This is a genomic window from Duganella fentianensis (assembly GCF_964031615.1).
Lineage (GTDB): Bacteria > Pseudomonadota > Gammaproteobacteria > Burkholderiales > Burkholderiaceae_D > Rugamonas > Rugamonas fentianensis_A.
In genome coordinates this window covers 114,102-229,444 of the sequence record NZ_CAXIQN010000013.1, presented here as the reverse complement: position 1 = coordinate 229,444, position 115,343 = coordinate 114,102, and the positions used below count along the sequence as shown (strand labels likewise).

Annotated in this window: 100 protein-coding genes and 1 pseudogene (2 of these 101 cut by a window edge); 41 read left to right on the top strand and 60 right to left on the bottom strand. The window is 61.1% G+C overall.

All coding sequences use genetic code 11. From position 1 onward, the window contains the following. The 3 genes in view from rfbC to rfbB are tightly spaced (at most 2 nt apart) and all read right to left on the bottom strand, a layout consistent with a single transcriptional unit that may run on beyond the window. Positions 1-13: the beginning of a dTDP-4-dehydrorhamnose 3,5-epimerase gene (gene rfbC / locus ABNT42_RS09075; RefSeq protein ID WP_348696347.1), read on the bottom strand. The gene continues 536 nt to the left of window position 1, outside the view; 13 of the gene's 549 nt are visible here — the first part of the coding sequence; it begins with the start codon at positions 11-13; its stop codon lies off the left edge, out of view. Further along, positions 10-912, bottom strand: a complete 903-nt coding sequence (gene rfbA, locus ABNT42_RS09070) for a glucose-1-phosphate thymidylyltransferase RfbA (RefSeq protein WP_348696346.1) — start codon at positions 910-912, stop codon at positions 10-12. Before rfbA ends, rfbC begins: the two co-directional genes overlap by 4 nt. 2 nt (positions 913-914) lie before the next feature. Beyond that, the gene (gene rfbB / locus ABNT42_RS09065) at positions 915-1,982 is read right to left on the bottom strand and encodes a dTDP-glucose 4,6-dehydratase (RefSeq protein ID WP_348696345.1); all 1,068 of its coding nucleotides are present in this window, start codon (positions 1,980-1,982) and stop codon (positions 915-917) included. A gap of 141 nt (positions 1,983-2,123) precedes the next feature. Between rfbB and ABNT42_RS09060 the strand changes: the two genes are divergently transcribed. Continuing rightward, complete coding sequence (locus ABNT42_RS09060; RefSeq protein WP_348696344.1) at positions 2,124-2,981, top strand: symmetrical bis(5'-nucleosyl)-tetraphosphatase; 858 nt, start codon at positions 2,124-2,126, stop codon at positions 2,979-2,981. A gap of 14 nt (positions 2,982-2,995) precedes the next feature. On the opposite strand, the gene ABNT42_RS09055 is transcribed toward ABNT42_RS09060, so the two are convergent. The 6 genes from ABNT42_RS09055 to ABNT42_RS09030 are packed head-to-tail and all read right to left on the bottom strand — an operon-like array spanning position 2,996 to position 7,673. Then, the gene (locus tag ABNT42_RS09055; RefSeq protein WP_348696343.1) at positions 2,996-3,772 is read right to left on the bottom strand and encodes a 1-acyl-sn-glycerol-3-phosphate acyltransferase; all 777 of its coding nucleotides are present in this window, start codon (positions 3,770-3,772) and stop codon (positions 2,996-2,998) included. Between the two features lie 13 nt (positions 3,773-3,785). Then, complete coding sequence (locus ABNT42_RS09050) at positions 3,786-5,093, bottom strand: dihydroorotase (RefSeq protein ID WP_348696342.1); 1,308 nt, start codon at positions 5,091-5,093, stop codon at positions 3,786-3,788. After that, positions 5,090-6,055: an aspartate carbamoyltransferase catalytic subunit gene (locus tag ABNT42_RS09045; protein ID WP_155432900.1), complete on the bottom strand. Its 966-nt coding sequence runs from the start codon at positions 6,053-6,055 to the stop codon at positions 5,090-5,092. The genes ABNT42_RS09050 and ABNT42_RS09045 overlap by 4 nt, the downstream gene beginning before the upstream one ends. Before the next feature lie 6 nt (positions 6,056-6,061). Beyond that, positions 6,062-6,577 carry a bifunctional pyr operon transcriptional regulator/uracil phosphoribosyltransferase PyrR gene (pyrR, locus tag ABNT42_RS09040; RefSeq protein WP_161033646.1) on the bottom strand — a complete coding sequence of 172 codons (516 nt, stop codon included), beginning with the start codon at positions 6,575-6,577 and terminating at the stop codon, positions 6,062-6,064. Between the two features lie 43 nt (positions 6,578-6,620). Continuing rightward, on the bottom strand, positions 6,621-7,007 hold the full coding sequence (gene ruvX / locus ABNT42_RS09035; RefSeq protein WP_348696341.1) for a Holliday junction resolvase RuvX: 387 nt from the start codon (positions 7,005-7,007) through the stop codon (positions 6,621-6,623). Positions 7,008-7,022: 15 nt separating this feature from the next. Then, on the bottom strand, positions 7,023-7,673 hold the full coding sequence (locus tag ABNT42_RS09030) for a YqgE/AlgH family protein (protein ID WP_348696340.1): 651 nt from the start codon (positions 7,671-7,673) through the stop codon (positions 7,023-7,025). A gap of 161 nt (positions 7,674-7,834) precedes the next feature. Here ABNT42_RS09030 and ABNT42_RS09025 point away from each other — a divergent pair, with 161 nt between their 5' ends. After that, entirely contained in the window at positions 7,835-9,271 is a 1,437-nt protein-coding gene (locus ABNT42_RS09025; protein WP_348696339.1) for a deoxyribodipyrimidine photo-lyase, read from the top strand. A gap of 3 nt (positions 9,272-9,274) precedes the next feature. Here ABNT42_RS09025 and ABNT42_RS09020 read toward each other — a convergent pair whose 3' ends face one another. The 6 genes from ABNT42_RS09020 to ABNT42_RS08995 all read right to left on the bottom strand — a co-directional run bounded on the left by ABNT42_RS09020 (position 9,275) and on the right by ABNT42_RS08995 (position 19,000). Next, the gene (locus tag ABNT42_RS09020; RefSeq protein WP_348696338.1) at positions 9,275-14,968 is read right to left on the bottom strand and encodes an Hpt domain-containing protein; all 5,694 of its coding nucleotides are present in this window, start codon (positions 14,966-14,968) and stop codon (positions 9,275-9,277) included. Between the two features lie 29 nt (positions 14,969-14,997). Further along, complete coding sequence (locus ABNT42_RS09015) at positions 14,998-17,304, bottom strand: methyl-accepting chemotaxis protein (protein WP_348696337.1); 2,307 nt, start codon at positions 17,302-17,304, stop codon at positions 14,998-15,000. Between the two features lie 65 nt (positions 17,305-17,369). Then, positions 17,370-17,903 carry a chemotaxis protein CheW gene (locus tag ABNT42_RS09010; RefSeq protein WP_348696336.1) on the bottom strand — a complete coding sequence of 178 codons (534 nt, stop codon included), beginning with the start codon at positions 17,901-17,903 and terminating at the stop codon, positions 17,370-17,372. A gap of 2 nt (positions 17,904-17,905) precedes the next feature. After that, positions 17,906-18,271, bottom strand: a complete 366-nt coding sequence (locus ABNT42_RS09005) for a response regulator (RefSeq protein WP_348696335.1) — start codon at positions 18,269-18,271, stop codon at positions 17,906-17,908. A gap of 17 nt (positions 18,272-18,288) precedes the next feature. Next, on the bottom strand, positions 18,289-18,705 hold the full coding sequence (locus ABNT42_RS09000; protein WP_348696334.1) for a response regulator: 417 nt from the start codon (positions 18,703-18,705) through the stop codon (positions 18,289-18,291). 103 nt (positions 18,706-18,808) lie between these two features. Beyond that, the gene (locus tag ABNT42_RS08995; RefSeq protein WP_348696333.1) at positions 18,809-19,000 is read right to left on the bottom strand and encodes a rubredoxin; all 192 of its coding nucleotides are present in this window, start codon (positions 18,998-19,000) and stop codon (positions 18,809-18,811) included. Positions 19,001-19,057: 57 nt separating this feature from the next. Between ABNT42_RS08995 and ABNT42_RS08990 the strand changes: the two genes are divergently transcribed. Both ABNT42_RS08990 and hemL read left to right on the top strand, forming a co-directional pair. Further along, positions 19,058-19,903, top strand: a complete 846-nt coding sequence (locus tag ABNT42_RS08990) for a bifunctional hydroxymethylpyrimidine kinase/phosphomethylpyrimidine kinase (RefSeq protein WP_348696332.1) — start codon at positions 19,058-19,060, stop codon at positions 19,901-19,903. A 16-nt stretch (positions 19,904-19,919) separates the two neighbouring features. Next, positions 19,920-21,206: a glutamate-1-semialdehyde 2,1-aminomutase gene (gene hemL, locus ABNT42_RS08985; RefSeq protein WP_348696331.1), complete on the top strand. Its 1,287-nt coding sequence runs from the start codon at positions 19,920-19,922 to the stop codon at positions 21,204-21,206. A gap of 130 nt (positions 21,207-21,336) precedes the next feature. Here hemL and ABNT42_RS08980 read toward each other — a convergent pair whose 3' ends face one another. The 10 genes from ABNT42_RS08980 to mpl form a co-directional block, all read right to left on the bottom strand. Beyond that, complete coding sequence (locus tag ABNT42_RS08980; RefSeq protein ID WP_348696330.1) at positions 21,337-22,647, bottom strand: nitrate/sulfonate/bicarbonate ABC transporter ATP-binding protein; 1,311 nt, start codon at positions 22,645-22,647, stop codon at positions 21,337-21,339. Between the two features lie 38 nt (positions 22,648-22,685). Further along, a complete protein-coding gene (locus ABNT42_RS08975; protein ID WP_348696329.1) occupies positions 22,686-24,416 on the bottom strand; it encodes an ABC transporter permease subunit in 1,731 nt (576 codons plus the stop codon). 118 nt (positions 24,417-24,534) lie between these two features. Next, a complete protein-coding gene (gene corA / locus ABNT42_RS08970; RefSeq protein ID WP_348696328.1) occupies positions 24,535-25,500 on the bottom strand; it encodes a magnesium/cobalt transporter CorA in 966 nt (321 codons plus the stop codon). 106 nt (positions 25,501-25,606) lie between these two features. After that, a complete protein-coding gene (gene mtgA, locus ABNT42_RS08965) occupies positions 25,607-26,323 on the bottom strand; it encodes a monofunctional biosynthetic peptidoglycan transglycosylase (protein WP_348696327.1) in 717 nt (238 codons plus the stop codon). Further along, positions 26,320-27,138 (bottom strand): shikimate dehydrogenase, encoded by an 819-nt coding sequence (gene aroE / locus ABNT42_RS08960; protein ID WP_348696326.1) that lies wholly within the window; start codon positions 27,136-27,138, stop codon positions 26,320-26,322. Before aroE ends, mtgA begins: the two co-directional genes overlap by 4 nt. Next, the gene (locus tag ABNT42_RS08955) at positions 27,138-28,025 is read right to left on the bottom strand and encodes a TonB family protein (RefSeq protein ID WP_348696325.1); all 888 of its coding nucleotides are present in this window, start codon (positions 28,023-28,025) and stop codon (positions 27,138-27,140) included. Before ABNT42_RS08955 ends, aroE begins: the two co-directional genes overlap by 1 nt. A 72-nt stretch (positions 28,026-28,097) precedes the next feature. Continuing rightward, a complete protein-coding gene (locus ABNT42_RS08950) occupies positions 28,098-30,188 on the bottom strand; it encodes an RNB domain-containing ribonuclease (RefSeq protein WP_348696324.1) in 2,091 nt (696 codons plus the stop codon). Between the two features lie 49 nt (positions 30,189-30,237). Next, positions 30,238-30,816, bottom strand: a complete 579-nt coding sequence (locus tag ABNT42_RS08945; RefSeq protein WP_348696496.1) for a chorismate lyase — start codon at positions 30,814-30,816, stop codon at positions 30,238-30,240. 32 nt (positions 30,817-30,848) lie between these two features. Beyond that, a complete protein-coding gene (locus ABNT42_RS08940) occupies positions 30,849-31,427 on the bottom strand; it encodes a YqiA/YcfP family alpha/beta fold hydrolase (RefSeq protein WP_348696323.1) in 579 nt (192 codons plus the stop codon). After that, positions 31,424-32,791 (bottom strand): UDP-N-acetylmuramate:L-alanyl-gamma-D-glutamyl-meso-diaminopimelate ligase, encoded by a 1,368-nt coding sequence (gene mpl, locus ABNT42_RS08935; protein ID WP_348696322.1) that lies wholly within the window; start codon positions 32,789-32,791, stop codon positions 31,424-31,426. The genes ABNT42_RS08940 and mpl overlap by 4 nt, the downstream gene beginning before the upstream one ends. Before the next feature lie 102 nt (positions 32,792-32,893). On the opposite strand from mpl, the gene ABNT42_RS08930 reads away from it, so the two are divergent. From ABNT42_RS08930 to ABNT42_RS08895, 8 genes are all read left to right on the top strand, one after another. Continuing rightward, positions 32,894-33,544 carry a hypothetical protein gene (locus tag ABNT42_RS08930; protein ID WP_348696321.1) on the top strand — a complete coding sequence of 217 codons (651 nt, stop codon included), beginning with the start codon at positions 32,894-32,896 and terminating at the stop codon, positions 33,542-33,544. Positions 33,545-33,552: 8 nt separating this feature from the next. Further along, the gene (locus ABNT42_RS08925) at positions 33,553-34,101 is read left to right on the top strand and encodes a TlpA disulfide reductase family protein (RefSeq protein WP_348696320.1); all 549 of its coding nucleotides are present in this window, start codon (positions 33,553-33,555) and stop codon (positions 34,099-34,101) included. Positions 34,102-34,185: 84 nt separating this feature from the next. Then, complete coding sequence (gene aroQ, locus ABNT42_RS08920; RefSeq protein WP_348696319.1) at positions 34,186-34,623, top strand: type II 3-dehydroquinate dehydratase; 438 nt, start codon at positions 34,186-34,188, stop codon at positions 34,621-34,623. A gap of 87 nt (positions 34,624-34,710) precedes the next feature. Then, on the top strand, positions 34,711-35,184 hold the full coding sequence (gene accB, locus ABNT42_RS08915) for an acetyl-CoA carboxylase biotin carboxyl carrier protein (protein ID WP_348696318.1): 474 nt from the start codon (positions 34,711-34,713) through the stop codon (positions 35,182-35,184). A 111-nt stretch (positions 35,185-35,295) separates the two neighbouring features. Then, positions 35,296-36,681 carry an acetyl-CoA carboxylase biotin carboxylase subunit gene (accC, locus tag ABNT42_RS08910; RefSeq protein ID WP_348696317.1) on the top strand — a complete coding sequence of 462 codons (1,386 nt, stop codon included), beginning with the start codon at positions 35,296-35,298 and terminating at the stop codon, positions 36,679-36,681. A gap of 2 nt (positions 36,682-36,683) precedes the next feature. Continuing rightward, the gene (gene prmA, locus ABNT42_RS08905) at positions 36,684-37,616 is read left to right on the top strand and encodes a 50S ribosomal protein L11 methyltransferase (RefSeq protein WP_155432879.1); all 933 of its coding nucleotides are present in this window, start codon (positions 36,684-36,686) and stop codon (positions 37,614-37,616) included. An 8-nt stretch (positions 37,617-37,624) separates the two neighbouring features. Next, positions 37,625-39,388 (top strand): DUF3426 domain-containing protein, encoded by a 1,764-nt coding sequence (locus ABNT42_RS08900; RefSeq protein ID WP_348696316.1) that lies wholly within the window; start codon positions 37,625-37,627, stop codon positions 39,386-39,388. An 8-nt stretch (positions 39,389-39,396) separates the two neighbouring features. Continuing rightward, positions 39,397-40,335: a carbohydrate kinase family protein gene (locus tag ABNT42_RS08895; RefSeq protein WP_348696315.1), complete on the top strand. Its 939-nt coding sequence runs from the start codon at positions 39,397-39,399 to the stop codon at positions 40,333-40,335. A 48-nt stretch (positions 40,336-40,383) separates the two neighbouring features. Here ABNT42_RS08895 and ABNT42_RS08890 read toward each other — a convergent pair whose 3' ends face one another. Continuing rightward, positions 40,384-40,902 (bottom strand): YggT family protein, encoded by a 519-nt coding sequence (locus tag ABNT42_RS08890; protein ID WP_348696494.1) that lies wholly within the window; start codon positions 40,900-40,902, stop codon positions 40,384-40,386. Positions 40,903-41,061: 159 nt separating this feature from the next. On the opposite strand from ABNT42_RS08890, the gene ABNT42_RS08885 reads away from it, so the two are divergent. Together ABNT42_RS08885 and ABNT42_RS08880 are read left to right on the top strand one after the other, a co-directional pair. Then, positions 41,062-41,211 (top strand): hypothetical protein, encoded by a 150-nt coding sequence (locus tag ABNT42_RS08885; protein ID WP_348696314.1) that lies wholly within the window; start codon positions 41,062-41,064, stop codon positions 41,209-41,211. 206 nt (positions 41,212-41,417) lie between these two features. Then, the gene (locus tag ABNT42_RS08880) at positions 41,418-42,338 is read left to right on the top strand and encodes a hypothetical protein (RefSeq protein WP_348696313.1); all 921 of its coding nucleotides are present in this window, start codon (positions 41,418-41,420) and stop codon (positions 42,336-42,338) included. Positions 42,339-43,129: 791 nt separating this feature from the next. Here ABNT42_RS08880 and ABNT42_RS08875 read toward each other — a convergent pair. From ABNT42_RS08875 to ABNT42_RS08840, 8 genes and pseudogenes are all read right to left on the bottom strand, one after another. Continuing rightward, positions 43,130-44,245: a ribonucleotide-diphosphate reductase subunit beta gene (locus ABNT42_RS08875; RefSeq protein ID WP_348696312.1), complete on the bottom strand. Its 1,116-nt coding sequence runs from the start codon at positions 44,243-44,245 to the stop codon at positions 43,130-43,132. 93 nt (positions 44,246-44,338) lie between these two features. After that, a complete protein-coding gene (locus ABNT42_RS08870; protein ID WP_348696311.1) occupies positions 44,339-47,251 on the bottom strand; it encodes a ribonucleoside-diphosphate reductase subunit alpha in 2,913 nt (970 codons plus the stop codon). A gap of 268 nt (positions 47,252-47,519) precedes the next feature. Continuing rightward, positions 47,520-48,182: a 1,6-anhydro-N-acetylmuramyl-L-alanine amidase AmpD gene (gene ampD / locus ABNT42_RS08865; RefSeq protein WP_348696310.1), complete on the bottom strand. Its 663-nt coding sequence runs from the start codon at positions 48,180-48,182 to the stop codon at positions 47,520-47,522. Beyond that, positions 48,179-49,753, bottom strand: coding sequence for a sigma-54 dependent transcriptional regulator (locus ABNT42_RS08860; protein ID WP_348696309.1), 1,575 nt, complete (start codon positions 49,751-49,753; stop codon positions 48,179-48,181). The genes ampD and ABNT42_RS08860 overlap by 4 nt, the downstream gene beginning before the upstream one ends. Before the next feature lie 12 nt (positions 49,754-49,765). Next, positions 49,766-51,448 carry an ATP-binding protein gene (locus tag ABNT42_RS08855; protein WP_348696308.1) on the bottom strand — a complete coding sequence of 561 codons (1,683 nt, stop codon included), beginning with the start codon at positions 51,446-51,448 and terminating at the stop codon, positions 49,766-49,768. Positions 51,449-51,454: 6 nt separating this feature from the next. Beyond that, positions 51,455-51,742, bottom strand: a complete 288-nt coding sequence (locus ABNT42_RS08850; RefSeq protein ID WP_348696307.1) for a PP0621 family protein — start codon at positions 51,740-51,742, stop codon at positions 51,455-51,457. Beyond that, positions 51,739-52,542, bottom strand: a complete 804-nt coding sequence (gene ccsA, locus ABNT42_RS08845; RefSeq protein WP_348696306.1) for a cytochrome c biogenesis protein CcsA — start codon at positions 52,540-52,542, stop codon at positions 51,739-51,741. Before ccsA ends, ABNT42_RS08850 begins: the two co-directional genes overlap by 4 nt. 22 nt (positions 52,543-52,564) lie before the next feature. Next, positions 52,565-52,684, bottom strand: a pseudogene (locus tag ABNT42_RS08840) (ABC transporter ATP-binding protein); the annotation flags it as partial. Positions 52,685-52,900: 216 nt separating this feature from the next. Here ABNT42_RS08840 and ffh point away from each other — a divergent pair. Together ffh and ABNT42_RS08830 are read left to right on the top strand one after the other, a co-directional pair. Further along, complete coding sequence (ffh, locus tag ABNT42_RS08835; protein ID WP_348696305.1) at positions 52,901-54,268, top strand: signal recognition particle protein; 1,368 nt, start codon at positions 52,901-52,903, stop codon at positions 54,266-54,268. Positions 54,269-54,461: 193 nt separating this feature from the next. Next, positions 54,462-54,848: an SWIB/MDM2 domain-containing protein gene (locus tag ABNT42_RS08830; protein ID WP_348696304.1), complete on the top strand. Its 387-nt coding sequence runs from the start codon at positions 54,462-54,464 to the stop codon at positions 54,846-54,848. Between the two features lie 685 nt (positions 54,849-55,533). Here ABNT42_RS08830 and ABNT42_RS08825 read toward each other — a convergent pair. Next, positions 55,534-56,154 carry a lytic transglycosylase domain-containing protein gene (locus ABNT42_RS08825; protein WP_348696303.1) on the bottom strand — a complete coding sequence of 207 codons (621 nt, stop codon included), beginning with the start codon at positions 56,152-56,154 and terminating at the stop codon, positions 55,534-55,536. A 38-nt stretch (positions 56,155-56,192) separates the two neighbouring features. Beyond that, positions 56,193-57,929: a proline--tRNA ligase gene (locus ABNT42_RS08820; RefSeq protein ID WP_348696302.1), complete on the bottom strand. Its 1,737-nt coding sequence runs from the start codon at positions 57,927-57,929 to the stop codon at positions 56,193-56,195. A 203-nt stretch (positions 57,930-58,132) separates the two neighbouring features. Between ABNT42_RS08820 and ABNT42_RS08815 the strand changes: the two genes are divergently transcribed. Next, positions 58,133-58,795 (top strand): RNA pyrophosphohydrolase, encoded by a 663-nt coding sequence (locus tag ABNT42_RS08815; RefSeq protein ID WP_348696301.1) that lies wholly within the window; start codon positions 58,133-58,135, stop codon positions 58,793-58,795. Positions 58,796-58,903: 108 nt separating this feature from the next. Then, positions 58,904-59,326: a DUF1841 family protein gene (locus tag ABNT42_RS08810; RefSeq protein ID WP_348696300.1), complete on the top strand. Its 423-nt coding sequence runs from the start codon at positions 58,904-58,906 to the stop codon at positions 59,324-59,326. A 151-nt stretch (positions 59,327-59,477) separates the two neighbouring features. Here ABNT42_RS08810 and ABNT42_RS08805 read toward each other — a convergent pair whose 3' ends face one another. Together ABNT42_RS08805 and ABNT42_RS08800 are read right to left on the bottom strand one after the other, a co-directional pair. Beyond that, entirely contained in the window at positions 59,478-59,819 is a 342-nt protein-coding gene (locus tag ABNT42_RS08805) for a cytochrome c (RefSeq protein WP_348696299.1), read from the bottom strand. A gap of 9 nt (positions 59,820-59,828) precedes the next feature. Beyond that, complete coding sequence (locus ABNT42_RS08800; RefSeq protein ID WP_348696298.1) at positions 59,829-60,161, bottom strand: cytochrome c; 333 nt, start codon at positions 60,159-60,161, stop codon at positions 59,829-59,831. 220 nt (positions 60,162-60,381) lie between these two features. On the opposite strand from ABNT42_RS08800, the gene ABNT42_RS08795 reads away from it, so the two are divergent. The 7 genes from ABNT42_RS08795 (at position 60,382) to ABNT42_RS08765 (ending at position 70,218) form a co-directional block, all read left to right on the top strand. Next, the gene (locus ABNT42_RS08795) at positions 60,382-61,236 is read left to right on the top strand and encodes a MoxR family ATPase (RefSeq protein ID WP_348696297.1); all 855 of its coding nucleotides are present in this window, start codon (positions 60,382-60,384) and stop codon (positions 61,234-61,236) included. Then, the gene (locus tag ABNT42_RS08790; RefSeq protein WP_348696296.1) at positions 61,236-61,850 is read left to right on the top strand and encodes a GNAT family protein; all 615 of its coding nucleotides are present in this window, start codon (positions 61,236-61,238) and stop codon (positions 61,848-61,850) included. The genes ABNT42_RS08795 and ABNT42_RS08790 overlap by 1 nt, the downstream gene beginning before the upstream one ends. A gap of 1 nt (position 61,851) precedes the next feature. After that, positions 61,852-63,021, top strand: a complete 1,170-nt coding sequence (locus ABNT42_RS08785) for a hypothetical protein (RefSeq protein WP_348696295.1) — start codon at positions 61,852-61,854, stop codon at positions 63,019-63,021. Positions 63,022-63,231: 210 nt separating this feature from the next. Further along, positions 63,232-64,089, top strand: coding sequence for a GNAT family N-acetyltransferase (locus ABNT42_RS08780; protein WP_348696294.1), 858 nt, complete (start codon positions 63,232-63,234; stop codon positions 64,087-64,089). 246 nt (positions 64,090-64,335) lie between these two features. After that, positions 64,336-66,333 carry a DNA topoisomerase IV subunit B gene (locus ABNT42_RS08775; RefSeq protein ID WP_155432855.1) on the top strand — a complete coding sequence of 666 codons (1,998 nt, stop codon included), beginning with the start codon at positions 64,336-64,338 and terminating at the stop codon, positions 66,331-66,333. Between the two features lie 12 nt (positions 66,334-66,345). Then, positions 66,346-68,991: a DNA topoisomerase IV subunit A gene (gene parC / locus ABNT42_RS08770; protein ID WP_348696293.1), complete on the top strand. Its 2,646-nt coding sequence runs from the start codon at positions 66,346-66,348 to the stop codon at positions 68,989-68,991. Positions 68,992-69,024: 33 nt separating this feature from the next. Beyond that, positions 69,025-70,218: a sensor domain-containing diguanylate cyclase gene (locus ABNT42_RS08765; RefSeq protein WP_348696292.1), complete on the top strand. Its 1,194-nt coding sequence runs from the start codon at positions 69,025-69,027 to the stop codon at positions 70,216-70,218. Positions 70,219-70,236: 18 nt separating this feature from the next. Here ABNT42_RS08765 and ABNT42_RS08760 read toward each other — a convergent pair whose 3' ends face one another. The 4 genes from ABNT42_RS08760 to ABNT42_RS08745 form a co-directional block, all read right to left on the bottom strand. Then, positions 70,237-71,724 (bottom strand): M64 family metallopeptidase, encoded by a 1,488-nt coding sequence (locus ABNT42_RS08760; RefSeq protein ID WP_348696291.1) that lies wholly within the window; start codon positions 71,722-71,724, stop codon positions 70,237-70,239. Positions 71,725-71,796: 72 nt separating this feature from the next. After that, positions 71,797-73,053 carry a cyanophycinase gene (locus ABNT42_RS08755; RefSeq protein WP_348696290.1) on the bottom strand — a complete coding sequence of 419 codons (1,257 nt, stop codon included), beginning with the start codon at positions 73,051-73,053 and terminating at the stop codon, positions 71,797-71,799. A 74-nt stretch (positions 73,054-73,127) separates the two neighbouring features. After that, positions 73,128-74,462, bottom strand: a complete 1,335-nt coding sequence (locus tag ABNT42_RS08750) for a cyanophycinase (protein WP_348696289.1) — start codon at positions 74,460-74,462, stop codon at positions 73,128-73,130. Between the two features lie 106 nt (positions 74,463-74,568). Next, entirely contained in the window at positions 74,569-77,322 is a 2,754-nt protein-coding gene (locus ABNT42_RS08745) for a TonB-dependent receptor (RefSeq protein ID WP_348696288.1), read from the bottom strand. Between the two features lie 169 nt (positions 77,323-77,491). Between ABNT42_RS08745 and ABNT42_RS08740 the strand changes: the two genes are divergently transcribed. The 5 genes from ABNT42_RS08740 to ABNT42_RS08720 all read left to right on the top strand — a co-directional run bounded on the left by ABNT42_RS08740 (position 77,492) and on the right by ABNT42_RS08720 (position 84,011). Then, on the top strand, positions 77,492-78,631 hold the full coding sequence (locus tag ABNT42_RS08740; protein WP_348696287.1) for a succinylglutamate desuccinylase/aspartoacylase family protein: 1,140 nt from the start codon (positions 77,492-77,494) through the stop codon (positions 78,629-78,631). A gap of 12 nt (positions 78,632-78,643) precedes the next feature. Further along, positions 78,644-80,068, top strand: coding sequence for a YfcC family protein (locus ABNT42_RS08735; protein WP_348696286.1), 1,425 nt, complete (start codon positions 78,644-78,646; stop codon positions 80,066-80,068). Between the two features lie 141 nt (positions 80,069-80,209). Continuing rightward, the gene (argH, locus tag ABNT42_RS08730) at positions 80,210-81,607 is read left to right on the top strand and encodes an argininosuccinate lyase (RefSeq protein WP_155432847.1); all 1,398 of its coding nucleotides are present in this window, start codon (positions 80,210-80,212) and stop codon (positions 81,605-81,607) included. Positions 81,608-81,743: 136 nt separating this feature from the next. Continuing rightward, positions 81,744-82,322: a TRAP transporter small permease subunit gene (locus tag ABNT42_RS08725; RefSeq protein WP_348696285.1), complete on the top strand. Its 579-nt coding sequence runs from the start codon at positions 81,744-81,746 to the stop codon at positions 82,320-82,322. A 36-nt stretch (positions 82,323-82,358) separates the two neighbouring features. Next, positions 82,359-84,011 carry a TRAP transporter large permease subunit gene (locus tag ABNT42_RS08720; protein WP_348696284.1) on the top strand — a complete coding sequence of 551 codons (1,653 nt, stop codon included), beginning with the start codon at positions 82,359-82,361 and terminating at the stop codon, positions 84,009-84,011. 12 nt (positions 84,012-84,023) lie between these two features. Here ABNT42_RS08720 and ABNT42_RS08715 read toward each other — a convergent pair whose 3' ends face one another. Then, on the bottom strand, positions 84,024-84,677 hold the full coding sequence (locus tag ABNT42_RS08715; RefSeq protein WP_348696283.1) for a hypothetical protein: 654 nt from the start codon (positions 84,675-84,677) through the stop codon (positions 84,024-84,026). Between the two features lie 604 nt (positions 84,678-85,281). On the opposite strand from ABNT42_RS08715, the gene ABNT42_RS08710 reads away from it, so the two are divergent. Beyond that, positions 85,282-87,447, top strand: a complete 2,166-nt coding sequence (locus ABNT42_RS08710; protein ID WP_348696282.1) for a M4 family metallopeptidase — start codon at positions 85,282-85,284, stop codon at positions 87,445-87,447. 152 nt (positions 87,448-87,599) lie between these two features. Continuing rightward, complete coding sequence (locus ABNT42_RS08705; protein WP_348696281.1) at positions 87,600-88,829, top strand: Xaa-Pro peptidase family protein; 1,230 nt, start codon at positions 87,600-87,602, stop codon at positions 88,827-88,829. A 33-nt stretch (positions 88,830-88,862) separates the two neighbouring features. On the opposite strand, the gene paaZ is transcribed toward ABNT42_RS08705, so the two are convergent. From paaZ to paaA, 11 genes are read right to left on the bottom strand one after another with little or no spacing between them, the layout of a single operon-like run. Next, entirely contained in the window at positions 88,863-90,914 is a 2,052-nt protein-coding gene (paaZ, locus tag ABNT42_RS08700; RefSeq protein WP_348696280.1) for a phenylacetic acid degradation bifunctional protein PaaZ, read from the bottom strand. Between the two features lie 30 nt (positions 90,915-90,944). Continuing rightward, complete coding sequence (gene paaY, locus ABNT42_RS08695; protein WP_348696279.1) at positions 90,945-91,556, bottom strand: phenylacetic acid degradation protein PaaY; 612 nt, start codon at positions 91,554-91,556, stop codon at positions 90,945-90,947. Between the two features lie 14 nt (positions 91,557-91,570). Continuing rightward, positions 91,571-92,785, bottom strand: a complete 1,215-nt coding sequence (gene pcaF, locus ABNT42_RS08690) for a 3-oxoadipyl-CoA thiolase (protein ID WP_348696278.1) — start codon at positions 92,783-92,785, stop codon at positions 91,571-91,573. Then, positions 92,782-93,264, bottom strand: coding sequence for a hydroxyphenylacetyl-CoA thioesterase PaaI (paaI, locus tag ABNT42_RS08685; protein WP_348696277.1), 483 nt, complete (start codon positions 93,262-93,264; stop codon positions 92,782-92,784). The genes pcaF and paaI overlap by 4 nt, the downstream gene beginning before the upstream one ends. Continuing rightward, a complete protein-coding gene (gene paaH, locus ABNT42_RS08680) occupies positions 93,257-94,846 on the bottom strand; it encodes a 3-hydroxyacyl-CoA dehydrogenase PaaH (RefSeq protein WP_348696276.1) in 1,590 nt (529 codons plus the stop codon). The genes paaI and paaH overlap by 8 nt, the downstream gene beginning before the upstream one ends. Before the next feature lie 2 nt (positions 94,847-94,848). Further along, positions 94,849-95,640 carry a 2-(1,2-epoxy-1,2-dihydrophenyl)acetyl-CoA isomerase PaaG gene (gene paaG, locus ABNT42_RS08675; RefSeq protein ID WP_348696275.1) on the bottom strand — a complete coding sequence of 264 codons (792 nt, stop codon included), beginning with the start codon at positions 95,638-95,640 and terminating at the stop codon, positions 94,849-94,851. A gap of 28 nt (positions 95,641-95,668) precedes the next feature. Next, positions 95,669-96,742 (bottom strand): 1,2-phenylacetyl-CoA epoxidase subunit PaaE, encoded by a 1,074-nt coding sequence (gene paaE, locus ABNT42_RS08670; protein ID WP_348696274.1) that lies wholly within the window; start codon positions 96,740-96,742, stop codon positions 95,669-95,671. A gap of 13 nt (positions 96,743-96,755) precedes the next feature. Continuing rightward, complete coding sequence (gene paaD, locus ABNT42_RS08665) at positions 96,756-97,334, bottom strand: 1,2-phenylacetyl-CoA epoxidase subunit PaaD (protein ID WP_348696273.1); 579 nt, start codon at positions 97,332-97,334, stop codon at positions 96,756-96,758. A 10-nt stretch (positions 97,335-97,344) separates the two neighbouring features. Then, complete coding sequence (paaC, locus tag ABNT42_RS08660) at positions 97,345-98,103, bottom strand: 1,2-phenylacetyl-CoA epoxidase subunit PaaC (protein ID WP_348696272.1); 759 nt, start codon at positions 98,101-98,103, stop codon at positions 97,345-97,347. 12 nt (positions 98,104-98,115) lie between these two features. Continuing rightward, entirely contained in the window at positions 98,116-98,400 is a 285-nt protein-coding gene (gene paaB, locus ABNT42_RS08655; protein ID WP_155432836.1) for a 1,2-phenylacetyl-CoA epoxidase subunit PaaB, read from the bottom strand. A gap of 48 nt (positions 98,401-98,448) precedes the next feature. Continuing rightward, on the bottom strand, positions 98,449-99,423 hold the full coding sequence (gene paaA, locus ABNT42_RS08650; RefSeq protein ID WP_348696271.1) for a 1,2-phenylacetyl-CoA epoxidase subunit PaaA: 975 nt from the start codon (positions 99,421-99,423) through the stop codon (positions 98,449-98,451). 198 nt (positions 99,424-99,621) lie between these two features. Between paaA and paaX the strand changes: the two genes are divergently transcribed. Further along, positions 99,622-100,542, top strand: a complete 921-nt coding sequence (gene paaX, locus ABNT42_RS08645) for a phenylacetic acid degradation operon negative regulatory protein PaaX (RefSeq protein ID WP_348696270.1) — start codon at positions 99,622-99,624, stop codon at positions 100,540-100,542. 45 nt (positions 100,543-100,587) lie between these two features. Here paaX and ABNT42_RS08640 read toward each other — a convergent pair whose 3' ends face one another. Beyond that, entirely contained in the window at positions 100,588-101,673 is a 1,086-nt protein-coding gene (locus ABNT42_RS08640) for a TRAP transporter substrate-binding protein (RefSeq protein WP_348696269.1), read from the bottom strand. Positions 101,674-101,828: 155 nt separating this feature from the next. Here ABNT42_RS08640 and ABNT42_RS08635 point away from each other — a divergent pair, with 155 nt between their 5' ends. Beyond that, on the top strand, positions 101,829-102,959 hold the full coding sequence (locus ABNT42_RS08635; RefSeq protein WP_348696268.1) for a M14-type cytosolic carboxypeptidase: 1,131 nt from the start codon (positions 101,829-101,831) through the stop codon (positions 102,957-102,959). 97 nt (positions 102,960-103,056) lie between these two features. Here ABNT42_RS08635 and pmbA read toward each other — a convergent pair whose 3' ends face one another. Continuing rightward, positions 103,057-104,409 carry a metalloprotease PmbA gene (gene pmbA, locus ABNT42_RS08630; RefSeq protein ID WP_348696267.1) on the bottom strand — a complete coding sequence of 451 codons (1,353 nt, stop codon included), beginning with the start codon at positions 104,407-104,409 and terminating at the stop codon, positions 103,057-103,059. Positions 104,410-104,503: 94 nt separating this feature from the next. Here pmbA and yjgA point away from each other — a divergent pair, with 94 nt between their 5' ends. The 4 genes from yjgA (at position 104,504) to ABNT42_RS08610 (ending at position 107,994) form a co-directional block, all read left to right on the top strand. Continuing rightward, a complete protein-coding gene (gene yjgA, locus ABNT42_RS08625) occupies positions 104,504-105,103 on the top strand; it encodes a ribosome biogenesis factor YjgA (RefSeq protein WP_348696266.1) in 600 nt (199 codons plus the stop codon). Then, a complete protein-coding gene (gene mog, locus ABNT42_RS08620) occupies positions 105,093-105,713 on the top strand; it encodes a molybdopterin adenylyltransferase (RefSeq protein WP_348696265.1) in 621 nt (206 codons plus the stop codon). Before yjgA ends, mog begins: the two co-directional genes overlap by 11 nt. 8 nt (positions 105,714-105,721) lie before the next feature. Then, positions 105,722-106,393 (top strand): alpha/beta hydrolase, encoded by a 672-nt coding sequence (locus tag ABNT42_RS08615; RefSeq protein ID WP_348696264.1) that lies wholly within the window; start codon positions 105,722-105,724, stop codon positions 106,391-106,393. A gap of 257 nt (positions 106,394-106,650) precedes the next feature. After that, complete coding sequence (locus tag ABNT42_RS08610) at positions 106,651-107,994, top strand: aspartate aminotransferase family protein (RefSeq protein WP_348696263.1); 1,344 nt, start codon at positions 106,651-106,653, stop codon at positions 107,992-107,994. On the opposite strand, the gene ABNT42_RS08605 is transcribed toward ABNT42_RS08610, so the two are convergent. The 4 genes from ABNT42_RS08605 to ABNT42_RS08590 are packed head-to-tail and all read right to left on the bottom strand — an operon-like array spanning position 107,991 to position 112,508. Beyond that, positions 107,991-108,842 carry a fumarylacetoacetate hydrolase family protein gene (locus tag ABNT42_RS08605; RefSeq protein ID WP_348696262.1) on the bottom strand — a complete coding sequence of 284 codons (852 nt, stop codon included), beginning with the start codon at positions 108,840-108,842 and terminating at the stop codon, positions 107,991-107,993. The two genes, ABNT42_RS08610 and ABNT42_RS08605, sit on opposite strands and share 4 nt — an antisense overlap. 38 nt (positions 108,843-108,880) lie before the next feature. After that, entirely contained in the window at positions 108,881-109,762 is an 882-nt protein-coding gene (locus ABNT42_RS08600) for a 2OG-Fe(II) oxygenase (protein WP_348696261.1), read from the bottom strand. Beyond that, positions 109,759-111,006 carry an MFS transporter gene (locus ABNT42_RS08595; protein ID WP_348696260.1) on the bottom strand — a complete coding sequence of 416 codons (1,248 nt, stop codon included), beginning with the start codon at positions 111,004-111,006 and terminating at the stop codon, positions 109,759-109,761. The genes ABNT42_RS08600 and ABNT42_RS08595 overlap by 4 nt, the downstream gene beginning before the upstream one ends. Positions 111,007-111,014: 8 nt before the next feature. After that, a complete protein-coding gene (locus ABNT42_RS08590; protein WP_348696259.1) occupies positions 111,015-112,508 on the bottom strand; it encodes a lysine 2,3-aminomutase in 1,494 nt (497 codons plus the stop codon). A 263-nt stretch (positions 112,509-112,771) separates the two neighbouring features. Between ABNT42_RS08590 and ABNT42_RS08585 the strand changes: the two genes are divergently transcribed. The 3 genes from ABNT42_RS08585 to ABNT42_RS08575 all read left to right on the top strand — a co-directional run. Continuing rightward, positions 112,772-113,227 carry a cache domain-containing protein gene (locus ABNT42_RS08585; protein WP_348696258.1) on the top strand — a complete coding sequence of 152 codons (456 nt, stop codon included), beginning with the start codon at positions 112,772-112,774 and terminating at the stop codon, positions 113,225-113,227. A gap of 14 nt (positions 113,228-113,241) precedes the next feature. Continuing rightward, positions 113,242-114,876 carry a methyl-accepting chemotaxis protein gene (locus tag ABNT42_RS08580; protein WP_348696257.1) on the top strand — a complete coding sequence of 545 codons (1,635 nt, stop codon included), beginning with the start codon at positions 113,242-113,244 and terminating at the stop codon, positions 114,874-114,876. 202 nt (positions 114,877-115,078) lie between these two features. Beyond that, positions 115,079-115,343, top strand: the 5' portion of a protein-coding gene (locus tag ABNT42_RS08575; protein WP_348696256.1) for an HDOD domain-containing protein. Its footprint extends 602 nt past the window's final position; the window shows 265 of its 867 coding nt (coding positions 1-265); its start codon is at positions 115,079-115,081; the stop codon falls past the right edge of the window.

Here is a 115,343-nt window from a genome sequence, read left to right as displayed (position 1 = left end):
GAATCACTTTCATCGCGGTACAACCTTATCTTCAAGAATCTGCAGCAGGTACTGACCATAGTTATTTTTCTTCAGCGGTTCGGCCAGTTTGCGCAGCTGGGCAGCATCGATATAGCCTTTGCGGTAGGCGATCTCTTCCGGACAAGCCACTTTCAGGCCCTGGCGTTTTTCGATGGTGGCGATAAACTGCGAAGCATCGAGCAGCGATTCATGGGTACCCGTATCGAGCCACGCCATACCGCGCCCCATCACTTCCACATTGAGCTGCTGCTTTTCCAGATAGACGCGATTGACGTCGGTAATTTCCAGCTCGCCCCGTGCCGACGGCTTGATGCCGGCAGCGATGTCGCACACCTGATTATCGTAGAAATACAGCCCCGTCACCGCATAATTCGACTTCGGTTTGAGCGGTTTTTCCTCGATCGACACAGCCTGATGGCTGGCATCGAACTCCACCACGCCATAACGTTCAGGGTCCTGCACGTGATAGGCAAACACGGTAGCGCCATCGGTCTGCTCGGTGGCATGGCGCAGCAGTGCGTCGAGGTCGTTACCGTAGTAGATATTGTCGCCAAGGATGAGTGCCGACGGTGCATCGCCGACGAACTCGCGGCCGATGATGAAGGCCTGCGCCAGACCATCGGGCGAAGGCTGTACCGCATAGCTCAGCTGCAGACCCCACTGACTGCCATCACCGAGCAGATCGCGGAAACGGGGCGTATCCTGCGGCGTGGAAATCAGCAGAATTTCCGTGATACCAGCTAGCATCAGCACCGTCAGCGGGTGGTAGATCATGGGCTTGTCGTAAATCGGCAGCAACTGCTTGGACACGCTCATGGTAATCGGATACAGACGGGTGCCCGAACCACCGGCGAGAATAATGCCTTTGCGGCGAGGAGTGGTCGTACTCATGGCTAGCCTTCGCGATTAAAGTAATTGGTTTCTACCCACTTGGCATAACTGCCGGACTGCACATCCGTTACCCAGTCCTGATGCGTCAGATACCACTGCACGGTCTTGGCGATGCCGGTCTGGAAGGTTTCGGCCGGTTTCCAGCCCAGCTCGCGTTCCAGCTTGCGGGCATCGATGGCGTAGCGGCGGTCGTGACCGGGACGGTCCTTGACGTAGGTGATCTGGGCCCGATAGCTGCTGCCATCGGTCTTAGGTTTGAGCTGATCCAGCATGTCGCACAAGGTATGCACTACATCGAGGTTGGCCATTTCGTTCCAGCCACCCACGTTATAGGTTTCGCCCAGACGGCCAGCTTCCAGCACGCGGCGGATAGCAGCGCAGTGGTCGCTCACGTACAGCCAGTCGCGGATCTGCTGGCCATCGCCATAGATGGGCAGCGGCTTGCCCGCCTGCGCATTGGCAATGATCAGCGGAATCAGCTTCTCGGGGAAGTGATACGGACCATAGTTATTCGAGCAATTGGTGGTCAGCGTCGGCAAGCCGTAAGTGTGGTGGTAGGAACGCACCAGATGGTCGGATGCTGCTTTCGAGGCCGAATAAGGGCTGTTCGGTGCAAACGCCGTGGTTTCGCTGAACGGTTCATCGTCCGGCCCCAGCGTACCGTACACCTCGTCAGTGGAAACGTGCAGGAAACGGAACGCGGCCTTCTCGGCTTGCGGCAGTTCCGACCAGTAGGCCCGCGCTGCTTCCAGCAAGCTGAAGGTACCGTTGATGTTGGTCTGGATGAACTCGCCGGGGCCGAGGATGGAACGGTCCACATGGCTCTCGGCCGCAAAGTGCACGATGGCGCGCGGCTGATGCTGGCGGAACAGCGCCAGCACCTGCGCCTGATCGCAGATGTCGCCGCGCACGAAGATGTGGCGACTGTCATTCTTGAGCGACGCCAGATTATTCAGATTGCCGGCATAGGTCAGCTTGTCGTAGTTAATCACCGGCTCGTCCGACTGGGCCAGCCAGTCCAGCACAAAGTTCGAGCCTATGAAACCCGCCCCACCAGTCACAAAAATCATTTAGTATCCCGCAGCAAGAGTCAAAAGAGGAGTAGGCATCATTTTATGTGAAAGCTACGCCATATCGGGCAAATATCGATACTCTGCACCCGATTAACAGAGTAAACCAGTTTGCCTCGCAACGAACCCGAGATTACCCCCATGAAAACCTACGTAATCGGTGATTTACAGGGCTGCCACCAGCAGGCGCGCGACATGGTGGCGCGCATACAGGCCCATGCCGGTACGCCCGATGTGCGCATCCTGTTCGCCGGTGACCTGATCAACCGTGGCCCCGATTCGCTCGCCACCCTGCGCTATGTGCGGCAACTGGCGCTGGACAGCCACGGCCGCATCGACAGCGTGCTGGGCAACCATGATCTGCATCTGCTGGCCGTGGCCTACGGCATCCGTCCCGCCCACGCTTCCGATACGCTGGACCAGATACTGGCCGCACCCGACCGCGATGACCTGATAGGCTGGCTGCGCCAGCGCCCGCTGGCACTCGAGGCTGATGACCACTTGCTGGTACATGCGGGGCTGTTGCCCCAATGGGATGGCGCGCAGGCACTGGCCCTATCGGCCGAAGTGGAACAGATGCTGCGCAGCGAAGATCTGGCGGAGTTTCTGGCCCAGATGTATGGCAATCAGCCTGACCAGTGGCATGACGGTCTGCAGGGCGCCGAGCGGCTACGCTGCATCATCAATGCCATGACGCGCCTGCGCTTCTGCAGCGCCGACGGTGTGATGGACTTCAAGATCAAGGATAGCGGCACGGCCGATCCGGATTCCGGTCTGATGCCGTGGTTCGATGTACCGGCACGGCGTAGCGCTAGCCAGACGGTGGTATTCGGCCACTGGTCAGCGCTGGGACTGATCATGCGGCCGGACGTGATCGGCCTCGATAGCGGCTGCGTCTGGGGCGGTCAGCTGTCCGCCGTCTGCCTGCAGGATCGCAGCCTGCTGCAGGCCCAGTGTCCGGAATTCCAGCAGCACAGCGGCAAGCAGGCCGCTGGCTAGATATTGGCGAAAGCCTAATCCGTCGTAGCGGGCGTTGCGGCCGATACGCTCGGCGCGGGCACGCCCAGTGCCGTTGCCACAGCCTGCTCGGCCGCTTGCGCCAGCTCGCGCCGGTGCGCGCCCGCGCTGCTGATAGGCGCCAGAATATCCAGCGTCGCCTGCACGGGCGGGCCATTCAGTATCAGCGCGATACTCTCGGCAAAGGTCATCTCGCCAATAAAGTCCACCGACGGATGGTGGCCACCATCGCTGCCCTGATAGGACAGCGCAAACGGCTGCACCGGCACATGCGCATCGATCGCCGCTTCGAACAGATTGGCGTGAAACGGCAGCAGCGTGCCTTGCGCTGCCGTCGTCCCTTCGGGGAAAAAGGCCACCCGCTCGCCCTTCTGCAGGCTGTGCACCAGCCCTTTGAAGATATGCCGCAGATCGCGCCGGCTACCGCGCGAAATGAACACCGTACCGGCCTTCTGCGCCAGCCAGCCCGCCAGCGGCCACGAACGGATCTCGGCCTTGGCGACAAAATGGCTAGGGTGCAGGCTAAGAATCACGAAGATGTCCAGCCACGATATGTGATTGGCCACCACCACTGCCGTCTCCAGCACCGGTACACTGGTCGCCGACTGGCGCACCGTTACATTGAACAGCGCCAGCACACGGGTGGACCAGCGGCAGATATGCGCATTGCGCGCCGCATGATCCAGCCAGGGGAACACCACAGCGCACACCAGCATCCCCTTGAGGACATGCAGCAGCACCCGCACGATGCGGAAGATCGTCAGCAGTTTCATGCCACCCACACGGTCAGGCAGGCTTGCGCTGGAAGGCTACGCGCCCTGCCACGATGGTGGTCTGCACCTGCGCTGCAAGGTTATAGCCGAGGAAAGGCGTATGCTTGCCCTGGCTAGCCAGCGCGCCCGCTTGCACCGTCCAATGCGCTTCCGGATCGAAGATGCAGACATCGGCGTTGGCACCGACCGACAGCGTACCGGCCGACAGTCCAGCTACCTTGGCCGCTTGCGAGGTAATCAGACCCAGCGCGCGCGCCAGCGGACGGGCACCGCCCGCAGCCTGCGTGGCGGCGTAGTCGTTGGCCCATTTCAGCGTCAGCGACAGCAGCAGTTCCAGCCCTGTGGCACCGGCCGACGCTTCGCCGAACGGCAGCAGTTTTTCATCATCATCCACCGGGGTATGGTCCGAGCACAGCGCATCGATCGTGCCATCGAGCAGACCAAGGCGGATCGCATCGCGGTCACGCTGGCTGCGCAGCGGCGGCGTCAGGCGCGCATTCGAATCGAAGAAACCGATGTCGGCATCGGTCAGGTGCACGTGATGGGCACCAACGTCGCAGCTGACCGGCAGACCTTCGCGCTTGGCCTGACGTACCAGTTCGATGCCGGCCGCCGACGACAGACGGCACAGGTGGACGCGGGCGCCGGTAGCGCGCATCAGTTCGAAGATGGTGTGCAGCGCAATGGTCTCGGCCATTACAGGCACGCCGGACAGACCCAGACGCGAAGCGATTGCACCGCTCGCCGCGATACCGCCACGGCCAATGTGGGCATCCTGCGGACGCAACCACACGGTGTAATCAAAAGTCTTGGCATACTGCAGTGCGCGCAGCAGCACGGTGGTGTCTTCGATCGGTTCTTCCGCCTGCGAGAAGCCGATGCAACCCGCTTCCGTCAGTTCTGCCATCTCCGTCAGCGCCTCGCCTTTCAGGCCGACCGTCAGTGCGCCCAGCGGGTGCACATTGGCCTGATTGCGCGTCTTGGCGCGGTACTTGAGCATCTCTACCAGACCCGATTCATCGAGTACAGGATCGGTATCCGGCGGGCACACCAGACTGGTCACACCGCCCTGCATAGCCGCCTGCAGTTCCGATTCCAGCGTGGCTTTGTATTCGTAGCCCGGTTCGCGCAGGCGTACCGACAGATCCACCAGCCCCGGTGCTACTACCAGACCGCTGGCGTCGATAGTCTGCTCGGCGACGAAGCCGGCTGGCGCGGCGCCCACGGCAACCACCTTGCCGGCGTCGATAAACAGATCCTGCTGGGCGTCGATACCATTGGCCGGATCGATCAGATGGCCGTTTTTAATGTGTAGTTTCATGCTTGCGTCCCTGCGACTATGCTCATTACTGCCATCCGTACTGCGATACCGAAAGTGACCTGCGGGAGTATCACGGCCTGCGGGCCGTCGGCCACGGCCGAATCGATTTCCACCCCGCGGTTCATCGGGCCCGGGTGCATCACGATGGCATCCGGCTTGGCTAGCGCCAGACGTTCCGGCGTCAGACCGTAGCTCTTGAAGTATTCCTGTGCCGATGGCAGCAGCGCGCCGCTCATGCGCTCGTTCTGCAGACGCAGCATGATGATCACGTCCACGCCTTTCAGGCCTTCATCCATATTGGTGAAGGTGCGCACACCCATCTGCTCCAGACCACCGGGCAGCAGCGTGTGCGGGCCGATGGCGCGCACTTCCGGCACGCCCAGCGTGGTCAGCGCATGAATATCGGAACGGGCTACGCGGCTATGCAGAATATCGCCCACGATGGCCACCGTCAGATTGGTGAAGTCCTTCTTATAGTGGCGGATGGTGTACATATCCAGCAGACCCTGAGTCGGGTGAGCGTGGCGGCCGTCACCGGCATTCACCACGTGCACGTGCGACTGGCCGCTATCCTGCAGGTGCTTGGCGATCAGGTAAGGCGCACCCGATTGCGCGTGGCGCACCACGAACATATCGGCGTGCATGGCCGACAGATTGTCGATGGTGTCCAGCAGCGATTCGCCCTTGCTGGCCGAGGAAGCCTGAATATTCAGGTTGATCACGTCGGCCGACAGGCGCTTGGCAGCGATTTCGAACGTGGTACGGGTACGGGTCGAGTTCTCGAAGAACAGATTGAACACCGATTTACCGCGCATCAGCGGCACCTTCTTCACGTCGCGGTCGGAAATGCCGACGAAGGAAGAAGCCGTGTCGAGTATGTGGTTGAGGATAGACTTGGGCAGCCCTTCGATCGACAGCAGGTGCTGTAGTTCGCCGTGTTTATTGAGTTGCGGATTGAGCATGATGAATTAAGCCTGGTCTATGGTTAGCGTGAATTTGCCATCGTCGGACTGCTGCAGCACCAGCGCCTTGCCCGCTTCCACCTTGACGTGGGCAGCGACGAAATCGGCGGCAACGGGCAACTGGCGCTCGCCGCGGTCCACCAGCGCAGCCAGCATGATGCGGGCCGGACGGCCGTAGTCGAACAGTTCGTTGAGCGCAGCGCGGGTAGTACGGCCCGTGTACAGCACGTCGTCCACCAGCAGAATGGTGGCGGCGTTGACATCGAAATTGATGCGGGTCGGTTTGACGTCGGCCGGCAAGCCTTTCTTGGCGTAGTCGTCACGGTAGAACGACACATCGAGTACGCCGCAGCGTTCGGTCAGGCCCAGATCGGCGGCCAGACGTTCGGCCAGCCATGCGCCGCCCGAGTGGATGCCGACGATGGCCACATCGGCCACGCCGGCCAGACCGGCGCGCACGTCGGCCAGCAGCGTGGCGTACAGCGCTTCGGCGTCGAGTTGTTGAGGGTTGAGTAAGGTCATGGGGTGGCTAGCACCTGCTTAGGGCGCGTTCTCGTTTTAGAAATCAGTGGGTATCAAAATACTGCTGCAGAATGATGGCGGCGGCGCGGTCGTCGATCACTTCGCCGCGCTGGCCGCCGATCACGGCGGAAGAATAACGTTCATCGACCAGTTGCACCGGCAGGTTGAAGCGGCCATGCAACTGGTTGGCAAACTTGCGGCAGCGCGCCGTCATTTCGTGTTCGGCGCCATCGGGATGCAGCGGCAGACCGACCACCAGCAATCCGGGCTGCCATTCTTCCAGCAGCGCGGCTATGGCGGCAAAGCGGGTGGCATTGTCGACCGCGCTGATGACTTTAACGGGCTGGGCCTGACGGATCAGGGTATTGCCCATGGCGATGCCGATGCGTTTGACGCCGAAATCGAAGGCGAAGATGGTTTCAGCGCTCACAGTGGCAGGGCATCCTTATGCATGGCCGGCCTCGGAGGTGAGCATCAGCGGGTCGATACCGAGCAGGCGCATGGCTGCCGTGTAGCGCTGCTCGATGGGCAGATTGAACAGAATTTCAGGGTCGGCGCTGACGGTCAGCCAGCCATTGCGGCTGATTTCCCCTTCCAGCTGGCCGGGGCTCCAGCCCGCATAGCCGATCGACACCAGCATGCGGCGCGGGCCTTCGCCTGCAGCTACCGCCTCCAGTACATCGATCGAAGTGGTAAAGGCCACATCCTTGGTCACTGTCAGCGAGGAGGAATAACGCTTGCCGGGGGTGTGCAGCACAAAGCCGCGGTCATCCTGCACGGGGCCGCCGAACATGATGGGTTCATCGATGTCCACGCTGTCGACCGGTTTCAGGTCGATGCGCTCGAACAGGGTTTCCATCGTCATATCGGTGGGTTTGTTGATCACCACGCCCAGCACACCGTTTTCATTGTGCTCGCAAACGTAGACCACCGTGCCGCCGAACACAGGATCCTGCATGGACGGCATTGCAATAAGGAAATTATCCGCCAGATTCAGCGCGGCAGGCGCGCCCTGAGCGACGGCGGCCAGCGGATCAGCGGCCTCTGGCAACGGGCCGGGTGCTGACATGGGGGTGCCGAGTTTGCTTTTGGTCATAATCGAGATCTTTCTGAGCTGCCAACAATTCCTGTAGTATGCCGGCTGATTGCTGCCGGCAAGCAACTCGTACGTGTACAGCTAGGTTTACAGCGATAGTTTACACTGAATTGCGCCAACAACCATGTTTGACCACTCCCGAACTCTTTGAGACAGACAGAATGAAACTGAAATCTTCGCTGGTCTGGCTGCGCCGCGACCTGCGCGCCTTCGACCATGTGGCTCTGCATCAGGCTTTGCAGAGCAGTGAACGCGTTTATTGTATTTTTATCTATGACAGTACCATCCTGTCCGTGCTGCCGCGGGTCGACCGCCGGGTTGATTTCATCCACGCCAGCATCGCCGAAGTCGATGCCGAATTGCGCCAGCTGGGCGGCTATCTGATCACCCGCCATGCCGATCCCGTGCAGGCCATTCCGCAACTGGCGGCCGAACTGGGTGTCGATGCCGTGTTCTGCAACCACGATTACGAACCACAGGCCATCGCCCGCGACGAAGCCGTGCAGCAGGCCCTGCAGGCCGCCGGCCGCCAGTTCTTCAGCTACAAGGATCAGGTGATCTTCGAGAAAAGCGAAGTGCTGTCGCAGACGGGTGGCGTGTTCTCCGTCTTCACGCCCTACAAGAACGCGTGGCTGAAAAAACTGGCGGCCGATCCCAGCGTGCTGGCGCCCTACCATATCGAACCGTATGCGGCGCGGCTGGCGCCGCCGCCAGCCAGCACCATGCCGCTGCCGACGTTGACCGAACTGGGTTTCGAGCCTAGCAATCTGGCCAGCCTGCAGATCCCTACCGGCATGTCGGGCGCGGCCAGCCTGTTCGAACAGTTCCTGCCCCGTATCGCCCAGTACAAGGATGCGCGCGACTTCCCGGCCGTAAAAGGCCCGTCCTATCTGTCGCTGCATTTCCGTTTCGGTACGCTGTCGGTGCGTCATCTGGTGCGTACCGTGGTCGATCTGATGGAACGGGGCGCCGGTGGCGAAGGCGCTGCCACATGGCTGGCAGAACTGATCTGGCGCGAGTTCTACGCCATGATCCTGTATCACCATCCTTACGTGGTGGGTGGCTCGTTCAAACCGGCCTACGATGCGATCGAATGGGAACAGGGGCCGCATGCCGATGAGCTGTTTGCCGCATGGTGCGAAGGCCGTACCGGCTACCCGCTGGTGGATGCCGCCATGGCGCAACTGAACCAGACCGGCTATATGCACAACCGTCTGCGCATGGTCACGGCCTGCTTCCTGATCAAGGATCTGGGCATCGACTGGCGCCGTGGCGAAGCCTATTTCGCCCTGCATCTGAACGACTTCGATCTAGCCTCCAACAACGGCGGCTGGCAGTGGGCGTCCTCGTCGGGCTGCGATGCCCAGCCCTACTTCCGCATCTTCAACCCGATCACGCAATCGGAGAAGTTCGACGCCAGCGGCAAATTCATCCGCCGCTATCTGCCGCAGCTGAAAAGCCTGAGCGACAAGGAAATCCATGCGCCATGGCTGGTGCCACGCATGCTGCGGCCCGATTATCCGGAACCGATCGTGATGCACGACGAAGCACGCAAGCGCACGCTGGAGCGCTACGCTGTCGTGAAAAAGCCCGACTAGGGCTTATTTCTCGCCCTGCTCCAGCAAGCCTGCTATCGCCTGCAACAGCACCTCCTCCTGATACGGCTTGCCGAAGTAGGCATTCACGCCCAGTTCCAGCGCCAGATTGCGGTGCTTGTCCGCGCTGCGCGAAGTAATCATGATGATGGGGACGTGGCGGCTACGTTCGTCGCCACGCACATTGCGGGTCAGATCGAAGCCGTCCATGCGCGGCATCTCGATATCCACCAGCATCAGGTCCGGCACGCTGGTCTGCACCTGCTCGAGCGCATCCACCCCGTCCTTGGCCAGTATGACGTGATAACCCTCGCGCTCCAGCAAGCGCTGGGTTACGCGACGCACGGTAATTGAATCATCCACCACCATGATGCTGCGCGCCGCCACTTGCGGCAGCGCCTTCTCCTGCGTGGCCTGTGCATAGCGTTCGCGCAATTCCGGATGCTGGGCCAGATGCTGCACCAGCGCCAGCGGATTCAGAATCAGCACGATTTCACCGGAGCCCAGTACCGTGGCACCGGAAATGCCCACCATGCGCGCCAGCTGCGGGCCCAGATTCTTGATCACCACCTCGCGGTTGCCCTGCACTTCATCCACCACCAGCGCCAGCCTTTCCGCACCGTGACGCAGCATCAGTACAGGCGCCGCACGCAGCGCAGCAGAAGGGCCGGCATGACCTAGCAAAGCGGGCAGATAGTCGAAGGCCATCTGCTGCCCCTGCAGGCTGATGCTGCCATGGCTCTGGCCTTCTGCCAGCAGGGCTTCCTTCAGCTGCGCTACCTGCTCCACCATCACGGCAGGTATGGCATACGATTTGTCACCGGCACGCACCAGCACCACTTGCGATACCGCCAGCGTGATCGGCAGATGCACGGTGAAGCGCGCGCCCTTGCCAGCTTCGGTCGCCAGTTCCACGCGGCCACCTAGCGACTGGGCTTCCGACTGCACCACATCCATACCCACGCCGCGACCCGACAATTCCGTCAGTTCGCTGGCAGTAGAGAAGCCGGTGGTGAAAATCAGCTGGGCTATCTGGGCATCGCTAGGTGTGGCATCGGCTGCCAGCAAACCATTCTCTATACCTTTAGCACGGATACGGGCCAGATCGAGACCGCCACCGTCATCGCTAAATTCCAGCACGACTTCATTACCCTGCTGGCTCACCTGCACCAGCAGCTCTCCCACTTCCGCCTTGCCGGCGGCGCTACGGGCAGTGCGGCTCTCCACTCCGTGCGCAATCGCATTGCGCACCAGATGTTCGAACGGTGCCGCCATACGTTCCAGCACGCTGCGGTCGATTTCAACTTCACCACCACGGATATCCAGATTTACCCGCTTATCGACTTCCTTGGCGCTCTGGCGGGCCACACGGAACAGGCGTTCGGCGATGCTGGAGAACGGCACCATGCGTACCCGCATCAGATCATGTTGCAGTTCCCGGGTCAGGCGCGCCTGCTGCAGCAGATCATCCGCAGCGTTTTCCACACTGCGCTCCAGTCCTTCGTGGAAGGCTGCCACGTCATTGACACTTTCCGCCATCATGCGGGTCAGTTCATGCAGACGGGTAAAGCGATCGAACTCCAGCGGATCGAATTCGCGTTCGCCCGAGATCGACATGCGCGATGCGATCTGCGATTCGGCCTGCATTTCCACTTCGCGCAACTGGCGCTGCAAGCGCTGTAAATTTTCCGAGAAGTCGCCCAGCGCAGTGCGCAGGGTGACTACTTCATTTTCCAGCCGCGAACGGGCGATCGATACTTCACCCGCCTGATTCACCAGCCGGTCGAGTATATCGGCCCGCACCCGCACCACCGGTGCTTTGCCGGGCGCCTGATGATCCTCGTCGGCAGGCGCTTCCGTGCCTGCCTGCTGTGGCGCTTCCAGCGCTGGCGGCTGGTGCAGTTGCTCCAGCAGCAGCAACGCATAGTCGTACTGGGTCAGCAGTTCCTCGAAGGCGTGCGGCGTGGCGGCACCGGCCTGCAGCATGTTCTCGATATGGGTTTCCATTTCGTGCACATGCTGGCCTAGGCGCATCGCTCCGGCCATGCGGGCGCTTCCCTTGAGCGTATGCAGCAGACGCACCAGCGCCTGCGCCGGCTCCTTATCTTCCGGCTCATGCTGCCATGCGCGCAGCGCAGCGCCAATTTGCGGCAGCAGATCAGCGCCCTCCTCTAGGAATACTGGCAGCAGATCGGCATCCAGTTCATCCGTATAAGTGGCCGCTGGCGCAGGCTCCGTCGTTGCAGCAGGCACCACCTGCATGGACATCGGCGCAGGGACGGCTTCCAGCACAGGCTCTGGCTCTGGCTCTGGCTCTGGCTCTGGCGCAGATTCTGGCTCTGGCGCCGACTCAGGTTCCGGCGCTGATTCAGCTTCTGGCACGGGCTCGGCTTCCGCTTCGGCCAGCGGCTGCACCTCCTGCTCTAGCGTGGCTTCAAGCGCCACTTCGGCTGGCTGCGCAGCGATAGCCTCTGGCTCTGCCTGCGGAATCGGCGCCAGTTCGGGCGCCAGTGCAAGCGGCTCGGCCATGCGCAGCGGCGGCTCCGCAAAAGTGTCATCAAACGCTGCATTGAACAGATCGTCGATACTGTCCTCGCCACGCGCTTTCACCATCTCCGGTGCCGCCGTAGCAACACTATCTGCACTATCTGCACTATCTTTGGCACTGGCGCTGATTTCGGCAAAGGTGTCCCGGAACAGCTGATCCAGCGCCGTATCCATTGGCTTCTGCGCGTTCAGGCTGTCCATCGTGTCGGCCACCAGATCGTCGAGCCGCGCTTCGATATCGGGACTTGCTGCCGGCAGCGTGGCTGCCAGCTGGCTTGCCAGTTCCTGTAGGGCGGTAATCAGTTCCGGCTGCGCTGCGGGCATTTCCGCCGCAGCGAAACTCTGCAGCATCTGGCGGATGCGGGCGATGGTGAAGTCCAGCAGATCATGCTGTACCTGATCCAGATGCGGCGCTGGTGGCAGCAGTGCCTCCAGCGTCGCTTCCAGTGCCAGCGCCAATTCGCGCAAAGCCTTGAAGCCTACCGTGCCGGAAGTGCCAGCCAGCGTATGCGCGGCCTGCAGAGCGGCCGGATTGACCGGGCGACGTGGCTCGTGGCGCCACTCGCCGAAATCCTGCGCCAGCAAGCGCACCAGCTCGTCCGTCTCATGCAGATAGATGTTATACAGCGGCAGCGGGATTTCCAGCTCGCCCACCTGCTTCACGTTATCGTCGCGCGCAGCGGCGGCTGCGATGGTGGGGAATTCGATCACATTGCCATTGACCACAGGTGTCGGACGGGCTGGTGCAACCGCTTCCGGCACGGTCGTCCCATGCTCTACGGCGGCCAGTTCGGCCGCAGCCTCCTCATGGACTTCTGGCTTGACCTCGACCACTGACTCCTCAGAGACTTCCGGATCGGCCGCAGCCACTGCCCCATCTGGGAATTCCGGCGCGGCTACGGGCTGCTCCTCCGGCACGCCATGCTGCAAACGGGCAGCGGCCGCAATAATGGCCGTGCCATCCAGCGCGGACGCGTCGCTGGCCTGCAGCTCAGCCACCCACACCGTCATCTCGCGCTGTGCCATTGCCAGCAGATCGAACAAAGCAGGGGTAGCTGGCTTGGCATCGGCCAGCCAGTTATTCAGTACGCGTTCCACGGCATGGGCTGCATCGGCGAACTGAAACAGCGCCACCATCCGCGCGCTGCCTTTAAGCGTATGGAAAGAGCGCCGCAAGGTCGCCAGCTCCGCCTCATTTGCCTCAGCCGCTGACCCGGCCTGCGCCAGTGCAGCACCTATCGTCTGCAGCACTTCCTGTGCTTCGGTGACAAAGATCTCAAGCAACTCCGCCTGCGTAGCTGCTTCCTGGGTGGCACTCGTTGCCACTGGTGGCACCAGTTGCAGCGCCGCCGGTGCCGCAGTCACGGGTTCATCCAGCACAGGCACATTGCTCACTGCCGCCAGCTTACGGAAAGGCACGGAGCGGAACCGGCCCAGCGTGGCATCGAACGCAAAGCGCTGGCGCGCTGCTGCCGCATTCTGTCCCAGCATATCGAGGAAGAAGCCCAGCGCGCCCACATTCTGCGCCACTTCTTCCAGCGTGGCCGCGTCGCTGCCTGCGCTCACGCCTTGCGCCAGCGCGGCTACCGTGGCCTGCACATGCTGTGCGGCGCGGGTAGCATCATCCTGATCCAGCACTGCCAGCGCCCCCTGCAACTGGTGCAGCACGGGATCCAGCTCCAGCAGACTGGCTCGCAGGCTGGCGTCGGCATAGAACTCGTCCAGCGTCTTCTCGACCTGCCGCAGACTATTTTTCAATTCGTGCGCCAGTGCGACCACCGTATCGTCCTGCTGCAACTGCTCGGCGATACCATCCTGCCACTGGCCGGTTGGCGGCGGCGTGCTGCCACTGGCCAGCGCATGCAGGCGTGCGCCTAGCGTATCCGCGTGGGCCGCGAAATCGCCGGGCAGATGGCGGATCTGCGCCAGCCCATGTTCGGCAAATAACAGAGTTGAAGCGATTTCCAGCGCCAGCGCATCGCTACGCCCCGTGTGCGCCGTGTGATCGGCCACGCTGGACAGCTCGCGCATCAGCGCCCCCAGTGCGGGCAGGTTCAGTTGTTCGGAAGCGCGCGCCACGTCGGCCAGCGCCGAGCTAAAGCCCGCTTCCAGTGCCGGGTCGTGTTCGGACGCTGCCAGCCGGTCCCACGCCGCCTTGGCTTTAGTCATTCCAGCCTGGGCGTGCGCCAGTGCGCCATTGTCGATGCGGCCATAGCGCTTCTGCTCGTAGTTGGCCGGCACCTGCCCATCCAGCGCGAAGCTTTTGCGGATCTGCTGCACGGTATCGGAAGCGAGCGTGGTATCGGCCGCCGCGACGAAGAACAGCGCATCGCGCAACATACCCTCCGGCTGGGATGGATTGCCCTGTGCAAGGCGGCGGATCTGCAGATTAATCAGACCAAACAACTGCTTCACATACAGGCTGCCGGCCAGCTTGCCCGTTGCAACCAGTTCGGCGAAAGCCTGCATGGTGCGCCAGAAGGTCTGCGCCTGCGCTTCCGTCTGCAAAGCGGCAATCGCCTGCACGGCTGCCAGCAAGCCTTCGGCATGTTCCTGCTGCTGTTCCAGATCAGTGCTGCGCAGATAAGGCAGCAGAGATTTTTCAAAGCTGGCGCGATGCGCGGCGTACTCGCTGGCGGCAACCGGCGGCACGACAGCACCGCTGGCAGATGGTGCTTGCGCCGGCACTGCGGCCTGCATAGGCGGGAAGAACAGGTCAGCCGGATGGATACGCTCCGCCCCCAGCATCTGCTGCAAAGCCTGATAGTAAGGGAACAGCCGTAGCGGCTGCACCTGAGAACCGTCCAGCAACTCCTGCAGATATTCCACCAGCGCCTGATAGGCATCGGCCACCACCTGCGCATGGTCGGTACTGCATTTCAGGCTGCCATCCTTGAAGCGGTCCAGCGCCGTTTCCGCCAGCCGGGTCAGCTGGGTAGGCCCGTCCAGATCCACCATCTGTAGCGCGCCATGCGCCTGATGCAGATGCGAGCGTGCATGCTGCAACTGGGTAGCCTGATCTTCTGCCGCGCGCCCGCCCGCCTCGAACAATGCCGTCTTCGAGCGTGCCAGCGCTTCGCGTATCTCCACCATCACCCACGACAGCGGGCCGGTATCGAATTGCGGAACAGGTGGAAAAACTGGTGTGGTCATACTTGCCTCGGTCTTTCAGTTCTGGCGCATCAGGTCGCGATGCGGAAGCGCGCCACGGAATTCTTCAATTCCTGCGCCAGCACTGAGAGCTTGTGAATGGATAAAGTGGTCTGCTGGGTACCTTCCTGCGTCTGCTCGGTCACCATCAGGATATGCTGGATATTCTGCGCCACGCCGCTGGCCGATGTGGCCTGCTGGCTGGTAGCTAGGGCGATGCCGGAAATCAGTTCGGCCAGCCGATCGGATACTTGCGAAATGTCGTTCAACGCGGCACCGGCAGCATCCGACAGGCGCGCGCCTTCTACCACGCCCTGGGTGGACTGCTCCATCGCCGCCACCGTATCATGGGTATCGGTCTGGATGGTGCGCACCAGTGCACCGATCTGCTTGGCCGCTGCAGCCGAGCGTTCCGCCAGCCGCTGTACTTCCTCGGCTACCACCGAGAAGCCGCGCCCGGCTTCGCCAGCCGATGCTGCCTGTATCGCGGCGTTCAGCGCCAGCACATTGGTCTGCTCGGTGATATCGGAAATCAGCTCGGTGATCTCGCCGATTTCCTGCGACGATTCGCCCAGTCGCTTGATGCGCTTGGACGTGTCCTGGATATGTTCGCGGATTTCGTGCATGCCCTTGATGGCATTGGCCACCGCGGTGGCCCCCTGCTGGGCCGCCGCCACCGACTGGCGCGCCACCTCGGCCGATACACTGGCCGAACGCGACACATCGTTGATCTGGTCAGCCAACTGCACCACGGTGGCGGAAGCGTCGATGATTTCGCGCGACTGCTGCTGCGAAGCTGCCAGCAAACCGCTGGAAATTTTCTGCGCCTGACTGGATGCCTGGGTAACCTGCTCGGCGGTTTCCGTCACCCGCCCCACCAGCCCGCGCAATTCTTCCACCGTGTAGTTGACCGAATCGGCGATGGCACCGGTGATATCTTCCGACACTGTGGCCTGCACCGTCAGGTCGCCGTCGGCCACTTCCTGCAGTTCGTTCATCAGGCGCAGAATCGCCGCCTGATTCTGCTCATTGGCGGCCCTGGCCGCTTCTTCCTGCTGCTGCGAATGCTGGCGCATGGCCTCCGCTTCACGCCGGCGCCGCTCGGCACCGCGCGTACGCAGCAGCGAATCGAGCAGCAATACCCGCCCGATCGCGACGGCCAGCAGCAGCGTCAGCATACCGCAGCTCACCATCAGCCAGAACGGCAGACCCAGTGCATCCTGCTCGGCGCGATAGGCTTGCTGTAGTGCGCCGAGACGCTGGCGCAGCGCTTCGTTGTCACTGAAGATCAGCTGTTCGGCATTTTTCGCCGCACTAAATTTATCCAGCCGGTCCAGTATGCCCGTCACCAGCTTCTGGTAATCCTCGAAATCCGCCTTCAGCCCAAGGATTTTTTCACGCAGTTCCGGTACCCGCACGGCGCCCAGTCCCAGCGCCGCACTACCGTTAAGGAAGCCATCGAGCGTATTGCGGAACACCGTGGTATCGCGCCCCAGCTGGAAGGCGGTGTCCGAACTGATCCCGCCCAGCGTGAGAAATTCACTGGCGTTGCGGCTCATGCGCTGAGTCAGCATGGTCAGCTTGCCCAGTGCCGCAATCTCGCGCGGCGTGCCGCCCTGCTGTACCTTCAGCGCCAGCACTTCCTCGGTGCGCTGCAGCAGATCGGGCGACATGGCATTCAGTTCCTTGAGGGTTTTCTCCACCCCGCTCAGATCTTTTTTCAGCAGCAGAATGGTACCGGCAGCCAGATCGGAGGCCTGCCACTGCTTGCGCGCCGCCGCCACCTCAGGTGCCAGCGCGGCGATAGGCTCGCCCAGCCCACGCCCCTGATAACTGCCACCGCGCAGCATGAGGGTAAAAGCATCATTGAGTTCCTTACGGCTCTGCGCCAGCTGGCGGAAGCCTTCTTCGCTGCCCTGCACGGCATTCGAGGCCGCTTTACCGATACGTTGCGAATGCACCAGCGCATCGCTGGCCACCTGCGTCTGGTTCGAACGGTGGGCGCTATGGATGGTATTCAGGGCCACCGCGCCCACACTGAGCAGCAGGCTCACGGCCAGGGTGGACGACAGGATGCTGAGCTGACGCTGGGCCGGCAGATGGCCGATCAGCGGCAGCCGGAAGCTGCTCCCCGCATCCGGCGGCGCGGCCGTAGCCGTCGCCGGAGCGCGCAGCACCAGCGCATCGCGCAGGCGCAGCGGTACCTCGCCCTCGCTACTAGCGGCGGCCGGCTCCTGCGTCTGCTCCTGCGCCTGCTGCTGCCCCATCATCAGCGTATCGCCGCCAGCATCGTCCGCCGCTGGCTGGGCTGGCCGGGTGCCGCGCGAGAATATCCCCATCTTGGTCGCCTTTCCTTGCATTCACCACCACAGGCAGCGCTGCCGCGCCTGTGATCCCCGAAACTCTATAAACCCACTTGCAGAAAACCGGGCTCGCGCACCAGCCGCGCCAGATCAAGCCGGTGCCAGCGCTGCCCTGCCGCATCGTCAAACTGCTGGCTACACCATGCCGGCGCAGCAGCGAGCGCTTCCTGCTCCACCATCTCGGCCAGATAGCGCAGCCCTAGCACCGCCTCCACCCGCAGCGCGCAATGCAGTTTCAGCACCGGTGCCAGCGTAATATCGCGCTGGCCCGACGAAACCGGCGCGGTTGGCTGGCCCTGCAGATAGCTGTCCAGCGCGACCACGCCCGTCAGCTGGCCACGGATATTGGCCAGACCCAGATACCACGACTGCGTCAGCGGCACCGGCGTGAGCGCCTGCAGCGGCACAATTTCACTGATCTGTGTCAAGTCCAGCAGACAGTGACGGCCGCCGATCACCACGCCCAGTTCGCGCCCGCCAGTGGCTGGCCCGGTTTTCGCCGCCTGCATACGCTCCAGCAGCTGCACCTGATACTGGCGCAGACGGCTGCGGCGTTCCGGCGTGCTCGCTTCCATGTTCAACCCAGTTCGGCGATGCGGGCCAGCAGTTCTGCCGCGGCCACCGGCTTCACCAGATAGGCGCAGGCACCCTGCCGCATGCCCCAGATCTTGTCGGTTTCCTGATTCTTGCTGGAGCAGATAATCACCGGCACATCTTTCAGCTCCGGATCACGCGCGATGGAACGGGTGACCTGAAAGCCGTTCGCGCCGGGCATCACCACATCCATCAGTATCAAATCCGGCTTGCTGGCGCGGATCTTCAGCATGGCTTCCTCGCCCGTTTCGGCCGTGCTCACGCTATAGCCCTGACGGATCAGGATATCGCTCAGGTAGTAGCGTTCGGTGGGGGAATCATCAACGATCAGAACGTGGTGTATGGCCATGCTGGGTTCCCGATGGTTTAACCGGCCGTCTGGCCGCTGGCCGGCGCCGCGCCCGTATGCTCGCGCACTGCCGCCAGCAGGCTGTCTTTGGTGAAGGGTTTGGTCAGGTAGGCAGCAGCGCCCACCATGCTGCCGCGCGCGCGATCAAACAGGCCATCCTTGGAAGACAGCAGCAACACGGGCATGGCATGGAATTTTGCACTTTTCTTAATCAGCGCACAGGTCTGGTAGCCATCTAGCCTTGGCATCAGGATGTCGCAGAACACCAGCGCCGGCTGATAGTCAGCGATTTTGGCGAGCGCATCGAAGCCGTCTTCGGCCAGCACGACCTGATAGCCTGCCTGCGTCAGAAACATCTCGGCCGACCGACGGATGGTATTGCTATCGTCGATCACCATGATGGTCAGATTTTGCGCAGTGGGAGAGTCAGTCATACGCTACACGCTAGACGCTGGACGGATAGCCATACCATAGCATAGGCAGAGCGCCATGGGCGTAAATCGCGCGACTGCGCGCTGCACGCCATCGCCATCGCCATCAGATGGCAACCATCTCGAAATCGTCCTTGCGCGCGCCGCACTCGGGGCAGCTCCAGTTCATCGGTACATCGGCCCAGCGCGTGCCGGGGGCGATGCCCTCGTCCGGCAGACCGGCCTGCTCGTCGTAGATCCAGCCGCAGATCAGGCACATCCACGTCTTGAATGGCTGCGTTGTTTCATTGCTACTCACGTTAGCCTACCCTTCAATCTAGTAAAATGCTGAATCAGGTATCTTAATCTACCCGCCGTGCAAATCCAAACTTCTCCCTTGATATTAAGCTTTGGCGCCGCCGATCCGGCTGGCGCCACCGGCGTGCAGGCCGATCTGGCGGTTTTTTCCGCGCTGGCCTGCACCGGCCTGAGTACCACCACTGCGTTGCTGATCGGCGACAGTGCCCGCATTGAAGACGTGCAGGAAGTCGATCCGGACTGGGTGTCCGATCAGGCCCGCGTGCTGCTGGAAGACATGACCGTGGCCGCCTTCAAGGTGGGTGCGCTGACCAATGTGGAGCAGGTGGCGGCGATTGCGGAAATCCTGTCCGACTATCCCGATGCACCGCTGATCCTCGATCCCTTCAGCTCGCGCCTGCCAGCCCTGTCCGACGATGATGCCGAAGAAGTCATGACCGCCGTGCGCCAGTTACTGGTGCCGCAGGCCACCCTGCTGATGCTGTCGCAGGTAGAACTGGGCCGGCTGGCCGAAACCTGGCGCGAAAATGCCGAAGACAGCATGGAATCGGACATCGAGCACCTGCTGGCACTGGGCTGCGAATTTGTACTGGTGACCGGCACCAGCGCCGCCGCAGCGCCAGGCGAAAGCACGGCACCGAATACCCTGGCCAACACCCTGTATGGCGCCGACGGGCTGATCAGCCACGACGCCTGGCAGCACATGGCTGGCCCCTTCATCGGCGCCGGCGGTACACTGTCGGCTGCCATCGCCGCCTTCATGGCGCGCGGCGCCGACGCGGTTGACGCCGTGGCCACGGCGCAGGAATATACTGTCGGCGCGCTGGCCCATGCGCAGCGCTACGGGATGGGCAAACTGGTGCCCAACCGTTTTTTCCATCTCCAGCAAGCTTTACCTATTTGAACTCGACGACGCCATCATGACTACCACTTCCAAGAACGATCAGCTGTTCGAACGCGCCCAGAAAACCACGCCCGGCGGTGTCAATTCGCCGGTGCGCGCCTTCCGCTCGGTGGGCGGCACGCCGCGCTTCATCACCCGTGCCGAAGGCCCGTACTTCTGGGATGCCGACGACAAGCGCTACATCGACTACATCGGCTCGTGGGGTCCGGCCATCGTCGGCCACGCTCACCCTACCGTGATCAAAGCCGTGCAGGAAGCAGCCACACGTGGCCTGTCGTTCGGCGCGCCGACCGAAGGCGAAATCCTGATGGCAGAAGAAATCTGCCGTCTGGTGCCATCGATCGAACAGGTGCGACTGGTATCGTCCGGCACGGAAGCCACCATGAGCGCGCTGCGTCTGGCCCGTGGTGCCACGGGGCGTGACAAGATCATCAAATTCGAAGGCTGCTACCACGGCCACGCCGACGCCCTGCTGGTGAAAGCGGGTAGCGGCCTGCTCACCTTCGGCAACCCGACTTCGGCCGGCGTGCCGGAAGACTTCGTCAAGCACACGCTGGTGCTCGACTACAACAACGTGCAGCAGATCGAAGACGCCTTCGCCTCCTACGGCGACGAAATCGCCTGCGTAATCGTCGAGCCAGTGGCTGGCAATATGAACCTGATCAAAGCCACGCCAGAGTTCCTGCAGGCGCTGCGCAATCTGTGCACCAAGCACGGCGCGATTCTGATCTTCGACGAAGTGATGTGCGGCTTCCGCGTGGCACTGGGCGGCGCCCAGCAGCTGTACGGCATCAAGCCTGACCTGACGGCGCTGGGTAAAGTGATCGGCGGCGGCCTGCCGGTGGCAGCCTTCGGTGGCAGTGCTGCTTTGATGAGCAAAATGGCGCCGCTGGGCGCCGTGTATCAGGCCGGCACGCTGTCCGGCAATCCAGTGGCGGTAGCCGCCGGCATGACCACCCTGCGCCTGATACAGGAAGACGGCTTCTACGATCGCCTGAGCGCCAGCGCCACCCGTCTGGCGGCCGGCCTGACAGAGGCTGCACGCGCGGCCGGCATCGAATTCTGCGCCGATGCCATCGGCGGCATGTTTGGCCTGTACTTCAGCGCCACGCCACCGAACAACTACGCCGAAATGATGGCCGGTAACCGCGAACGCTTCAACGCCTTCTTCCACGCCATGCTGGACGAAGGCGTGTACTTCGCACCAGCCGCCTTCGAAGCAGGCTTCGTCTCGGCCCAGCACACCGATGCCGTGATCGACGAAACCATCGCCGCCGCCGCGCGCGTCTTCAAAAAGCTGTAAAAGCCTGGGGTCAGGTCGGGCAAAGTGCAGGTGTCAGGTCGGGCGTTGGTGCAGCCTCGGCCGTTGCCCCATTGCCCGACCTGTCACCGACACTTTGCCCGACCTGACCCCGAAGTTAGAAATTGCGAAGTTAGATTTCGTCTTCTTCGTCTTCCTTGGCCATCTGGATCACGCCGGTGTTGAAGTTGTATTCGAACAGGTCGCCGTAACGGCCCCATTCGATCGCCACCCGCAGGGCCTTCTCCGCTTCTTCCGCACTCAGCGTGAACCGCAGCAGCTTGAGGAACAGATCCTCCGGCAAGTCACCTGATTTATCCTGTTCCAGGCCGTGACAGATGTAGGCGATCAGCGGCACATGTTCAAGCAACTGGTGGCCGAACAGCTCCTGCCGCTCGGTATTGCTGGCTGCGGCGTATTTACTGCCTAATTCCGTCAGCAGAATGTCGCCATTGGTCAGATAGGCAAAGCCCAGCAGAATCAGCCCGTTCAGCACTTCCAGCAGTTCCGCGTCGGTCAGTTCCGTCTCTTCGGCCAGTTGCGGCAGGTCGGCACGGCCCATGAAGGGTTCTTCGGCCAGCAGTTCCAGTATCCCTTCCATGTGGGCGATGCCGGCTTGCGGCAGACGGTCGCCCAGTTGCAGCTTGACTTCCTTTTCGCTGATCAGCCCACGGCGGCCAGCACCGGCCGTCATCAGCTCATACACTTTGTCGATCAGCTGGCGCACTTCATTGCTCTCCGCCTTGCGCGGCTGCGGCAGCGAAATCGGCAACTCGGCGCGCACCCGACCCGGATCGCTGGCGAAAACCAGCACGCGGTCGGCCATCATCACGGCTTCTTCGATGTTGTGCGATACCACCAGTATGGCCTTGGTGGGAATCTGGCCCGACTGCCACAGTTCGAGGATTTCTTCGCGCAGGCGTTCGCCCGTCAGCACGTCGAGTGCGGAAAACGCTTCATCCATCAGCAGAACTTCCGGTTCCATCACCAGCGCCCGGGCGATGCCGACCCGCTGGCGCATACCGCCCGACAGTTCGCGCGGCAACGCGCCTTCGAAGCCAGACAGGCCGATCAGATCGATCACCTTTTCGGCACGGCGCGCCCGCTCCTCGGCCGGCATGCCCTGCGCTTCCAGCCCCAGTTCCACATTCTTCTGCACCGTCAGCCACGGGAACAGCGCAAACGACTGGAACACCATGCGGATACCGCGCGCCGTGCCATACAGCGGCATGCCGCGATACAGCACCTGCCCCGCGTCGGCCTGGATCAGCCCCGCCATGATGCGCAACATGGTGGATTTGCCGGAGCCGGACTGGCCCAGCAGCGCGACAATTTCGCCTTCATGCAGGGTGAAGTCCACGCCCTGCAGCACGGCGCGGGCGGAACCATCGGCGCCACGGAAGTGCTTGCCGACGGCTTTCAATTCGACGATAGGAGTGCTCATGTTTCGATTCCGTTACTGATTCCGTTACTGTTAGCGCACTAGAAGTGCAGGCGGTTCTCTGCCAGCGTGTACAGACGGCGCCAGACAAAATGGTTGAAGCCCATGACGAAGATGCACATCACGCCTATGCCCAGCGCAATGCGGGGGAAGTCGCCCGCCGTCGTCATCTCCTGAATATAGCTGCCAATGCCGTGCGCTTTCAGCGTGGTCGGCCCCCAGCTCACATATTCAGCCACAATACTGGCATTCCACGAACCGCCTGTCGCCGTAATCGCCCCCGTGACAAAACTGGGGAAGATGGCCGGCAGCAGATAGCGGCGCCATTTGAGCCAGCCTGTCAGGCCGAAGTTCTGCGCCGCGTGGCGCAACTCGGTCGGAATAGTGGATGCACCGGCAATCACGTTAAACAGCAGATACCACTGGGTGCCGAGGATCATCAGCGGCGACAGCCAGATATCCGGATTCAGATGGAAGCGCACAATCGCCACCACTGCCACCGGAAACACCAGATTGGTGGGGAAAGCCGCAAGGAACTGCGCCACTGCCTGCGTGCGTGAAGCCCAGCGCGGGTTCATGCCTATCCACACACCGACCGGCACCCACACCAGCGCGGCCAGCGCCAGCAGCAGGATCACCCGCACCAGCGTGTACAGCCCCAGTACGAACACGTGCCCCACTTCGCTCCAGCCCACTTCCGTGCGGATGAAGTGACCCAGACTCCACAAGGCGTAGAACACCACGGCAGCAATCACCGCATCCCATACACGCTGCGGCACCAGCGAAGGCTGATCGCGCCGCGCACGGATCGAGGTGCCGTCATGACTGAGTCGGAACAGTGCAATCGAGCGCCCCAGCAGATCGCCGAACCATGCCACCATGGCCTGCGTACGCTCGGTACGGCGCAGCCACGTCAGCAGCCACGATTGCTGCGCCGTGTCGCTCCCCGTCTCCTCGAAACGGAAACGGTCGGCCCATGCCAGCAGCGGGCGGAAGAACAGTTGATCGTACATCAGCACAGCCACGAACATGGCGCCAATCGCCCAGCCGATAGCGTGCATATCGCTCTGTGCAATCGCCAGTGCGATATAGGAGCCGATGCCGGGCAGCTTGATATCCTGCCCCGACACCGAAATCGCTTCCGAAGCCACCACGAAGAACCAGCCGCCGGACATCGACATCATCATATTCCACAGCAGGCCGGGCATGGCGAACGGTAGCTCCAGCCGCCAGAAGCGCTGCCAGCCCGAGAGCTGATACACCTGCGCCGCTTCCGACAGTTCGGCCGGCACGTTGCGGAAGCCCTGATAGGCCGAGAAGGCCATATTCCACGCCTGCGAGGTGAAGATGGCGAAGATGGCGGCGCACTCCACGCCCAGCAGATTACCGGGGAACAGGGCGATGAAGGCCGTCACGGTAATCGATAAAAAGCCCAGAATCGGGATCGACTGCAAAATATCGAGCAGCGGCACCAGCACTTTTTCCGCCAGCCGGTATTTGGTGGTCAGGGCCGCGAACACGCAGCTGAACACCATCGATGCGCCCAGCGCGATAAACATCCGCAGCGTGGTACGCAGCAGATAGTAAGGTAGGTTGACAGGATCGAGCGACAGCGGCAGCGCCTGCCCCAGCTCATAGGGCCGCGCCATCTGCTGGCTACCGTAAGCCATCAGCACAAAGACTGCCAATACGATGGGTAGCAGAGCCCAGTCCCAGCGGTTACCGCCGGCTTCCACCACCTGACGGGGGAAAAATTGCCGTTTCTTGTTCATGTTCGCACTTTCGTTGGCCAGCATACCCGATGCGTTTGACCGGAAAGTGACACTGGCGCGATTTTAAGCGATAAAACCGGCCAACTTTATTACAGTACTGAAAGTTCGAACAGAACGCTTATTTCAGCCAGCCGCGCCGGCGGAAGTACCAGAACGGGGCAATCGCACTGGTCACCATCAGGGCCAGCGCAAACGGATAGCCGAGCGACCATTCCAGTTCCGGCAGCCACTTGAAGTTCATGCCATAGATGGAAGCGATCAGGGTAGGCGGCAGGAAGGCCACGCTGGCCACCGAGAAGATCTTGATGATCTTGTTCTGGTTAATGTTGATGAAGCCGACGGTGGCATCCATCAGGAAGTTAATCTTATCGAACAGGAAAGAGGTGTGTCCGTCCAGCGATTCGATATCGCGCAGAATCTGGCGCGCTTCCTCGAACTGCTCGGAGTTGAGCAAGCGGCCACGCATCAGGAAGCTGACGGCGCGGCGGGTATCCATCATGTTGCGGCGGATACGGCCATTCAAGTCTTCCTCGTGGGCGATGGCATTCAGGGCAGCGGCTGCGTCCTGGTCGGTGAATTCTTCCTGCAGCACGCGGCCACTGACCTCTTCCAGATTCTGGTAGATGCCTTCCAGTGCATCGGCCGAATATTCGGCGTCGGTCGCGTACAGATCGAGCAGCACGTCCATGTAGTCGGCAATCGAGCCGGGGCGCGAGCGGGCGCGCATACGCACCAGCCGGAACACGGGCAGATCGTCGGTATGCACGGAGAACAGCATTTTGCGCGCGAGGATGAAGGCCACCGTCACGATGCGCGACGGGCCATCCTCTTCTTCCAGCAGGAAGTCGGTACGCAGGTGCAGATCGCCGTTTTCCGCTTCATAGTAACGGGCCGACGCTTCGATGTCCTTGACTTCGTCTTCGCCCGGCAGTGTCACGCCATAGATGGTCTTGACCCATGCCCGTTCGTCATCCGTCGGGTCGGTCAGGTCCACCCAGACCGGTTCGACCTGCTCCAGATCGGCGCGCGTGTCGATAGGTACCTGGTTGAGCCGGCCATTCTGGAGTACGAAAACATTAATCATGGGTGCGCGAGCCTTCTGGAAACAGCGCAAGTGTACCCGCAAAGGCCCTGCCTAAGCCAGCCTGTATAGGCGAATTTCCGCACCTACCGTGCTTTTTTCTGCCCGTCTAGGGCAATTCGGCCGAATTCATGCGGCGCAGGATCACTTCCGTGCGCTTGGCCAGATAGTTGGAGTCGCGGTGCTTGTCGAAAAAGCGCGGATTCGGCAGCATCACGGCCAGCTTGGCCGCCTGCGCCGCCCCCAGATTGGCCGCGCTCACGCCATAGTAATGGCGCGCTGCCGCCTCGGCGCCGAAGGTGCCCGTGCCGAATTCCACCACGTTCAGGTAGATTTCGAAGATACGCTCCTTCTCCATCACGGTTTCCAGCATAAAGGTGATGATCAATTCCTGCCCCTTGCGCAGATAGCTGCGCGAACCGGACAGAAACAGATTCTTGGCCAGTTGCTGGGTGATGGTAGAACCGCCCGACACGACCTTGTGCTTCTTGGCGTTCTTGTCATAGGCCTTCTGCAGCGCCTCCCAGTCCACCCCGTCATGGTCGGAGAAATTGGCATCTTCCGAAGCGATGATGGCACGCTTGAGGTTATTCGAGATGCGCGCATACGGCACCCACAGCTGCTGGATATTCGCCTTGGGGTTCTTTTCACGCAGCGCGGCCTGCTGGGCGCGCATGAAACTGGTGCTGGTGGGGTTATGGTCTATCCACCAGCAGATCTGCACGAAGAAATACAGCTGCACCAGCGTGAACAACAGCAGCGGCGCTAATATTAGCCACTTCAACCACTTCGTCCAACGCCCGCTGCCGCGCTTAGCCGTGCTCACAACTGCTCCCGCAAAGCCTTCAGCACGGCCGCCGTTTCCGGCTGCACGCCGCGCCACAGGCTGAAGGCTTCGGCTGCCTGCTCGACCAGCATGCCCAGCCCGTCGCGCAGACGCGCGCCATGCTGGGCGGCGAACTGCAGGAACACAGTAGGCTGGGCGCCGTACATCATGTCCAGCGCCAGCGCTTCCGGTGCGAACACGCTAGCCGGCACAGGCGGCAGTTCGGCACTCAGGCTGGCCGAAGTGGCGTTGATGATGATGTCGTAGGCGCCCTGAATCTCGGCATAGCCGCAGGCCGATACCACGCCCTCGCCGCCCAGCGCAGCAAACTGCTCGACCAGCGCTTCGGCCGTCGCCACCGTGCGGTTGGCAATCACCAGCTGGGCCGGACGGTATTCCAGTATCGGCAGCACCACGCCGCGCGCAGCGCCACCGGCGCCCAGCAGCAGCACCCGTTTGCCCGTAATCGGCACACCGGCATTGCGCACGATATCGGCCACCAGCCCGACGCCATCGGTGTTATCGCCGATGATGCCTTCGTCAGTAAAGTGCAAGGTATTGACGGCACCGGCAGCACGGGCACGGATGGTCAGCGCCTGCGCCACTTTGACAGCTTCCAGCTTGAACGGCACGGTGACATTGGCGCCCTTGCCGCCTTCGGCGATGAAGTCCTGCACTGCGGCGGCAAAGCCATCGAGTGGCGCCAGCCGGCGCTCGTAGCTCAGTTGCTGCCCCGTCTGGGCTGCAAACGCCGCGTGAATATCGGGCGATTTGCTATGGGCGATAGGGTTGCCAAAAACGCAGTAGCGATCCATCAGTGTCCTCCGCCGCTCAAATCGGCTTGTAGTTTGTCTTCGCGGGTAAATTTGAAGGTGGTGACGATCACCCACAGATCGTCCTTCTCGTTCGACAGCATATTCGGCGGGAATTTTCCGAACGGCGCAGCGCGCCGCACGATGTTCACGGCTGCGGCATCCAGTTCAGGGTTGCCGGAACTGCGGTCTACCTTGATGCCGCCATCGGCCATGTAGATGGTGCCATCCTGAAAAACCGGAATCGACAGCACCAGTTGGCCATACAGCTTGCGCCCGCGTGCCTGCGGAAAATTCAGCGTACCGATATCCTCGATGCGCTTCTGGATCGCCTTGTAATACATGGCGTAGCCCACCCCGCGCGTGCTGGGCGTAATAAAGGTTTTCTTGGGGCGCTTGTTCTGGTCTTCGATGCTTTCGCTGATTTCTGCGGCGCGGCGCGCAATCGCCTTGCTGGCGTCGAGCAGATCGGCACCAGTCGGAGTCGGATCAGGCTTGCTCTTTTCCGTTACGGGCGGCGCCACGAACGGGGTGTCCACCTTGGCCTGCGTCAGCAGTTTCTGCTGCAGTTCTTCCAGCTGGGCGATACGGCGCTTGGCCGCCTTGATGCTGTCGCCCGTTTCCATCTTGCGCAGGTCCGGCATGGGCGACTTGGAGCGGCCCTGATCGACCGTGCCACCGCCATCCAGATTAGCCTGCGCCAGCGCGTCGGCCTTGAGCGGCGCCTTGCTATGCTTGGCGTTCACGAGGATTACTTCCAGTCCGGGATCGGTCGGCTTGACCGGCGCCGCCACGGGCGCCACCAGCCGCACGGCCAGCAATGCGCCGTGGGCCAGCAGCGAAATGCCGCAGGCCAGATACAGGAGACGATTTTCTCGGAAGGACTTCACACAGGGCCAGTAGCTAAGGTTGGAGCTGATGGGACTGATTTTACGTGAAAGCAGACGCGCGGCAACGGCTTTTTAGGCCGCTGGCGCCGCGCTCTCGCCGTCACCGTCACCGCCACCATCGGCGGCTGCGGCTTCGCCTTCGGCCGGCGTTTCGGCACCGGCTTCGGCCTGCGCTTCCACTGCCAGTTCCGGCGCATCCACCGCTTCTTCCGGCGCTTCGTCATCTTCGAAGTCCAGATCGGCATCGGCCGGTGCCGCATCGGCGGACGGAATTTCCAGAATACGGGCTTCGATGCTCAGATCCACTTCGTCCCAGCGCAGAATATCGAGCTTGACCTGCAGGCCACGCGCCACCTGCGGCATGCCCGGCAGACGGATGATGAGCGGAATATCGACCAGACGCAGCACCTCGTCCTTAAGCACCACGGCGTCGACCTGACGGGCATTTTCCTGACCCAGCCAGCGCAGACACCAGTAGCGTTCCATGGTGGACTGGTGATCGTTGTAAGCTGCATACGCCGCATCGAACTGCGACACGATGGCAAACAGATTGGCATCCTTGTGCTTGAAGTTGGCCACCAGTGGCGCCGTCACGCCATGCTCGGCGCAGGCCAGAATCTGCCACTGGTTGACCAGGTCGGTGTAGCGACGCAGCGGCGAAGTGCTCCACGCATACTGGTCCACGCCCAGCCCCTGATGGGGTGCCGCGTGCGTCAGCATACGCACCTGCATCTTGGCAGCCCAGCCGCCCACGCCCTGCCCCTGACTGCGGTAGATGCCGGGCACGCCATGGTCGTGCATCAGCTTACCCCACGTGCTATTGGCGAAGATCATCAGCTCGGCCACGATCTTGTCCAGCGGCGCGCCACGCTTGCGGCGGCTCACCGTCACCACATCGTCTTCCACATAGAAGTTGAAATCGACACGGTTGTTCTGTTCCGGCTTCAGGCCCCACGCTTCGCGCTTGACCATACGAGCCGCTTCCAGCACCTGTGCCCATTGCCAGATCAGGCGCAGCGATTCTTTGTGCGGGTATTCGCCTGCGCCACTGGCCAGCGTTTCTTCATTGACCAGATCATCGAGATCGTTGTGGCGCAGGTTGTTCGCAATCGGCACCAGCTCGGCGCGGGTTTCAGTGGACAGCACCGACCAGTCGGCCATATCCAGCGTAGCGTACAGCGACAGCGCCGGACAGGTTTTGCCTTCGGCCAGCGTGAACGCTTCTACTACGGCGTCCGGCAGCATGGTGATCTTATCGCCGGGCATATACACGGTGGACATGCGCGCACGCGCCAGCTTGTCCACGGCGTCGTCCGGCTTGATACCCAGACCCGGCGCGGCAATGTGGATACCGATCTTGACCTTGCCTGCGTCCAGCATGGTGACGGAGAAGGCATCGTCGATTTCGGTGGTGGTCACGTCATCGATCGAGAAAGCCTGTACATCGGCCACCGGCAGGCCGCTAGGCGCCTGCGGTACAGGCACTTCGGGGAAACCGGCACCACGAGGGAAATTTTCGAACAGGAAGCGCGCCATGTGCAGCGCTTTAGGCGATGCCACGCCACCCACCGCCAGCATCAGACGCTGCGGCGTGGTGTGCAGCTCATTGGCGGCCGCTTCCAGTGCCTTGAATTCGATGGTGTTCTTGTCCGGTTTGAACAGCAGTTGCAGCACCATGCTCTGCATGGCTTCCGGCAGTTGCTGGGCTTTCAGCTGATCGACATAGCCAGCCTGTATCAGTGCCTGCTGTTTCTTCTTCTCGATACCGGCCAGCGCAGCGCGCAGCGACTGTTCAGGCGCCGCCTTGTAACGGCCACGGCCTTTTTTGTAGAAATAGATAGGCGAAGAATGCAGGCACAGGATCAGGCCTGCCGCTTCGGCTGGCAGCGGCGCATGGCCGAAGTACTCGGCGCCCAGTTCGGCGAAGCCGAATTCCTCTTCACCGGCCACTTCCCACAGAAAATCGAGGTCGATCTCGGCGGCGATGGTTTTGGCCTGCTCCATCAGTTCGGCCGGCGACGGCTTTTCGAACTGCAGCAGCACGTCCTTGGCCTTGACCTTGTTACGCTTACCGCTGGCCATTTCAACCTGATAGGCCTCGCCAGCCTGCGTCATCATGGTGCCGACCTTGAAATCGCCGGATTCTTCGAAGAATAAATTCATTGCTGTTTTTCTGTAGGGTTGATTCGTTGTTGCTATCGTTATTGCTTATTTATTTACTTGTCTGCCGCGGCAGCAGCGTCAGCACGGAGGGCAGGAACACTTCCGTTACCAGCAGACTGCCCTGCCGCCGCCGGTACAGGCAGCGCCGTGCATACAGTATCAGTTCATCTGCGCCAGCAGCGTCGGAGCCGTCCAGCCCCAGCGCTTTGCGCGCCCGCTGCGCCAGCGGGTGGCCCGCACGCAAACGGGCAAATTCCAGTTCACCGCGCCGCACCTGCGGATCGCCGAACAGCGTGGTGCCCAGCGAGCGCTCGCCCAGCGCACTGAATAAAGGCCAGTCTGTAGCAGTGGCCGACATCGGCACCACGGTATGGGCAAACACCACAGGCGTATTATCGCAGCGTAGCAGCACCTCGCGCTCCCACACTCGCCCCGCTCTATGCATGCCGATGCTGGCCGCTTCGTCGTTCAGGCACAAAGCCGTCTGCTGGTGCAGACACTGCACACGGAAGCTGCTGCTGTGGGCTTTCAGGCGTGCCGTGAGCGAACCGTCTTCCGTCAGCCACGGACGCAGCGCGGCCGGTGCATTCAGCGCCAGCACGTGCGGCTGCCAGCGGGTCTGGCGCAGCGAAGCGCTCCGTGCAGGCGTCAAGGTATGCTTCAAGACTGCGCTCCGATGCCGCAGAAGGCCAGCACTTCATCCAGATAGTCGGCAAATTCGCTAATACTATGGTCGCTGCCTTCGATGATGTGCTGCTGCGCGCCCGCGTAATGAGTCACCATATCGCGATAGTCGAGCACTTCATCGCCCGTCGCCGCCAGCAGCAAATAGCGCTGTGGCTCAGTGATTTTAGCCACCGCCAGCGCGCGCAATTCCTCGATATATTCGCGCTTGAATTCGAACGGCTCGTCCGAGTGGTAGGCGGTGGTCACGCCCACGTGCTTGTCCAGATCCTTGAGCGGCACCACCGCAGGATTGAGCAGCACGGCCGGACAGCCCAGACGTTCGGCCAGCCATGTGGCGTAATAACCGCCCAGCGAAGAACCGACGATGCGCAGTTCGCTGGCCGGAACGCCTTCGATCAGTGCCAACACCTGTTCCATCGCCAGCTTGGGCGAAGCAGGCAGCTGCGGGCATAGCCATTGCTGTTCGAGACCCAGCGCCACCATGCGCTCGGCCATCAGGCGCGCTTTCATGGAGCGCGGCGAGGAACGGAATCCGTGCAGATAGAGAATCATTGAGGCAGCGCCGCGAGAATTTTGCCGTGGATGCCGCCGAAGCCACCGTTACTCATGACCAGTATCTGGTCACCGGGGCGAGCTGCCTTGACGATGGCCGCTACCAGCGTATCGATATCATCATAGGCACTGGCTTTGTCGCCCAGCGGCGCCAGCGTGTCGCCCAGACTCCAGCCCAGCGCTGCTTCGCTGCCGTAACCGAATACTAGATCGGCCGCATGCAGGCTACCCGGCAGTGCGTCTTTCATGGCGCCCAGTTTCATGGTGTTCGAACGTGGTTCCAGCACGGCGAGGATGCGGGTAGCCGCGCCCACCTTCTGGCGCAGGCCGCCCACCGTGGTTTCGATCGCCGTCGGATGATGGGCAAAGTCGTCGTAGACCGTCACGCCATTCACCACGCCACGCACTTCCATACGGCGCTTGACGTTTTCGAAGCGCGCCAGCGAGGCCGCTGCCTGCGCCACCGGCACGCCGACATGGCGCGCTGCGGCGATGGCAGCCAGCGCGTTGTTACGGTTGTGCTGCCCCGTCAGTTGCCACTGCACGTGGCCTGCCACTTCGCCCTGGAAGATCACATCGAAACTGCCGTCGTCATATTCCTTCATGCGCCAGTCCGCCGTCTCGCTAGCACCGAAACCTTCGCGCTCGCTCCAGCAACCACGCTTGATCACGCGCTGCAGCGACTCCTGATCGGCATTCACGATCACGCGGCCGATGCCGGGCACGGTGCGCACCAGATGGTGGAACTGGGTTTCGATGGCACCCAGATCAGGGAAGATGTCGGCGTGATCGTATTCCAGATTATTCAGAATCGCGGTCTTGGCGCGGTAGTGCACGAACTTGCTGCGCTTGTCGAAGAAGGCCGTATCGTATTCGTCCGCTTCGATCACGAAAAAGATGGAATCCTTGTCGCCCTGCATACGCGCCGACACGCCGAAGTTCATCGGCACGCCGCCGATCAGGAAGCCCGGTGCGTAACCGGCATCTTCCAGTATCCACGTCAGCATGGACGAGGTGGTGGTTTTACCGTGCGTACCGGCCACGGCCAGCACCCAGCGATCCTTTAATATATGTTCGCCTATCCACTGCGGGCCCGAAACGAAAGGCAGGCCACGGTTCATGATCTCCTCGATCAGCGGATTACCGCGCGACACCACGTTACCGATCACATATAGATCAGGCTTGAGTTCCACCTGTTCCGGCCCGAAGCCCTGTATCAGTTCTATGCCCTGCGCCTGCAATTGCGTGCTCATAGGCGGGTAGACATTGGCATCACAACCCGTCACGCGGTGCCCCGCTTCTTTTGCCAGAACAGCAAGACCACCCATGAAAGTGCCGCAGATACCAAGTATGTGAATGTGCATAAAGCCAGAACCAGAACTAAAGTAATTAATATGAAGGCCAACAGAAGATGAGATTTTACCCGACCTGCCGCCCTTTTCCCGGTTCAGAGTATGATCACGTTCATGACTGCACATGGAATTCCCGAAGTCCTGCTTTTGCGTGCCGAGATTGCTGCGGCAGCGGCGCGGCTGATCGCACAGGACGGCGCTGATTACAACAGCGCCAAACGCAAGGCGGCGCGCCAGATTCTGGGCGATACCCAGCCGCCGCCTAATCTATTACCTGATCACGCGCAGATCGAAGCGGAAGTCCGGCTGTACCATTCTTTATTCCATAGCAACACGCAGCCTGCGCGGCTATTCCGGCTGCGCACGCTGGCGGTGGAAATCATGGAAAAGCTGTCGGCCTACCAGCCGCATCTGACGGGCTCGGTATTAAATGGCACGGCCGGCCCGCACGACGATATCCACCTGCAGTTATTTGCCGATAGCGCCAAGGAAGTGGAAATCTTCCTGCTCAACAAAAATTTGCAAATTGATATCTCCGAAACGCCCCACTTCAAAGGGCCCCGCTTCGGCATGGTGGAAACTGTCAGTTTTATGTGGCACAAGGAAGGCGTGCATGCAGAATTGTATGAATTGGATGATTTGCGCGGTGCCGTGAAAAGCCGCGCCGATGGCAAAATTCTGCGAGCCGACCTCGATAGCGTGCGTGCCCTACTAATTAATACTACCCACGATACTATTAGTACCGATCAAACAACGAACGAATAAAACTTATCATGAATCAAAAACATATCGCTGCTTACGCTGTTGTCGCTTTGTTATTTGGTGCTTCCGGCGCCTATGTCGGCATGAATAAGAAAGAACCAGCCCCGCCCCTGACCACCACCATGCCGGCCGGCGTGACGGGTCCTGTAGCGGAACTCTATAAACAGAGCCTGCCCGATGCGGCCGGTAAAACCCATGCGCTGGCCCAGTATCAGGGCAAGGCCATGCTGGTGAATTTCTGGGCACCGTGGTGCGGCCCGTGCGTGCAGGAGATGCCGGAACTGTCGGCGCTAGCTGCCGGAGATGAGGGCAAGAAGCTGCAAGTTATCGGAATCGGTATCGATTCGGCAACAAATATCGCCGATTTTAGCAACAAGTTCAAAATCAGCTATCCGGTCTTCGTGGCCGGCATGGCCGGCACCGAGCTGTCGCGCCAGTTCGGCAACGGTGCCGGTGGCCTGCCCTACACGGTGCTGATCGGGGCCGATGGTCAGGTCAAGAAGACCTATCTGGGCCGCCTCAAATTCGACGAGTTGCGCAAGGATTTAGCAAGTCTTTAACTAGTTTCATGAGTTTTTTTTTCTTGCCATTGCCGGCGGTTGGCGGCAAAATGCGGAACTTTCGCGGAAAACGGTCCTGAAACCATGGCAACAAAGCTGTTACTGCTCAACGGTCCTAACCTGAATTTGTTAGGCACACGCGAGCCTGAGGTGTACGGCGTGCAGACGCTGGCCGACATCGAACGCGCTGCCGAAGCACAGGCAGCAGCGGCCGGTGCCAGCCTGTCTTGTTTTCAGAGCAACCACGAAGGCGCATTGATCGACCGCATCCACGCAGCCCGTACCGAGGGAGTGGATGCCATCGTTATCAATCCGGGAGGACTGACACACACCAGCGTGGCGTTACGCGACGCTCTGGCGGGCGTGGCGATACCGTTTGTCGAGGTACATATCTCGAATATTTACCAACGGGAATCGTTCCGCCATCACTCTTTTCTTAGCGCGATCGCACTAGGTACGATCTGCGGACTGGGTATCGAAGGATATCGGTTTGCCATCGACTTCGTTCTTAAAAAGCGATAACCTACGCAATCTGCGCGCAACCGCTGCGATTTAGCTCAAGAGGCCGGATCGCTCATTACACTAATCAAAGACATTCCTGGGGGTTACATGGATCTACGCAAGCTGAAGACCTTGATTGATTTGGTCGCAGAATCGGACATCGCCGAACTCGAAGTGACCGAAGGCGAAAGCAAAGTTCGCATCGTCAAGTCGTCCGCCATGCCACAAAATCAGATGGTCATGATGCAGCCGCAAAGCATGCCTCAATACCACGCTGCCCCTGCCGCTGCCGCCCCTGTGGCCGCTGCTGCTGCCGCACCGGTTGCCGCTGTGGCTGCCGAACCGACTGGCCACGTGGTCAAGTCGCCTATGGTCGGCACCTTCTACCGTTCGTCCGCTCCGGGCTCGCCAGCTTTCGTTGAAGTGGGCGCCACCGTGAAAGAAGGCGACACCCTGTGCATCATCGAAGCGATGAAGCTGCTGAACGAAATCGATGCCGACAAAGCCGGCACCATTACCCAGATTCTGGTCGAAAACGGCCAACCGGTCGAATTCGGCCAACCGCTGTTTGTGATAGGCTAAGACCGGTTCCTGCCCGCCCCTGCTGGTGGCGGGCTGACCGGCTTGGTCCGCCTTCCCTCCTCACCTGACGTCACCGGCGCGACCGGTACTCACAGACCTAGCGAACCTATCATGTTTGAAAAAATCCTCATCGCCAATCGTGGCGAAATCGCCCTCCGGATTCAGCGCGCTTGCCGCGAACTGGGCATCAAAACCGTTGTAGTGCACTCGGAAGCTGACAAAGACGCCAAATACGTGAAGTTGGCCGACGAATCGGTATGTATCGGTCCTGCGCCATCGACTCTGAGCTACCTCAACATGCCGGCGATTATCAGCGCCGCTGAAGTCACGGATGCGGAAGCCATCCACCCGGGCTACGGCTTCCTGTCGGAGAACGCCGACTTCGCCGAGCGCGTGGAGAAATCCGGCTTCGTCTTCATCGGCCCCCGTTCGGATTCGATCCGCATGATGGGCGACAAGGTCTCGGCCAAGCAGGCCATGATCCGCGCCGGGGTACCGTGCGTGCCAGGTTCGGATGGCGCGTTGCCAGACGATCCTAAGGCAATCGTGCAAATTGCCCGCAAAGTAGGCTACCCTGTGATTATCAAGGCCGCTGGCGGCGGCGGTGGCCGTGGTATGCGCGTAGTGCATACGGAAGCTGCCCTGATCAATGCCGTCGCCATGACCAAATCGGAAGCCGGTGCAGCCTTCGGCAATCCGGAAGTCTACATGGAGAAGTATCTGGAAAACCCGCGTCACGTGGAAATCCAGATTCTGGCCGACGAACACAAGAACGCCGTCTGGCTGGGCGAACGTGACTGCTCGATGCAGCGCCGCCACCAGAAGGTTATCGAAGAAGCACCGGCACCGGGCATTCCACGCAAACTGATCGAGAAAATCGGCGATCGTTGCGCTGAAGCCTGCCGCAAGATCGGCTACCGTGGCGCAGGTACTTTCGAGTTCCTGTACGAAAACGGCGAGTTCTACTTCATCGAAATGAATACCCGTGTGCAGGTGGAACACCCTGTAACGGAAATGATTACCGGCATCGACATCGTGCAGGAACAGATCCGCATCGCCGCCGGCGAGAAGCTGCGCTTCCGTCAGCGCGACGTGATGCTGTCCGGTCACGCGGTAGAATGCCGTATCAACGCGGAAGATCCATTCAAGTTCACCCCGTCGCCGGGCCGTATCACGGCATGGCACGTACCGGGCGGTCCGGGCGTACGCGTCGACTCGCACTCGTATGCAGGTTATTATGTACCACCGCACTACGATTCGATGATCGGCAAAGTGATTGCCTACGGCGCAACCCGTGAACAGGCTATCCGTCGCATGCAGATCGCGCTGTCGGAAATGGTGGTCGAAGGTATCCAGACCAACATCCCGCTGCACCGCGAACTGATGATTGATGCCCGTTTCATCGAAGGTGGTACGAACATCCATTATCTGGAGCAGAAACTGGCCGATATGCCGGATCTGCACAAACTGAGTTTGAGTAACAAGGCACAAGCATAAAAATGAGCTGGACTGAAATCGTCATCGAAATCGCCCGCGACCACGCGGAAACCCTGTCGGAAGCGCTGATGGATGTCGGCGCCCTGTCGGTTTCCGTCGAGGATGCAGACGAAGGCACCGACGCGGAAAAACCGCTGTTCGGCGAGCCGGGCATGGAACCGACCGAAGCGGCCTGGGATCACAGCCGCGTGGTCGCCCTGACCAACGAGGACGATGATCATGCGCTGATCGTGGGCGCAGCTGCCGCCCAGATCGGCCTGCAGACCCTGCCCCGCTTCACCACCCGCAAGGTGGAGGAGCAGGACTGGGTGCGCCTGACCCAGTCGCAGTTTGCGCCTATACACATCGGTAAGAACATCTGGGTAGTGCCGAGCTGGCACGAAGCACCGGACCCGGACGCCCTGATACTGGAGCTGGACCCCGGTCTGGCTTTCGGTACGGGCAGCCACCCGACCACCCGCCTGTGCATGGAATGGCTGGAAGCCCATCCGGCACCGGGCAAGACTGTGCTCGACTACGGTTGCGGTTCCGGCATTCTGGCCATGGTGGCCAAGAAGATCGGCGCCGGCACGGTGGCTGGTGTGGATATCGATCCGCAGGCGATCGAATCGGCCAAGGATAACGCGCTGCGCAACCAGTGCGAGATCGACTACTTCCTGCCCGATAGCTTCGCTACCTCGCAATATGCGACGCAGCGTTTCGATATCGTGGTGGCGAACATTCTGTCCAGCCCGCTGAAACTGATGGCACCGATGCTGTCGGGCCGCGTGGCCGAAGGTGGTTCGCTGATCCTGTCCGGCGTGCTGGCACGTCAGGCGGAAGAAGTGGCGGCTGCCTACGCCCCGTTCATCAAGCTGGGCGTGTGGGCAGAACAGGATGGCTGGGTGGCGCTGCATGGCCGCCTCGGCAGTGACGTGGTTCCAGCGGCACGCTAACCACAGCAATGGCGCTCGCCACTAAATGCCCCCACTGCAACACGGTATTTCGGGTCGCTCACGACCAGTTGAAATTACGTGGGGGCATAGTACGCTGCGGCTCCTGTAACGAAGTCTTTGACGGCAATGCGGCGCTACTGGCGCCGCCCGCTGCCGCGCCCCTGCCTGCTGCGCCTGCAGCAGCGTCTGTTACACCTCCTGTCGCAACTCCCGCACCGTTAGCAAATCCAGCGCCCGTAGCACCAGAGCACAGCGCGGATGCGGACGTAGCGGCCAGCCCGCTTGCCGATTTACCTGTACTACCGGTCGATGACGACCATGAAGCGGCGTTCGAACCAGAGCCGGAACCCGTGCCACTCGCGCCTGAGCCTGAGCCTGAGCCTGAGCCTGAGCCTAAGCCAGCGCCTGAACCTACGCCTGCACCCTTGCCGCAACTGTCGCCGTTCGACGCCAAGATGGAGGCGCTCGACACGCGCGCTGCGGAAGTGCTGCAAGACGAACCCGCCGACACCGAAACGCCGCTGGAGCTGGATACCGCCGTCGACCTCGATAACGGCGCTACGCTAGCCACGCCGGAACTGCACGCTGCTGCGGCCGATGTTATCGCCGATCCGCTGGAATTACCGCCAGCACCAGCCAACCTGCCCGCCACCAGTGACCTGCCGCTAGAACTCGATCTGGACATCGAATCCGATGTCGCTCCAGCCACGCCCATGCCACCCGCCGAGCAAGCGCCGGTTGAGCCTGAACTGATGCTGGATCTGGAACCTGAGCCCGAGCCTGAACCGTACCTCGATCCGGAGCCTGAGCCAGAGCCTGAAGCGCAGCCAGAAGCCGTCATCGAGCCGGCCAGTCCGGCGCTGGACGACCAACTGGCCATCGAAACCATGTCCGATGCGGAGCTGGAAGCGGCATTGGCGGCCGAACTGGCCGTGATGGAGCGCAGCATAGGCGCCCCGGCGGAGGCCTCTGGCGACGCACACAAGGCTAGCAACACCAGCGAACGCATCGAACCCAGCTTCGATGCGCCGCTGCTTCAGGAGCCATCTTTCGGCGCACCCACGGCGGCTGCGGGCGATCTGCATGCGCTGGACGACGATGACGATACGCTGGTAGAGCTTTCCTCGGCCAGCAAACAGGCCGCCGGCCAGACCGCACTTGCGCAGGCCGGCGCCGAAGCCGACCTGCTGCTGCAACCGGCCCGCACCACCGAAGCCGCCGCCAGCGCCATTGCCGACGACGCGGCCGGCGAAGAACCGGGCTTCCTCAAGCGCGACCGGCGCCGCCAGAAATACGGCAAAGCCATCAGCGTCGCCATGGCGCTGGGCAGCGTTGCGCTAGTCGGCGCGCTGGGCGTGCAGGGCGTGACCACCTTCCGCAACCAGCTGGCAGCCGCCATGCCGCCGCTGAAACCGGCGCTGACGGCAGCCTGCAATGCACTGGGCTGCAAGATCGAACTGCCAGCCCAGATCGACGATCTGAACATCGAACAGGGCGAACTGCAAACCCTGAGCGACACCACCTTCTCGTTCAACACCCTGCTGCGTAACCAGAGCGCCACCGCGCAAAGCTGGCCGCACATCGAACTGGTGCTGGACGATGCCAGCGACAAGGCCGTGCTGCGCCGCGTATTCACCCCGCGTGACTACCTCGGCCCCGACGTGCCGCTCGATAAGGGCTTCGCTCCGCACACCGAACAAGCTGTCAAACTGTTCTTCGAACTGAACCAGCTGAAAGCCTCCGGCTACCATATCGCCGTCTTCTACCCATAAAGTACACCATGAACCAGACTTCCCTGATCTGCGGCTCGATCGCTATCGACACCATTCTGCAATTCCCCGGCCGTTTCGACAGCCTGCTGCTGGCCGACCAGCTGCACAAGGTGAATGTGTCCTTCCTCGCCCCGACCATGCGCACCGAATTCGGTGGCTGCGCCGGTAATATCGCCTATAACCTGATGATGGTGGGCGGCGACCCGCGCATCGTCGGCGTGATGGGTCAGGATCATGGCGCCTACACCGAGCGCCTGCGCAAGCTGGGTCTGTCGACCGACAACATCCTGATCAAGCAGGAAGCCTACAATGCCCAGTGCTTCGTCACGGCGGACGAAGACAATAACCAGATCAACGCCTTCCACCCGGGCGCCATGTCCTACGCGCACGAGAACGATATCGCCAAAGCGGGTCCGGCACGCATCGCCATCATCTCGCCGGACGGCCATCTGGGCATGCAAAAGCACGCCGCCGATCTGGTCAAGCTGGAGATTCCATTTATTTTCGATCCGGGCCAGCAACTGCCGATGTTCAATGCCGATGAACTGATCGACTTCATCAACCAAGCCACCTACGTCACCGCCAACGATTACGAAATCGAACTGCTGATGTCGCGCACCGGCCTGACCATACCGGACATCGCCTCCCGTCTGGAAGCGCTGATCGTGACCCGTGGCGAACAGGGTTCCGAGATCTATACCAAGGGTGAGCGCATCGTGATTCCGGCCGTGCAGGCGGAGCAGGTGCTCGATCCTACCGGTTGCGGCGATGCCTATCGCGCTGGTCTGCTGTACGGCATCACCCAAGGCTGGAAATGGGAAACCACAGGCCGTCTGGCCAGCCTGCTTGGCGCTATCAAGATCGCCCACAAGGGTGCGCAGAACCACAAGTTCACGCCGGCCGAAATCGCCGACCGCTTCGAAGCGGCTTTCGGCTATCGCTACTAAGTAATACCCCACCCGGCTCCGGCATACGTCCGGAGCCGCTTTCCCCTCCTAGAAGTGACCGCTAAACAGCATCCCCAGCAGAATCTGGGCGATCTGCAGCAGAATCACGGCCACCAGCAAGGACAGATCCAGATTCCCCACCAGCGGCACGGTGCGGCGGATAGGCCGCAGCAGCGGCTCGTTCAGCGCGCGCACAAAGGGTGCCAGCGGCGCATGGGGATTGACCCAGCTGAAGATGGCTTCGACGATCAGCAGCGCCATAAAGCCGTACAGTATCCAGCTCAGGAAGCGCTGCAGGGCGGCCAGCGCCACCATCTGCGGCGAGAGTCCTGCCAGCAGCAGCACGGAAGTGGCCAGCAGCACGATCAGGAAGGCGCCGATCAGGCTGGCCCAGTCATAACCACCCACGCCCGGTACGATGCGGCGCAGCGGGCGCACCAGCCAGTCCGATAACTGGAACGTAAATTGTGCCACCGAAGACGGTGGCCGCACGCGGATAGCCTGCATCCAGAAGCGCAACAGCAGCGCACCGCCCAGCAGGGTGGCGATGGCGTCGACGATCAACATGACGATACTCAGCACGGAACTCCTCCAAAAAAAAACCGCTGTGTGATTGTCTCACACAGCGGCTGGTTGCCTCAGCAGGCCACCTAGCTTTTTATCAAGCTTAGGATGGACGGGTGCTGGTCGGGAAAGGCCAGGCAGCTGCTGGAGCTACCACGGTCTTTGCTGGCGCAGCAGCTGGTGCAGGGGCCGGAGCGGCAGCGGCGGCTGGAGCTGGTGCCGGAGCAGCAGCTGCAGGAGCTGGTGCTGGAGCGGCAGCGGCTGGCGCAGCAGCAGCGGCTGGTGCAGCGGCTGGCTTGGCAGCTGGTTTAGCAGCAGCTTTTTTCGGCGCAGCTTTTTTAGCAGCTGGCTTAGCGGCTGGCTTGGCAGCAGCAGCTGGTGCGGCGGCTGGCGCAGCAGCTACCGGGGCAGCGGCTGGCGCAGCAGCTTTCTTGGCAGCTGGCTTTTTCGCGGCTGGCTTAGCGGCTGGCTTAGCTGCAGCTTTTGCGGCTGGCTTGGCGGCTGGTTTAGCAGCTGGCTTGGCCGCTGCTTTGGCTGCTGGCTTGGTAGCCGCAGCCTTAACTGGCTTTTTTGCTGCAGGCTTAGCTGCCACCTTTGCAGCCGGTTTGGCTGCTGCTTTTACCGCTGGTTTTTTGGCAGCTGCTTTTTTGGCGGCTGGCTTGGCTGCGGCTTTGGCAGCTGGTTTGGCGGCGGCTTTAGCAGCTGGCTTGGCAGCGGCTTTCTTGGCTGCTGGTTTAGCAGCTGGTTTGGCGGCAGCTTTTTTAGCTGCTGGCTTAGCGGCTACTTTAGCGGCTGGCTTAGCAGCGGCTTTTTTAGCAGCTGGCTTGGCAGCGGCTTTAGCAACGGTTTTCTTGGCGGCTGGTTTAGCTGCAGCTTTTTTAGCGGCTGGCTTGGCAGCAGCTTTTTTCACTGCTGGTTTAGCTGCTGCTTTAGCTGCTGGCTTAGCGGCTGCCTTGGCTGCTGGCTTAGCTGCTGGTTTAGCTGCAGCTTTTTTCACTGCTGGCTTAGCGGCTGCTTTAGCTGCTGGCTTGGCAGCTGCTTTAGCGGCTGGCTTAGCGGCGGCTTTTTTCACAGCTGGTTTGGCAGCTGGTTTAGCAGCGGCTTTTTTCACGGCTGGTTTAGCAGCTGGTTTCGCTGCAGCTTTTGCTGCTGGCTTAGCGGCTGGCTTAGCAGCAGCTTTTTTCACGGCTGGTTTAGCAGCAGCTTTGGCTGCTGGTTTGGCGGCGGCTTTAGCGGCCGGTTTAGCGGCGGCTACTTTTTTTGCTGGAGCTTCAGCTTTCGCTGCCGGCTTCTTGGCAGCTGGTTTCTTTGCGGCGGTTGCCATTTTTAGTTCTCCTTCATCGGGGATGGGAAAATTCATTACAAGATTTAAACCCGTCCAGCCCGGGATTAGGCTAGGCGAATTATTCATCGGCACAAACGAAAGCCGTTTGCGCTAATGAATTCGGCACTAGCTGAACTGCTGCCCCTCCTCACGAGTGCAGCACTTCAGCCATCGATCTGTTCGCAGTCCGTGGCCGGCGCAGCGTACAGATTACAAATCTTGTCGCGACGTTTTGCGGGTGGTCGGGCGTGTACTCAGCTCCAGGGACCTACGTCGCAGACCACTACTGTCTCACTCTCAAACAAAAAAACCGCCCGGCCTGAACCGGTTCAGGCAAGACGGTCGATCAAAAACAGTGTGGTGTCAGCATATGGTTGTGATTCTGTATCCTGTTTAGCGTCCTGTTTTGCAGCTCGCGCGTATCAAGAAATCCGCCGATTTGCAAACACGCTTTTTCAATTTCGTAAAGTACACGAAAACCTTGTCGGTGCGCAACCAGCACGATACGGAATCTCGCGCATTTTTTTCTGTGCGGTGCGCATAGGCTCACCTTACAGCACACAATCGACTACTTCATATCGTCAGCTAATCGCCGCTACGCCAGCACTATCGTGTTGCAGAGCGCGCCGACTGAACTCCGGCGATTTTTTCGCACTTCAAAGCGCGCCTTATTCCAGCAGGGTTTCTTTAAACCGTTACAGTTCCGGATCGATTTGGTGCGCTGCCGGTTGCGATTCCGCGAGCGTCGCCGCATTGTCATCACGCGAGCACGATACACTGTTTTCAAATTCGTCGCGATTATGAGACAGAGCGCAGCGAATGGCAAGCACCGCAAGCGTGCAGCGCGCGCAAAAAAAAACGGATCCCGCAGGATCCGTTTTTTTGTATGACCACGAGACTAGTTAATTAGTCCCAGTTCAGCGCACCACCGGTCTGGTATTCGGTAACGCGGGTCTCGAAGAAGTTACGCTCTTTTTTCAGGTCGATCATCTCGCTCATCCATGGGAACGGATTGTCTTCCTGATCGAACAGCGTCTCCAGACCGATCTGGGTAGCACGGCGGTTGGCGATGAAGCGCAGGTAGCCTTTGAACATGGTGGCGTTCAAACCCAGCACGCCACGTGGCATGGTGTCTTCGGCGTAGGCGTATTCCAGATCCACGGCGCGCAGGAACAGCTGCTTGATTTCTTCCTTGAAGGCAGGAGTCCACAGCAGCGGGTTTTCCATCTTGATGGTGTTAATCAGGTCGATGCCGAAGTTGCAATGCATCGATTCGTCACGCAGGATGTACTGATACTGTTCGGCCGCGCCCATCATCTTGTTCTGACGGCCCAGCGCCAGAATCTGGGTGAAGCCCACATAGAAGAACAGACCTTCCATCAGGCAGGCGAACACGATCAGCGACTTGAGCAGGGTCTGGTCGCTTTCCACCGTGCCGGTGGTGAACTTAGGATCGGTCAGGGTGTTGATGAACGGGATCAGGAACTCGTCCTTGTCACGGATCGACTTGATCTCGTTGTAGGCGTTGAAGATCTCGCCCTCGTCCAGACCCAGCGACTCGACGATGTACTGGTAGGCGTGGGTGTGGATCGCCTCTTCGAAGGCCTGACGCAGCAGGTACTGGCGGCATTCCGGCGCCGTGATGTGGCGGTAGGTGCCCAGCACGATGTTGTTGGCGGCCAGCGAGTCAGCCGTCACGAAGAAGCCCAGATTGCGTTTTACCAGACGGCGCTCGTCTTCGGTCAGACCGTTCGGGTTCTTCCACAGCTCGATATCGCGCTGCATATTCACTTCCTGCGGCATCCAGTGGTTGGCGCAGCCGGCCAGGTATTTATCCCAGGCCCATTTGTATTTGAACGGTACCAGCTGGTTGACGTCGGTTTTACCGTTGATGATGCGCTTGTCGTCGGCATTCACGCGCAGGGCGACCTGCTCGGCGCTGGCTTCGCCCGACTCCAGTGCAGCTTGATTGACAGCTTGAGGGGTGGCCGTGGTGGCCTCATCGTCCCAGGACAGCGACATAGTGTTTTCCTTCAGAATTCGGTTAGATCAATTAAGTTTCTAATTAAATCGGAGCGGCCGGCCCATCACCCGATGCACCGGCACGCAGAGTTTTTACTGGCAGGCTTCGCATTCCTCGAAACCGTCGTCACCCGGACGCAGGTAGCAGGCCGCACCTTCGGCCACTACCGGTGCCGGTGCTGCCGGCGCTGCTGCAGCCGCGCTGGCCGAAACACCGCCATCGACCGCCACGGCGTTCAGCGCGCCGGTACGGGTGGTGGATTTCTCCAGGTGGGTCGCTGCAATGGTACGCAGGTAGTAGGTGGTTTTCAGGCCACGCAGCCATGCCAGCTTGTAGGTCTCATCGAGCTTCTTACCGGACGCGCCTGCCATGTAGATGTTCAGCGATTGCGCCTGATCGATCCATTTCTGACGACGCGAAGCCGCTTCTACCAGCCAGGTCGGCGAGACTTCGAAGGCGGTTGCATAAATGTCACGCAGATCTTGCGGGATGCGGTCGATCTTGGCCAGCGAGCCGTCGAAGTACTTCAGGTCGGCGATCATCACTTCATCCCACAGGTCGCGTGCTTTCAGGTCACGTACCAGATAGGCGTTGATCTCGGTGAACTCGCCCGACAGGTTGGACTTCACGTACAGATTCTGGAAGGTCGGCTCGATACAGGCCGACACACCGATAATATTCGAAATGGTGGCGGTCGGAGCGATCGCTACGCAGTTCGAGTTACGCATACCGAACTTCTGGATGCGTTCGCGTACCGGGGTCCAGTCCATGCTGGACGACAGATCCTGCTCCAGATAGCCGCCGCGCTCTTCGGCCAGCAGCTTGACGGAATCCTGTGGCAGGATGCCGCGGTCCCACAGCGAGCCTTTGTACGACTGGTACTGGCCACGTTCTTCGGCCAGCTCGGTCGATGCCAGATAGGCGTAGTAGCACACTGCTTCCATCGAGGTATCGGCAAAGGCCACGGCTTCGTTGGACGAGTAAGGAATGCGCATCATGTGCAGACAGTCCTGGAAGCCCATCACGCCCAGACCGACCGGACGGTGACGCATATTCGCATTACGGGCTTTGTCGACGGCGTAGTAATTGATGTCGATCACGTTATCCAGCATGCGCATGGCGGTGCGGATGGTTTTCTTCAGCTTGACGTGATCGAGCTTGCCCTCTTTCATGTGGGCAGGCATGTTGACCGAACCCAGATTGCAGACGGCGATTTCGTCGGCGTTGGTGTTCAGGGTGATCTCGGTGCACAGATTGGAGCTGTGGACCATGCCCACGTGCTGCTGTGGCGAACGGATGTTGCATGGGTCTTTGAAGGTGATCCATGGGTGGCCGGTTTCGAACAGCATGGACAGCATCTTGCGCCACAGGTCCAGCGCAGCCACTTTCTTCGATACGCGGATTTCGCCAGCAGCGGCCTTGGCTTCATAGGCCAGATAGGCTTTTTCGAAGGCTTTGCCGACCAGATCGTGCAGGTCAGGGGTGTCCGAAGGCGAGAACAGGGTCCATTCGCCTTTTTCCATCACGCGCTTCATGAACAGGTCGGGAATCCAGTTAGCCGTGTTCATGTCGTGGGTACGGCGGCGGTCGTCGCCCGTGTTCTTGCGCAGGTCGAGGAATTCCTCGATGTCCATGTGCCAGGTTTCCAGGTAGGCGCAGACGGCGCCCTTACGCTTGCCGCCCTGATTCACTGCCACGGCGGTATCGTTGACCACTTTCAGGAACGGTACCACGCCCTGCGATTTGCCGTTGGTGCCCTTGATGTGGGCGCCCAGTGCACGTACTGGCGTCCAGTCGTTGCCCAGACCGCCGGCAAACTTGGCCAGCAGCGCGTTTTCCTTGATGGCGTCGTAGATGCCTTCCAGATCGTCGGAAACGGTGGTCAGGTAGCACGACGACAGCTGCGAACGCTGGGTGCCCGAGTTGAACAGAGTCGGGGTCGACGACATGAAGTCGAAGGTCGACAGCAGGTTGTAGAACTCGATGGCGCGCGCTTCGCGGTCGGTTTCGTTCAGCGCCAGACCCATGGCGACGCGCATGTAGAAAGCCTGCGGCATTTCGATACGGATGTCGCGTACGTGCAGGAAGTAGCGGTCGTACAGGGTCTGCAGACCGATGTAGCCGAACTGCAGATCGCGGTCCGCCACCAGTGCCTTGGCCAGACGGGCCAGATCGAATTCGGCCAGTTTGGTATCCAGCAGGTCGGCAGCGATACCTTTGGCGATGTATTGCGGGAAGTAGCTCACGTACTCGGCGGCTGCGGCAGCCTGTGCCACTTCCTTGCCGAATACTTCCTTACGAATGGTGTGCAGCAGGATGCGGGCCGTCACTTGCGAGTAGGCCGGATCCTTTTCCATCAGCGCGCGCGCCGCCAGAATGGCCGACTTGTGCAGTTCTTCTACTGGCACGCCGTCGTACAGGTTTTTCATGGTCTCGGCCAGAATCGCGTCGGCATCGACGTGCTTTTCCAGACCGGCGCAGGCGGCATTGATCAGGTTCGACACACGGTCCAGTTCCAGCAGCTTGCGCTCGCCGTTTTCGATCACGTGGATCTGCGGTGCGTTGATGGCGGTGGCGCCAGCGGCTTCCTTGGCGGCGCGGCGCTCTTCCATCTGCTTGGCGCGGTACAGCACGTAGGCACGGGCCACGTCATGTTCGCCCGAACGCATCAGCGCCAGTTCTACCTGATCCTGCACGTCTTCGATGTGGAAAGTGCCACCGGAAGGCTGGCGGCGCACCAGTGCGGCCACCACGCTGGCGGTCAGCTGTTCTACCAGTTCGCGGATGCGGGCCGAAGCCGCGCCCTGACCGCCGTTCACGGCGAGGAAGGCTTTGGTCATCGCTACGGCGATCTTCGACGGTTCAAACGCGACGACCGCGCCGTTACGGCGGATGATGCGGTAGTCACCGAGGTCGCTGGCGGCCGTCACAGGGCTGCTGGCGTTGCTCGCGGCCACTGCAGGTACCAGTGCCGGATTGATGGTGATGTCTTGAGTAGATTGCATTTAAGCTCCCCGAAAACAGCGTGCAGTCAGTGCTGCGCGACGTAATGTTGTATAAAAAAGGCCGAAATACTGCGTTCAGCCCTGGCTGCTGGCTGACAGTTTTTTGCACTAAAAAGGATCATCGACCGGTCTTAAGCAATTGCAGATAGTTTAAGAACCGGTGTCTTGGGAACTACTATATCTAGTGATAGACGTGAATCGATACACTGATTGTAGTGATCGGAGTGGGCTAAGACAAGTGGAAATTTTGCTATAAACGGCAATTTTTCTATTGACTTTGCGGGAGCCCTTTTACAAAGCGCAGTTCGCCGAGAGCACTCACTAACGTGCCTGTTTGCAAGGTTGCCAGTTCCCGCTTTTTGCGCCAGATTTGCTGATAAAGTGACCAATCAAACAACACTCCGGGATCGGTTTTCCGTCCCGGCGCAATGTGTTCATGACCTAGCACATCGGCTAATGGGTAACACTGCTGCAAAGCCAGCGTCAGCGTCACCAGCGCCTCATACTGGTGCGCTTCGAACGGGGTGTGATCAGTGCCTTCCAGCTCGATGCCGATCGAGAAGTCATTACATTTTTCCCGTCCGCAGAATTCCGAACGCCCCGCATGCCATGCACGCGCGTTAGCAGAAACATACTGCATCACGCGGCCATCACGGCGGATAAAAAAGTGGCTGGACACTCTCAATCCGCGCAGGTCGGCAAACGAGGGGTCAGCATTATAATCGAGCCGGCCCGTAAACAGGTCAGATACGTGCGGGCCGCCGAACTGGCCAGCCGGCAGCGAGATATTGTGGATCACCAGCAGCGTGATATCGGCAGGATCAGGGCGCTGGTCGCAGTGCGGGCTGTCGTAGCGCTGCGCCAGCGGCCACCAGCCGTCGGCGTCCACCTGAGCGCTGACCTGCGCCGCCGTAGCCGCAGGCTGGCTCACGCTTCCGGCTCCTGAATATCGAGCTTCTGCATCTGGTAGCGCAACTGGCGGAAGCTGATGCCCAGTAGCTGGGCGGCCTGGGTGCGGTTGAACTGGGTCTGCGCCAGCGCTCTTAATATGAGCTCGCGCTCGATCCGGTTGAGGAATTCCGGCAGATTCGGCGGCAGCACATCGATCTGGGGCAGTGGCGGCCAGTCAGCCGCCAGCTGCGCGCCATCCAGTGCGGCTGGCGGTAACGGGACCGCGGTGGCAGCAGCGGACAGCACCGCCATAGGTGCCAGATGCGTCGCCGCGGCAGCCGCCGCACTATCGTCTAGCGGCAGACGCATGGCTGCCGCTTCGCTGGCGGCCAGATACGGTGCCGGCGTGGTCGGCGTCGGCAACGGCACGGTGGCTTCTACCATCCGGGCCCCCTTGAGCGCCAGATCGGCCACCTGTATCACGCCATCATTGGCAAACGCCAGCGCCCGCTCCAGTATGTTTTCCAGTTCGCGCACATTGCCGGGGAAGGAATAGCTGCGCAGAGCGTCCAGCACACCGTCGCCCAGCCTGACCTGAGTTTCAAAAGTCCCCAGCCGCTCCAGTATGCCGTCCGTCAGCACGGGCAAGTCATCGAGCCGTTCGCGCAGCGGCGGCAGACTCAGTTCGATCACATTGAGGCGATAGTAAAGGTCCTGACGGAAGCTGCCCTGCTCCACGCACTGCACCAGATTCTTGTGCGTGGCGCTGATGATGCGCACATCCACCGGCTCCTCGGCAGTAGCGCCGATCTTGCGCACGCGCCGTTCCTGTATGGCGCGCAGCAGCTTGACCTGCATGGCCAGCGGCAGGTCGGCCACCTCATCGAGCATCAGGGTGCCGCCATTCGCCGCCTGAAAGAAGCCGTCGCGCTCGTCGGCCGCACCCGTGAACGCCCCCTTGCGGTAGCCGAAGAACTCGGCCTCCATCAGCGCTTCCGGTATCGCACCGCAGTTGACCGCGATGAAAGGCTTGGCCGCACGCGAACTCTGGGCATGAATTTCCCGCGCCGCCAGCTCCTTGCCGCTTCCCGATTCACCGTTGATGGCGATCGGCGCCATCGAACGGGCCAGCCGTGCAATCTGCGCGCGCAGCGCTTCGATCACGGCCGAACTGCCGCGCAGGCGGCTAGGTGCCGGCTTGACAGGTGGCGCCTCCCCTTCCGGCACGCCGCCACTCAGGCGCAGCGCGGAACGTACCATCACCCTTAGCTGGTCCAGCGCCACCGGCTTGGAAATATAGTCGAACGCACCCGCTTTCAGCGCCACCACGGCATTTTCCGCGCTGCCGAACGCCGTCACTACGGCGATCGGGGTGTTGCGGTGAGCGGCGCTGACTTCGCGTACCAGTTCCAGCCCCAGCCCGTCCGGCAGGCGCATATCGGTCAGCACCAGCTGGTATTCCACGCCAGACTGCGCCAGCAGTGCGCGCGCCTCGCCCAGCGTGGCAGCGCAATCGACTTCCAGCCCCATTTTCAGCAGCGTCAGTTCCAGCAGCTCGCGCAGGTCGGCTTCATCATCCACCACCAGCACGCGAGGAAAACGAACAGTCATCAAACTTCCTCTCTACTTCTGCGCCGGATGGGCGAAAGTAATCACGAAACGCCCGCTGGAACGGGGCTTGCCAGCGCCATCCTGCTGGCCGTCGAAGCGGTATTCGTAGTCGAGCCGCGCTTCATTATTCAAACATAATTCCCGTGCCAGATATAGTCCCAGCCCCGTGCCCTTGCTGGAAGTGGTGTAGAACGGCTCGAACAGGTGGGCCCGCACTTCCGGTTCGATGCCGGGGCCGTCATCCTGCACATGCAGTTCCAGTGGGCGCGACGGCACGCTACGCAGATCGAGCCGGATCGAACGGGGGCCGCCGCTGGCATAGCGCACCGCATTGTTCAGCAGATTAAGCAGCACCTCGCGCAGATGCAGGGCATCGAAGCGCACCGGCCCCGCCGGCACCAGCGTCAGCCCCAGCATGTCGGCCGGCAGGCCGTGGGTCTCGGTGAACTCCTGTACCAGCTCGGTGAGGAAGCCTTCCAGCGCCAGCGGCTCGTTATGGGGCTGGACCTTGCGCGACAGCTGGAGAATATCCTCCACCATGCGATTCACCCGGCTGACGTTATCGCCGATGATTTTCAGCAGACGGGTCTGCACCCCGTCCGTCATGTCCTCCCCTAGCAGGGCGGTGGCGTGGCCGATGGCCGATAAAGGATTGCGCACTTCGTGGGCAATGCTGGCCGTCAGACGCCCCATCGAGGCCAGCTTGAGCTGCTGCGCCTGATTTTCGATCCCCGTCACGTCCTGCAGGAAGATCACGCTGCGCTCCGTACCCAGACCGGCCGTGTCGACTGCTGCAAAGCGCACTTTCAGATGGGCCGACAAGTCGCGCCGCACGCTCCATGCGGCCGTAACCTGCTGCAGCGAGTCGTCCGCGTACGGTTTGATGGTGATATAGGCCGTGCTGCGGCTGCGCTCCGTGGACCAGGCCGCATAGGCTTCGGCCAATGGCGCCAGCGCGCCCGCATCGGCCAGCCGGAAATCGGACTGCCCCCCCAGCATGCCCAGCATCTGCTGGGCCGCCGGATTGCTGGCGTAGATATGGCCAGCACCGTCCGCCACCAGAATGCCGTCGCCCACATTGGCCATCACCAGCTGGTTGACGGCCTGCTGCACATTGACTTCCACGCCGCGCTGCATGGCCAGTTCTTCCTGCCCGATCAGGCGCGCTGCCAGCCGGTTCACCACCAGCACGGCGGCAAAGAAGGCGGCGCCGTACAGGCCGGCCTGCAGGAATGGCCGCTCGCTCTCCATCATCAGTACACGCCAGATGCTTTCGCCCAGCATGAATAGCGCCACCAGCGCCGTGCAGAACAGCGACAGCAGCAGCGGTGCAAGGATGGCCGCCCCCGCCAGCGGGAACAAGTACAGGATGGCCAGCCCGCTACGCAAGCCGCCACCGACAATGAATAACAGGGAAATGATGGCCAGATCGGCCGCGATCTGCGACAGCAACTGCCAGCGGAAGCGCTGCTGCCAGTACACCGCCAGCAGCGCATAGCCTAGCGCCACCACTAAATAGACGACGCAGATCTGCAGATTCAGGTAGGAGCTATCGGCACGCAGGCCGTTACGGTCGAAACTCAGATAAACCAGCAGCACCAGCGCGATCACCACGCGCGAAATGCTCAGCGTCTGCAGCGAACGCCAGAACGAAGCGCGCGATTCGGCCGGAACGGCGGAGTGGCCGGATTCCACGCTGCCTCAGGCAGAGGGCATGGCCGCGTGGGCCGCGCTGCAGTAGTCGCGCCCGCGCGCCTGCACCGTTTCGGAAGCAGGATAGAACACGCCGCAATGGGCGCATTGCAGCATGGTTTCCGCTTCGGCCGTGGCCTGCTGGCGCGCTGCACCGGCGGCTGGGCTAGCGCCACCGGCAGTGCCCTGCGGCGGCTGATGGTATTGTTGCTGACGCTTCTGCGCCTCGCGGATTTTGCTACGGATGGCAAAGCCGACCAGGCAGATCAGCGCCAGCCAGAACAGCAGACGGCTCATAGCCCCCCCTTGTGCAGCAGTACTTCCAGCACGAAGCGGCTACCCACATAAGCCAGCAGCAGGGTAGCAAAACCGGCCAGCGTGAAACTGAGCGCCGTGCGGCCACGCCAGCCACGGAAGCGGCGGCCAGCCAGCAGGGCAGCAAACAGCAGCCATGACAGCAGGGTGAAGACGGATTTATGGTCCCACTTGAGCGCCTGACCGAACACCTGTTCCGAGAATACGATGCCGGAAAACACGGTGAGGCTGAGCAGGGCAAAGCCGAAACTGATCATGCGGAACAACAGCTTTTCCATAGTCAGCAGGGCCGGCAACTGATCCAGCGCATTGCTCAGGAAAGTCTTGCGCTGGGTGGCCGCATGCAGGTGACGCTCCTGCAGTGCCATCAGCACGGCATGGAAGGCCGCTACCGTCAGCGTGCTGTAGGCCATGGTGGCAATCGCGATATGCCAGCCGAACAGGGGCGACTTGTCTTCCAGCGCGATCACGCTACCGGGGAAGCCCACCTGCAGCGCCACCACCAGCGCGGCATTCGGCATCACCAGATGGCGCATGCTGTCCAGACTGAAGTTACGGTTTTCCACCCAGTAGGCCGCCACCGACACCCACAGCGCCGACGACAGCATGGCGGCAAAACCGAGCCGGATAGTGCCGACGCTGGCCAGATCGAACCACAGGCCGGCGCCGTGCAGCAGCCATGCCAGTGCCGTCATGGCGGAAATCAGACCGGAGCGGCGCGAAGGCAGCGCTGCACACACGAGATACAGCACGATGGCTGCGATAAGTAGGAAATTCTGCATAAGCCCCAGTTTACACTATCGCTCAGTTGACGGCAGCCATGCGCAGTTCATCGTTATGGTGGCGCTGCTGTTCTTCCATCATCAGCCGCCCCTGTTCGCGCTTGAGGACATTGATTTCGGGCTTGGCCAGACCTTTAATCTGCAAGCCGAAAGCGATATTCTCGGCCACCGTCTTCCACCAGATCGTACGTTTCATCAGGTTCATCCTTCGGACTCTTGTGATCATTGCATCATACCAATAGCTCGCCCTGTGCTGTCTGTTTCCACACAAGAATATAAACCATCCCGGCCGGCGTGACGGCGACTAGCGGCAGTGGATGGGGTAAAATGGCGGCCACTGTTTTCATCCGGGTTTAACATGCTAGACAATCTTACCCAACGCCTTGCCAAGGTCGTTAAAACCATGCGCGGCGAGGCCCGCCTGACGGAAGCCAACACCGCCGAAATGCTGCGCGAAGTGCGCATGGCGCTGCTCGAAGCCGACGTGGCCCTGCCAGCCGTGCGGGAATTTATCGCCCGCGTCAAAGAAAAAGCCATGGGCGAAGAGGTCATCGCCTCGCTGTCGCCGGGTCAGGCGCTGGTGGGTGTGGTGCAGCGCGAACTGGCGGCCCTGATGGGCGCCGATCTGGGCGCGGAAGCCACCCAGCTCAGCTTCGCCCAGCAGCCGCCGGCCATCATCCTGATGGCAGGTCTGCAGGGTGTGGGTAAAACCACCACGGTCGGTAAGCTGGCCAAATACCTGAAAGAAGAGAAGAAGAAAAAAGTCCTGACCGTCTCGGCCGACGTGTATCGTCCCGCCGCGATCGCCCAGCTGCAATCCGTGACGGGGCAGGTCGGCGCCGACTTCTTCCCTTCCACTGCACAGGACAAACCAGTCGATATCGCGCTGGCCGCACTGGACTGGGCCAAGAAGCACTACCACGATGTCCTGATCATCGACACCGCCGGTCGTCTCGGTATCGATGAAGAAATGATGCGTGAAATCGCCGCCGTGCACAGCGCCGTGAAGCCGATCGAAACCCTGTTCGTGGTCGACGCCATGCTGGGTCAGGATGCCATCAACACGGCCAAGGCCTTCAACGATGCGCTGCCGCTGACGGGTATCGTGCTGACCAAGCTCGATGGTGATTCGCGCGGTGGTGCCGCACTGTCGGTACGCCACATCACGGGCAAGCCGATCAAGTTTGCCGGTGTGTCGGAGAAGCTGGACGGTCTGGAAGCGTTCGATCCGACCCGTATGGCCAACCGCGTGCTGGGCATGGGCGACATTCTGGCGCTGGTGGAAGAAGCCCGCAAAGGCGTGGACAGCAAGGCCGCTGCCGATCTGGCCAACAAGATCAAGGTAGGCGGCAAGTTCGACATGAACGACTTCAAGGCGCAACTGGGCCAGATGAAGAAAATGGGCGGCATGGCCAATCTGATGGACAAGCTGCCAGCCCAGTTCCAGCAGGCTGCCAACGGCGCCAACATGGATCAGGCCGACAAGCAGGTGCGCCGCATGGTGGGCATTATCGACTCCATGACGCCGCAGGAACGCGCCAAACCGGAACTGATCAAAGCCACCCGCAAGCGCCGTATCGCGGCCGGTGCTGGCGTGCAGGTGCAGGAAGTCAACCGCATGCTGACCCAGTTCGAGCAGATGCAGACCATGATGAAAAAGCTCTCGGGCGGCGGCATGATGAAGATGATGCGCTCGATGAAGGGCATGATGCCAGGCATGCGCTAGGCCTAGCGAGAAGTAGGAAATTGCGGGGCAAAATGCCCCGCAACGTTGTGCCTCCCTCGGGAAACCCTGTGTTTACGTGGTGTTTCCGGGAAAAAACGCGAAAAACACTTGCACATACCGCAAATCACCACCAATATTAACCGGTGCGATCAATTGCGCAATTTTTCCATGTGTTCGTTAAGGAGGCTCGAATATGGCAACAGCCAAAAAAACCCCAGCAGCACCCGCTAAGAAAGCTGCGGCCGCTAAACCGGCAGCCGCGAAAAAAGCCGCACCAGCCAAAGCAGCAGCCAAGCCTGCCGCAGTGAAAAAAGCGCCGGCCGCACCGCGCAAACCGAACGCCGCCTTCATGAAGGCCATGACCCCATCGGCCGCACTGGCCGCCGTCGTCGGCGCAGCACCGCTGCCACGTACGGAAGTCACCAAAAAAGTCTGGGATTACATCAAGAAGCTCGACCTGCAAGATCCGGCCAACCGCCGCATGATCAATGCCGACGACAAGCTGAAAGCTGTATTCGGCGGCAAAGCTCAGGTGTCCATGTTCGAAATGACCAAGCTCATTTCCGACCACCTGAAGTAATCGCAGCACTGCGCTGTAACCCTTTACATCAAAGGGTTACAGAATTCCCCTTCTCGCGTTCCCATCCATTCCGCGCAACCATCTGCCGACAACACTCCGTTGTTTGAGCGCCATCAAATACTACCCAGTATTTCCAACTCCACATTAAGTGGCAACGGTGCCGGACTACGGCAATTCGGCTAGACTGGATAAATCGTCCAAATTAGTGCGAGGTCGCCATGGCTGGGCTAAACCGTCCTGACGAAACACCAGCAAAGGCCCGCTGCGAGAATCCGATCGCCCCAGAAGAAACCATAGAGCAATCTCGTGCCCGCCGCATGGCTGCGCTAAGGAAGATCGCCGGCATATGGGCAGAGCGGGATGACATTCCTGCCGATGGAATGGACTATCAGCGCGCGCTGAGGGCTGAATGGCGCTAGTTCTCTTCGACAGCAACATTCTGATCGACGCACTTAAAGGCTAGGAGCAGGCGCTAATTAAGCTAGCCTACTGGAACGATCCAGCGATCAGTTCTATTACGTGGATGGAAGTGTATGCCGGTGCCACACTAGACGAAATCCCCAACAGGAAGGACTTTAAAGGACGCAGAGTTAGGATACCGTATGAACTACGCACCCAGACGCTAGTTCAGGTGGTGAATATTGTTGCACCTGATGCAGCCAGCAGACACTAAACGGCAAGCTGACTAGCGAGCGCCGCCCGTTGACATGCGTGGTGTAATAGAGTTGCCGATCTCGGCGGGCAGTTTCCAGTGGTTCCATGCTGCCAGTACGGCATTCGGATAATCGGGCTTGCCGCGGCTACCGTTGTAGCGGCCCAGCGCCAGAAACAGATTGCCTGCTTCCATGTCCAGATACATACGCAGGATGGCGCAGCCATAGCGCAGATTGGTCTGCATATTGAAGAGCGCACTGCGGTTGTGGTCGCCGATCACGCTGGTCCAGAACGGCATCACCTGCATATAGCCCCGCGCACCCACCATCGACACGGCGTATTTACGGTAGGCCGATTCCACCTGTATCAAGCCCAGCACCATGGCCGGATCGAGGCCGGCACGACGGGCTTCATACCACACGGTGGCGAGGAATTCGCTACGGGTCTGCTGGTCGGGCAAGCGCCGCTGCAGGCGCGCCGACATCTGCTCCAGCCAGTGCTGGTAGCGCTGACGCTCAGCCTCCGTGCGGAAGCTGGGCTGGGGGGGCGCCGCATCACGGATCGCGTTCGCCAGCGCCAGCCGCACCGAGTCGGCCAGCGCTTCTTCTTTCTGGTTGCCGGCCAGCGCAGGCAGCGTGGCAGCCAGTAACACTGCCGCGCCAATCCATCGCACTAGCCTGCAATGCCGCTTCACGCTGCGATCTTGCCTTTGACGAAGCTGATCACGTCGGCCACCGGCACGGCAGTCGCTTCCGTATCGCGACGGCCCTGATATTCCAGATTGCCTTCTTTCAGACCACGGTCGCCAATCACCACACGGTGCGGTACGCCGATCAGCTCCCAGTCGGCAAACATGCCGCCCGGACGCAGGCCACGGTCATCCAGAATCACGTCGATGCCTGCTGCCACCGCTTCCGCGTACAGACGCTCGGTGGTTTCCTTGACAGCCTCGCTGCGGTCCATCCCCATCGGGCACAGTACCAGCTCGAACGGTGCCAGCGCGGCTGGCCAGATAATGCCCTTGTCATCGAAGTTCTGCTCGATGGCGGCACCCAGAATACGGGTTACGCCGATACCGTAGCAGCCCATCTGCAGCGGTGCAGGCTTGCCGTTTTCGTCGAGGAAGGTGGCTTTCATGGATTCCGAATAGGCCGTACCCAGCTGGAATACGTGACCCACTTCGATGCCGCGCTCGATCGCCAGCACACCTTTGCCGTCTGGCGATGCGTCACCGGCAACCACGTTGCGCAGGTCGGCCACGATGGCTGGTTCGGCCGTATCACGGCCCCAGTTGGCGCCCGTGTAGTGGAAACCGGCATCGTTGGCGCCGCACACGAAGTCGGCCATGTTGGCCACGGTGCGGTCAGCCACTACGGTGACAGGTGCCTTGGTGCCGATCGGGCCCAGATAGCCCGGTACGCAGCCGTACACTTCCTGAATCTCTGCTTCGGTCGAGAAGCGATAGGCAGCCAGACCGGCCACTTTGTTGACCTTGACTTCGTTCAGTTCGTGGTCGCCACGCAACAGCAACATGAAATACTGTTTAGTCAGTTTGCCGTCGGTTTCCGTTTCCACCGTCAGGGCGATGGTCTTCACGGTGCGGCTCAGATCCAGTTTGAGCTGTTCGGCCACGGTCTCGCACTTGGTGGCGTTCGGCGTCGCGACCTTGGTCAGCGCTTCGCCAGCGGCTGGACGGCTGGCGGCCAGCGGCAGCGCTTCGGCCGCTTCCATATTGGCGGCGTAGTCGGAATCGGCGCAGTACACCAGCGCGTCTTCGCCGGTGCTGGCGATGACGTGGAATTCGTGCGAACCGGTACCGCCGATGGCGCCGTTATCGGCCGCCACGGCGCGGAATTTCAGGCCGAAGCGGTTGAAGATGGACACATAGGCGTCGAACATACGCTGGTAGGACTGCTGCATGCCAGCCTGATCACGGTCGAAGGAATAGGCATCCTTCATGGTGAACTCGCGGCCGCGCATCAGGCCGAAGCGTGGACGGCGCTCGTCGCGGAACTTGGTCTGGATGTGGTAAAAATTCAACGGTAGCTGACGATAGGATTTGATTTCCGTACGTACAACATCGGTAATCACTTCTTCCGAAGTGGGCTGGATGGCGAAATCACGGCCGTGGCGGTCTTTGACGCGCAGCAGTTCCGGACCCATTTTGTCCCAGCGGCCAGTCTCTTGCCACAGTTCGGCAGGCTGTACCAGCGGCATCAGCAGCTCGATAGCGCCGGCTTTATTCATCTCTTCACGAATGATGGCTTCGACTTTACGGATGATGCGCAGGCCCATGGGCATATAGGTATAGATACCGGAACCAAGGCGTTTGATCATGCCGGCGCGCATCATCAGCTGGTGGCTGACGATCTCGGCGTCGGAAGGAGCTTCTTTAAGCGTGGAAATAAAAAATCGTGAGGCGCGCATACGGTGAATTCTTTTTAAAAAGAGAGGGTTATAATCAACCTAATTTTAAAGGATTAGCTGGCTGATGCGTCCATACTTTATACAAATGCGTTCAATTGATGCCTGTCCGGCCGCTTTCGTACCCCGAAAGACGTGCCGGCGTGCGGTTTTGTGGGCAAAAATATAAGCAGGGAGCTCGGTCGCAGAAAGTATTGAGGTGCAATATGCTCGATCGTGAAGGGTTTCGGCCCAACGTCGGCATTATCCTGCTAAACGCCCAGAACGAGGTGTGGTGGGGTAAACGGGTGCGCGAGCACTCTTGGCAATTTCCGCAGGGCGGCATTAAATATGGAGAAACGCCGGAACAGGCGATGTACCGGGAGCTGGAAGAGGAAATCGGATTAAGGGCAGAACATGTAAAAATCGTCGGTCGCACGCGTGACTGGCTGCGTTACGAGGTACCGGATCACTTTATCAAGCGGGAAATCCGCGGCCATTACCGTGGCCAGAAGCAGATCTGGTTCCTGTTACGCATGTGCGCACGCGACAATGACGTGAATCTGCGCCTGACCGACCACCCCGAGTTCGACGCCTGGCGCTGGCATGACTACTGGGTGCCGCTGGATGTGGTGATTGAATTCAAGCGCGATGTGTACCAGCGCGCCTTGCAGGAGTTATCGCGTTTTCTGACCTGGCCAGCCAACGGGCAGGAGCGGCGCCACGGCGCGCGCTATCTGCGCCAGCCGCGCAACAACGCGCCGGCTGCCGTGCAGAACAGCAGTGCCGCGAATACGGCAAGCACTGCGCCGGCCGCACCATGCGGCAGCGCAGCAGAAATACTGCCAGCAATGGCCAGTAGCGACGATGCAGCCAGCAAGAGCAGCTGATCACACCTCGATTTGCAGCGCAACAAACACCAACGGGACAGCTAGCTGTCCCGTTGTCATATCCGCCCCGCACCTACCCTCTGGCAGCGTAGCAGGTACAATACCGCCATGTTTAATCCATCTTCCGACGACGTGCGCCGCTTCTTCTGCGAGACTTTCCGCAAGCAGCGCGCCAACGAACTGCTGACCCCGCTTGAAGCCATGGCCAGCGACTGGATCCGTCACCACCCAGAATACCATGATGTGCTGGCTGACGTAGAACACGCGCTGACGCGCGACTACTCGGGCGGCAACGTCACCAATCCCTTCCTGCATCTATCCATGCACCTGTCGATCGACGAACAGATCTCGATCGACCAGCCGCCCGGCATCCGTGCTGCCGCCACGGCCCTGACGCTGAAACTGGACGACGCCCACGCCGCCCAGCACGCCATCATGGAGTGCCTCGGTGAAATGATCTGGAACGCCCAGCGCAACGGCACCCCGCCCGATGGCGTCGCCTATATAGAAGCCGTACGCCGCCTGCTCTAAAAATAAAAAGGGGTCAGGTCGGGCAAAGTGTCGGGGTCAGGTCGGGCATTTGTGCAGCTTCAGCCGTTGCCCAGTTGCCCGACCTGACACCTGCACTTTGCCCGACCTGACACCTGCACTTTGCCCGACCTGACCCCTAGTTGCTAGTTGATTAGCGGCGCGACACCAGATTGCCCGGCAGGCTATGCAGGTAGGCCGCGATGTCGCGGATATCCTGATCGCTCAGGGCTTTGACCTGACCACCCATGATGGCGTTGTTACGGCCGTTGGCTGCATCGCCGCGCTTGTAGGCGGTCAGTGCGTGCTCGAGGTAATCCTTGTGCTGGCCAGCCAGCTTCGGATAGGTCGGGTCGATCGGGCTGTTGAAGTCTTTGCCGTGGCAGGCAAAGCAGCTATATTTTTCCGTCAGGGCTTTGCCTGCATCGATATTGCCACCCGCAACAGCGGAGTAGGACACGGTGGCGCATGCCAGTGCGATTAACAGTTTTTTCATGTCCCCTCCTTATTTTGCGCTAGCCGTTTGCTGCGAATAATAGGCTGCAATATCCGCGATATCCTGATCCGACAGGCTGGCCGCAATACCCTTCATGCTCGGGTGTTTGCGCTCGCCTTTCTGGTAGGCCTTCAGCGCGCCTTCGATGAACTTGGCCGACTGGCCACCGATCATCGGCACTTGGAACGACTCGGGGAAGCTGGCTTTGTAGCCGGGAATCCCGTGACAACCGATACACATTTCAATCTTTGCTTTGGCATTCTGGGCGTTGCCCACGAGGTCAGCTGCTGAAGCCAGACTAGCGCAACCAGCGAGCACGAGGAGTGCGGAGATTTTTTTCATAGTGTGTGCAAGGTAAGTAATCGGATACTACCGCGGATGCAAAAACTTGACATTTGCATGTAGCTTGCGATTCTAACTCAAGAAATATTGCACGGCTACGCAATTCATTGCCGTTACAACACACTACGCACCACGCTGTTGCGCCCCGCATCCGAGCCCCGCCTCTAGCGTTCTCCCCTATACTGACGATTCCCTTGTTTACCGTAGAAATTCAAGCACCATGTCCGCTACCCCGCGCTTCGAAGGCTCCGACCAATACGTCGCCACCAATGACCTGAAACTGGCCGTGAATGCGGCTTTGACGCTGCAACGTCCGCTCCTGATCAAAGGCGAGCCGGGCACCGGCAAGACCATGCTGGCGGAAGAAGTGGCCGCCGCGCTGGGCATGCCGCTGCTGCAATGGCATGTCAAATCCACCACCAAAGCCCAGCAGGGTCTGTACGAATACGATGCCGTATCGCGTCTGCGTGATTCCCAACTGGGCGACGAACGCGTGCGCGAGATCAATAACTACATCGTCAAAGGCGTGCTGTGGCAAGCCTTTACAACAGATCAGCCGGTAGTGCTGCTGATCGACGAAATCGACAAGGCCGACATCGAATTCCCCAACGATTTGCTGCGCGAACTGGACCGCATGGAATTCTATGTCTATGAAACCCGCGAAATGGTGCGCGCCAAACACCGCCCGCTGGTGATCATCACGTCCAACAACGAGAAGGAACTACCGGACGCCTTCCTGCGCCGCTGCTTCTTCCACTACATCCAGTTCCCTGACCGCGATACCATGGAGCAGATCGTGCAGGTGCACTACCCGCACCTGAAGAAAGAACTGCTGGCACAGGCACTGCAAACCTTCTACGACCTGCGCAACGTACAGGGCCTAAAGAAGAAACCGTCCACCTCGGAATTCCTCGACTGGCTGAAACTGCTGATGGCCGAAGACATTCCGCCCGATGCGCTGCGCAGCGACGATGCCAAAGCTATCGTGCCGCCGCTGCACGGCGCGCTGCTGAAAAACGAACAGGATGTGCACCTGTTCGAACGTCTGGTCTACATGTCGCGGAATAATCGCTGATGCATACCCTCGCCCACCCTGCCGCCCCCATCGCGCCTGTCACGCTGGAACTGCATGGCGTGCGCCTCGAACCACTAGGCCCGCAGCATGCGGACGGCTTGCGCGCCGCCGCCAGCGACGGCGAACTGTGGAAGCTGCGCATTACCTCCGTGCCGGAGCCCGATCAGGTCGACGCCTACATTACCAAAGCATTGGGCCAGCGCCCCGAACGGCTGGCGTTTGCCGTGCTCGATGCGGCCAGCGGCACGGTGCTGGGCACCACCAGCTACCACGACATCGTGCCGGCCATCGCCCGGCTCGAAATCGGCTACACCTGGTATGCGCGCAGCGCCCAGCGCAGCCACGTCAACACCACCTGCAAGCTGATGCTGATGACGCACGCCTTCGAAACGCTAGGCGCGGCACTGGTCGGCCTGCGCACGGATAATTTCAACCACGCTTCGCAGGCCGCCATCGAACGACTGGGCGCTAAAAAGGACGGCGTGCTGCGCCACCATGCACTGCGTCGCGATGGCACCGTGCGCGACACCGTCATGTACAGCATCACGGCGGGCGAATGGCCGGAAATCAAAGCGCACCTGCGCTACAAGCTGGCGCAACACGGAACCGTCTGACATGCTGATCGATTTTTTCTACACGCTGAGGGACGCCAAGATCCCCGTCACCATCAAGGAATTCCTCACCTTGCTGGAGGCTTTGCAGAAGCAGGTGATCGACACCTCCTTCGATGATTTTTACTATCTGGCCCGCATCACACTGGTCAAGGACGAAGCACATTTCGATAAATTCGACCGCGCCTTCGGCCTGTATTTCAAAGGGATACAGGCGGCCTTCGAGCAGAACGGCACGATACCGCTGGACTGGCTGGTGCAGCGCATGAAACGCGAACTGAGCGAAGAACAGCGTGCCGCGCTGGAGAAATACGGCTACGACAAGCTGATGGACCGCCTGCAGGAACTGCTGAAAGAACAGAAGGAACGCCACGAAGGCGGCAACAAGTGGATAGGTACGGGCGGCACTTCGCCGTTCGGCCACGGCGGCACCAATCCGGAAGGCATACGCATCGGCGGCAAAGGCGGAAACCGCAGCGCCGTCAAAGTGTGGGAAGCGCGTAACTACAAGGACTACGACGGCGAACGGGAAATCGGTACGCGCAACATCAAGGTCGCGCTGCGCCGCCTGCGCAAATTTGCCCGCCTCGGCGCGGCCGAAGAGCTAGCGCTGGACGCCACCATCCGCGCCACCGCCAGCAACGCGGGCTACCTCGACATCAAGATGCAGCCGGAACGCAAGAACAACATCAAGGTGCTGATGCTGTTCGACGTGGGCGGCACCATGGACGACCACATCGAGCGCACGGAAGAACTGTTCTCGGCGGCCCGCAGCGAATTCAAGAACATGGAGTTCTTCTACTTCCACAACTGCGTGTACGACTACCTGTGGAAGAACAACCGCCGCCGTCATGCCGAACGCTTCCCTGCCTGGGACATCCTGCGCAAATATCCGCCCGATACCAAGCTGATTTTTGTCGGCGACGCCACCATGAGTCCCTATGAAATCCTGCAACCGGGCGGTTCGGTGGAGTACAACAATCCGGAAGCGGGGGCGGTCTGGCTGCAGCGCTTTACCGCAACCTTCCCCAAATTCGTCTGGCTCAATCCCGAACCGGCCGGCATCTGGCAATACCGCCAGTCCATCTCCATCATCGACCAGCTGATGAACCGCCGCATGTTCCCGCTCACCATGGACGGGCTGGAACGGGCCATGCGTACACTCAGCAAATAGCAGCAGATTCTGTAGGCAGCCACGCCACACTTAACTTGCAAGAGTGTGGCGTGTATCCCTGCACGCCGATACAATTACTAACAACCATCAACTTGTTCTCGCACCGGTCACCGTATAGCCTGTAGGCCCCTTGCCCAATCCGGATCTGCGATCATGCTACGTCCAAGAACAATTCGCCAGCGCCTGCTTCATTTGAACCGTCGCGAGACCTTGGCCGCACTGTTGCTTCTTGAGAGCTTTATATTCCTGCTGGATATAGATACCGGCGCCACCATTTCTTACGCACCGTTTCTCAGTGTACCGACCGCATTGGCCGCATGGTGGCTGGGCCGCTGGCCAGCCCTGTTGTTCGTGCTGCTTTCCAGTATCGCCAGAGTCACCGACTTCAATGCCATGCGGCCACCGCACGGCTCCACCCTGATGCTGCTATATGATCTGCTGCAAAGTGCCGCCTTCTACGGCTGTGTAGCGCTACTGGTCCTGGCACTGCGCCGTCAGCGCGACCATTTACTCCATCACGCCCGCCAGATCCACGCCACTGCCCGTCAGGAACGCCACCGGCGCTGGCTGGATTCGGCCATTCGGCGTGCCGTACCGACCGATGTCCCCGCCATCATCAAGCTCACCAGTGCGGCCGGCGAAGTCGGCAGCTTCGACAAAATAGTGACAGATAGCGTACATCAGGCGGCACTGGGAGCCACCTTCCAGGCCGGCATCCTGAATGGTACCGCGTTGCGGGACTTATGGACGGGCGGGCAAAGCACAGTTCCTATCGAATTCTGGGTCGCCGATGTCAAGGGTGAAGTGCGCAGCTACATGATGATACTGGGCGTAGACCAAAAGCAGATTCTGCCCCGTGAACTGCATGCCATGGTGGTCGATCCGCGCTATCGGGGCCAGGGACTGGGCAACCTGATGGTCGATTTCTTCTGCACCCACTACAAGCAGCGGACGCTGATCGCGGCCTGCCAGCCCGGCTCCGCCATGCGCCACATGCTGCAGAAGCGCGGTTTTCTGCATCTGGCGCAGTCCGACAAAGGCTACGAACTCCTGCGCCGTCCGGCCTGACACCCTCCCGTCCAGGCATCCCTTCATCCGCTGATATATCAAGCAACGCTGCCCCACCCCGTTTCCGGCTATGCAAGCGCAGCCGCAGAAACGGGCAGAATGTCACTGCCTCCCTGTAAAACAACGCCAATCAGCAGGCGCGCGTCGATTTTTTGCCGCGGTTGCCGCCAGTTGAGGATAGAATACGCAAACGTTCGCATAAAACTGTACATAAACACAGTAATTTAATTATCAGCTTGATCACGTATGGCCACTAAAAAACCCGTTTCCGACTATAGCGAATCATCCATCCGCGTCCTCAAGGGACTGGAACCAGTCAAGCAACGTCCGGGCATGTACACCCGCACCGAGAACCCGCTGCACATCATCCAGGAAGTGATCGACAATGCCTCCGACGAAGCGCTCGGTGGCCATTGCAAGAATATTATCGTGACGCAGAATGCCGACGGCAGCATCACCGTCGAGGATGATGGCCGTGGTATTCCCGTCGGCCTGCACCCCGACGAAGGCGTGCCGACGGTGGAAATCGTCTTCACCCGCCTGCACGCAGGCGGCAAGTTCGATAAAGGTTCGGGCGGTGCCTATGCCTTCTCGGGCGGTCTGCACGGAGTCGGCGTGTCGGTCACCAATGCGCTGTCCAAGCGCCTCGAGATCACGGTGTGGCGCAAGGAGCCGGACGGCACCGGCCTGCACAAGCTGGCCTTCGAACATGGCGACGTGGTGGAGCCGCTGGCTTCCGTGGTGGCGCCGCGCGACGGCAAGAAATCCGGTACCCGCGTCACCGCATGGCCGGACGGTAAATACTTCGATTCGCCGAATATCTCGCAAGTCGAGCTGCAACGCCTGCTGCGCTCCAAGGCCGTGCTGCTGCCCGGCGTTTCCGTTACGCTCAATAACGGCAAGACAGGCGAATCGCAAACGTGGAAATACGACGATGGTCTGCGCGGCTATCTGACCGAAACGCTGGCCCAGACGGGCAATGGCGAAACCCTGATTCCGCTGTTCGAAGGCGCCCAGTTTGCCGGCCCCGATGCGGAAGGCTTTGCCGAAGGCGAAGGCGCGGCATGGGTGGTGGCATGGACGGAAGAAGGCGCTATCGTGCGCGAGTCCTATGTCAACCTGATCCCGACCGTCAGCGGCGGCACCCACGAATCGGGCCTGCGCGACGGTCTGTATGGCGCCGTGAAGAGCTTCGTCGAACTGCACTCGCTGCTGCCGAAAGGCGTCAAGCTGCTGCCGGAAGACGTGTTTGCGCGCGTCTCCTTCGTGCTGTCGGCCAAAGTGCTGGACCCGCAATTCCAGGGCCAGACCAAAGAACGTCTGAACTCGCGCGATGCCGTGCGTCTGGTCTCGACCTTCTCCAAGCCAGCGCTGGAACTGTGGCTCAACCAGCACGTTGACCACGGCAAGAAGCTGGCCGAACTGGTCATCAAACAGGCGCAATCGCGTCTGCGCTCGCTGCAGAAAGTCGAGAAGAAAAAATCCTCGGGCGTAGCCGTTTTGCCGGGCAAGCTGACCGATTGCGAATCGTCCGATGTAACCCGCACCGAACTGTTCCTCGTCGAGGGTGATTCGGCCGGCGGCTCGGCCAAGATGGGCCGCGACAAGGAGTTTCAGGCCATTCTGCCGCTGCGCGGCAAGGTGCTGAATTCGTGGGAAACCGATAAGGACCGGCTGTTCGCCAACAACGAAATCCACGACATTGCCGTGGCCATCGGGGTTGATCCGCACACGGCCACCAGCACACCTGATCTGAGCGGTCTGCGCTACGGCAAAATCTGCATCCTCTCCGATGCGGACGTGGACGGCTCGCACATTCAGGTGCTGCTGCTGACGCTGTTCTTCCGTCACTTCCCGGCGCTTATCGCCAACGGCAATATCTGCATCGCCCGCCCACCACTGTACCGTGTGGATGCACCGGCACGCGGCAAGAAGCCTATCCAGAAGCTGTATGCGCTGGACGACGGCGAACTGACGGCCATCGAAGACAAGCTGCGTAAGGATGGCCTGAAAGAAGGCGCATGGTCGATCTCGCGCTTCAAAGGTCTGGGTGAAATGAACGCCGAACAGCTGTGGGAAACCACCATGAATCCTGATACGCGCCGTCTGCTGCCGGTTGCGCTGGGTGGCTTCGGCCTGACGGAAGCTTCGTCGCGCTTCAATATGCTGATGGGTAAAGGCGAAGCCGCCGCCCGTCGCGCATGGATCGAAGAACACGGTAACGAAGCCGACGCTGATATCTAACTATTACTGATCATGACTCAAGCAAATCTCTTTGACGAACCGGCCGGCGAGCCGGCCGCAAACAGCAACGCGTCGGCCAGCAAAGCCGGTGCACCTGCCCACCAAGCCGCGGCAAGCCCTGCCGCCGTAGAAGGCGATCTGTTCGAATCCGGCGACGACGTAGCGCTGGCCGATGACAACAGCAATGACACCGCACTGGAAAACAGCATGACCGACGCCAGCAATAGCGGCGATGGCCAGAGCAGCGACGGCGGTGATAACGGCAATGGCGACGACGGCAGCGGTAATGGTGACGGCGGTGACGGCAGCGATAATGGCGGCGGCGACGGTAACGGTGGCAATGGCGGCGAGGACAACGGCGTATTCGGCAACGGCGACGGTGGCGATGGCGGCGACTCGCTGACCCTGTCCACCTTCGCAGAACGGGCCTATCTGGATTACGCCATCTCGGTGGTCAAGGGCCGCGCCCTGCCCGACGTGTGCGATGGCCAGAAACCCGTACAGCGCCGCATTCTGTACGCGATGAACGAAATGGGTCTGAACTCCACCGCCAAGCCGCGTAAATCGGCCACCGTGGTGGGTGACGTGCTCGGTAAGCTGCACCCGCACGGCGACCAGTCGGTGTACGACGCCATGGTGCGTATGGCGCAGGACTTCTCGCTGCGCTACCCGCTGATCGACGGTCAGGGTAACTTCGGTTCGCGCGACGGCGACGGCGCCGCAGCGATGCGATACACGGAAGCCCGTTTGACCCCGATCGCCAAAGTGCTGCTGGACGAAATCAATCTGGGCACGGTGGAATTCCAGGCCAACTACGACGGTTCGACGGAAGAACCATCGCTGCTGCCTGCCCGCCTGCCGATGGTGCTGCTGAACGGCGCTTCCGGTATTGCGGTCGGTCTGGCGACGGAAATCCCGTCGCACAATCTGACCGAAGTGGCACAGGCCACAGTGGCCATGATCAAGAACCCGAAGATCAGCCACAGCGAACTGATGGAACTGATCCCCGGCCCGGACTTCCCCGGCGGCGGCCAGATCATCACTCCTGCCTCGCAGATCAGCGATATGTACGCCACCGGCCGTGGCAGCATGAAGGTGCGGGCGCGCTGGAAGATCGAAGAACTGGCACGCGGCCAATGGCAGGCAGTGGTAACGGAACTGCCACCCGGTACTTCGGCCCAGAAGGTGCTGGAAGAAATCGAAGAGCTGACCAATCCGAAAATCAAGCTGGGCAAGAAAACCCTGTCGCCGGAACAGCTGGCGCTGAAGTCACTGATCCTCAATTCGCTCGACACCATCCGCGACGAATCGGGCCGCGCTGCACCCGTGCGTCTGGTATTCGAGCCGAAGTCGAAGAATCAGGACCAGACCGAATTCATGCTGCTGTTGCTGGCGCATACCTCGCTGGAATCGTCGGCCTCCATCAATCTGGTGATGATAGGCGGCGATGGCCGCCCGCGCCAGAAAGGTCTGTCCGAAATTCTGCAGGAATGGATCACCTTCCGCTTCGCCACCGTGACCCGCCGCAGCCAGTACAAGCTGGGCAAGGTCGATGCGCGCATCCATATTCTGGAAGGCCGCGAGACCATCTTGCTGAATATCGATGAAGTGATCCACATCATCCGTAATTCGGACGAGCCGAAAGCGGCGCTGATGGAACGCTTCCGCCTGTCGGAAATTCAGGCTGAAGATATTCTGGAAATCCGCCTGCGCCAGCTGGCCCGTCTGGAAGCCATCAAGATTCAGCAGGAACTGGCCGAACTGCGCAAAGAGAAAGGCATCCTGCAGGACCTGCTGGACAACCCGAACTCGATGAAGCGCGCCATCATCAAGGAAATCGAAACGGACACCAAGCAGTATGGCGATGCGCGCCGTACCCTGATCGAAGAAGCCCAGAAAGCCGTAGTAGAACAGAAGGTAGTGGACGAACCGGTCACCGTCATCATTTCGGAAAAAGGCTGGATCCGTGCGCGCAGCGGCATCGGCCACGACTCGGCCCAGTTCACCTTCAAGGCGGGCGACAGCCTGTATGGCGCGTTCGAATGCCGCACGGTGGATCACTTGCTGGCCTTCGGCAGCAACGGCAAGATCTACTCTGTGCCGGTGGCTGCGCTACCGAACGCGCGTGGCGATGGCGTGCCGATTACCACGCTGATCGATCTGGCTAGCGGCAGCCGCATCCTGCATTACTACGCCGGTAGCGCCAGCACCCAGATGATGCTGACCACCAGCGCCGGCTTCGGCTTCGTCGCCAAGGCAGGCGATATGGTCAGCCGCATCAAGGGCGGCAAAAACTACATCACGCTGGACGAAGGCGCCACCCCGCTGCCACCGGCTGTCATCCCCGATACGGCCAGCGCCGTAGCGGTACTGTCGGCCAACGCACGCGTGCTGGTGTTCGGTCTGGACGAAATGAAGGTGCTGACCAACGGCGGCCGTGGCGTGATCCTGATGGAGCTGGAGGACAAGGAAACCCTGATCGCGGCCCAGCCTATCAGCCAGAAAGGCGTAATTGTTTCCGGCATCGGCCGTGCTTCCAAGCCGCAGGAAGAACGTCTGTCGGCATCGGCACTGGCGGTCCACTTCGGCAAGCGCGCCCGCAAAGGCAAGGCGCTGGCTACCAAGCTGAAGCCGACCACGCTGACGCCGATAGTCTAGGCTCCGGTCTTCACTGTCGCTAATGCTCTGACCATGAAAAAAAGCATAAAAAAAGTAGCCGATTTGATGCTGGACGCGATTTTTCTCGTGCAGGATCATGGTCAGATCGTCTTCGTCAATCAAGCCGCCTGTGCCATCCTCGGCTACCGCCCCGAGGAACTGGTGGGACGCAATCTACGTGAATTTGTCTATTCCAAGGATCTTGCCAGCACAGAAGCGGCGATGGCGAAAGTCCTGCAAGGCCAGCATTCCCGCAATTTCGAAAACCGCTATGTGCGCAAAGATGGGACTATCGCCCACCTGCAATGGAACGCCTACTGGATGGCCGAGGAACAGATCCGGATAGGCGTGGCGCGCGATGTAACGGAACGGGTGCAGTTATCGCGCACCTACGAGTCCATGGCCGAACTGGCCACTGCAGCGCACCATTCAGGCACGCTGGAAATGCTCTGCAACAGCTTCTACGCCATCCTGCAACGCCGCACATTCTGCCGTGGACTGGCTCTCGTTCTAGACGGCGGGCGCTGGTCCTACGTTGCCTGTGGCGAGATGGCGCAGGAGGCGGCCACCTTGCGGCATTACCCGCTGGAGCAGGCCGGTATCAAGATCGGTGAATTGCAGATCTCTCTGGAAAGCCCGCACAGCGACGACGAGGAGATCCTCCGCTTCACAGCGATGCAGGCCAGTGCGGCCATCCAGCGCATTACTTTGCAGGCTGAATTGCTGGATGCAGCCCAGTACGACGAGCTGACTGGTCTGCCGAACCGCCGGCTATTCCAGGACCGGGTGCAGTCCGCCATACTGCGGGCGCAGCGCGACAGCAGCGGCGGCGCCTTGCTGTTTATCGACCTGAATGATTTCAAGGCCATCAATGATGAACACGGCCATGACGTGGGTGACCTGCTGCTCAAGACCATCGCCGCCAGAATTTCCCTATGTGTCAGATCGGTCGACACCGTTGCCCGCATCGGCGGCGATGAGTTTGTCGCCGTACTGGAGAGCGTTGCCAGTTCCGAACAGGCCGAAGTAGTGATCGACAAGATCCGCCACGCCGTGGCACAGCCAGTGCTGCTGAACGATATCTGCCTGCATCCGTCCGCCAGCATAGGATTGGCGCTCTACTTACAGCATGGCGATAGCCTGCGGGAGTTGATGCGCCACGCCGACGTGGAAATGTACGCCGATAAAATGCGGCAGAAATCTGCCACCGTCGGCGTACGTCACTGAATCCGCTCTACTCGCCTATTAATTCGCCTGACGGGAATACAGATCGATGATGGTGCTGATCGCGTCGGCGCAGACGGCGCAGAACTTCTCGCTACGGTCGAACATAATGCACTGCATCTGCGGACGGTAGTAGCCGCTCGCTTCATAGTTAGCCCCCTCGAACGCGCCTACTGCATGATAGTGCGGATCGGGCGTGAACAGCGCCGTGCTCTCGGCCAGATCTTTCTTGAACAATGCGCTCATTTCCGCTTCCGGACGCTGCGCTGCACGCAAGGCCGCACGTTCCTTCTGATAGGCGCGCGAAGCGGTTTCGTAAGTCTGCTTAGGCCATGGCGTCGGCAGAGACGTGCCTGCCGTAACAAAGCGCTTCCATTTCAGATTGGCCGGATCGCGCAGCGCCGTAGCATTCGGTTCCCATGGTTCGGGACGGGCTGCACCCGACTGATAGGCCACCGGCGAGGTGTAGTACTCGTCGGCCAGACCGGCAAAGTGGTGGCCGAATTCGTGCACGAACAGGTAGTTAGCCCAATCGTTATTCGCGGCCGCCGTACTGAACTGGCCAAAGATACCACCACCGCCATAGGTCTCGTTATTCACCAGAATTTCGATGAACTCGTAAGGAGCATACTGCGCCAGTTCGCGCAGGGCGCGGTTATCGGTGGTCAGCACATAGCGCTCGCTACCGAAGATGTCGTAGCGTGTACCCAGCGGCGAAGCGTGATGCACACCGGTGGATGGACGCGAGACGCCCGATTCTGCTGTCGGCATGGCCAGTGCCCACACGTTAAAGTCGCTGGCGCGTTCCTTGAACGGCGAAGTAGCAAACAGATGGTCGGCCAGTTTGCGCGCGCTGGCTTCGAACTTCGACAGTTCCGCTGCGGTGTAGCCATCGCCCACGATGAGCAGGTCGACCTTCTGCGGCGACGGGCCATTGACGCGGATCGCAATCGGCTTGACCGGTGCGGCGGGCAGCTTGCGTACCACGTCCATGGCATCGGTATCGATTTCGGCCGTCCACACGACCGAGAAGGCATTACGGTCATCACGCTTGAGGATGCGCACGCGCACTGGCCGGTCAGGTTTCGGGAAACGTACGGACTCCTGAAAGCCTCGGTTGGCATGCTGCGCTTCTTCGGTGGTGCGCCATTCGGCAAATATGGTGGAGAAACCGCGCGAATACAGTAGCTCGCCGGTTTTACTGTCCACCACTTCCAGCATGTTATTGCCACGGTTGGTGTCATCGATGGCGCGGCGCATATCGCCTGCCCACGGCAGCGGTTCAATCACCACGCGTTCGAGCGCGTAGTTCTCGTTGAGCGCATTCCCGCTATGCATATAATCCACCCGCACAGTGGCCGACTGGGTGGCCTTGACGGAAGCGGCGGCAACGGCGGCGGCACTGGCCGCAGCGTGTACCGAAAGCGGCAGCAGTGCGGTCAGGCCGCAAGTGAGCGCTAGCGCGCTGGCCAGAGCACGCAGCGGCGTGCGGGAAACAAACAGGGACATGATCTTCCTATCGGTGAAATATGGCAGGCCATCATTCTAATCCGGCCAGCGCAGCGGCGGCATGCAGCGACGCTAGTTCTTTTGCGGCAGCGACTGACTAAGTGACGAACTAAGCGACTGGCCGATATCGAGCGGGCGGATATCGAGCCGCATATTCAGGATGGAATAGCTTTGCTGCGCAGCCGAGGCGTAGCCCACGCTGTCACGGGTTTTGCTGAAGGTGAACTGGAAGCCCAGTTCCGGTAGCGGCGAATTGCGCCCGCTGGTGGCAATGCCGATGGCTTCGCTGCGACGATTGTTGATCAGATTTTCCATCAACTCCATCAGCGCATTGCGCGCCAGTATATCGGCGGAAAACACGGGTTGCGCCATCTGTACGGCACGCTGATCGAGCTTGCCGCCCGCCTTGGCCTGAGAAGGAATAAAGGTATGGCTGGACAGGTCGTAACGGTCGCCCTTGTCCAGATAGCTGAGCATGGCATTGGCGACGTTAAAGCCGCCATGGCTGGCATCCGTGGTGGCGCGGCGCAGATCTACCAGCAGCGCGCCGCGATGGCCGACGATTTCCACCTGCCGGCGGCTATCCACCACCATGGCGGTATTTTCATCGATACCGAGGCCGAACTTGTAGCCCTTCTTCAGCATGGCCGGTATCATGCGGGCGAAGCGCCCGCGCACGAGGAAGTGCTGGTCAACGAATACATCGTCACCGATGAAGCCCAGCCCCGGCGCAATCTCGCGCCCTTCCGTCACACCGGCCCGCAGCGCGGAAAACACCGGGCCCGGTGCATAGAACATGGTGCTGCTCATGATGGCGGCACCAGCGCTATTTCCGGCCACCACGCCACCATTGCGGTACAGATCCCACACGGCATCGAGCACGGCACTGCGGCTGCCGTCCGGCCGCACCAGCGCCTGCGTGATGCGGGCCTGATCGCCACCGGCAAAGAACACGCCGCCCGCACTGCGCACAGCATCGGCTAGTTGCGGATCGTCGGCCACCTGGCGGTAATCGCTATCGGCCAGTTTTACGGCTAGCGGCACCAGAAACGCGTCGGCGCCATACATGCGGAAGCGCTCGACGATGGCGGCACCGACGGGGACGGGATCGGCCGCGGCAGAAGGCAGCACGGCCAGCTTGGCGCCGGGGCCACCGGCCAGCTGGACGATGCGCTGCCATACCTCGGCATTGTCCGCCTGCAGATTACCGCCGATGATGACCAGCGAGCCTTTGGGCGCATCCGCTGCAGCCTGCGCCGCGCCAAAAGGCACGGCCAGCATCAATGCTGCCTGCACTACCCGCTGCCACCATGTATCCGCCCTACGCATTGCCGCCTCCGCAAAGAAAAAGGGATGGCGCTACACACGCCATCCCTTCAATATACCTGATTTTTTGCCGGCTGCTAGCGGTAGCGATAGAGCGGCGCCTGTAACTGTATCGGCCGCACATCCATGCGTAACTTCAGCACGGAGTAAGCCTCCACTTCGGTCGAGCTATAGCCGACACTGTTGATAGTTTTACTAAATCTGAACTCGAAACCGATATCGGGATAGGCATCGCGCGGATTGCCAAAAGCGATACCGATGGCTTCCTGCTGGGCGTTGTCGATCAGATTGACCATCAGATCCAGCACGGCGTTATTCCCCAGTATGTCGTTGGTGAATACGGGTTCGCGGGTTTCCGGCTGATTCGGATCGAGTTTGTTGTCGGCTTTATCGGGCGACGGGGTGAATTCGCGCGTCACCAGATTGAATTTATCGCCCCGGTCCAGATAGCTGATGGTGGCATTGCTGATGTTAAAGCCCTTGATGCCACGATCGGTAATCGCGGCCGACAGGTCGAGCAGCAGTGCCCCGCTATAGCCGATGATTTCCACGTCGCGTTTGGCATTGACCACCATGGCCGTATTTTCATCGATGCCCAGACCGATCTGGTAACCCTTCTTCAGCATCACAGGAATCATGCGGGCAAAGCGGCCCCGTACCAGCAAGTGCTGGTCGACAAACACATCGTCACCGATGAAGCCCAGTCCAGCCGAAATCTCGTTACCTTCCGTGACGCCTTGCTTGAGCATTTCCAGCGTGCTCTTGGCGTCGTAGAACATGGTGGTACTCATGATGGCTGCACCGGCGCTGGAGCCGGCGATCACGCCGCCGTCGCGGTACACATCCCACACGGCATCCAGTGCCGCCGTATGCTTGCCGTCCGGCCGTACCAGCGCACGGGTAATCCGCGCCTGATCGCCGCCGGTAAAGTAGATGCCGGTGGCCGAATGAATCGCCGCCACCACTTCCGGATCTTCTGCCGCCTTGCGGTAGTCGCTATTGGGCAGGGTGACGCCGAGCGGAATGAAGAAGGCCTGTGCGCCGTACTGATTGAGTTTGTTGATGGTGTTCTGGGCCGACTGCTCGGGATTGATCGAGGCCGAGCCGAATACGCCGATTCGGGCGCCCTTGCCGCCTGCCAGCTGGACGATGCGCTGCCAGACTTCCGCATTGTCGGCACGCAGACCGCCGCCGATGATAACCAGATTGCCGGCCGGTGGTGCCAGCACCGGCTTGGGCGGCGGCACCGCCTTGGCCGGTTTGCTCGAGCTTTTTGCGGCCTGCTGCGGTTTGCTGGCCGGCGCTTTGGCGGCCGGCGTGCTGACCGCTACCTGTGCCGCCTGCACACTGGCGCCGCACAGCAGCAGCCATAGCAATAGCACTCGCAGTAGCTTAAAACCTGAGAAATTCATGTAGCCCTTCCTAGTAAAACCGGCGCCGCACTCACGCGCGGCGCCGTCGTAGCGCAGATCATACCAATCAATTGGCCGCTCTGGCTTAATGCATCATTACGTTACTTTACTTGAAAGCGTAATTAGCCGTGGCAAAGATGCGACGACCACGAGGATCGGTGTAGGTCGGATCATAGCCGGAGATGAAGTAGAAGGCCTGATTCGAGTACGGTGGCGCCGTATCGAGCAGGTTCTGCACGCCGGCGCGCAGTTTCAGCGCCTTGTTCACCTGCCATGCACCCGACAGATCCCACAGCGAGTAGGCTTTCACACGGTTTTTCGCAACCACCGAACCATCGTCGATATTAATTGCCGTGTTCTGGTCTTCATAGCCGCTCGAATAGGTGTTCGACAGGCTGGCCGAGAACGGGCCTTTATCCCAGTCGAAGGTGATGGTGTGGCGCCAGCGCTGCACCACGCTATCCGTGACAAAGCGGCCCAGATTGCTCAGGTAGACATCGCCCACGCTGTTCTGGATCTTCGAATTCAGCACATAGGTGCCGGACAGATGGCCACCGAAGCGGCCCAGTGCCGTCTGCACGCCACGATAGTCGATCGTCAGGTCCAGACCGGAGGCAATCTGCGCGCCGCGGTTTTCCTTGCGCAGTTCGATGTAGTTGATCAGACCATCTTCATCGCGGTGTACCAGATCACCATACTTGGCCAGATTGCCGAGGATAACGTCGTCACCCAGTTCGCTAATCAGGTCGGTGCGCTTGATGTTCCAGTAGTCCAGCGACAGCGAAGCATTCTTCACTGGCTCCAGCACCATGCCCAGCGAGTACTGGCGGCTGCGCTCAGGTTTCAGCTTGTCGTTGGAATAGCGGCGGGTATCCCAGTTGTCGGCGCAATCGGCGAAGTTGTTATCCACCGTGGCGCAGTACACCGGATCCGGCAGCGTGGCGGTGGAACTGAACACGGTAGGACGGTACAGATCGGACATCGATGGTGCGCGGAAGCCACGGCCCGCCGAAGCGCGGAACAGCATGGTCTTGCTCGGGGTGTAGCTCAGGCCCACTTTCGGGCTGGCCGCACCGCCCACCACCTGATAGTGGTCGTAACGGGCCGACACCTGCGCCTGCAGCTGCTTGGTGAACGGCAGCAGCAGCTCGCCATACACAGCCTGCACGCTGCGCTTGTCGCTGGTGGCGCGGCCACCTTCCGGTGCAAAGTCGTTGTTGATGTTATCGCTCATCAGCAGTGCCGACGGCGTGAAGTCGGTGCGCTCGTGGCGCACTTCACCGCCGATCGCCATGGCAGCATCGCCGCCGCCCATGGCACCCAGCGTATGCGAGACCTTGAAGTCGATCGAATCCATCACGCCGCGCGCATGGCGCACATCGTCATTGACCTGGATCGAATCGAGCAGGGCCACGCCGGCAGCGCTGGAAGGGCCGAACGGATTGATCAGACCATTGTAGATACCTTCCATCAGTTTGTCGTACAGCACGTAGCCGTGGGTATCCTTGTCCTTGATGGTATTCACGCTGTGGTTCAGGCCCACGTCGTAATCCCAGCCGCCGGCGCTACCCGTCAGGCCCAGCACGATGCGCTGGCTTTCGCTGGTCAGTTCACTGGTACGGCGGCCCGCTTCGTTGAGGCGCATACGCAGGGTGACATCGCCCACCACATCGTCGTCGGCGCTGGCAGCTTCCGATTCCAGGTCATATTTGGCCAGTGCCGGAATGCGCTTGTAATTGACCACGCCCGTCACCCGCGCCGACGAACCCACGTAGTAAGTCTTGGAGCGGCTCAGCGCCACTTCGGCAAACAGCTGGTTGTCCGGATTGATCTGCAGCACGCCGCGCGACAGCAGATTGACCTTGTCCGACTTCGGATACAGCTCGGTGTCACCCATGTAGTTGTAAGTACAGGCATCCACCCCGCCAGTACCATTCGGCAGGTACAGATTGGCCGGTGGTGCGCAATTAGGCTGCGACAGATTGATGGTGCGGTTGGTGATCGGTTTGCCGTTGATGGTAAAGCCCTGCTCCTGCAGGTAATCACGCTGGGCGCCGGTCAGGCGGATATTGGCCGGACTGGTATAGCCGGATAGCAGGTGCGGCAGGCGTTCGGCGATCTTCAGGTCGTCGATAAATTTGCGCTGCGAAGTATTCAGTGCCCCCGTGCGCTGTACGTCCACCACGGCGAAGACGTTGTAGCCATCGCGGCCCAGATCGCCCGTCCCCGCGCTCAGGCTGGCGGTGCGCTTGCCAGCGCCGCCTTCCTGCGTTTTGCTGCCATAGGCATTCAGTTCCAGCCCTTGGAAGTCCTTGCGGGTGATGAAGTTGATCACACCGCCGATAGCGTCCGTGCCGTACAGCGCGGAAGCGCCGTCCAGCAGCACTTCCACGCGCTGGATGGCAGCGGCAGGGATGTTATTCAGATCGACGCCCGTGTCGTCGCCGGGCGAAGCGAAGTTGGCCATGCGGCGGCCATTCAGCAGCACCAGCGTGGACGAGGTGCCGATGCCGCGCAGGTTGGCACTGTTAAAACCGCGCTGGTCGCCGCCCACATTGATGGAGGCGCCATCGGTCAGGCCGCCCACGTTGGCCGACACGCGCGCCATCAGTTCGGATGCGGTGGTCACGCCGGCCTTGTCGATTTCTTCACGGGTGATGACCTGCACCGGCAATGCGGTTTCGGATTCGATGCGGCGGATCGCCGAACCGGTGATTTCCACCTTGGGCACCGGCACAGCGCTAACGGCCGCTTCCTGCGCCTGTACCTGCTGCATCAGGCCAGCCACGGCCCCCACTCCCAGCGCCAGCTTGATCGCCAGCGCCATATTCGAAACCTGCAATTTGCGTGTTGCACCCATGTTTTGCTCTCTCAGTTGAAGAAATGATTACATTAAACTAACTGTACGCATATCATGAGCAAAACTCAAGGAACCCTGCACAGATTCCACATATGTACATTTACTTTGTGAAAATAGTGCTACATACTCAATCTTTGTCGAATCACTCACAGACCTCGCCACGGCCATCATGCAAGTACACCAGCACCCCATTTCCGGCGCGCACAGCAACGCCCACTACCAGTTGACCAGCCTGCACTTCGGAACGCCGGGCAGCGGCAAGAAGGTGTATATACAAGCCTCGCTGCATGCGGACGAAGTACCGGGCATGCTGGTAGCGCAGTTCCTGCGCAAGGAACTGATTGCACTGGAAGCAGCGGGCCGTTTGCAGGGTGAAGTGATCCTCGTTCCGGCCGCCAATCCTATCGGGCTGGCACAGGCCATCCACGGCGCCGCCTTCGGCCGCTTCGATCTGACCACCGGCATCAATTTCAACCGCGCCTACAAGCACGTGGCCGATGATCTGAAAGCTTCGCTGGACGGCCTGCTGGGGCAGGATGCCGACGCCAACGTGGCCCTGATCCGCGCCCATGCGCGCGACTCCATCGCTGCATGGCATCCCGCCACGGATGCGGAAGCGCTGAAGAAAATCCTGATGACCATGGCCATCGATGCCGACATCGTGCTCGATCTGCACTGCGATAACGAAGCCGCGCTACACATCTACGCCGGTACGCCGCTGGCCGAGGCCATCGCACCGCTGTCGGCCATCATTGGTGCCCATGCCGTGCTGCTGGCCTATCAGGCGGGCGGCGAACCGTTCGACGAAGCCTGCAGCCGCCTGTGGTGGGATCTGGAGCGCCATTTCGAAGGGCGCTACCCGATCCCGCCGGCCTGCGTTTCCACCACGGTGGAATTGCGCGGCGAGCAGGAAGTGCACTACGCACTGGCACAGAAGGATGCTGCCGGTCTGCTGCAATTCCTCACCCTGAATGGCGTGGTGCTGGCGGCCGATGCGGCCGCCGAAGCCGCCGCCCGCGTGCTGCCGGCGCCGCTGTGCGAGGCCACCCCGCTGGAAGGCGTGGAGCCGCTGTACGCGCCCCACCCCGGCATCCTGGTCTACACGCGCGAGCTGGGTGAGCGCGTGGCGGCCGGCGATGCGATTGCCGACATCATCGATCCCGTCAGCGGCGAGACCACGGTTATCCATGCTGGCGTGGCCGGCGTATTCTTCGCCCGCAGCGCCCACCGCCACGTCATCCGTGGCATGAACATCGGAAAAATCGCCGGTGCCACGGCCTACCGCGCCGGTGATCTGCTGAGCCAATAAGAGAGCCCATCCATGAGCGTCCCTAGCCACCAAGCCGCCCCCGGCGGCAAAAAAAAGTTCAAGCTGCCGCATACTTTCGTCCTGCTGTTCATCATCCTGGCGCTGATTGCCGCGGCCACGTGGCTGGTCCCGGGCGGCAAATACGATACCCATCTGGTGAACGGCAAGCAGCTGATCGATCCGGCCAGCTTCCACTACATTCCCAGCGTACCGCAGGGCGTAACGGCGCTGATCAAAGCACCTATCAAGGGCTTTGTGGAAGCGGCGCTGATCATCGGCTTCGTACTGGTGGTGGGCGGTGCCTTCGCGGTACTGCAGAAGACCGAAGCCGTCGATGCCATGATCAAGGCGCTGGCGCGCGCGCATGACAGCTCGCCCTTCATCCAGAAGGCGCTGATCCCCGTGTTCGTCACCATGTTCTCGATCGGCGGTGCCACCTTCGGCATGAACGAGGAAGCCATCCCGTTTGTGATGATTTTTGTGCCGCTGGCACTGGCGCTGGGCTATGACACGGTGACCGGCGTCTCGATTCCCTTCCTCGGCTCGCAGGTGGGCTTCGGCGCCGCTTTCCTCAACCCCTTCAACGTCGGCATCGCGCAAGGCATCGCCGGCGTTCCCGTATTCTCCGGCTGGGGCTATCGCCTGATCGTATGGGTGATCGCCACCGGCGTCACCATCGCTTTCCTGATGTGGTACGCGGCGCGGGTCAAGAAGAACCCGCAACTGAGCCCTACCTATGCGCTGGATCTGGAAAAGCGCAAAGAACAGCCGCATGGTCTGGGCGAGTTCCACGGCATTACGGGCCGCCACAAGCTGGTACTGGCCATCTTCGTCGCCTCGCTGGCCATCATGGTAGGCGGCGTGGTGGGCTACGACTGGTATATCGATGAAATCGCTGCACTGTTCCTGGTGATGGGCATCGTCATCGGTCTGGTGGGCAAACTGGATTCCACCCAGATCGTCGAGAGCTTCATACAGGGCGCGCGTGATCTGGTCGGCACGGCACTGGTGATTGCGCTGGCGCGCGGCACCATGATTCTGGCGCGCGACGCCCATATCATCGACACCATGCTGCACGGCCTGATGCCGCTGGTGCAGTCCTCGCTGCCCGTGTTCGCGGCATGGAAAATGTTCGGCATCCAGACCGTGATCAACTTCTTCATCCACTCCGGCAGCGGGCAGGCTGCGCTCACCATGCCCATCATGGCGCCCCTGTCCGATCTGGTGGGCGTGACGCGCCAGACGGCGATTCTGGCTTTCCAACTGGGCGAACTGACCACCCCGATGATCCCTACCTCGGGCATTACCGTGGGCGTGCTGGCATTAGCCCGCATCCCATGGATTACCTGGGCCAAGTGGATGATTCCGCTGCAACTGATCTACGCCGTACTGGCGCTGGCCATGCTGGTACCGCCCTGCCTGATGAACTGGCAGTAAGACCTGATTCAGCAAAAACACCCAAAAAACCGGGGTTGTGGCCTGATTTTAGTAGGCAAAAACGCAAGGTTGACATATTTTTGAGCAGCCCCGGTTTATAATCACCGCTGACATTAATCAGCATCCCCTTACGCTTCTACTATGACTGCACAACTTTCCAAGAAAAGCGAAGCCTGGTCGGCCCGCTTTAACGAACCTGTTTCCGATCTGGTCAAACGCTACACCGCCTCGGTATTTTTCGATAACCGCATGGCCAAGGCCGACATTCAGGGTTCGCTGGCGCACGCCGAAATGCTGGCCGCGCAAGGCATCATCAGCGCGGCAGACCGCGCCGAAATCGAACGCGGCATGGCGCAGATCAGCGCCGAAATCGAAGCCGGCACGTTCGAATGGCTGCTCGATCTGGAAGATGTGCACCTGAATATCGAAAAACGCCTGACCGAACTGGTCGGCGATGCCGGCAAGCGCCTGCACACGGGCCGTTCGCGTAACGATCAGGTAGCCACCGACATCCGTCTGTACGTACGCTCCGCCATCGACGACGTGCTGGCCCTGCTGCACTCGCTGCGCAGCGCGCTGGTGGATCTGGCCGAGAAAAACGCCGACACCATCCTGCCCGGCTTCACCCACATGCAGGTCGCCCAGCCGATCACCTTCGGCCACCACATGCTGGCCTACGTCGAAATGTTCGGCCGCGATGCCGAGCGTATGCTGGACTGCCGCAAGCGCGTCAACCGTCTGCCGCTGGGCGCCGCTGCACTGGCCGGCACCACCTTCCCGATCGACCGCGAGCGCGTCGCCAAGACGCTGGGCTTCGACGATGTGTGCCACAACTCGCTGGATGCCGTCTCGGACCGCGACTTCGCCATCGAATTCACCGCTGCCGCTTCGCTGATCATGACCCACGTGTCGCGCATGTCGGAAGAACTGATCATCTGGATGAGCCCACGCGTAGGCTTCATCGATATCGCTGACCGCTTCTGCACCGGCTCGTCCATCATGCCGCAGAAGAAAAATCCGGACGTGCCGGAACTGGCACGTGGTAAGACGGGCCGCGTGTACGGCCACCTGATGGGCCTGCTGACCCTGATGAAAGGCCAGCCACTGGCCTACAACAAGGACAATCAGGAAGACAAGGAACCGCTGTTCGACACCGTCGATACGGTGGTCGATACGCTGCGCATCTTCGCCGACATGGCGGGCGGCATCAGCGTCAAGCCGGACGCCATGCGTGCCGCAGCGCTGCAGGGCTACGCCACCGCTACCGATCTGGCCGACTATCTGGTGAAAAAAGGTCTGCCATTCCGTGATGCCCACGAAGCTGTGGCGCATGCCGTGCGTGCCTGCGACGGCCTGAAGATCGATCTGGCCGAAATGACGCTGGAACAGTTGCGCGCCTTCTCGCCACTGATCGGCGACGACGTATTCGCCGTGCTGACGCTGGAAGGCTCGGTGGCCGCACGTGACCACGTGGGTGGCACCGCGCCGGCACAAGTGCGCAAAGCCATCGCACGCGTGCGCGCCCAACTGGCAGGCTAATCCTGCCTCGCTGCGCCGGATCAGAGCGGTCCGGCGTAGCTGCTGCATCCAGCCCTGACTGCAAACACGCAGCCAAGCAGCTACGCTGCCATTGCAATGCCCTGCCGGAGACGTTGCCGGACGTAGAGGAGTTCTCATGTTCATGAAGCTTGCCCGCGCCATCGACCGATTCAACGAAGCCATCGCCCATGCCGTCGGCTGGGCTTTACTGGCGGCTGTGCTGATCTGCACCGGCAATGCGCTGATGCGCTACAGCTTCAATCTCAGTTCCAACGCATGGCTGGAAATCCAGTGGTATCTGTTCGCCACCATGTTCATGCTGGCTTCCGCCTACACCCTCAAGCGCGACGAGCATGTGCGCATCGACGTCATCACCAGCCGTTTTTCGCGCCGCACGCAGGTATGGATAGACCTGATCGGCTTTATCCTGTTCCTGCTGCCGATTGCGCTGCTAATTCTCTACTACGGCACGCCGTATGCACTACTGTCGCTGCAAAGCGGTGAAATGTCGCCCAATGCCGGTGGCCTGATCGTCTGGCCGGCCAAGCTGCTGGTACCACTGGGCTTTCTGCTGCTGGTGCTGCAGACGCTGGCCGAAATCATCAAGCGCATCGCCTATCTGGCTGGGCGCATAGACGATCGCAGCTTCAGCCGCGCGGCCCACAACCCGCAGCAGGAAATCGCCGCCATCAAGGCCGCCAACCACATCGACTGAGTCCCTAGCCCAAGCAGCACGTCATAAAGGAAGTCCATGGAAGCATTCCTGACGGCGAATCTCGCCCCCATCATGTTCGCGGTACTGGTGCTGTTCCTGCTGTCGGGTTTTCCCGTGGCGTTTGCACTGGCGGCCAACGGCCTGTGTTTTGGGCTACTGGGCATAGAACTGGGGCTGCTGAAACCGGAACTGCTACAGGCACTCCCCAACCGCATCTTTGGCATCATGGCCAACGATACGCTGCTGGCCATCCCCTTCTTCACCTTCATGGGGCTGATACTGGAACGCTCAGGCATGGCGGAAGACCTGCTGGACACCATAGGCCAGCTATTCGGCCCTATCCGCGGCGGCGTAGCCTATGCGGTGATTTTCGTCGGCGCGCTGCTGGCCGCCACCACTGGCGTGGTAGCCGCATCGGTCATCTCGATGGGCCTGATCTCCCTGCCCGTGATGCTGCGCTATGGTTACGACCGCAAACTGGCCGCCGGTGTGATTGCCGCTTCCGGCACGCTGGCGCAGATTATTCCCCCCTCGCTGGTGCTGATCGTGATGGCCGACCAGTTGGGTCGCTCGGTAGGCGATATGTACCGCGCTGCGTTTGCGCCCGGCCTGCTGCTGACGGCACTGTACGCGGGCTATGTGCTGGCCCTATCCATCTTCAAGCCGGCAGCCGTACCAGCCCTGCCGCTGGAAGCGCGCAACCTGCGCCAGCCGAATGGCGATAGCGGCGTACGTTCGCTGCTGGTGCTGGTACTGGGCGCAGTTGCCGCCGCATGGCTGTTCGCGCGCTACTGGGGCGAGCGCCATCCTGCGCTGGCCAGCGACGAACTGGGTATCGCCGCTGCGGCAGTAGGCATCATCGGCGCCTTCGTCTTCGCGCTGCTGAACCGCCAGTTCAAACTGGGGCTACTGTCGCGCATGGCAGAGAAAGTGGTGTTCGTCATGGTGCCGCCGCTGGCACTGATCTTCCTCGTGCTGGGCACCATCTTCATCGGGCTGGCGACGCCCACGGAAGGCGGCGGCATGGGCGCCATGGGCGCGCTGCTGCTCGCATTGTTCAACCGGTGCCTGACGCTGGACCTGACCAGGCAGGCCATGCACAGCACCACCCGCTTGTCCTGCTTCGTGGTGTTCATCCTGATCGGTTCTACCGTGTTCTCGCTGGTGTTCCGTGGCGTGAACGGCGACCTGTGGGTAGAGCATCTGCTATCCGCCCTGCCCGGTGGCACGACCGGTTTCCTGATCGTGGTGAACCTGCTGTTTTTCGCGCTGGCCTTCTTCCTCGATTTCTTCGAGCTGGCCTTCATACTGGTGCCACTGGTGGGGCCGGTGGCCGACAAGCTGGGCATCGATCTGATCTGGTTCGGCGTGCTGCTGGGAGTGAATATGCAGACCTCCTTCATGCACCCGCCGTTCGGCTTCGCACTGTTCTATCTGCGCTCGGTAGCGCCCAAGGAAGTGAAGACCAGCGATATCTACTGGGGCGCGATTCCGTTTGTGCTGATCCAGATACTGATGGTGGCCCTGATTATCGGCTTCCCCCAGCTGGTTACGGTGGGTAAGAAGGTGGATATGAAAGAGCAGCTGGAACTACGGCTGGACGACCCCGCCCCCGCTGCGGCCGGCGAAGAACACCCGGACGGCGAAGCCCCCACCCTGAACTTCTCTAGCGACGAAGAAAAGAAATAAGCGCTGGCGCGCTCAGGCCAGCGCGCGCGACATGACGTTGAAGGCAGCGCCCGTCTGGTTCTGTTCCAGCAGTATGGTCATTTCGGTGTAAGTGCAGATCATATTCACCACTTCCACCTTCTCCCACGCCAGCTGCTTGAGCAGGGTATGGTGCAGACCGGAAGTGCGACTGCAGGAAGGATCAAGGTGCATGGTCAGCGCGTTCAGATTGTCCTGCCGCGTCAGCAGACGTTCGCCAGCAAACACCTGCTCCACCACCGCCGTCACGCTGCGGCCGCAGATCACCATCACTTCATTCACGCCACGCGTTACCGTGACGAACGCGCCTTCCATGGCCGCCGTACGATCCAGCAGCTGGCGGTGACATTCGCCTATGCTGTCGGAATGCCGGAAGGTGTACTCCGTCAGCTCGGTGCGGGTGGTCAGCTCGCCCGTACGCGGTACGACAGCGGCGGGCTGGTTGGCGGCATCCGGCAGGCGCTCGGCCACACGACGCAGTGCCATCACCACGGCCGCCTGACCGACCGGACGCCACATATCGCTTTCCAGCTGCGGTTGCAGCTGGCGCGCCAGTTCCGACAGGTTGATCAGATTACGGCTCAAACCTTCCATCAGAAACGAAGACTCCATCACGATGCGTTCGACACTGGTAGATATCGATGGCATGCAAGCTCCCCTGCCCGCACACAGCGGACAAAAATAACGACAAAAATAGGACACGCTACTCAGCGATGCCAATACAGCGCCGCAGCAGCAATGCCAGCCGCCGGCATTGCTAGCGCAGGCCGGTGACGACTATAGGAATGGATCGAAATTAACTACGGGGCGGCGCGTGCAGACAGGTTGCCCTCAGCGTGCGGGCATGGGAGATGGCGTGGTTTGGGTATGCGTTCATTGAATTCTTCCTGGTTTCCCGATGCGCTTGTTTCTAGGGGTTGTGCCCTGCGCTTGTTATGGTCTGATTGCGAAGCTTAATCCGCATCAGCATCAACTAGTTTAAGTCGCAATGTTAGAATTTTGCAACCAAGTTTTGACTGATTTTCAAGCAAAGTGTGGCGCATTAACCGCACTTGAAATCTGGCCGTGCACCGCCCTTGATTTGTGACAGTACCCACGCCCTGCCGCGGCACTAGCGTGCTCTATCCGCCGTGCGGAATAGGCCGCATAAGTGGAAACGTTATCAAGGGAGATGATGATGAAACCTGCACTGTCCGGCGTACTCCGGGTTCTGCTTGCAACCATAAGTAGCCAAGCTGTTGCGGCCCAGTTGATGGCGCCGCCCGTTACCACACTGACTCCGCAGCAGAGCAGCAATTTACTTACCCAGCTGAGCGCGATGGATAGCGCGCGCGGGCTGGCGCCGGAGCTGAGCGTGCGCCTGAGCAGCCAGCATCCGGGCGGGGCCGGACAGAAAATCGTGCGCACCCAGCACACTTACAAAGGCTTGCGTATTTTCGGCTCCGAGTCCGTGGTGGTGACGGATACCAACGGCAGCATCGTCAGCGTGGCTAGCAAGGACAGGCGCAGCCTTGCAGCGCAAGGTCTGGCGCCACTGGCTGCAGCCGATGCCACGCCCACCATCAGCGCGGCCGATGCAATCCGCATCGCTGCCAGTTCGGTGGCGCCGCGCGGGGTGGACCGCTGGCCGCCCAGCGCCGAACTGCTGATCTTCCCCGTTGCGCGCACGGTGCGGGTGCCAGCGGCACAGGCCAAACAGGAAACCGAGCTGAATGCGGAGGATCTGCAGGAAGTCATCGAGCGCTATGCGCTGGCCTATTACGTCAAAACCCGCATGGCACAGGACAACAAGCCGGTGTACTACGACACCATCGTAGATGCCCGCACGGGCGAGATACTGGCCCAGTGGCCGGCACTGAAGACCGTGGTCGGCAGCGGCAACAGCCAGTACAACGGTGTGGTGCCTATCAATACCAGTGCGGCCGCCAACGGCTTCCAGATGCTCGATGCCTCGCGCGGCACGGGCGGAAAATTCGGCGGCATGGCGATCACCAATGCCAACCACAGTTCGGCCGACAATCCCGATCCCGGCAACATCTACACCAATAGCAGCAATACCTGGGGCGATGGCAAGCAGTATGTGAGCGGCGGCAGCACCACCAGTGCTAACGGCCAGACGGCTGCCGTCAACGCCCTGTGGGGGCTGATGAATACCTATGACACCAATCGCAATGCGCTAGGCTGGCATTCGCTGGACGGTAACAACACCGCCACCTATATCGCCGCCCATGTCGACACCAGCTACGACAACGCTTTCTACGACGATAGCTGCAAGTGTATGTACATCGGCGATGGCAGCCACTTCAACAGCCTAGGCGCAATCGACGTGATCGGCCACGAAATGTCGCACGGCGTGACTGCGGCCACGGCTGATCTGGTGTATGCGGGCGAATCGGGCGGCCTGAATGAATCGAACTCCGACGTCGGTGGCGAGATGGTGGAAGCCTATGCCCGTGCCGGCGGCACGGGTAGCCTGATACCCGCCAGCGGCAACGACTGGATGATGGGCACGGAGATCAGCAAGAACGGCCAGCCGCTACGCTGGATGTACCGCCCCAGCAAGGACGGCAGCAGCCCCGATGCGTGGAGCAGCTCGCTCAAATACCTCGACGTACACTATTCGAGCGGGCCGAATAACCGCATGTTCTACTTCCTCGCGCAAGGCTCCAAGGCCGATCCGGCCTCGGACTACTACAGCAAATTCCTGACCCGCACGCCGGCCGCCATGCATGGCATAGGCAGCGACAAGGCTTACCGCATCTGGTTCAAGGCACTCACCACCAAGTTCACCTCGACTACCGGCTATGCCGATGCCCGTGCCAAGGTACTGGAAGCGGCGCAGGAACTATATGGCGCCAACTCGAAAGAAGCTATCGCCGTGCAGCGCGCCTATGCGGCCATCAATGTGGGGGCGGATATCGACGAGGCCGAGGGCGGTGGTGACGAGCCGCAGGGCACGGAGCGCATCGTCAATGGTGGCTTCGAGGATGGCATCAAAGGCTGGAAAGGCTCTACCGTCGTTATCGGCAGCGATCCTGCGCAGATAGCCTACGAAGGCGTGCGCTACGCCCGCATGGGCGGCAAGGGTCACAGCACCAATCAGGTGCTGACGCAGAGTTTCAGCATACCGGCCAGTGCCACGCAGGCGACGCTGAGCTTTGCCAGCCATATCGAGACGGGTGAAGTCCATCCCGTGGCGTATGACCAGCTGACGGTGACGCTGAAGGATAGCGCGGGCAAAGTCGTGCGCACGCTGGCGCGCTACAGCAATAAGGATGCGGTGGCGGGCTATCAGCTGCACAGCTTCGATGTGTTGGCGCAGAAGGGCAAGACGCTGACGCTCAGTTTCGCCATGCACGAAGATAGATCCAAGCCCACGTTCTTCGTCATCGACAAGGTTAGCCTGCTGACCAACTAGCCCGCCGTGTGCCGATCAGGCCGATGCCGAAATCGGCACACTGCAATTGCGCAAGACACAGGCTGTTACTAGCCTGCCCGCTCAAAACTGCTATGATCCCCGCCTGACGCTTACCGGCGTACCACTCAGAGATATAACTCAGGGATATAAAAATGACCATAGGTGGAAAAACCATCGAAGAGGCGCTGGCCTCCCTGTCGGACATGACTGCAGGCGCGGTCCCTATCGGCAAAGACGAACATCTGCAACGCATCGCCAAGGCACAGGCTTACATGCAGGCGCAGGGCATTGCGGCCATCTACATCAATGCAGGTGCCAATCTGATGTACTTCACCGGCACGCGCTGGTATCCGAGCGAACGTATGGTGGGCGCCATTCTGCCCGCCAGCGGCGCAGTGGAATACATCGCTCCCGCTTTCGAAGAGAGCACGCTGAAAGACTTCATGCTGGTGGAAGGCCGCGTCAACACTTGGCACGAGCACGAAAGCCCTTACCAGCTGTTCGTCGATACGCTGCAGCGCATGGGCATAGCACCGGCCACCGCCGGGGCTAGTGCGCCGCGCATCGGCATCTGCGAGAGCGCTGCCTTCTTCATCTACGATGGCATCCGCCCGCTGGCTGACGGCTATGCACTGGAGAATGCGCGCAGCGTGACGGCACACTGCCGCACCCGCAAATCACTGAACGAAATCGCCCTGATGCAGCGCGCCAAGGACATGACGCTGGCGGTCCATGTGGCCACGGCCAGTATTCTGCGCGAGGGCATCACCACCACGGAAGTGGAAGAATTCATCAACCTCGCGCACCGCAAAGTGGGCGCTTCCGGTTCCTACTTTGTGATCGTACTGTTCGGCGAAGCCACGGCCTACCCGCATGGCGTGAGCTATGTGCAAACGTTGCGAGAAGGCGACACGGTGCTGATCGACACAGGCTGCAAACTGCACAACTACATTTCCGACATCACCCGCACCTATGTGTACGGTACACCGAGCGAACGCCAGCGCTCCGTCTGGAACAGCGAGAAAGCCGCCCAGCAGGCCGCCTTCAATGCCGCGCAACTGGGCGTGCCTTGCGAAGAAGTGGACGCGGCTGCGCGCCGTTCGCTGGAAGCCGACGGCTTCGGCCCCGGCTACAAGCTACCGGGCCTGCCGCACCGCACCGGCCACGGCATCGGCCTCGATATCCACGAGTGGCCGTATCTGGTGGGTGGCGACAAGACGCCGCTGGATGTAGGCATGTGCTTCTCGAACGAGCCGATGATCTGCATCCCGGGCGAGTTCGGCGTGCGCCATGAGGACCACTTCTACATGACGGAAAATGGTCCGAAATGGTTCACCGAGCCGGCCCACAGCATCGATGATCCATTCGGTCTGCGTAAATAGGTCACCACCAAGCCGCCTGCGGCGGCTTATGGCCTAGTGCCGCTTCATCACCAGCGTCAGAATGTCGTAACTGGCTACCAGTTCGTCATTCTGATTGGTCACCTGTACATCCCATGCCACCACGCCCTGCCCGATGCCTTTGTCATCGGTGCGGTTGCGGTCCACCTTGCGCTTGCAGGTCAGGCGGGCACGGATGGTATCGCCTATCGCCACCGGCGTAATGAAGCGTAGATTATCCAGCCCATAGTTGGCCAGTACCGGCCCCGGTGCAGGCGAGACAAACAGGCCGGCAGCAGCCGAAAGCACGAAATAGCCGTGGGCGATACGCTTGCCGAACTGGGTGTCTTTTGCGGCGATCTCGTCGAAGTGCATGTAGAAGTAGTCGCCCGAAACACCACCGAAGTTGACGATGTCGGCTTCGCTGACCGTACGGCGATGGGTCAACAGGGAATCGCCCATTTTCAAGTCTTCGAAGTATTTGCGGAACGGATGCTGCTCGCTTTCCTGAACTTTAGCACCACGCACATACTCACCCGTCACAGCCGCCAGCATGGTGGGCGAGCCCTGTACCGCCGCACGTTGCAGGAAATGGCGCACGGCGCGAATGCCGCCTAATTCTTCGCCGCCACCGGCACGGCCGGGGCCACCGTGTTTCAGTTGCGGCAAGGGCGAGCCGTGGCCGGTGGAATCCACCGACGCTTCACGATCCAGTATCAGCACGCGGCCATGGGAGGCAGCGGCCATAGGCACGGCATAGGCGGCCGTGGCCGGATCGCGCGTCACCAGCGTGGATACCAGCGATCCACGGCCACGAGCGGCCAGCGCCATGGCCTGATCGATGCCGTGATAGCTGATGATGGTGCTGACAGGGCCGAAGGCTTCCACGTCGTGCACGGCGTCGTTACTCATGCCGTCGCGGCATAGCAGCAGCGTCGGCGCATGGAATGCCCCTTCGCTGACGCCTTCGCCTATAGGACTGAAGCCATCGCGCTCGCCGAACAGCACTTCGTTACCCTGCGCCAGCATTGCCACGCGCTCGGCCACATCGCGCTGCTGATCCTTGGAGGCCAGCGCGCCCATACGCACACCTTCCACCGAAGGATCGCCCACACTGACTTTGGCCAGACGCTCGCGCAAGCGCGTGCCTACCGCATCGACCAGATTTTCCGGTACGAGGATACGGCGGATGGCGGTACATTTCTGTCCTGCCTTGCCCGTCATCTCGCGCGCCACTTCTTTGACGAACAGATCAAACTCGGCATCGTCCGGCGTCACATCGGGCGCCAGTATGGCGCAGTTGAGCGAATCGGCTTCGGCCGTGAAGGGTACTGAGTTGGCGATCAGATTCCGGTGCGCGCGCAGCTTGGCGGCGGTATCGGCTGAACCCGTGAAAGTCACCACGTCGGCGCCATTCACGCGATCAAGCAGATCGCCCGTCGAGCCTATCACCAGTTGCAGCGCGCCTTCCGGCAGCAGGCCGGATTCGTGCATCATGCGCACCAGTGCTTCCGTCAGATAGCTGGTGGCGGTGGCGGGCTTGCCTATGCACGGCATAGCGGCGAGAAAACTCGGCGCAAATTTTTCCAGCAGGCCCCAGATGGGGAAGTTGAAAGCGTTGATATGCACGGCGAGGCCGCCGCGCGGCACCAGTATGTGGGTACCGGCGAAGCCGCCGCTCTTACCCAGTGCCATAGCCGGCCCTTCGTGCAGCACATTCGACGATGGCAGTTCGCGGCTACCCATGCTGGCGTAGGCAAACAGGGTGCCGGTGCCACCTTCGATATCCACCCAGCTATCGGCGCGGGTAGCGCCGGTCAGGTGCGAGATGGCATACAGTTCTTCCTTGCGGCCCAGCAGATACAGCGCCAGTGCCTTCAGGCGTGCCGCGCGCTGCTGGAAATCCATCTGCATCAGTGCCGGCACGCCAGTCTTGCGGGCGTAGGTAACGGCTTCATCGAAATCGATCTGCTCTGCGTGAGTGTGATAAATCAGCGCATTATTCAAGGCGCCGCGCAAAGGCAGGGCAGCTTCGCTACCGATCCAGCGCCCGCCAATAAAGCTTTGCAGGGTTGCTACTTGTGTCATCTCGTGTCTCCGTTTTTTTACCTAGACTGTTTATGCCGAGGCGTTTTTATGCAGGTGCAGCGGCAGCGTGCTATCCCACTCCATGCGTGGCCGCTCCGCCGGTAGTTCCGTCAGCGCTTCTGTTTCGCGCATGGTGCGCATGGAGCGCACTGCCAGTTCCTGATACTGCGCCGTACCGGCGCTCTTCCATTGAATTTCATCGTCGCGTAGAGCGCGTGCTACTTTGGCGGGTGAACCGACCACCAGACTGCGCGCCGGCACTTCCATGCCGGCCTTCACAAAGCTCATCGCAGCAACGATGCTTTCCGCGCCGATCACGGCGTTATCCATCACTACGCTGTTCATGCCTACCAGCGCATTGCGGCCTATGCGGCAGCCGTGCAGTACCGCGCCATGGCCGATGTGACCATCCTGCTCGACCACCGTATCGGCACCGGGAAAGCCGTGCATCACGCAGGTGTCCTGCAGGTTGGCGCCTTCTTCCAGTATCAGGCGACCGAAATCACCGCGCAGTGACGCCAGCGGGCCGATGTAGCAGCGCGGGCCGACGATCACATCGCCGATCAGCACCGCACTGGGATGCACGTAGGCGGTAGGATGGACGACGGGCGTGACGCCATTGATTTCGTAGACTTTGACCATGCAGCCTCCCCCCGTTATTCCTGCTCGACGCGCTCGATCACAACGGCAATGCCCTGCCCCACGCCTATGCACATGGTGCACAGTGCATAGCGGCCGCCCGTACGCTCCAGCTGATTGAGTGCCGCCAGCACCAGCCGCGCACCGGAAGCGCCCAGCGGGTGGCCGATGGCGATGGCGCCACCATTCGGATTGACGTGCGCTGCATCGTCGGCCAGTCCCAGATCACGGGTGACGGCCAGCCCCTGCGCAGCAAAGGCTTCGTTCAGTTCGATCACATCCATCTGGGCGATGCTCAGACCCAGTTGTGCCAGCACTTTCTTCGAGGCGGGTGAAGGACCGAAGCCCATGATGCGCGGCGCCAGACCGGCTGTGGCCATGCCCAGTACGCGGGCGCGCTTTTTCAGGCCATATTGTTCGGCAGCGGCAGCAGATGCCAGCAGGATGGCGCAGGCGCCGTCGTTGACGCCGGAGGCATTACCGGCAGTGACGCTGCCATCCGGCCGCACGACGCCTTTCAGTTTCGCCAGCATTTCTGCCGTGGTATCCGGGCGAGGATGTTCGTCGGTATCGACGATTTTCGGATCGCCCTTTTTTTGCGGCAGCGTGACCGGCGTGATCTCGTCGCGGAACACGCCGGCAGCATGGGCGGCGGCCCAGCGTTGCTGGCTGCGCAGAGCGAAAGCATCCTGATCGGCGCGGCTGATGGCGAATTCCTGCGCCACGTTTTCTGCCGTCTCCGGCATGGAATCGATGCCGTACTGCGCTTTCATCAGCGGGTTAACGAAACGCCAGCCTATGGTGGTGTCCTCGATTTTCGCTGCACGCGCGAAGGCGCTATCGGCTTTACCCATGACGAAAGGCGCGCGCGTCATGCTCTCGACGCCACCGGCGATAATTAGCTGGGCTTCGCCCGATTTGATGGCGCGTGCCGCCATGCCTACTGCGTCCAGACTGGAGCCGCACAGGCGGTTGATGGTGGAGGCAGGCACTTCGACCGGCAAGCCGGCCAGCAGCGCGGACATGCGCGCTACGTTGCGATTGTCTTCGCCGGCCTGATTGGCGCAGCCATAATAGACGTCATCCACTTTGCTCCAGTCCACGCCGGGGTTGCGGCTCATCAGCGCGGCGATCGGCAGCGCGCCCAGATCGTCGGGGCGTACGCTGGCCAGCGCGCCGCCGTAGCGGCCGAACGGGGTGCGAATGGCGTCACAGATAAATGCTTCGTTCACAATGTCTCCTGAGATTCTTTGGTAGGTAGTATTTCCCCGCCTACCCGATGCGACTTGCCTCGGAACAGGGCTATGATGCGATTCTCCTGATTCCGGATCGTCACGTCGTACACGCCGCTACGGCCTGTTTGCACCTGTTCCACCGCTTCCGCAGTCAGCACATCGCCCAGTCGGCCCGGTGCCAGATAGTCGATGCTGCAGGCGGCGCCCACGGTATTGATGTTATGGCTATTGCAGGCGAAGGCGAAGGCACTATCAGCCAGCGTGAAAATGAAACCGCCGTGGCAGTTCTGGTGGCCATTCAGCATATCGGGCCGTATCGTCATGCTCATGCGCGCGTAGCCGGCGCGCATTTCGACGATCTGCATGCCCAGCGCCTTCGAGGCTGGATCACGCGCGTAGAGCGCCTCGCCGACAGCCGCGGCCAGCGCCTGTGCCTGCACGCTGGCAGCCTGCGGATCGAGCGGCGTGTTATGCATGGAAGCGTGCTCCAGCCGCCAGCTTACGCCGCAGCAGTGGCGAGACGCGATAGCGGTCTTCCCCATAGCCGGCGGCCAGATGGGTCAGCACCCTCACCACCAGATCGATACCGATGGCATCGGCCCACGCCAGCGGGCCACGCGGGTAGTTGACGCCCTTCTGCATGGCTGTATCGACCGCCTGCGCATTGCAGACGCCCTGATTGACAGTATCCGCCGCTTCGTTGGCCAGCATGGCGACAGTACGCATGACGGCCATGCCTGCCACATCATCGAGCCGCGTGACGATGAAGCCGGCAGATTGCAGCAGGCCCACCACGGCCTGATAGGCCGCAGGCGAGCACTGGTCAGCACAGCACAGGGCGATGCGTGGTGCTTTGCCGTAGTCCAGTGCCAGATCGTAGAGCACCGTATCGGGATGCTGATTGTCGCGCGCACGCTGGGTGGCCGTGCGACCATCGGTCAGATAGAGGGCGGCGCCATTGCAGTGGAAAGCCGGCGCTTCATCGTGCATGCCGTTGCCGCGCGCTTCAGGTGCCTTGCGGTGGGTGACCTGAATGCCGGCGGCGCGCAAGCGTGCTGCTAGTGCATCGCTGATGGCCGCGCCCAGCAGGTGGGAAGCCTGGGTGCCTTGCGCCACCGTGTAGCTCACATATTCCGGCTTGGGCTGCGGAGCTTCAGCCTGGGCTGGCAGTGTGCTACCTGCGCCGGCAGTGGCGCTATAGTCATACAGGCCGCGGCCAGATTTACGGCCAAGGAAACCGGCGTTGACCAGTTCCTGCTGCAGGATGGACGGAGTGAAGCGGGGATCATTGAAATAGGCCTGAAACACTGACTGGGTGACGGAGAAGTTGACGTCTTGGCCGATCAGGTCCATCAGCTCGAATGGCCCCATGCGGAAGCCACCGGCATCGCGCATCACCGCGTCGATGGTGGCAGCATCGGCCGCCTGCTCACTCAGTAAACGCCAGCCTTCCGCGTAGAACGGACGGGCTACACGGTTGACGATGAAGCCCGGCGTGGAACGTGCGTGCACGGGGTTCTTGCCCCACGCTGCGGCCGTATCGAACACCGTCTGCGCGACGGCTGCATCGGTTGCTAGACCGCTGATCACTTCCACCAGCGCCATCAAAGGTACGGGATTAAAGAAGTGCATCCCCACCAGTCGCTGCGGCAGCTTCAATCCCGCCGCAATGGCGGTGACGGAAATCGACGAGGTATTGGTAGCGAGGATGCAGGCGTCACCCACCACGCTTTCCAATTCGGCAAACAGCGCACGTTTAACCTCCAGATTTTCCACAATGGCCTCTACCACCAGCCCTGCGTCCGCCACATCGTTCAGGTTCAGTGCCGCGTGGATGCGGGCTATCGCAGCCGCACATTCCACTGCGCCCAGACGTTCTTTCTGCACCAGTTTGTTCAGCGCAGCGGCGATATCGGACATGGCTTTGGCGACTGCCTCGGGGCGGTTGTCGTACAGCCGCACGGTGTAGCCAGCAACGGCGGCCACCTGCGCGATGCCTGCGCCCATGGCGCCCGTACCGATAACGGCAACAGTGCGGCCGGTATTCAGAGCTGCCATGCTTATTCTCCCTTGAACTGCGGTGCGCGCTTTTCAATGAACGCTGCCACGCCTTCACGATAGTCGCTACTGCGGCCTAATTCGCTCATCATGCCAGCTTCCAGTGCCAGCTGTTCCGCCAGCGTATTCTGCGGGCTGGCATACAGCGCCTGTTTGGTAAAGGCTAGACCCTTGGTAGGCGCGCTAGAGAAATGCTGGGCCATGGCCTGTACGGTGCCGGCCAGTTCCGCATCCGGTACGCATTTCCAGATCAGTCCCCACTGCTCGGCCAGCGCCGCCGGGATTTTTTCGCCCAGCATGGCCATGCCCATGGCACGGGCATTCCCCACCAGTCGCGGCAAGAAGTAAGTACCGCCCGTATCAGGAATCAGCCCCAGCTTGCAGAACACTTCCACGAACGAAGCCGAAGCACCTGCTACCACGATGTCGCAGGCCAGCGCCAGATTGGCACCGGCACCGGCAGCCACGCCGTTGACGGCGCAAATCACCGGCATAGGCAAGGCGCGCAGCGCCAGCACCAGCGGGGCGTAATTCTTCTCTACCGATTCGCCCAGATCGACGGCCGGTGCACCGGGTGCCACAGCGCGGTCGGATAGATCCTGTCCCGCGCAGAAGCCGCGTCCCGCCGCTGCCAGCACAAACACACGTATGCTGCTGTCCTGCCGGACGCACGCCAGTGCATGGCGCACTTCCTCGTGCATGGCCTGTGTGAAGCTATTGAGTTTATCGGGACGGTTCAGCGTCAGCGTGGCGATGCCGGCGTCGATACTGAACAGGATATTCTGGTATTGCATGCTATCTCCCTGAATGATGCAGCCGGCTTTATTCGGCCTGATCGAAGTCGATCACTACTTTGTCACTGACGGGGAAGCTCTGACAGCTCAGTACAAAGCCACGGGCAATTTCGTAGTCTTCCAGCGCGTAGTTCACATCCATATCCACTTTGCCTTCCACCAGCTTGCAGCGGCAGGTAGAGCATACGCCACCTTTGCAGGAGTAGCGCATATCCAGCCCTGCACGCAGACCGGCATCGAGCAGCGACTCCTGATCCTGATTCATGGAGAAGGTGCTGGCATTGCCATCCATGATGACGGTGACCTGCGTGGCATGGCGCTCGGCCGCGTGCTCGCTGCTGCGCTGCGCAGGGCGGGCGGTATTGGTGGCGAACAGCTCGAACTTGATCTGCGCCTTAGGCATGCCGGCTTCCTGCAATGCGGCCGAGACGCCTAGCATCATGTCTTCCGGCCCGCAGATGAAGGCGGCATCCAGATCTTCCACCTTGACCCAGTGCTGCAGCAGCTGCGTGCACTTCTCGCCAGTGATGCGGCCGTTGAACAATTCGATATCCTGCTGCTCGCGGCTCATCACATAGGCCAGTGTCAGGCGTTCCAGATAGGTGTCCTTCAGTTCCGACAGTTCTTCCTTGAAAATCACCGACGAGGAAGCGCGGTTACCGTAGAACAGCGTAAAGCTGCTGTGCGGCTCCGTCTCCAGTGTGGTCTTGATGATGGAGAGGATGGGCGTGATACCGCTGCCTGCCGCCACCGCCAGATAGTGCTTGCGGGCGGCTGGATCGAGCGGCAGGTTGAAGTGGCCCATGGGCGGCATCACCTCTACTGCCACACCGGCCTGCAGGGCTTCATGCGCCCAGCCGGAAAACAGCCCGCCCGCAATCCGCTTGATGGCCACGCGCAGCGTATCTTCCTTGACGCTGGCGCAGATGGAATAGGAGCGGCGCACTTCCTCGCCATTGATATGGGTACGCAGCGTCAGGTGCTGGCCTTGCTGGTACTGGAATTCCTGCTTCAAGGCCGGCGGCACGGCAAAGGTAACGGCGATGGTATCGCGCGTCTCGTGGGTAACCTTGGCAACGTTCAGGGTATGGAATTGGCTCATGATGTTGTAATTGTTAATGGCACTTGAAGTAGTCAAACGGCTCGTGGCAGTCCAGACATTTGTACAGCGCTTTGCAGGGCGTGGAGCCGAACTGGCTGGTCAGCGTGGTATGCGCCGAGCCGCAGTGGGGGCATTCGACCTGCGGCGCGGGCACGCTGCGCGAGATGGCCGCGTGAGCAGGGCCTTGCGCAGAACCGTGCGCATGGCGCTGCAGGCCGCTGATGTCGATCACCTGCTGGGCGGGCGGCGCAATGCCATAGCCGCGCAGGGCAGCCTTGCCGCTGGCGCTCATCCAGTCGGTAGTCCATGCGGGCGACAGCTGGTTGCGCAGTTCGATCTGCTGCACGCCATGGGCGCGCAAAGCTTCGCTAATGGCATCGGCAATCACCTGCATGGCGGGGCAGCCCGAGTAGGTCGGCGTAATCACCACCGTGCAGACTGCGTCGGCACTGACCTGCACCTCGCGCACGATGCCCAGATCGACGATGGAGATCACGGGAATTTCCGGATCGGCCACCTCGCCCAGCCATTGCCACACTTGTGCGGCCGTGAAGCTGCCAGTGCTGCCTATGCTATCTACGCTGGCGTTCATGGCGCTACCTTTACCACGTTGCGCCCGGATAGGCGCGCTGCAGGAACTGCATCTCGGCCAGCACATAGCCCAGATGCTCGCTATGACGGCCCTGTTTGCCGCCGCTCTGCATCCATGCATCGGCCGGTGGCATGGTCAGCGTGGCTTCCTTGAAAATCGACTCTACATGCGCCAGCCAGTGGCGGCGCAGCTCAGCACCGTCCGGCGCAATGCCGGCCGCCACCATGGCCTGATCCAGCGCGTCGTAAGCGAACATTTCGCCGCTGTACATCCACAGCGCTTCGGTTGCAGCCTGCGTGCGGGCATGGCTGAAATCCGTGCCGTCGCCAAGGCGTACGATCAGATCGCCACTACGGCGCAAGTGGTAGCTGACCTCCTTCAGCGACTTCTCCGCAATCGCGGCAATACGCGCATCGCTGCTGCGGGTCAGGCCTTCGATCAGGAAGTAGTGCCATGTATCGAAATAGAACTGGCGCACCATGGTATCGGCGTAATTGCCGTTGGGCTGTTCCAGCAGCAGGCAGTTGCGGAATTCGTGCGCATCGCGGCGGAAGGCCAGCGCATCTTCATCGCGGCCCGCGCCTTCCAGTTCAGCGGCATAGCTGTACCACAAACGGGTCTGGCCCAGCAGGTCCAGCGCCACGTTGGTCAGCGCCATATCCTCTTCCATGGCCGGCCCTTTGCCGCACAGTTGCGACAGGCGCTGACTCAGGATCAGTGCATTGTCACCGAGGCGCAGCAGGTATTCGAAGGTGTTGTGCTTATCCACGCTGCGCTCCACTTACAGGTTCTTCACTTCTTCCGGCATCGGGAAGAAGGTCGGGTGGCGATACACCTTGCTATTGGCAGGATCGAACAGGGCGCCTTTATCGGCCGGGCTGCTGGCCACGATATCGGCCGCGCGCACCACCCAGATACTCACGCCTTCATTGCGCCGCGTGTACACATCGCGGGCATTGTTGACGGCCATTTCCGCATCCGGTGCGTGCAGGCTGCCAACGTGCTTATGTGCCAGCCCGTGCTGGCTGCGGATAAAGACTTCCCACAGTGGCCATTGTTTGCTCATCTTGGTCTCCAATTATTTTTTGTGCGCCGCTCAGATCATCAGGCGGGCTTATTTTGCGTGTTTGTCGGCGTAGGCCTGCAGCGCGTCACGGAACCACTCGCCCTCTTCCCATGCCGTGACGCGGGTGCGCAGGCGCTCGCGATTGCATGGGCCATTGCCCTTCAGGACGTTATGGAATTCGGCCCAGTCGATCTCGCCGAATTCGTAGTGGCCCGTTTCGGCGTTGAATTTCAGCTTGGGGTCGGGGATGGTCAGGCCCAGATATTCGGCCTGCGGCACGGTCTGATCCACCATGCGCTGGCGCAGTTCGTCGTTGGAGAACAGCTTGATGCGCCATTTGCTCGACTGCGCGCTGTTGACGGAATCTGCATCGGACGGGCCAAACATCATCAGCGATGGCCACCACCAGCGGTTCAGCGCATCCTGTGCCATGGCTTTCTGTTCCGGCGTACCGCGTGCCAGCGCCAGCATGATGTCGTAGCCCTGACGGGCGTGGAAGGACTCTTCCTTGCAAACCCGGATCATGGCGCGCGCATACGGGCCATACGAGCAGCGGCACAAAGGAATCTGGTTAATGATGGCCGAGCCATCCACCAGCCAGCCGATGGCGCCCATGTCCGCCCACGACAGCGTAGGGTAATTGAAGATGCTCGAATACTTGGCTTTACCGCTATGCAGCGCCTCCAGCAGTTCGTCGCGCGAGACGCCCAGCGTTTCGGCCGCGCTGTACAGGTACAGGCCATGACCTGCCTCGTCCTGTATCTTGGCCAACAGGATGGACTTGCGCTTGAGGGTAGGCGCGCGCGTGACCCAGTTCCCTTCCGGCAGCTGGCCGACGATCTCCGAGTGGGCGTGCTGCGAAATCTGCCGGATCAGGGTTTTGCGGTAGGCCTCGGGCATCCAGTCCTTGGCTTCGATCTTGATGCCGGCATCGATACGCGCCTGAAACGCGCGTTCGTCGTCGGCCATATCCTCGGCCGAGCGGACGGCGTTCAAGCCAGTCTCCACCATTTGTGCGTACATGGCTGTCTCCTAGTTACGGATAGTTCTAATAATTTATGGCGCCATAATACGATACAAATATTTGCATGACTACGATTTTTTTGACTCAAATCATTTTCATGTATCCTATCGGCAAGCTTATGAAATAATTTCAGCAGCCCGCCGCAGGCCAAGTAAACTGCTGCCTTTTTCTGCCCCACCCGCTAGAACCGGACCGCCATGGATTGCCAAGACTGGATAGACGACTTCCTCGCCAACGAACCGCCGCGCTCGAAATCGCTGGTGGTGACCATCTTCGGCGACAGCATCGTGCCCCATGGCGGCATGGTCTGGCTGGGCAGCCTGATCGAGCTGCTGGCGCCATTCGGCGTCAACGACCGCCTGCTACGCACCTCCGTATTCCGGCTGGCGCAGGAAGGCTGGCTGGGTGCACAGCGCGATGGCCGCCGCAGTTCCTATGCCATTACGGCACCGGCCATGCAGCGCTTCGTGCACGCCTACCGGCGCATCTATGCCCCGCTGGTGCACCGCTGGGACGGCAGCTGGACGCTGGTCATCAACGGCGATGGTGCGCTGAATGCGGCCGAGCGCAGCGCCCTGCGCAAGGAACTGCTATGGGAAGGTTATGGCGTGATTGCGCCCGGCATCATGGGACATCCGGCGGCAGAAGCCGTGGTGCTGGACGAACTGCTGCAGCGACTAGGCATCGCCGGTAAAGTGTTTGTGGTACAGGGACAGGCACTGCCGCAGGTATGCGGTCGCCCGCTGACGGACTTACTGTCCAGCGGCTGGGATCTGAGCGAAGTAGCGGACGCCTATCGGCATTTCATCAGCCGCTTTGCGCCGCTGGCAACCATACTGAAAGAAGCAGCAGTCGAAATCACGCCGGAACAGGCTTTCGTCATGCGCACACTGGTCATCCATGCCTACCGCCGTGTACAGCTGCATGATCCGCAACTACCGCTGGAACTGCTGCCGGCGCCGTGGCCGGGCAGTCAGGCGTATGCACTGGCGCGGGAAATCTATCAGGCCGTGCAGAGCGCGGCCGAGCAGCATATCGACGCTGCGCTGCAGAAGGAAGACGCGGCAGCACCGGCAGCCGCCGCAGCCTATTTCGAACGCTTCGGCGGACTGTGCTAAACGCTACAATGACCAGCAGCTAGGCCGGTCTGCGGAACTCTGGGCCTACTTGCGGCCAGCACCGATCAGGAAGTTCTGCATCGGCGCTTCTGCTACCTTCGCCCACTGGTTCTGGTCGTTGCGGAACCTCTTCCACGGCTCGTAGATCTTGCGGAAGGCAGCATTGCGCCCGGCTTCCTCTTCCATGATATCGGTGGCATGCTTGTACGACGCATCCATGATCTCTTTGGAGAAGGTGTGCAGCTTGGCGCCATTCTTGATCAGCCGTGCCAGTGCAGCCGGATTGCGCGCATCGTATTCGGCCTGCATCGCCACGTGGCACTCGAAGCTGGCCGCTTCAATGGCCGCCTTGTACTCCTTGGGCAGCTTTTCCCACTCCTTGATATTCACGTACAGCGACAGCTGCGGCCCCGCCTCCCACCAGCCCGGCGCATAGTAATGCGGCGCCACTTTCACCAGCCCCAGCTTTTCATCGTCATACGGCCCCACCCACTCGGCCGCGTCGATGGTGCCTTTTTCCAGCGCCGCATACACATCGCCACCGGGGATCTGCTGCGGTACCACGCCCATGCGTTCCATGGTGCGGCCGGCAAAACCGGCGATACGGAATTTCAGCCCTTTCAGATCGGCCACCGTCTTGATCTCCTTGCGGAACCAGCCGCCCATCTGGGTGCCCGTATTACCGGCCATCAGATTGATCAGACCATGGCCTTTGAAAAAATCGCGCAGCAACTCACGCCCGCCACCCTGATCGATCCACGCCGTCTGCTGGCGCGAAGTCAGGCCGAACGGCACCGCACAGTCGAAGGCAAACGTGGGATCTTTGCCGAAATAGTAGTAGGACGCCGTATGGCCTATCTCCACCGTTCCGGCCTGCACCGCATCCATCACCTGCAGCCCGGGCACGATCTCGCCGCCGGCAAACTGGCGAATCACGAACTTGCCGCCAGTCAATTCCGCCACGCGCTTGGTGAAGCGCTCGGCCGAGCCGTAGATGGTATCCAGCGTTTTCGGGAAGCTGGAAGCGAGGCGCCAGCTAATGGCAGGGCCGCCCTGCGCCAGTGCCGGTGCGGCCACCGTTGCGGCGCCAGCCGCCAGCGTGCCATGCTTGAGGAAGGAACGACGTTGCATGCAGTTCTCCTGTGGGATAGTGTGGCTGCCCAGTGTAGAACCAGTTGTCAGGGCTGGCAATCGCAGAAACGGCACCAGTGCGGCACAACCCTGTATCATGTCGGCACTGCGCCACAAGTGCACACCACACAACACAGAATTTACGGGATTCCGCCATGCCTATCAAAATCAGCCACCAGTTCGACGCTGGTGCCATCGAAGTGATCCGCGCCGACGATCCGGCCAATATCGACCTGAACATCCGCAAGGACTCGCACGCCGACATCACCCAGTGGTTCTACTTCCGCGTACAAGGTGGCAAAGCCACCCCGCTGACCATGAACTTCCTCAACGCCGGTAGCGCCGCCTATCCGGACGGCTGGAAAGACTATCAGGCCGTGGCCAGCTACGACCGCGAGAACTGGTTCCGCGTGCCGACCCGCTACGACGGCAAGGTCATGACGGTCGAGCATACGCCCGAATACGACAGCGTCTACTACGCCTACTTCGAGCCGTATTCGTGGGAACGCCATCTGGCCCTGCTGGATAATGCCCAGCTGTCGCCGCTGGTGGAACTGGTGGATCTGGGCAGCACCATCGACGGCCACGATCTGAACATGCTGGTGATCGGCAATCCGGAAGCGGAACAGAAGGTGTGGGTCATCGCCCGTCAGCACCCCGGTGAAACCATGGCCGAGTGGTTCGTGGAAGGCATGGTCGAAGCGCTGCTCGATCCGGCCAACCCGTTCGGCCGCCAGTGCCTGAAAGAAGCCGTGTTCTACGTGGTACCGAATATGAATCCGGACGGCTCGGTGCGCGGTAATCTGCGTACCAATGCGGCCGGTGCCAACCTGAACCGCGAATGGCTGAACCCGACCATGGAGCGCAGCCCGGAAGTCTTCCTGGTCAAGAACAAGATGCTGGAAATCGGCTGCGACCTGTGCCTCGACGTGCATGGCGACGAAGGTCTGCCTTACGTGTTCGTGGCCGGTAGCGAATCGCTGCCGGACTTCACGCCGGATCAGGCCGAAGCGCAGCAGTACTTCATCGACAACTTCCTGATCGCCAGCCCGGACTTCCAGGACGAATACGGCTACGGCGAAACGCCATACACGCCCGAGACGCTGACCATGGGTTCGCCGCACATCACCCACGCCTTCGGCTGCCTGTCGCTGACACTGGAAATGCCGTTCAAGGACAACGCCAACGATCCGGATCCGGAAACGGGCTGGAATGGCGCCCGCAGCGCCGAACTGGGTAAAGCCGTACTGCAGCCAGTGCTGCAATCGCTGCTGGCCCAGCAGTAATGTAGCGATACGGAAGTAGGATTAGCCCTGCCCTGAAAGCAGGGCTACACGGCGGCGGCACAGATATGACTGTCCGTCGCCGCTTTCATTTGCAGCCTTAGCTGCCGGCCACCACCATGTTTTCGATCAGGATGGAGCCGGTCTGCTTGGTGCCGCGTACCAGAACGTCGTTACCAACGGCGACGATCTGCGCCAGCATGTCTTTCATGTTGCCGGCGATGGTGATTTCTTCCACCGGATACTGGATCACGCCATTCTCGACCCAGAAACCGGACGCGCCACGCGAATAGTCGCCCGTCACGTAGTTGGTGCCCTGCCCCATCAGTTCCGTCACCAGCAGGCCCGTGCCCATCTTGCGCAGCATGCCGACGAAATCGTCGCTATCCTGCGTCAGCGAGGAAGTCAGCGCCAGATTGTGCGAACCGCCAGCGTTACCGGTGGTCTGCATGCCCAGCTTGCGCGCCGAGTAGGTGGACAGGAAGTAGCCCTGCACCACGCCATTCTTGACCACATCACGCTTGTGGGTACGCACGCCTTCTTCGTCGAACGGCGCCGAGCCAACGCCGCCGATGATGTGCGGGTCTTCCGTGATCTGGATATGCTCGGGCAGCACCTGCTTGCCCAGCGAGTCGAGCAGGAAGCTGGATTTGCGGTACAGCGCACCACCCGAAGTGGCCTGTACGAAGGCGCCCAGCAAGCCAGCGGCCAGCGGTGCTTCGAACAGTACGGGGCAGGTACGGGTATCGATGCTGCGCGCGTTCAAGCGCGCCAGTGCGCGCTCGGCAGCATAGCGGCCGATGGCTTCCGGCGACGACATCAGACGCGCATCACGCACCGACGAGTACCAGTCGTCGCGCTGCATATTCGCGCCCTTGCCCGCAATCGGTGCCACCGACAGGGTGTGGCGCGAATACGGATACCCGCCGATGAAACCGCGCGAGTTGGCCGAGACGAAGTGCGACTGCTGCACGTGCACGCCGGCGCCTTCGCTATTGGTCACGCGCGGGTCGACAGCAAACGCGGCCGCTTCGGCGCGCTGCGCCAGCGCTACCGCGTCGGCCGTGCTGATATCCCACGGATAGTAAAGTTGCAGGTCACGGGGCGACATTTCCAGCTGATCGGCATCGGCCAGACCGGCGCAATCGTCATCAGCCGTGAAGCGGGCGATGTTGTAGGCCGCTTCCACCGTGGCCTTCAGCGAGGCGGCGGAAAAATCCGAAGTGCTGGCATTGCCGCGGCGCTTGCCCACGAAGACGGTGACGCCCATGCCCTTGTCCCGGTTCTGCTCGATGGTCTCGATTTTGCTCTTGCGCACCGACACCGACAGGCCGCTGCCTTCGCTGATTTCGACGGCACAATCAGTACCGCCCTGCTCTCTGGCGTAGGTCAGCACGTCCTGTGCAAGCTGTTTCAACTGGTCCTGAGTATGGCTAAAATGGGTATCGCTCATGGGCTGTAATCTTCGGGTGACTGCTAAAACAGGTATCATAGCAGTCGTTTACAGTTTACAGGTGCGGCCACGCACCGAAGAGAAAGTTAATAATATGGTAAATCCTAATCGCGGAGCCGTCGGCTTTAGCTCGAAAGAATTCGAGCAAGAGTACGAACGCCCTTCCAAGTCCGAGCTCAAACGTCAGGTCAACGCCCTGCAGGAACTGGGTGAAGCCCTCGTCAACGAACCGCGCGACCGCGTAAAACGGGTGCCTATGCCCGAGGACGTGCGCGACGCCATCCTCGAATGCCAGACCATCACCAACCACGAAGGCCGCCGTCGCCAAATGCAGTTCGTGGGTAAAAAGATGCGTACGCTGGACGAAGAGGAAGTGGCCGCCATCCAGCGCGCCATCGATAGCTGGAAAGGCGCCTCCAAAGCCGATACGGCTGCCATGCACGCGCTGGAACGCCGCCGCGACAAGCTGCTGGCCGACGACAACGCCCTGACCACCCTGCTGGCGGAAAATCCGGAACTCGATGTGCAGCATCTGCGCACCCTGATCCGTAACGCCCGCAAGGAACAGGCCGAGAACAAGCCGCCGAAAGCCTATCGCGAAATCTTCCAGATTCTGAAGCAAATCGAAGCGGACAAGAAAAAAGCTGCCAGCAGCGAAGCCGACGACGCCGATAGCGAAGAAGATGACGAGTAATCTGAACAGCGACACCACCCTGCTGATCGGGCTGGTGTCGATTTCCGACCGTGCCAGTGGTGGCGTGTATCAGGATCAGGGCATTCCTGCCCTGCAGGACTGGCTGGCACGCACCCTGACCACGCCATTCCGTGTCGAGACCCGTTTGATCGCCGACGAGCGCGCGCAGATCGAAGCCACGCTGGTGGAACTGGTGGACCAGCAGCGCTGCCATCTGGTGCTGACCACGGGCGGCACCGGCCCTGCGCGGCGCGATGTGACGCCGGAAGCCACGCTGGCCGTGGGCACCAAGGAGATGCCGGGCTTCGGTGAACAGATGCGCCAGATCAGTCTGCACTTCGTGCCGACTGCCATCCTGTCGCGCCAGACTGCCGTGATCCGCGAAACCGCCGACCACGCAGCGCTGATACTGAACCTGCCGGGCCAGCCCAAAGCCATCGCCGAAACGCTGGGCGGACTGAAGGACGCCGAAGGCGCCACACTGGTAGGCGGCATCTTTGCTGCCGTCCCCTACTGCATCGATCTGATCGGCGGCCCGTATATGGAAACCGATCCGGCGCAATGCAAAGCCTTCCGTCCCAAGTCGGCCCTGCGTCCGCCTGCAAAATAAGGAACTCCATGAGCCAACTGCTGCAAACCATCGAAAAAGAAACCGGTGCGAATCCTACCGTTGCCATCATCTGGATGCACGGTCTGGGTGCCGACGCCAACGACTTCGTGCCGATGCTGCATGAACTCGATCTGAGCGGCCTGCCGGCCATCCGCTTCATCTTCCCGAATGCCGACACCATGCCCGTCACCATCAACGGTGGCTACGTCATGCGTGCGTGGTATGACATCGTGAATACCGATCTGGGACGGCAGGAAGACGAAGCCGGCCTGCGCGCTTCGCAAGCCAAAGTCGAAGCGCTGATCGCGCGCGAAAAAGCCCGCGGCATTCCGGCTGACCGCATCATACTGGCCGGCTTCTCGCAAGGCTGCGCCATGACGCTGCAGACCGGTATGCGCCAGCCGGAAAAGCTGGCCGGCATGATGTGCCTGTCCGGCTATGTGCCGATCGCTGCCAAGGCCGCGGCCGAGCATACGCCGCAAAGTCTGGCCACGCCTATCTTCATGGTGCACGGCCAGATGGATCCGGTGATTCCGATTGCCCGCGCCACCCAGTCGCGCGACCTGCTCAAGCAACTGGGCTACAACGTCGAATGGCACGACTACTACATGCAGCACTCGCTGTGCCAGGAAGAAGTAGTGCACATCAGCGCGTGGCTCAAGCGCGTACTGATCGGCTAAGCCAGCCTCTCCTCCCACCAGCCGCCCCTGCTTACGGCATGGGTGTCGCCACGGCAGGGGTCAGGTCGGGCAAAGTGCAGGTGTCAGGTCGGGCATCGGGGCACAGTTGAACTTCTGCATCCTTTGCCCCGCTGCCCAACCTGACACTTACACTTTGCCCGACCTGACCCCGCTTTTTGAGCATGGTGCGGCATAGATCAACAGAGCGCAAGCGCTGCTGGTTTATTGTCTGACTTCCGCCATGAGGGGAGCATGCCATGAGCCATCTGCTGCACCGGAACCTGCGCCGCACGCCACCCGTGGCCGTCAGTGCCAGCGGCATTACGCTGCGCGACCAGCAGGGTCGCAGTTATCTCGATGCCAGCGGCGGCGCGGCCGTGTCGTCGCTGGGGCACGCCCATCCCGATGTGCTGGCGGCCATGCATGCCCAGACCGATCAGCTGGCCTATGCCCATACGGCTTTCTTTAGCTGCAAGGCGGCGGAGGATCTGGCGCAGCGGCTGGCCGGCGATGCGCCGGGCGATCTCGATCATGCGTATCTGGTTTCCGGCGGATCGGAGGCGATGGAGGCGGCGCTCAAGCTGGCGCGCCAGTATTACGTCGAAGCGGGCCAGCATACGCGCACCCTGCTGATCGCGCGGCGCCAGAGCTATCACGGCAATACGCTGGGGGCACTGGCGATAGGCGGCAATGCGTGGCGACGCCGGCCGTTCGAGCCGCTGCTGATGGCCGTGCCGCGCGTGGCGCCCTGCTTCGAATACCGCGAACGGCTGGACGGCCAGACCAGTTCCGATTACACGGCTACCCTGCTGGCCGAGCTGGAGCAGTGCATCCTCGCGCACGGGCCGCAGCATATCATCGGCTTCGTGGCCGAAACGGTGGTTGGCGCTACCGCCGGCGCTGTCCCGCCCACCTTCGGCTACTTCCGTGGCGTGCGCAAGCTGTGCGAGCAGTACGGCATACTGCTGATCCTCGATGAGGTGATGTGCGGCATGGGGCGCACGGGCACGCTGTACGCTTTCGAGCAGGAGGGCGTGCTGCCCGATCTGGTGGTGCTAGGCAAAGGGCTGGGCGCCGGTTATCAGCCCATCGGCGCCGTACTGGCACGGGCCCACATCGCCCAGCGCCTGCGCGATGGCAGCGGGGCTTTCCAGCATGGCCATACCTATATGGGCCACCCCATTGCGGCGGCGGCCGCGCTGGCGGTGCAGAAGGTGATACAGCGCGATAATCTGCTGGGAGCTGTAGCCACCCGCGGCGCTACCTTGCGCCGTTTGCTGCGGCAGGCGTTCGGCCAGCATCCGCATGTGGGCGATATCCGTGGCCGTGGTCTGCTGATGGCGCTGGAACTGGTGCAGGAGCGCAGCAGCAAGACGCCGTTCGATCCGGCGCTGGCACTGCATGCGGTGGTGAAGGAGACGGCCATGGCCTGCGGCCTGCTGGTCTACCCCATGGGCGGTACCATCGATGGCCAGCTCGGTGACCATATTCTGCTAGCGCCGCCCTTCATCGTCAGTGATAGCGAACTGGCCGATATCACTGAACGGCTGGACGACGCGCTTGCGGCTGCGCTCAAGCGGGTGAAAAAAAACCCGGCCTAGCGCTTCTGCCAGGCGATGACTTCCTGCTGCTGCTCGCCCAGCCCGGCAATGCCGAGACGCAGTTTGTCGCCCTTCTTGAGGAAGCGCTGCGGCTTGCGGCCTTGCCCTACGCCGGGTGGCGTGCCGGTGGCGATGATGTCGCCCGGTTCCAGCGTCATGAACCGGGACAGGTAGCTGACGATCTGCGCCACCGTGAAGATCATGGTTTCCGTGCTGCCAGACTGCATGCGCTTGCCGTTCAGTTCCAGATACAGATCCAGCTGCTGTGGGTCGTAGATGTCTTCCGGTGTTACCAGCCATGGGCCGACGGGGCCGAAGGTATCGCAGCCCTTGCCCTTGTCCCACTGCGGGCCGCGCTCGAGCTGGAACGAGCGTTCCGACAGGTCGTTGACCACGGTATAGCCGGCCACGTATTTGAGCGCATCTGCTTCGCTCACATACTGGGCACGGCTGCCGATCACCACACCGAGTTCCACTTCCCAGTCGGTTTTCTTCGAGCCTTGCGGCAGCATGATGGGGTCATCAGGGCCGTTCAGGCAGCTGATGGCCTTCATGAACACAATCGGTTCTTGCGGTATCGGCATGCCCGCTTCGGCCGCATGGTCGGAGTAATTCAGGCCGATGCCGATGAACTTGCCCACGCGCGCCACCGGCACGCCGAAACGGGGATTGCCGCGTACCAGCGGCAGCGACGCCTGCGGCAGTTTCTCCAGCTTGCGCAGCGCCTTCGGTGCCAGCTGTGCCGCGTCGATATCGCTGATCACGCCGGACAGGTCACGCAGCTTGCCTTCATCATCAATCAGGCCGGGTTTTTCTTTGCCGGGACGGCCATAGCGTACGAGTCTCATATCTATCCTAGGTTAGCAGGGTGGTGTAGACCGCCATTCTAACCGTAGCGCCCCTGCCTCAGCCATTTGTTGGCGATGATCTTGGTGCCACTCACCACGGGTGCGCCCGCATGCAGGGTCTGGCGGTCCGGCTGATGGTTGGCATCGGTGTTGAGGAACCACACGGCATTACCCTTGCGCGGATACACCTCCAGCCCCAGCCCGGGGAAAGCCGTGCCGCCGCCCTGCACTACATCGCTCAGATACAGCACAAACGTGGCCAGCCGCTGGCCGCCCTGCGCCAGATGGCTGCGATGGCCGCCGCTCTCAGGGTCCAGCCAGTCGTAATGAGGCCGGTACTCCTGCGTAGGGCCGTATTTCTGCAACTGGAATGGCTCGCCGTTTTCCACCGGCCAGTGTGCCAGCGCAGCCAGCCGCCGCTCGACGCGCTCGGCCACTTCCGCTTCGCCGCGCCGGATAAATGCCATCTCGCTGGTGCGGCCCTCGTGCACCACGCTGGCGCCATCGTTTTCTGCCGTGACGGTGGAACGCGTGTAGCGGTTGCCGCAATGGGCTACCAGCGCGTCGCACTCTTCGCTGCTCAGCACATTCCCCAGCAGGATGATCTGCGGCTGCTGCAGTACGAACAGCACATCCACTTCGCGGTCCGGTGTGCTGATGCGGTTGCTGCTTAAATCGATATAGGGCATCTGCTGCGGTGCCGTGAAAGCGCTCTGCGCGGGTGCCGCTGCGCCCTCGCTGCCGGCGCGCAGGGCAATGGCGGCATCGATCGCGGCCATCGCTACTGCCATGCTGTGCTGCCCCGAGCCCGCCATGCTGTTGGCCATTTCCAGCGGCCGGCAACCGCGTGCCAGATTTTCCATGATCCAGTTGCGCCATTCGGCGGGCAAGGCATTAAACACGCTAGGAGATGTGGTCATCGTGGTGTACTGAGGCTAGTGGCCGGACGTAGCCCCATTCTACCGGATCGCTGAGGGCACAGGTAACGCCATAAACCGGGCAGCTGCAGCACGATCAGCAGAGCGAAGCCGGCCTGATAGGCTTGCGCCGGCAACTGCTGCTGCGCATCGGGTGCCCACAGCGCTACCACCAGACCGAAACCGGCCTGCACGGCGAAGGCACCCAGAAAGATCAGCAGATTCAGCAGCGTGACGGCGCGCGCACTCAGGCTGGCCGGCATGCTCTGCGCGAGGATGGTGTAGTCCATGCCGGTGGCGGTGCCCGTCAGTGTGAACAGTACCACCAGCACAGGAAAGGCAGGCACCCACTGGCACAGCATGGCCAGCTGCACCAGCAGGAACAGCGCTACGCCGCAGGCCGCAATGCGCAGCATAGCCACCCCGCGCCGCGCCGCCCACTGCGTCAGCTGGCCCACGCCGATGGCGCCCAGTATGATGGCGGCCATGCTCAGATAGAGCAGATAGCCTACCTGCGCTTCCGTATAGCGTCCCGCATCGCTGAGCCAGCGCCCCAGCCACAGCCCCTGCACGCCGAAATACACCATGTGCGGCAGCAGTAGCAGGCGCAGCACCTGACGGAAGCCGGCATCGCCCCACACCAGCCGCAGCGCGGCACTGCTGGCGGGGGCGGCGCGGTTGACGGCAAGCTGCGGCGCACGCCAGCGCAGCAGCAGCGCGCCCGCCAGCACCAGCAGCGCCAGCCCGATAAACACGCCACGCCAGCCCGCATAGTGCAGCAGCCAGCTGACGGGCAGCGTGGCGGACGCCGCGCCCATGCCGCCCACCGCTACCAGATAGCCCTGCATGGAAGGCAGGCGGGCCGGTTCCACCCACAGCGAAAAAGCCTTCAGCGCCGCCATGAAGCAGCCGCCCAGCCCGAAGCCCAGCAGGGCCCGCGCGGCCAGCAGCTGGCTAAATTGCTGGCCGCCGGCAAAGCCCAGTGCGGCCAGCATGGCCAGCAGCAGCATCGGCCATTGCACCCGAGCAGGGCCCCAGCGGTCGAGTGCCATGCCGACCGGCAGCTGCACTAGCGCGAAGGTGAAGAAGTAGATGCTGGTGAGCAGGCCAAGCTGGCCGGGTGTCAGCGCCAGCGCGGCCAGTAACTGCGGCGCCAGCGTGGCATTCACATTGCGCAGCAGGCATTGCAGGAAGTGGCCGAAGGCGAAAGGCAGGAACACCATGCCGAACAGGTGGCGGTCGGACATGACGGCACCTAGGCCGAATGGGGCAGATCGGCGCCAGAACCGGCATCGCAGCCGCCCGCAAAGCTGCCGCTGGTGCTGTTGCCAGCACACGACTCGGCCTCGGCACGGCGCAGCGGGATCACTTTGTGCGGGGTGTAGTCGGGCTGCGGCTCGCTGCGGCTGCCGCCCTCCTCCTCGAAGAAGAACTTCTCCTTGCCAAACGCAGGCTGCAGTTCATCCATCCACGTGGCATTCGCGTCATAGCGCGCGTAGAACGGCTTGCGCACCCAGTCCGGATTCCGCGCCTGCAGGAACTGCAGGGCAAACACTTTCTCGCCACCGATGTGCGCTACCCCGTCGATCACCACCTTGCCGGGGAAGGCACTCATGGATGGCCCCCGCACCGTGCGCGACAAACCAGACACCATCTGGTAGGCCGCCTGAAAGATTTCGTGCGCGCGTGCCAGTGGTAGCTGGAAGTATTCACGCGGCCCCGTGTCGCGTTCGACGAACATATAGTAGGGAATCGCACCCAGCCGCACACCGGTCTGCCACAGTTCGGCCCAGCTCTTGGGGTCTTCGTTGATGTGGCGGATCAGCGGCCCCTGCATGCGCAAGGTAGCCCCCGTGCCGACGATGCGCTTGACGGCCTGCTGGGCGATTTCCGGCCGCAGTTCCACCGCGTGACTATAGTGCCCCATCACGGCCAGATTGCGCCCGCTCGCCACCACTTTCTCGAACAGCCGCAACAGGTCATCGGCATCGCGGTCGGTGACGAAGCGCTGCGGCCAGTACGCCACTGACTTAGTGCCGATGCGGATATTCTGGATGTGCGCCAGTTCCGGCACCAGCAGCGGCTCGATCACGGCCGACAGCGCACGCGTATTCATGATCAGCGGATCGCCCCCCGTAATCAGCACATCCGTCACCTCCGGATGCTGGCGCAGATAGGCACCCAGCTGCTGCGATTCGGCGGCATCGAACTTCATGTCTTCCATGCCGACGAACTGCGGCCAGCGGAAGCAGAAGGTGCAATAGGCGTGGCAGGTCTGGCCCGCGCTAGGGAAGAACAGCACGGTTTCCTTATATTTGTGCTGCATGCCTTTGAGCGGCGCATCGTTCACCCGTGGCACGTTGTGCGTCATCTGTCCGGCCGGATGGGGATTCATGCGCAGACGGATGCGCTGCACCAGTGCCGCCAGCGCGGCCGATGGCGCCTGCGCCGGTCCTGCTTGCCCCTGTCCCAGCACCAGTTCGCGCAACTGGGCATAATCGTCCGGCGCCAGCATGTCGCGATGAGGAAAAGTCATGCGGTAGATGGGATCGTTGGGGACGTTGTTCCAGTCGATCAGCTGGTCCATCACATAGGCATTGGTACGGAACGGCAGCACATGCGACACCACCCGCACGGCTTCCTGCAGTTCAGGCGCCAGCCACTCCCACTGGCGCGCGCGGCTGATGGTCTGGCGGATATACGGCTGGAACTTGGGCGCGGCAGCGTCACGCATCGGCACGATATTCATGGCAATTCCTCTCGCAGGTGGGGCTGGGTTAGACCGCAGCAGCAGTCGGGCAATAGCTGCATGCTAGGCCGCGCCGCGCACCTGCAATTGCCGTGCATCAAGCACGTAAAAAATGATGAGTGGAAATTTTCTTTGCCTTGATGCAGATGGCGGACGAACTTGCCAGCAAGCTAGAACTTGCGGCAGCGCAATTCCTCATCAGACCAGCGGCGTACAGTTCAGCAGCCACTAGTCACTCTCCCACTCTCACACGAGGAACTGTCATGAAACTGCTATCCCTGCTGGCCGTCAGCACGGCCCTGCTGCTGCCCCTGTCCGGCCATGCTGCCGACCCCACCGAGAAAGATGCCATCGCCATGGTGGAAAAAGGCGCCGCCTATCTGAAGGCGCACGGCAAGGAAGAACTGCTGCGCAAGGTCAGCGCCAAAGATCCCGACTACCTGCAAGGCACGCTGTACATCGATGTACGCGATCTGACCAGCGGCATCGTGCTGGCCCATCCCGTCAACGCCAGCATCGTCGGCAAAGACCTGACCGATATGCCGGATGCCAGCGGTAAAAAGTACCGCCGCGAGATCATCGAACTGGCGGCCAAAAAAGGCCATGGCTGGGTCGATTACCAGTACAAGAATCCCGCCACCGGCAAGATCGAACCCAAGACCACCTACATCCTGCGTGTGGGTGATGTGGTGCTGGAAGCGGGCATCTATAAAAAATAAGGCGGAGGCTGGCCATGCTGAAGACACTGCGGATCGGACCGAAACTGCTGCTGGCACCGGGACTGGTACTGTGCCTGCTGATGCTCACGGCGGGCGCTGCCTACTACGGCATGCAGCGCCAGAACGGCACACTGGAACACCTGCTGCAGGTGCGCACGGCACGGCTCAAGAACGCCGCCGATATCAGCGCCGAAGTGCGTTATGCCCATGCCCGCATCTACCAGCTGCTGGCATGGGTGAATGGCAGCTTTGCCCAGAACCGGCTGGATGAACTGAACCGCCAGATTCATCAGGGTCACGACGGCATAGACCAGCAACTGCGCCAGCTGGGGAGCGACATGGCGGCCAGCGACGATGGCGCCGAGCGGCAGATCGTCGAACAATCGCGCCGCACCCTGCAAGCCTACCGCAAAGCCGTGCAGGACACCATGGACATGGCGGCGATGGATCAAAGCATCGCCACCAATGCCATGGCCAAGGCCGAGCAGCAGTTCCAGCAGCTCAATACCCTGCTGGCGCGCCTGTCCGCACTGGAACAGCAACTGAGCACACAGGCGCACCAGCAGGCGCGCGCCGAGTTCCAGCAACTCAGTAGCGGCATGGCCGTGCTGGTGCTGCTGTCTGTGCTGCTGTCGCTGACCGTCACCATGGCCGTGCGCAGCGCCATGCTGCGCGATATCCGCGCGATTGCCGATGTGGTGCTGGCACTGGCGGCGGGCCGCCTGATTACAGGCGCCAGCAATGACGGGCGCGACGAAATCGCCGACACCGCGCGCATGCTCGACCGCACCATGGATAATCTGACCCAGACACTGGGCATCATCCGCACGGCGGTGCAGACCATCGACGTGGCCGCGCACGAAATCGCCAGCGGCAATCTGGATCTGTCCAGCCGCACCGAGCTGCAGGCCAGTTCGCTCGAGCAGACTGCCAGCGCCATGGCCAGCCTGACCGAAGCCGTGCAGCACAACGCCGCCAGCGCCCGTCAGGCCTGCCAGCTGGCGGCCAGCGCGGCGCAACTGGCGCAGACAGGCGGCAGCGCCGTGCAGCAGGCCGTGCAGACGATGGGCGATATCCGCAGCAGTTCGCGCCAGATCGTCGACATCATCAGCGTGATCGACGGCATCGCCTTCCAGACCAATATCCTCGCCCTCAATGCGGCCGTGGAAGCGGCACGCGCGGGCGAACAGGGGCGCGGCTTTGCTGTCGTGGCCAGCGAAGTGCGCACGCTGGCGCAGCGCTCGGCCGCCGCCGCGCGCGAGATCAAGACGCTGATTGCCACCTCGGTGGCCACCATCGATAGCGGTAGCGCTTCGGTACAACAGGCCGGTGCGCACATGAACGACGTGGTGGCCTCGGTCCAGCAGGTCAACGACATCATCACCCACATCTCGCAGGCCAGTGCCGAGCAGGCGCGCGGCATAGCCGAAGTCAATCTGGCGGTGGGCCAGATGGACGATGTGACCCAGCAGAATGCGGCGCTGGTGGAGCAGGCGGCGGCCGCCGCCGCCAGCCTGCAGGAGCAGGCGGTCCAGCTCTCGGCCGCGGTGGCCGTATTCCAGATGCCGGCCGCCAGTCCCGCTAGCGGCACGGCGCTGGTGCTAGCCGCACAGCCAGCGCGGCGTGGTCGAAATCGCAATCTGGACTAGGCGTACACAAGGCGGCACAAAATGATATAAAAATGTTCTTTTTCCCTAGAGGGCCGCCCCAAAAAATTGTCATTCGGCACATAAAATCGGGAAATTTAGATATCCAGCGCCGCAGCTTGCGGCGATAATTAGGGGGCACGACAGAGCGCACTAGTTTATAGTGTCGCTTTGGCATCATTTGTACCCGACCCTGAAGATTACGATGACACCAGTAGCACCACACGCCCAGCCCGACGACCACGCCGTAGAAGATGCGCTGATCCGTTCGATCCGGATTCCGCCTCGGCCCAGCCTGCTGGTCGATCTGCAGCGCGAGCTGGCCCAGCCCGATCCATCACCACGCCGCATTGCCCGCATCATCGGCAATGACGTCGGCATGTCGGGCGCGCTGCTGAAGCTAGCCAATTCGCCTTTCTTCGGCGCTGCCCGCAAAGCCAAATCGGTCGAACAGGCCATCAATTTCCTCG

Coding starts and splice junctions, on each gene's coding strand:
- rfbA (WP_348696346.1), bottom strand. CDS start 912: ATGAGTACGACCACTCCTCGCCGCAAAGGCATTATTCTCGCCGGTGGT.
- rfbB (WP_348696345.1), bottom strand. CDS start 1,982: ATGATTTTTGTGACTGGTGGGGCGGGTTTCATAGGCTCGAACTTTGTG.
- ABNT42_RS09060 (WP_348696344.1), top strand. CDS start 2,124: ATGAAAACCTACGTAATCGGTGATTTACAGGGCTGCCACCAGCAGGCG.
- ABNT42_RS09055 (WP_348696343.1), bottom strand. CDS start 3,772: ATGAAACTGCTGACGATCTTCCGCATCGTGCGGGTGCTGCTGCATGTC.
- ABNT42_RS09050 (WP_348696342.1), bottom strand. CDS start 5,093: ATGAAACTACACATTAAAAACGGCCATCTGATCGATCCGGCCAATGGT.
- ABNT42_RS09045 (WP_155432900.1), bottom strand. CDS start 6,055: ATGCTCAATCCGCAACTCAATAAACACGGCGAACTACAGCACCTGCTG.
- pyrR (WP_161033646.1), bottom strand. CDS start 6,577: ATGACCTTACTCAACCCTCAACAACTCGACGCCGAAGCGCTGTACGCC.
- ABNT42_RS09030 (WP_348696340.1), bottom strand. CDS start 7,673: ATGACCAAAAGCAAACTCGGCACCCCCATGTCAGCACCCGGCCCGTTG.
- ABNT42_RS09025 (WP_348696339.1), top strand. CDS start 7,835: ATGAAACTGAAATCTTCGCTGGTCTGGCTGCGCCGCGACCTGCGCGCC.
- ABNT42_RS09020 (WP_348696338.1), bottom strand. CDS start 14,968: ATGACCACACCAGTTTTTCCACCTGTTCCGCAATTCGATACCGGCCCG.
- ABNT42_RS09015 (WP_348696337.1), bottom strand. CDS start 17,304: ATGGGGATATTCTCGCGCGGCACCCGGCCAGCCCAGCCAGCGGCGGAC.
- ABNT42_RS09010 (WP_348696336.1), bottom strand. CDS start 17,903: ATGGAAGCGAGCACGCCGGAACGCCGCAGCCGTCTGCGCCAGTATCAG.
- ABNT42_RS09005 (WP_348696335.1), bottom strand. CDS start 18,271: ATGGCCATACACCACGTTCTGATCGTTGATGATTCCCCCACCGAACGC.
- ABNT42_RS09000 (WP_348696334.1), bottom strand. CDS start 18,705: ATGACTGACTCTCCCACTGCGCAAAATCTGACCATCATGGTGATCGAC.
- hemL (WP_348696331.1), top strand. CDS start 19,920: ATGACTACCACTTCCAAGAACGATCAGCTGTTCGAACGCGCCCAGAAA.
- ABNT42_RS08980 (WP_348696330.1), bottom strand. CDS start 22,647: ATGAGCACTCCTATCGTCGAATTGAAAGCCGTCGGCAAGCACTTCCGT.
- ABNT42_RS08975 (WP_348696329.1), bottom strand. CDS start 24,416: ATGAACAAGAAACGGCAATTTTTCCCCCGTCAGGTGGTGGAAGCCGGC.
- corA (WP_348696328.1), bottom strand. CDS start 25,500: ATGATTAATGTTTTCGTACTCCAGAATGGCCGGCTCAACCAGGTACCT.
- aroE (WP_348696326.1), bottom strand. CDS start 27,138: ATGGATCGCTACTGCGTTTTTGGCAACCCTATCGCCCATAGCAAATCG.
- ABNT42_RS08950 (WP_348696324.1), bottom strand. CDS start 30,188: ATGAATTTATTCTTCGAAGAATCCGGCGATTTCAAGGTCGGCACCATG.
- ABNT42_RS08940 (WP_348696323.1), bottom strand. CDS start 31,427: ATGATTCTCTATCTGCACGGATTCCGTTCCTCGCCGCGCTCCATGAAA.
- mpl (WP_348696322.1), bottom strand. CDS start 32,791: ATGCACATTCACATACTTGGTATCTGCGGCACTTTCATGGGTGGTCTT.
- ABNT42_RS08930 (WP_348696321.1), top strand. CDS start 32,894: ATGACTGCACATGGAATTCCCGAAGTCCTGCTTTTGCGTGCCGAGATT.
- ABNT42_RS08925 (WP_348696320.1), top strand. CDS start 33,553: ATGAATCAAAAACATATCGCTGCTTACGCTGTTGTCGCTTTGTTATTT.
- aroQ (WP_348696319.1), top strand. CDS start 34,186: ATGGCAACAAAGCTGTTACTGCTCAACGGTCCTAACCTGAATTTGTTA.
- accB (WP_348696318.1), top strand. CDS start 34,711: ATGGATCTACGCAAGCTGAAGACCTTGATTGATTTGGTCGCAGAATCG.
- accC (WP_348696317.1), top strand. CDS start 35,296: ATGTTTGAAAAAATCCTCATCGCCAATCGTGGCGAAATCGCCCTCCGG.
- prmA (WP_155432879.1), top strand. CDS start 36,684: ATGAGCTGGACTGAAATCGTCATCGAAATCGCCCGCGACCACGCGGAA.
- ABNT42_RS08900 (WP_348696316.1), top strand. CDS start 37,625: ATGGCGCTCGCCACTAAATGCCCCCACTGCAACACGGTATTTCGGGTC.
- ABNT42_RS08895 (WP_348696315.1), top strand. CDS start 39,397: ATGAACCAGACTTCCCTGATCTGCGGCTCGATCGCTATCGACACCATT.
- ABNT42_RS08890 (WP_348696494.1), bottom strand. CDS start 40,902: ATGTTGATCGTCGACGCCATCGCCACCCTGCTGGGCGGTGCGCTGCTG.
- ABNT42_RS08875 (WP_348696312.1), bottom strand. CDS start 44,245: ATGTCGCTGTCCTGGGACGATGAGGCCACCACGGCCACCCCTCAAGCT.
- ABNT42_RS08870 (WP_348696311.1), bottom strand. CDS start 47,251: ATGCAATCTACTCAAGACATCACCATCAATCCGGCACTGGTACCTGCA.
- ABNT42_RS08860 (WP_348696309.1), bottom strand. CDS start 49,753: ATGACTGTTCGTTTTCCTCGCGTGCTGGTGGTGGATGATGAAGCCGAC.
- ABNT42_RS08850 (WP_348696307.1), bottom strand. CDS start 51,742: ATGAGCCGTCTGCTGTTCTGGCTGGCGCTGATCTGCCTGGTCGGCTTT.
- ccsA (WP_348696306.1), bottom strand. CDS start 52,542: ATGCAGAATTTCCTACTTATCGCAGCCATCGTGCTGTATCTCGTGTGT.
- ffh (WP_348696305.1), top strand. CDS start 52,901: ATGCTAGACAATCTTACCCAACGCCTTGCCAAGGTCGTTAAAACCATG.
- ABNT42_RS08830 (WP_348696304.1), top strand. CDS start 54,462: ATGGCAACAGCCAAAAAAACCCCAGCAGCACCCGCTAAGAAAGCTGCG.
- ABNT42_RS08820 (WP_348696302.1), bottom strand. CDS start 57,929: ATGCGCGCCTCACGATTTTTTATTTCCACGCTTAAAGAAGCTCCTTCC.
- ABNT42_RS08815 (WP_348696301.1), top strand. CDS start 58,133: ATGCTCGATCGTGAAGGGTTTCGGCCCAACGTCGGCATTATCCTGCTA.
- ABNT42_RS08810 (WP_348696300.1), top strand. CDS start 58,904: ATGTTTAATCCATCTTCCGACGACGTGCGCCGCTTCTTCTGCGAGACT.
- ABNT42_RS08805 (WP_348696299.1), bottom strand. CDS start 59,819: ATGAAAAAACTGTTAATCGCACTGGCATGCGCCACCGTGTCCTACTCC.
- ABNT42_RS08800 (WP_348696298.1), bottom strand. CDS start 60,161: ATGAAAAAAATCTCCGCACTCCTCGTGCTCGCTGGTTGCGCTAGTCTG.
- ABNT42_RS08795 (WP_348696297.1), top strand. CDS start 60,382: ATGTCCGCTACCCCGCGCTTCGAAGGCTCCGACCAATACGTCGCCACC.
- ABNT42_RS08790 (WP_348696296.1), top strand. CDS start 61,236: ATGCATACCCTCGCCCACCCTGCCGCCCCCATCGCGCCTGTCACGCTG.
- ABNT42_RS08785 (WP_348696295.1), top strand. CDS start 61,852: ATGCTGATCGATTTTTTCTACACGCTGAGGGACGCCAAGATCCCCGTC.
- ABNT42_RS08775 (WP_155432855.1), top strand. CDS start 64,336: ATGGCCACTAAAAAACCCGTTTCCGACTATAGCGAATCATCCATCCGC.
- parC (WP_348696293.1), top strand. CDS start 66,346: ATGACTCAAGCAAATCTCTTTGACGAACCGGCCGGCGAGCCGGCCGCA.
- ABNT42_RS08765 (WP_348696292.1), top strand. CDS start 69,025: ATGAAAAAAAGCATAAAAAAAGTAGCCGATTTGATGCTGGACGCGATT.
- ABNT42_RS08760 (WP_348696291.1), bottom strand. CDS start 71,724: ATGTCCCTGTTTGTTTCCCGCACGCCGCTGCGTGCTCTGGCCAGCGCG.
- ABNT42_RS08755 (WP_348696290.1), bottom strand. CDS start 73,053: ATGCGTAGGGCGGATACATGGTGGCAGCGGGTAGTGCAGGCAGCATTG.
- ABNT42_RS08750 (WP_348696289.1), bottom strand. CDS start 74,462: ATGAATTTCTCAGGTTTTAAGCTACTGCGAGTGCTATTGCTATGGCTG.
- ABNT42_RS08745 (WP_348696288.1), bottom strand. CDS start 77,322: ATGGGTGCAACACGCAAATTGCAGGTTTCGAATATGGCGCTGGCGATC.
- ABNT42_RS08740 (WP_348696287.1), top strand. CDS start 77,492: ATGCAAGTACACCAGCACCCCATTTCCGGCGCGCACAGCAACGCCCAC.
- ABNT42_RS08735 (WP_348696286.1), top strand. CDS start 78,644: ATGAGCGTCCCTAGCCACCAAGCCGCCCCCGGCGGCAAAAAAAAGTTC.
- argH (WP_155432847.1), top strand. CDS start 80,210: ATGACTGCACAACTTTCCAAGAAAAGCGAAGCCTGGTCGGCCCGCTTT.
- ABNT42_RS08725 (WP_348696285.1), top strand. CDS start 81,744: ATGTTCATGAAGCTTGCCCGCGCCATCGACCGATTCAACGAAGCCATC.
- ABNT42_RS08720 (WP_348696284.1), top strand. CDS start 82,359: ATGGAAGCATTCCTGACGGCGAATCTCGCCCCCATCATGTTCGCGGTA.
- ABNT42_RS08715 (WP_348696283.1), bottom strand. CDS start 84,677: ATGCCATCGATATCTACCAGTGTCGAACGCATCGTGATGGAGTCTTCG.
- ABNT42_RS08710 (WP_348696282.1), top strand. CDS start 85,282: ATGGCGCCGCCCGTTACCACACTGACTCCGCAGCAGAGCAGCAATTTA.
- ABNT42_RS08705 (WP_348696281.1), top strand. CDS start 87,600: ATGACCATAGGTGGAAAAACCATCGAAGAGGCGCTGGCCTCCCTGTCG.
- paaZ (WP_348696280.1), bottom strand. CDS start 90,914: ATGACACAAGTAGCAACCCTGCAAAGCTTTATTGGCGGGCGCTGGATC.
- paaY (WP_348696279.1), bottom strand. CDS start 91,556: ATGGTCAAAGTCTACGAAATCAATGGCGTCACGCCCGTCGTCCATCCT.
- paaI (WP_348696277.1), bottom strand. CDS start 93,264: ATGCATAACACGCCGCTCGATCCGCAGGCTGCCAGCGTGCAGGCACAG.
- paaH (WP_348696276.1), bottom strand. CDS start 94,846: ATGGCAGCTCTGAATACCGGCCGCACTGTTGCCGTTATCGGTACGGGC.
- paaG (WP_348696275.1), bottom strand. CDS start 95,640: ATGCAATACCAGAATATCCTGTTCAGTATCGACGCCGGCATCGCCACG.
- paaE (WP_348696274.1), bottom strand. CDS start 96,742: ATGAGCCAATTCCATACCCTGAACGTTGCCAAGGTTACCCACGAGACG.
- paaD (WP_348696273.1), bottom strand. CDS start 97,334: ATGAACGCCAGCGTAGATAGCATAGGCAGCACTGGCAGCTTCACGGCC.
- paaB (WP_155432836.1), bottom strand. CDS start 98,400: ATGAGCAAACAATGGCCACTGTGGGAAGTCTTTATCCGCAGCCAGCAC.
- paaA (WP_348696271.1), bottom strand. CDS start 99,423: ATGTACGCACAAATGGTGGAGACTGGCTTGAACGCCGTCCGCTCGGCC.
- paaX (WP_348696270.1), top strand. CDS start 99,622: ATGGATTGCCAAGACTGGATAGACGACTTCCTCGCCAACGAACCGCCG.
- ABNT42_RS08640 (WP_348696269.1), bottom strand. CDS start 101,673: ATGCAACGTCGTTCCTTCCTCAAGCATGGCACGCTGGCGGCTGGCGCC.
- ABNT42_RS08635 (WP_348696268.1), top strand. CDS start 101,829: ATGCCTATCAAAATCAGCCACCAGTTCGACGCTGGTGCCATCGAAGTG.
- pmbA (WP_348696267.1), bottom strand. CDS start 104,409: ATGAGCGATACCCATTTTAGCCATACTCAGGACCAGTTGAAACAGCTT.
- yjgA (WP_348696266.1), top strand. CDS start 104,504: ATGGTAAATCCTAATCGCGGAGCCGTCGGCTTTAGCTCGAAAGAATTC.
- mog (WP_348696265.1), top strand. CDS start 105,093: ATGACGAGTAATCTGAACAGCGACACCACCCTGCTGATCGGGCTGGTG.
- ABNT42_RS08615 (WP_348696264.1), top strand. CDS start 105,722: ATGAGCCAACTGCTGCAAACCATCGAAAAAGAAACCGGTGCGAATCCT.
- ABNT42_RS08610 (WP_348696263.1), top strand. CDS start 106,651: ATGAGCCATCTGCTGCACCGGAACCTGCGCCGCACGCCACCCGTGGCC.
- ABNT42_RS08605 (WP_348696262.1), bottom strand. CDS start 108,842: ATGAGACTCGTACGCTATGGCCGTCCCGGCAAAGAAAAACCCGGCCTG.
- ABNT42_RS08600 (WP_348696261.1), bottom strand. CDS start 109,762: ATGACCACATCTCCTAGCGTGTTTAATGCCTTGCCCGCCGAATGGCGC.
- ABNT42_RS08595 (WP_348696260.1), bottom strand. CDS start 111,006: ATGTCCGACCGCCACCTGTTCGGCATGGTGTTCCTGCCTTTCGCCTTC.
- ABNT42_RS08590 (WP_348696259.1), bottom strand. CDS start 112,508: ATGAATATCGTGCCGATGCGTGACGCTGCCGCGCCCAAGTTCCAGCCG.
- ABNT42_RS08585 (WP_348696258.1), top strand. CDS start 112,772: ATGAAACTGCTATCCCTGCTGGCCGTCAGCACGGCCCTGCTGCTGCCC.
- ABNT42_RS08580 (WP_348696257.1), top strand. CDS start 113,242: ATGCTGAAGACACTGCGGATCGGACCGAAACTGCTGCTGGCACCGGGA.